Consider the following 114,777-nt stretch of genomic DNA (forward strand, 5'->3'; position numbering starts at 1 on the left):
TCGTCGACGGAGATCGGCTGCCGGTCGCTCTTGAACCCGAACAGGCCGCGCAGCGTCATCAGGCGCTCGGACTGCTCGTTCACCCGGTCCGTGTACTTCTTGAAGATGTCGTAGCGGGCGCTGCGCGTCGAGTGCTGGAGGCGGAAGACCGTCTCCGGGTCGAACAGGTGCGGTTCGCCTTCGCGGCGCCACTGGTACTCGCCGCCTATCTCGAGGGCGCGGTGCGCGGGAGCGATGCCACTCGCCGGGTACGCCTTGGCATGGCGGGCGGCGACCTCCTTGGCGATGACGTCGATGCCGACGCCGCCGATCTTGGTGGCCGTGCCGTTGAAGTACTTCTCGACGAAGGCGTCGTCGAGGCCGACGGCCTCGAAGACCTGGGCGCCTCGGTAGGAGGCGACGGTCGAGATGCCCATCTTGGACATGACCTTCAGGACGCCCTTGCCGAGCGCGTAGATCAGGTTGCGGATGGCCTTCTCGGGCTCGATGCCCGGCAGGAAGGTGCCGGCGCGGACCAGGTCCTCGACCGACTCCATCGCCAGGTACGGGTTCACGGCGGCGGCGCCGAAGCCGATGAGCAGGGCGACGTGGTGGACCTCGCGGACGTCACCGGCCTCGACGAGCAGGCCCACCTGCGTGCGCTGCTTGGTGCGGATGAGGTGGTGGTGGACGGCCGAGGTGAGCAGCAGCGAGGGGATCGGCGCGTGCTCGGCGTCCGAGTGGCGGTCCGACAGGACGATCAGGCGGGCGCCGTTCTCGATGGCGGCGTCGGCCTCGGTACAGATCTCGTCGATGCGCGCGGCGAGGGCGTCGCCGCCGCCGGAGACCCGGTACAGGCCGGACAGGGTCGCGGCCTTGAAGCCGGGCATGTCGCCGTCGGCGTTGATGTGGATGAGCTTGGCCAGCTCGTCGTTGTCGATGACCGGGAAGGGCAGGGTGACGCTGCGGCAGGACGCGGCCGTCGGCTCGAGGATGTTGCCTTCCGGGCCCAGTGACGAGCGCAGGGAGGTGACCAGTTCCTCGCGGATCGCGTCCAGCGGCGGGTTGGTGACCTGCGCGAACAGCTGGGTGAAGTAGTCGAAGAGCAGCCGCGGGCGCTCGGACAGCGCGGCGATCGGCGAGTCCGTGCCCATCGAACCGATCGGCTCGGCACCGGACTTGGCCATCGGCGCCAGGATGACGCGCAGCTCCTCCTCGGTGTAGCCGAAGGTCTGCTGGCGGCGGGTGACCGAGGCGTGCGTGTGCACGATGTGCTCGCGCTCGGGCAGGTCGGAGAGCTCGATCTCGCCGGTTTCGAGCCACTCCGCGTACGGCTTCTCGGCGGCGAGCTCGGCCTTGATCTCGTCGTCCTCGATGATGCGGTGCTCGGCGGTGTCGACGAGGAACATCTTGCCGGGCTGCAGCCGGCCCTTGCGGACGACCTTGGAGGGGTCGATGTCGAGGACACCGACCTCGGAGCCGAGGACGACGAGGCCCTCGTCGGTGACCCAGTAGCGGCCGGGGCGCAGGCCGTTGCGGTCGAGGACCGCGCCGACCTGGGTGCCGTCGGTGAAGGTGACACAGGCCGGGCCGTCCCAGGGCTCCATCATCGTGGAGTGGAACTGGTAGAAGGCGCGCCGGGCCGGGTCCATGGAGTCGTGGTTCTCCCACGCCTCTGGGATCATCATCAGCACGGAGTGCGGCAGCGAACGGCCGCCCAGGTGCAGGAGTTCGAGGACCTCGTCGAAGGACGCCGAGTCGGAGGCGTCCGGCGTGCAGACCGGGAAGATCCGCTCGATGGCCTTCTCGTCGGAGCCGAACAGGTCGGAGACCAGCTGGGACTCCCGGGCGCGCATCCAGTTGCGGTTGCCCTTGACCGTGTTGATCTCGCCGTTGTGCGCGACGAAGCGGTACGGGTGGGCGAGCGGCCACGAGGGGAAGGTGTTCGTGGAGAACCGGGAGTGCACGAGCGCGATCGCGGAGGCGAAGCGGCGGTCGGACAGGTCCGGGAAGAAGGGCTCGAGCTGACCGGTGGTCAGCATGCCCTTGTAGACGATGGTCCGCGCGGACAGCGACGGGAAGTAGACGCCGGCCTCGCGCTCGGCGCGCTTGCGCAGCACGAAGACCTTGCGGTCGAGGTCGATGCCCTCGCTGACGCCGTCGGCCACGAAGACCTGACGGAAGGCGGGCATCGTCGAACGGGCGGTGGCGCCCAGCAGTTCGGGGGCGACCGGGACCTCGCGCCAGCCGAGGACGGTCAGGCCCTCGTCCGCGGCGATCGTCTCGATCTGCGAGACGGCGCCGTCGGCGCCGTCCTCGGGCAGGAAGGCGATACCGACGGCGTACGCGCCGGCCTGAGGAAGTTCGCATCCGGCCACCTCGCGGAAGAAGGCATCCGGGACCTGGGACAGGATGCCCGCGCCGTCACCCGAGTCGGGCTCGGAGCCGGTGGCGCCGCGGTGCTCCAGGTTGCGCAGAACCGTGAGCGCCTGCTCGACCAGCGCATGGCTCGCCTCGCCGGTGAGGGTGGCCACGAAGCCGACGCCACAGGCGTCGTGCTCGTTGCGGGGGTCGTACATACCCTGCGCAGCAGGGCGAGCATCCATGAAGGACCAGTTCTGGCCATTCGCGGAGTGCTGGGACGGCTGGCGCGGCGTACGCATCGGCTCTCCCGTCGTCGTCATGTGGCATATGAAATGTGCCGAGGGACGACGTTGGCCCTCTGCGTGGCATGTGAAATTTCGTGCAGGTTACATGATGGAGCGGTTCTCGGGAACCGGATACTCCGTTCCAGCATGCGGACGGCCGCGGGGTCGCGGCGGGGCGCCGCGCGCGGCGGTGAAAGCTATGGGGACCGAAGCGGACAGATCGGTGTCCGTCGGACCGTGAGCGGGAGGAGCGTCGTCGCCCATCCCGCAGATGCGCGGCAGGCCTCATTGCCCACAGCGCTTACGGCTCATGCCCGGTGGTTAAGCATTCGAAACCAGGGAGTAACGGGTACTTATGCGGCCCAACGCATAAGTTCCAGTCGGCCTATCCTACGGCCGTTCCGAACAAACTGCCCAGGGCGTACGTCACACCGGCCGCCGCACCACCGAGAGCGAGCTGCCGCAGACCGCTGAACCACCAGGTCCGCGCCGTCACCCTGGCCACCACCGCACCGCATGCGAACAGCCCGGCGAGCGCCAGCAGGACGGCGGGCCACAGCGCACCGGCGCCGAGCAGATACGGCAGTACGGGCAGCAGGGCCCCCAGCGCGAAGGAACCGAACGACGACACGGCCGCGACCAGCGGCGAGGGCAGATCGCCGGGGTCGATGCCGAGTTCCTCGCGTGCGTGTATCTCAAGGGCCTGCTCGGGGTCCTTCGACAGCTGGTGGGCCACTTCCCGGGCGAGCGCGGGCTCGACGCCCCGTGCCTCATAGAGGGCCGCGAGCTCGGCCTCCTCGTCCTGGGGGTGCTTTCTCAGCTCCCGCCGCTCCACATCCAGCTCGGCCTCGACCAGCTCGCGCTGCGAGGCCACCGAGGTGTACTCGCCGGCGGCCATGGAGAAGGCGCCCGCGGCGAGACCGGCGAGTCCGGTGATGACTATGGTCTGCTGACCGACCGAACCACCCGCGACGCCGGTCATGAGGGCGAGGTTGGAGACCAGACCGTCCATCGCGCCGAAGACGGCGGGGCGCAGCCAGCCGCCGTTCACGTCCCGGTGCGTGTGGTTGTCACGGTGCGCCTCGTGCAGCGTGGCTTCGGTCTCGATGATGGCCATGCGGTCCCCCAAGAAAGCTTAGGCAAAGCTAAGTCTGGACTGTTTCTACTTTTCGACAATACCGAAGGTACGCCTCGGAATTTCCTTCCGCCAGCAAGGAAAGGCTGGGCTAACCTGCGCTTTTACCGTGTGATGCTCATCCGATGTGACCTGCGCACATTTGTCGACCGGGTGACTCCGAGGCACGTGAGGCTGCAGTGAACACCGCGCCGGGGGACAGTTCCGCAAAGGATTCCGCGCGGTAGCCGCGTGGATTCCGCGCCCTTGAGACGCCTTCACAGGCGCCCTTGAGAGGAGAGGCCGCGTATGGCATCGATCGCCTGCATTCCCTCCGTCCCGGCGCCCGGGAACGCCGCCGAACTCCGCGAACGGGCCCGCGGCGCGCTGCTCGGCCTCGCCGTCGGGGACGCCCTGGGGGCTCCGGCCGAGAACATGAAGCCCTCCGAGATCCGCGCCCGCTGGGGCCGCATCACCGGGTACGTCGCCGAGCACCCGTCGGGCACCGACGACACCGAGTACGCGGTCTTCTCGGGCCTCCTGCTGGCCCGCCACGGCTCCGCGCTGACCACGGCCCATGTGGAGGCGGCCTGGCACGAGTGGATCGCGGACCGTGCCGAGGGCCCCTTCCGCGGGGCGGGCTTCAGCGAGCGCGGCACGCTGGAGAACCTGCGCCGCGGGCTGGCCGCCCCCATCTCGGCCCAGCACCGGCACGCCTGGAGCGACGGACTGGCCATGCGCGCCGCGCCCTTCGGCGTGTTCGCGGCCGGCCGGCCCGCCGAAGCCGCCCGGCTGGTGGCGATCGACGGCTCGGTGAGCCATGACGGCGAGGGCATCTACGGCGGCCAGGCGGTCGCGGCGGGCGTCGCGGCGGCGATGGCGGGCGCCCCGACGGTCGCGGTCGTGGCCTCGGCCCTCGCGGTCGTGCCCGAGGACTCCTGGACGGCCCGCTCGCTGCGCCGGGCCGTGGCGGTCGCCCACTGCGGCGAACGCGCGGTCCGCTCCGCCGTCGTCATCGGCGGCTACCCGTGGACCGACCTGGCCCCCGAGGCGGTCGCCCTCGCCTTCGGCGCGTACGCCGCCGCCGACGGCGACTTCAAGGAGGCCGTCCTGACGGCCGTGAACATGGGCCGCGACGCCGACACCACGGCGGCGGTGGCCGGCGCCCTGGCGGGCGCGACCCAGAAGGCCTCGGCGATCCCCGCCGAATGGGCCTCGGCCATCGGCCCGGTCCGCGGCAGATGCCTGCCGTCCATGGCCGGCCACCACGTCCTGGACATCGCGGAACTGCTGACGCCGGACGAGACGGGCAAGTGGGGCGCGGACATCCTCGTGGAGGAACTCGTCGATGAGCTCGTCGGCGATCTCGTACGGCGGGACGGCGGGCCCGCACCCGACCCCACCGCCTTCACCCTCGCCACCGACGACGACGAGGTACGGCCATGAGACCCCGCCGCACCGAACAGCTCCAGCGGGGCCCCGCCACAGGCGAGAAGCACGGACCCGCCCACGACCCCCGACGACGACCCGGCAGCCCCACACCCGACCCCGCACCCGACCCCACCGCCTTCACCCTCGCCACCGACGACGACGAGGTACGGCCATGAGACCCCGCCGCATCGAAGGGCTGCTGCTGGGTCTCGCCGCGGGCGACGCCGCCGGATGGCCCGCCGCGCGCCACCGCGCCGCACGCATGCCCGAGTGGACCCGACGCCTCACCCGCGAGCTGGACACCTTCGCAGAGCAGAACGCGACGACCACCCTCCCCGTGCCCATCGCGCTGAACCAGCCGCCGGAACCGCTCCGTCTCGGCCCCTCGGACGACGCCGAGTGGGCGGTGTTCGCCGCGGAGGCCGTACTGCGCGCCGGGGACGACAGCGCGCTCGGCGACCTGAGCCGGGAGCGCCGGACCCGGGCGGCGATCGACCTGACCTGGAACGCCCTGGCCAGCGAGGTGGCCGCGGCGGCCGAACGCGCCCCCGAGATCGAGTCGGCGGTGCTGCCGCTGCGCGCCCGTATCTCCGTCCGGGCCGGTCTCGGCAACCTCGCCGCAGGCCTGCGCCCGCCCGCCACCGGCCACGACAACCCGCACTACTTCGACGACGCCGCCTGCGTACGGGCCTGCGTCCTCGCCGTGGCCCACCCCGGCGACCCCCGACTCGCCGCCGACCTGGCCGAGTTCGACGCCCGCTACACCCAGGACGGCGACGGAGTGCACGGTGCGCGCGCGATGGCGGCGGCCGTCGCACGAGCCCTCGCCGGTGCGAAGGTGGAGGACTGCGTGGCGGCCGCGCTCGCGGAACTCCCCGAGGAGACGGAGATCGGCCGGAACGCCCGCGACGCGCTGAAGCTGGCCCTCGACGCGGACGGCGCCTTCGCCGCGGTCCCGGCACTCGAGCACCGGATCGTCGACCACGTCTACAGCTACGGCATCGCCGCCGCCGAGACGGTCCCGGTCGCCCTGGCCCTGGCCACCGCGGCCGGCGGCGAGATCGCGCAGGCGGTCCCCGCCGCCGCCTGCCTGTCCCGGGTCGCGGACTCCGCCCCCGCCCTGGTGGGCGCCCTGACCGGTACCCTCGGCGGCGGTGCCGCGGTCCCCGAGTCCTGGCGAGAGACCTGCCGCACGCTCTCCGGCTGCGTACTCCCCCGGCTCACCGGCACCGACCTGGTGGAACTCGCCGAACTCCTGGAAGCCACACAACCGGCCCCACCAGGAGGATGATTCGGGGCATGACGCCCAAAGGAGAAGAAAACCGAGCGGGAAGCCTGGAGGAGCGGATCACCGGAGCGCTCGTCGGAGCCGCCGTGGGCGACGCCCTGGGCGGCCCCGTGGAGGGCTACTCGCCCGAGCAGATCCTCGAACGCCACGGCGGCCGCGTCCACGGCATCGTCGGGCCCTGGAACGGCGACGCCTGGCGCACCGCCCGCCCCATCGCCCCGTACCACAAGGGCGACGGCCACGTCACCGACGACACCTTGATGACGCATGCGCTGGTACGGGTGTACGCGCAGGTCCGCGACCATCTCGACGCGTACGCGATCGCCGACCGCCTGGTCCCGGACCTGATGACGAACCCCCGCTGGATCCCGGAACTGGAGGCGGAGGCACTCCCGTTGCAGAGGATCTTCCTGGCGGAGAAATGGCTGGTGGCGAGGATCCACTACGGCCATGCCGACCCGCGCGAAGCCGGCGTCGGCAACATCGTCAACTGCGGTGCCGCGATGTACATGGCCCCGGTCGGCCTGGTCAACGCGGCCAACCCGGCGGGCGCGTACGCCGAGGCCCTGGACGTCGCCGGCGCACACCAGTCGTCGTACGGCCGTGAGGCAGCGGCCGTCTTCGCGGCGGCGGTGGCGGCGGCGAGCACGCCCGGCGCGACCCCGGACTCGGTCGTGACCGCCTGCCTCGGCCTCGCGCAGGACGGCACGCGAGCGGCGATCGAGACGGTCTGCGACGTGGCGTCCCGGTACACGGACTTCGAGTCGGCCCTCGGCCCGCTCCGGGAGGCGGTGGCGCCCTACGACACGGTGGGCCCCGACTACCGGGCCCCCTCCCTGGCCGCCCGCCGCCCCTCCCGCCTGCACACGATCGAGGAACTCCCCGTCGCCCTCGGCATGGTGCTCGTCGCGCACGGCGACTTCCGCCACGCGGTCCTGGGCGCGGTGAACTACGGCCGCGACTGCGACTCGATCGCGACGATGGCCGGCGCGCTGGCGGGCGCCCTGGGCTCGCCTGCCCCCGAGGACTGGGCGAAGACGGTCGCGGAGGCCAGCCGCCTGGACCTGTGGGAACCGGCGACGGCGCTCACGGAGGTCACCCGGGAGATCTTCGAACGGGACGTCCGCCGCCGCCGGGCCCACGAGGCGGCGTTCGCCGAGCTCGGAGGCCCGAGATGCTCCGACTGACCTGGGTCCAGCCGGAAGACCTGCTGGGCCACGAACTGCGCCAGGCGGCACTGGACGGGCGGGAGCCCTCGGCGATCGCGGCGAGGTGGCGTGCGGCGGGCGGGCCGGACGCTCCCCTCCGGGCGGGAGCATCACCGGAACCGGCGTCTAGGTATCTGCGGCTGCTGGCGGAGGACCTGCTCGACGAACTGGCGGACCTGCCGGGCAGGTTGGCGGACAGCGAACCGACGGACCTGGCAAAGCTCAAGGCGCTGTGCACGAGTTGGCCTTCAGGGCTCGAGACCGGCCGGGGCCGCCCAGCCGCGGTCAGTCGGTCCGGCCCAGCCGCGGGCCGTCGTGCCGCCGGGGCGCCACCCGTCCCGAAGAAGGACGGCACCCCGCAGGCGCCGGGCAGCGCGACCCACCCCCCGGCAACCACCCAGGCCCGCCTGGAAGCCGCCTGGCTCGGAAGAGCCGTCGGCTGCCTCCTGGGCAAACCCGTCGAAAAGCTCCCCCTGACCGGCATCCGCCAACTGGCCAGGTCAACCGGCAACTGGCCCCTCACCACGTACTTCACCGCCCGCGGCGTCCCCGAGGACCTCCTCACGGCATACCCCTGGAACCGCCGCTCGGCGACCACGTCCCTCGCCGAGAACATCGACGGCATGCCCGAGGACGACGACCTGAACTACCCCCTCCTGAACCTTCTCCTGCTCCAGCGCCACGGCAAGCACTTCACCACCAGGGACGTCGCGTCCCTCTGGCTCGACGAACTCCCCGCCGGCCGCACGTTCACCGCCGAACGCATCGCCTACCGCAACCTCCTCACCGGCCTCGAACCCCCGCGCACGGCCCGCCACCGCAACCCCTTCCGCGAGTGGATCGGCGCCCTGATCCGCGCCGACATCCACGGCTGGACGAACCCCGGCGACCCGGCGGCAGCGGCGGAGCAGGCCCACCGGGACGCCACCCTCACGCACACCGCCAACGGCGTCTACGCGGCGATGTTCACGGCGGCCGCCATCGCCACCGCGGCCACCGGATCCCACGACATCCACACCTGCCTGCGCACCGGCCTCACGGTCGTCCCCCCGGCCTCCCGCCTCGCCCGAGCAGTCGACCACGCCGTCCAACTGGCCCGGTCCCACAAGGACTTCGACACGGTCGTCGACCAACTCCACGCGGCCCACGGCCACACCCACCACTGGGTCCACGCCGTCCCCAACACCGCCCTGATCGCCGCCGCCCTCACCCACGCGGACGGCGACTTCAACGGCTCCGTCTGCCGTGCCGTGTCCGGCGGCTGGGACACCGACTCCAACGGCGCCACCGCAGGCGGCATCGCCGGGCTCCTCGCGGGCAGCCCCGCCGCACTCCCGGACCACTGGACGGCCCCCCTCAAGAACCGCCTGTCCACCACCGTCGGCGACTTCAACGGCATCGGCTTCGACACCCTGGCCCACCTCACCCACGAGCTCACCTCGCTGGAGGCACCGCGCCCATGACCCACATCGCCGTACTCGGCAGCACGAACATGGACCTCGTCGCCTACGTCGAGAAGGCCCCGCAGCGCGGAGAGACCGTGACGGGACGGGAGTTCCGTACGATCCCCGGCGGCAAGGGCGCCAACCAGGCGGTCGCCGCGGCCCGCGCGGGCGCCACCGTGTCGATGATCGGCGCGGTCGGCAACGACGCCTTCGGCAGCCGCCTGCGCTCCACCCTCGAACTCTCCGGCGTGAACACCGACCACCTGCGCACCACCGAGGGCCCCTCGGGCACCGCGCACATCGTCGTGGACGACGAGGGCGGCAACGCGATCGTCGTGATCCCCGCCGCCAACGGCACCGTCGAGCACCTCGCCCCCGGCGACGAAGGTCTCATCGCTTCGGCCGACGCGCTGCTCCTCCAGCTGGAGATCCCCCTGGCGGCGGTCGTCGCGGGCGCGCGGACGGCCCGCGCCCACGGCGTCCGTACGATCCTGACTCCGGCCCCCGCCCAGCCGCTCCCGCCCGAACTACTCGCCGCCACCGACCTGCTGGTCCCCAACGAGCACGAGGCCGCCGCCCTCACCGGCATCACCGACCCGCAGGGCGCGGCCCTGGCCCTGCTCGACCGGGTGCCGGAGGTGGTCATCACCCTGGGAGCGGCGGGCAGCCTGTACGCGGCCCGGGGCGCCGAACCGCTCACCGTCCCCGCACCCCGGGTCACCGCCGTCGACTCGACCGGCGCGGGCGACACGTTCGTGGGCGCGCTCGCGGTGGCGCTGGGCGACGAACGGCCGGTGCCCGAAGCGCTGGCGTGGGCGGGGGCGGCAGCCGCGCTGTCGGTCCAGCGGGAAGGCGCGTCGGCGTCGATGCCGTACCGGTCCGAGATCGAGGCGCGGTTCACCGCATGACCACCTCTCCCCCGACCAAGCCCCTGACCGGTGTGCGCGTCCTCGACCTCGCCACGCTTTTCGCAGGCCCGCTCGCCGCCACCCTGCTCGGCGACTACGGCGCCGAGGTCATCAAGATCGAGCACCCGGCGAAACCGGACCCCTCCCGCGGCCACGGCCCGTCGAAGGACGGTGTGGGCCTGTGGTGGAAACTCCTGGGCCGCAACAAGCGCACCGTCACCCTCGACCTGTCGAAACCGGGCGGCCGCAGGACCCTCCTCCGCCTCGCCGCCACCGCCGATGTGATCATCGAGAACTTCCGCCCCGGCACCCTGGAGAAGTGGGACCTGGGCTGGGAGGAGCTGTCGGCCGCCAACCCGCGCCTCGTCCTCACCCGGGTCACCGGCTTCGGCCAGTTCGGCCCGTACGCGCGCCGCCCCGGCTTCGGCACCCTCGCCGAGGCGATGAGCGGCTTCGCCGCCATCACGGGCGAGCCGGACGCGCCCCCGACGCTCCCGCCCTTCGGTCTCGCCGACTCCATCGCGGCGCTGGCCACCGCCTACGCCGTCATGACGGCCCTCGCGGCACGCGAACGCACCGGCGAGGGCCAGGTCGTCGACATGGCGATCATCGAGCCGATCCTGCTGGTGCTCGGCCCGCAGCCCCTCTGGTACGACCAGCTCGGCCACGTCCAGCCCCGCACCGGCAACCGCTCCCAGAACAACGCCCCGCGCAACACCTACCGCACCGCGGACGGCACCTGGGTCGCCGTCTCCACGTCCGCCCAGTCGGTCGCGGAACGCGTGATGCGCCTGGTGGGCCGCCCGGAGCTGATCGGCGAACCATGGTTCGCGACGGGCGCGGACCGGGCCCGCCACTGCGACGTCCTCGACGAGGCGGTCGGCACCTGGATCGCCGAACGCACCCGCGAGGAGGTCCTCGCCGCCTTCGAGAAGGCGGAGGCGGCGGTGGCTCCGATCCAGGACGTGCGGGACGTGATGACGGACCCTCAGTACCAGGCGCTCGACACCGTCACGACCGTCGACGACCCCGAACTGGGGCCGCTGCGCATGCAGAACGTCCTCTTCCGGCTCTCCGCCACCCCCGGCGCGATCCGCTGGGCGGGCCGCCCGCACGGCGCCGACACGGACACGGTCCTGACCGAACTCGGCCTGACCCCGGCCGAACTGACCGCCCTGCGCACGGAGGGAGCCCTGTGACCACGGCGCCCCTCACCTGGCTGTACGCCCCGGGCGACCGCCCGTCCGTCGTCGCGAAAGCTCTGCGCGCCGGCGCCGACGTCGTCGTGATCGACCTGGAGGACGCGGTCGCCCCCGACCGCAAGGAGTACGCCCGCGCCGCCACCGCCGAACTCCTCGCCGAACCGCAGCCCGTCCCGGTCCACGTCCGGGTGAACGCCCTGGACGGGCCCCTCGCCGACACCGACCTCCGGGCGGTGGCGGCCCTCCCCGGCGTGTCCGGCCTGCGCCTCCCGAAGGTGACCTCGCCCGAGCAGGTGGTCCGCGTCGCGCGGGGCACGGCCCCCGCCGACGGAGGCGCACCCTCGCTGTACGCCCTCCTGGAAACCGCCCTGGGCGTCGAACACGCCTACGCGATCGCCGCCGCGCACACGGCTCTGCGCGGCATCGCCCTGGGAGAGGCGGACCTACGGGCCGACCTGGGCGTTCGTGAGGACGCGGGCCTCGACTGGTCCCGCTCCCGGACCGTCGTGGCCGCCAGGGCGGCGGGCCTCGCGCCGCCGCCCCAGTCGGTCCACCCCGACATCCGTGACCTGGAGGGCCTGGCGGCCTCCTGCGCCCACGGCCGCGCCCTGGGCTTCCTGGGCCGCGCGGCGATCCATCCCCGCCAGCTCCCGGTCATCGAACGGTCCTACCTCCCCACCGAGTGGGAGCTCGAACAGGCGGAGACGATCGTGAAGGCGGCGACGAGAGAACAGGGCGCCCAGGCGCTGCCCGACGGAAGGTTCATCGATGCGGCGGTGGTGGCGATGGCGCAACGCACGCTGTCACTGGCCCGCCGACGTTAGGCCGCCTCCCCCGCACACGACGAGGGCGCCCCGGAGGATTCCGGGGCGCCCTCGTCTGCGTACGGCCGGCGGTCAGCTCTTGTTCGCGGACTCCGCCTCGCCCTTGGCGTCTTCCTTGGCCTCGTCCTTCACGCCTTCGTCCCTGTCCTCCGATACGTCCGAGGAGTCGGCCTCGGCGTCGTCCTTCGCCTCGCCCTTGGGCTCGTCCTCCGCCCCGGCCTCGGTCCTATCGTCGGAGGCACCCGGTTCGACGACAGCTTCCCGTCCCGGCCGCTTCTTCGCGGACACCACGATGTACGTCACCGCGAGGAGGAACACGATCAGCGCGGTCCAGTTGTTCAGCCGCAGGCCGAAGATGTGGTGGGCGTCGTCCACCCGCAGGTACTCGATCCAGAACCGGCCCACGCAGTACGCGGCGACGTACAGCGCGAACGCCCGCCCGTGGCCCAGCTTGAAGCGGCGGTCGGCCCAGATGACGAGCAGGGCGACCCCGATGCACCACAGGGACTCGTACAGGAACGTCGGGTGGTAGGTGCCGGGCACCCGGCCGTCCGTCGACGACGTGATCTTCAGCGCCCAGGGCAGGTCGGTGGACCGCCCGTACAGCTCCTGGTTGAACCAGTTGCCCCAGCGGCCGATCGCCTGCGCGAAGGCGATGCCGGGGGCCACGGCGTCGGCGTACGCGGGCAACGGGATGCCCCGGCGCCGGCAGCCGATCCAGGCGCCCAGCGCACCGAGCGCGATCGCGCCCCAGATGCCGAGGCCGCCCTCCCACACCTTGAAGGCGTCCACCCAGTCACGGCCCTCGCTGAAATACAGCTCGTAGTCCGTGATCACGTGGTAGAGCCGGCCGCCGACGAGGCCGAAGGGCACGGCCCAGACCGCGATGTCGGCCACCGTGCCGGCGCGCCCGCCGCGGGCGATCCAGCGCTTGTTGCCGAGCCAGACGGCGACGAAGACGCCGATGATGATGCAGAACGCGTAGCCGCGCAGCGGAATGGGGCCGAGGTACAGCACCCCGCGCGACGGGCTGGGAATGTAGGCAAGTTCCATGGCAGGGTCGACGCTACCCTGCCGGACGGGGGGCACGGCAGGCAGCTCGGCTACGGGTCCGTAACGGGGACGTGAGAATCACTTACCCCTGGTTCGCCTCCTGCACCATCTGTTTCAGCTTCGCCGGGGTCATCGTCTGGTCCTGGTAGATGTTCTTGCCGTTCAGCAGCACGGTCGGCGTACCGCTGAAGCCGCCGTCCTTGAAGGCCTGATTGGACTTCGCGACCCAGCTGTCGTGCGTACCGTCCTCCACACAGGTGCGGAAAGCGGGCGTGTCGAGGCCGTCGACCTTGCCCGCCAGCTCGATGAGCTTGCTGTCCGCAGCGAAGGCGTCGTCGTTCTCCGGCGGCTGGTTCTCGTACAGCACGTCGTGGTAGGCGGTGAACTTTCCGGCGTCCTGGGCGCAGGCCGCCGCGTTGGCCGCGTTGCCGGAGCCGCTGCCGCCCACATTGCCGTCGATGATCGTCGCGAGGTGGTAGTCCACCTTGAGCCCGCCCGTGTCCGTCAGCTCATGGATCGTCGAGCGGTACGCCGTCTCGAAGGCCTGGCAGGCCGGGCAGCGGAAGTCCTCCCAGATCGTGAGCGTCGACTTGGCGCTCTCCCTGCCGACCGGGATCGCGAGGCCGTCCTTGCCCTTGGCCCCCGAGGGCGCCACGGCGGGACCCGCCGAGTCGCCGCCCTCGTCCTTGCCGGCGTTCGCGGCGATGATGCCGATCACCGCCGCGAGGCCCAGGACGCAGACGACGCTGACGCCCACGATCAGCCCACGCCGTCGCTTCTCCGCGGCCCTCTGCTTCTCGCGCTCGACCGCCAGCCGCTCCCGGGCGGTGCGCTTTCCGTCACGGTTCTTCTCGCTCACACCCCGCAGAACGAACCGGGGAGGCGCAGCGCGCCTCCCCGGTCCGAGGTCCACCCGTACGAGGGACCGGTATGACGATGTCCCGTGCGCTACGCCTGTCCGCGCACGCCCTTCGCGAGGTCGCCCGCGAGGGCGCGGACCGCCTCGACACCGGCCGCGTCGTCCGGCGCGTCCAGCATCCGCTTCACGAAGGCCGAGCCGACGATCACGCCATCGGCGAAGCCTGCGACCTCGGTGGCCTGTTCGGCGTTGGAGACGCCGAGCCCGACGCACACCGGCAGACCGGTCCCCGTGGCCCGGGTGCGCTCCACCAGGTCCTGGGCCTGCGCGCCCACCGACTCGCGGGTGCCCGTGACGCCCATCAGCGAGGCGGCGTAGACGAACCCGCTGCCCGCCGCCGTGATCTGCGCGAGCCGTTCGTTCCTGCTGCTGGGCGCGACCACGAAGACCGTGGCCAGCCCGTGCTTCTCGGCGTGCTCCCTCCACAGCTCCGACTCCTGGACGGGCAGGTCCGGCAGGATGCAGCCCGCGCCGCCGGCCTCGGCCAGTTCGGCGGTGAAGCGCTCGACGCCGTAGCGGTCGATCGGGTTCCAGTACGTCATGACGAGGACGGGCTTCCCGGTGGCCTCGTACGCCTCCCGGACCGTCCGCATCACGTCCGCGATCCTGACCCCGCCCCGCAGGGCGACGTCGTCGGCGGTCTGGATGACCGGACCGTCGAGGACGGGGTCGCTGTGCGGCAGACCGACCTCGACGACGTCGGCGCCGCCGTCGAAGACGGCCTTGATCGCCTCGATGCCGCCGTCCACGGTCGGGAACCCGGCCGGGAGGTAGGCGATGAGAGCGGATCGTCCCTCCGCCTTGGCGGCCGCGAGGGTGTCGCTCAGCAGCTGAATGTTCCCGCTCACTTGACGTCCCCCTCGATCTCGGCGATCTCGCCGTCCGCGTCGGCGGCGACTTCGGCGTCGGTGTCGTACAGGCCGAAGTATCGGGCGGCCGTGTCCATGTCCTTGTCGCCGCGGCCGGACAGGTTGACCACGATCAGCCCGTCCCTGCCCAGCTCCCTGCCGACCTCCAGCGCACCGGCGAGCGCGTGGGCGCTCTCGATGGCCGGGATGATGCCCTCGGTCCGCGACAGCAGACGCAGGGCCTGCATGGCCGCGTCGTCGGTGACCGCGCGGTACTCGGCGCGGCCGCTGTCCTTGAGGTAGGAGTGCTCCGGCCCGATGCCGGGGTAGTCCAGACCCGCCGAGATCGAGTACGGCTCGGTGATCTGGCCCTCGTCGTCCTGCAGGACGTACGACCGGGAGCCGTGCAGGATGCCGGGCTCGCCCGCGGTCAGGGTCGCCGCGTGCTCGCCGGTCTCGACGCCGTGCCCGGCCGGCTCGCAGCCGATGAGGCGTACGTCCGTGTCCGGGATGAAGGCGTGGAAGAGGCCGATGGCGTTGGAGCCGCCGCCGACGCAGGCGACGGCGGCGTCGGGGAGGCGTCCGGCGCGCTCCAGGAGCTGGCGGCGCGCCTCGACGCCGATGACGCGGTGGAAGTCGCGCACCATCGCCGGGAAGGGGTGCGGGCCTGCCACGGTCCCGAAGAGGTAGTGGGTGTGGTCGACGTTGGCGACCCAGTCGCGGAACGCCTCGTTGATCGCGTCCTTGAGCGTGCGGCTGCCGGACTTCACGGCGATGACCTCGGCGCCGAGCATGCGCATCCGGGCCACGTTGAGGGCCTGGCGCCGGGTGTCGATCTCGCCCATGTAGATCGTGCACTCGAGTCCGAACAGCGCGCAGGCGGTGGCGGTGGCGACGCCGTGCTGGCCGGCGCCGGTCTCCGCGATGACCCGCGTCTTGCCCATCCGCTTGGTGAGGAGGGCCTGGCCGAGCACGTTGTTGATCTTGTGTGAGCCGGTGTGGTTGAGGTCCTCGCGCTTGAGGAACACCCGGGCGCCACCGGCGTGTTCGGCGAACCGGGGTACCTCGGTGAGGCTGCTGGGGCGGCCGGTGTAGTGGACGAGCAGTTCGTCGAGCTCGCGGGCGAACTCGGGATCTGCCTTCGCCTTGTCGTACTCGACGGCGACCTCGTCCACGGCGGCGACCAGCGCCTCCGGGATGAACTTGCCGCCGAACGCGCCGAAGTAGCCTTCGGCGCTGGGAACCTGACCCTCCGGGTCAGGGATGAAGAACTCGCTGGGCATGCGGAAACCTCACGGTGAGTGGTGTGTGAACAGCACTAGTCGCCGTGGGGGGCGGGGCTTTGTCCGACGGCTGACGGCCGCCAGTGGCTTGTCGCGCCCGCGCGGCGGAGCCGCATGATCGGGCACTGCCCCCGCGCCCCTACAGGGCGCGCTGCCATCGACGCCCGTTCACCTGCCCAGGTTCGTCACCGATGACGTACCGCACCCGTCGCCCGTGCACCCGTCGTGCGGGCGCACGGCAGCCACGGGGCCGGCAGCCGCGCGCGAGGCGGGCGTAGCGGTCCGTGGTCGTCACGGTGATCGGAAGCGTCATCGGGGCCAACTCTACCCAGTCCTCAGCCCCGGCCGTGCCGCAGTGCCGGGTGCTCGCCCGCCGCCACCAGGTCGGACACGGCAGACTTCGGGTCGCGCCCGGTGACGAGGGACTCGCCGACCAGGACCGCGTCGGCGCCGGCGTTGGCGTACGCGATCAGGTCGTGCGGTCCGCGCACGCCCGACTCGGCGATCTTGATGAGTCCGGCGGGGATCTCGGGGGCCACCCGCTCGAACGTCCCGCGGTCGACCTCCAGCGTCTTGAGGTTGCGCGCGTTGACGCCGATGATCTTCGCGCCGGCGTCCACCGCGCGCTCGACCTCGTCCTCGTCGTGCACCTCTACGAGCGGCGTGAGGCCGATGGACTCGGCGCGCTCGATCAGGCTCTCCAGCGCGGCCTGGTCCAGGGCGGCGACGATGAGCAGCGCGAGGTCGGCGCCGTACGCCCGGGCCTCCCACAGCTGGTACGAGGTGACGATGAAGTCCTTGCGCAGCACGGGGATGTCCACGCGCGCGCGGACCGCCTCCAGGTCCGCCAGCGAGCCGCCGAAGCGGCGCTGCTCGGTCAGCACGGAGATGACGGCCGCGCCGCCGGCCTCGTAGTCCGCGGCGAGTCCGGCCGGGTCGGCGATCGCGGCCAGCGCGCCCTTGGACGGGCTGGAGCGCTTGACCTCGCAGATCACCTTGACGCCGTCGCCGCGCAGGGCGGCGACGCCGTCCTTGGCCGCGGGAGCCTTCGCCGCGCGCTCCTTGAGCTCGTCGAGGCTGACGCGCGCCTGCCGTTCCGCGAGGTCGGCACGGACTCCGTCGATGATCTCGTCGAGCACACTCACGCGAGCGGCCCCCTTCCAGACGGTTGACTGTTCAGCGGTTGAGCTTGCCCCACCGGCCCGCCTCACCGGATCGGACCGATGACGGGAACCTATGGTCACTTGCGATGGTATCCGGAGGAGGGCACAGCCCTCGCATCCGGTTGACGCCGGTCCCACTACCTGGACGTTCACGAGTTGATCAAGGGTGCAGCCAGCCACCGAACGGCAGGTTCCGGACAACCGTGAAGACCAGCAGCAACGCGCCCAGACTCCACAGGTGCACCGGCCCGAGATCGATCCTCAGCGGCCGCCCGCGCAGCGAGCGGACCACCCAGACGGTCCACACCACCGCGAAGACCAGGTATCCGGCGACGGCCAGAGCATTGTCCGTGAGCGCTCCCGTGAAATCTCCCGTCACGAAGGCGTGCGCGCTGCGCAGCCCGCCGCAGCCGGGGCAGTAGATGCCGGCGTAGCGCAGGAGCGGGCAGGCCGGGTAGTGGCCGGGCTCGTTGGGGTCCACGGCCCCCACGTATGCGAAGGCCCCGGCGACCGCCGCGAGCACCCCGGCGGGCATCGCAAGCCGTCCCGCCACGGCCCCGGCTGCGGACGGCGTCGCCCTCTGGCTGTCGGTCACGCCTTGCATTGTGCCCCCGCACGGCCCCACGCGCGCGTGAGGGGCGGTCCGGCATTCCTGCCGGACCGCCCCTCACCGAAGTCCTGCGCCACTCCCGTGCGGGATTCAGCTCTCGACGCTCGCGGGCTCGCGCTGCCCCGCGGTCCGGCGCGCCGTGGCGGCGTTCTTCGGCATGCCCAGGCCCATCGCGCTCATGATCCAGCCGACCACGCCGCCGAGGATCACGATCGCCATGCCGGCCCAGAAGCCCGCCGGCTGGGCCAACACCATGAAGGCGCCCGCCACGCAGAAACCGATGAAGGCGATTGTGACACCGGTCCAGGCGGCCGGGGTGTGACCGTGGCTGCTGCCCGCCATGACTTGCTCCTCGTTGCTGTTTTCGTGTCTGAGCCGGACGCTCAGGGTTCATTGTCCCGCACGCACGCGCGTGCGGTCTGCGGGGGTCTCCCGTCGTCGCCGCGCTATGCCCCGGTGGGGTCCTCTCCCCGGTCGAGCGCCTTCCAGATGTCCTCGGGGCGGTCGGGGTCGGCGGTGGGCGCCCTGCGGCGCGGGCGGGGGGCTCCGGCCCGCTCGTAGCGGCCGGACATCGCGGGCCACCGGCGGCCGTGCCGCAGAGCGAGCAGTCCGGCGAGGAGGATCAGCACGCCGCCGGCGGCCGCGACGTACGGCCAGGCGGTGTGGGTGAGCGTGTCGACGGTGGCCGAGGTGTCGCCGCTGGCCTGCGCGGCCTTCTCGTCGAGCGCGGAGGTGTCGGAGGCGCCGAGCAGCGCCGCGGCGATCGTGCCCGCGCCGGAGAGCGCGAGCAGGCCTGCGACCAGGACGCGGCCGGCCTTGCGGACGGCGAAGACGGCCACGAGCGCGGCGAGGCCCACTATGGCGAGGGAAGCGGGGACGCCCGTGACGTCGCTGCCCTTGGCGGTCAGGGGGAAGTCGCCGCCGGCCACCGTCGCGGTGCCCTGCGACCACCGCTGCCGGGTGGCGAGCAGCGTCACGGCCGCGCCGAGCGCCCCGGACAGAAGGGCTACGGCAAGGCTGAGGCGGCCGGCCCTGACGGGTCCTGCGGCTTCGGAACGGGGGTGAGGTACAGCAGTCACGTACTCCACTATCGCCCGAACCCCGGGCGAACGGTCACCCGGGGTTCACGTGAGAAGCGCCCTACCTGCCCAGTCGGTTCGCCGTGTGCACGGCACGCAGGACCGCCGCAGCCTTGTTGCGGCACTCCTGGTCCTCGGCGACCGGGTCGGAGTCGGCGACGATGCCGGCGCCCGCCTGGACGTACGCGGTGCCGTCGCGCAGCAGGGCGGTGCGGATCGCGATGGCGGTGTCGGAGTCGCCCGCGAAGTCGAGGTAGCCGACGCAGCCGCCGTACAAGCCGCGCCGGGACGGCTCGAGTTCGTCGATGATCTGCATCGCGCGGGGCTTGGGCGCGCCGGACAGCGTGCCGGCCGGGAAGCACGCGGTCAGCACGTCGAAGGCCGTGCGGCCCTGCGCGACCCGGCCCGTCACCGTCGAGACGATGTGCATGACGTGCGAGTACCGCTCGATGGACATGAAGTCGACGACCTCGACGGAGCCGGGCTCGCAGACCCGTCCGAGGTCGTTGCGGCCGAGGTCGACCAGCATCAGGTGCTCGGCGCGCTCCTTGGGGTCGGCGAGCAGTTCGTCGGCGAGGGCCTGGTCCTCCTGCGGGGTGGCGCCCCGGTGCCGGGTGCCGGCGATGGGGTGGACCATCGCCTGCCCGTCCTCGACCTTGACCAGGGCTTCGGGGGAGGAGCCGACGACGTCGAAAGCGCCCTTGTCCCCGTGGGGGAAGCGGAACAGGTACATGTACGGGGACGGGTTGGTCGCCCGCAGCACCCGGTAGACGTCCAACGCGCTCGCCGTGCACGGCGTTTCGAAGCGCTGCGACGGTACGACCTGGAAGGCCTCGCCCGCCCGGATGCGCTCCTTGACGTCCTCGACGGCCGCCTGGAAGTCCTCGCCGCCCCACAGGGCCGTGTACTCGGGCAGTTCGGAGGGCGGGAGGATCGCGGGCGGCTGGGCGACCGCGCGGGACAGGTCGGCCTCCATCGCGTCCAGGCGGGCCACCGCGTCCGTGTACGCCTCGTCGACGCCCGTGTCGAGGTCGTTGTGGTTGATCGCGTTGGCGATCAGCAGGACCGAGCCCTCCCAGTGGTCCATGACCGCGAGGTCGCTGGTGAGGAGCATGGTGAGCTCGGGCAGCCTGAGGTCGTCCCGCTCCCCTGGGCCGATCTTCTCCAGGCGGCGCACGATGTCGTAGCCCAGATAGCCGACCATGCCGCCGGTGAAGGGCGGCATGCCGTCCTCGTGGGGGGTGTGCAGGGCCTCGATGGTGGCGCGCAGGGCGGCGAGGGGGTCGCCGTCGACGGGGACGCCGACGGGCGGGGTGCCGAGCCAGTGGGCCTGGCCGTCCCTCGCGGTGAGGGTCGCCGCGCTGCGGACGCCCACGAAGGAGTAGCGGGACCACGAACGGCCGTTCTCCGCGGACTCCAGCAGGAACGTGCCGGGGCGCTCGGCGGCGAGCTTGCGGTAGAGCCCGACCGGGGTGTCGCCGTCGGCGAGGAGCTTGCGGGTGACCGGAATGACGCGGCGGTCGGTGGCCAGCTTGCGGAACGTGTCGAGGTCCATGGCGGCTGACCCTACTGATCCGAGGCGGGTACGCCGGAATCGGCGTCCTTGAGGAGCACGTCGGTGTCGAAGCAGGTGCGGGCGCCGGTGTGGCAGGCGGCGCCGACCTGGTCGACCTTGACCAGCACGGTGTCGGCGTCGCAGTCGAGGGCGACGGACTTGACCCACTGGAAGTGACCGGAGGTGTCGCCCTTGACCCAGTACTCTCCCCGGCTGCGCGACCAGTACGTGCAGCGGCCGGTCGTGAGCGTGCGGTGCAGCGCCTCGTCGTCCATCCAGCCGAGCATGAGCACCTCGCCGGTGTCGTACTGCTGGGCGATGGCGGGGACGAGCCCGTCGGCGCTGCGCTTGAGACGCGCGGCGATCTCGGGGTCCAGGCTGCTGGGCGCGGGCGTGCTGGTCATGTGTGCCATTGTGCCGCGCGGCACCGGCAGGCCCTGGGGAGTGTCCACTGGGCGGACCCCGAGGGCGGCCGTAGGCTGGCTTTCATGTCGACATTCGCGAAGCGTGAACGACTTCTCCTGGCCGACCTGTTGGAGGCCGAGGGCCCCGAGGCCCCGACCCTGTGCGAGGACTGGCTCACCCGTGACCTCGCCGCGCACGTGGTGGTGCGCGAGCGCCGGCCCGACGCCGTCGGCGGCATCCTGATCAAGCAGCTGCAGCCCCGTCTGGAGCGGGTGATGGCGGAGTTCGCCGCGAAGCCGTACGAGGAGCTGATCCGGCTGATCCGTACCGGCCCGCCGCGTTTCTCGCCGTTCTCCCTCAAGCCGGTCGACGAGATGTCGAACACGATCGAGTTCTACGTCCACACCGAGGACGTCCGCCGCGCCCGGCCCGACTGGGCGCCGCGCGCGCTCGACCCGGTCTTCCAGGACGCCCTGTGGTCGCGGCTGGAGCGCACCTCGCGGCTGATGGGCCGCGGCGCCGCGACGGGCCTGGTGCTGCGCCGCCCCGACGGCCAGACGGCGGTGGCCCGCCGGGGAACACCGGTCGTGACGGCGACCGGCGAGCCGTCCGAGCTGCTGCTCTTCCTCTACGGCCGGCAGAGCGCCGCGGACGTGGAGCTGGAGGGCGAGAAGGACGCGATCGCCAGGCTGCACGACACGAAGCAGCTCGGTATCTGAGGAGTAACTCCGTGATCAAGGTCGCGATGACCGGCGTGTACGTCGACGACGTGGCGAAGGCGCACGCCTTCTACACGGACGTCCTCGGCTTCGAGACCCGCGTGCACATGGACCTGGGCGGCGGGAACCTGTTCGTCACGGTGGGCGCTCCCGAGGGGGCCCAGCCGGACCTCCAGCTGCTGCTGGAACCCGGCCAGGGCCCCATCGCGGAGCCGTACCGCAAGGCGCTGCGCGAGGCCCGCCTCCCCTGCATCGTCTTCTCCGTCGACGACGTCCGGGCGGAGTACGACCGGCTGCGGGAGCTCGGGGTGCGCTTCCTGCAGGAACCGCAGGAGCAGGGGCCGGTCGTCATGGCCGTACTCGACGACACCGTGGGCAATCTGGTGCAGCTGGCGCAGCCCAAGGAACGGGAGTGACCGGGGCTCAGGCCGGCAGCACCGTCACCTGACGGGGTGCCCCGCCTCCCGCAGCGCGTCCTTCACCTCGCCGATCCGCAGATCGCCGAAGTGGAACACGGAGGCGGCCAGCACCGCGTCCGCACCCGCCGAGATCGCCGGCGGGAAGTCGGTGAGCCTTCCCGCGCCGCCGGAGGCGATCACGGGGACCGACACCTGCTTGCGGACGGCCGCGATCATCTCCAGGTCGTAGCCGTCCTTCGTGCCGTCCGCGTCCATCGAGTTGAGCAGGATCTCCCCCGCGCCCAGCTCCGCGGCCCGGTGCGCCCACTCGATCGCGTCGATGCCGGTGCCCTTGCGGCCGCCGTGGGTGGTGACCTCGAAGCTCCCGGAGGGGGTGCGCCGTGCGTCCACCGACAGGACCAGCACCTGCCGGCCGAAGCGCTCCGCGATCTCGCGGATGAGATCCGGGCGGGCGATGGCCGCCGTGTTGACGCCGACCTTGTCCGCGCCCGCCCGCAGCAGCTTGTCCACGTCCTCGGCCGTGCGGACGCCGCCGCCGACCGTCAGCGGGATGAACACCTGCTCGGCGGTGCGGCGCACCACGTCGTACGTCGTCTCGCGGTTGCCCGACGATGCGGTGATGTCCAGGAACGTCAGCTCGTCGGCGCCCTCGGCGTCGTACACCTTGGCCATCTCGACGGGGTCGCCCGCGTCGCGCAGGTTCTGGAAGTTGACGCCCTTGACGACCCGGCCGTTGTCCACGTCCAGGCAGGGGATCACTCGTACGGCAAGGGTCATGCTCTGGACACTCCTCGGAACGCCTCCACCTCGACCTCGACGACCAGGCTGGGGTCCACGAAGCCGGAGACGATGATCATGGATGCGGCGGGCCGGACGGAGTCGAACAGCTCCTTGTGGGCGCGTCCGACGTCGTCCACGTCCCGGGCATGGGTGATGTACATGCGCGTACGCACGACGTCCTCGCGGCCGAGACCCAGCTTCCCCAGCGCCGCGATCGCGACGTTGAACGAGTTGACCGCCTGCTCGTACGGACCGCCGCCGGCGATCTCGCCGTCGACTATCGACGTGCAGCCGGAGACCAGCACAAGGCCGTTCGGCAGCTCCACCGCGCGGGAATAGCCGAAGGCCTCCTCCCAGGGCGCGCCGGTCGTGACGCGTCGTACATCGCTCACTGGGCTACCGCCTCCAGGGCCTCTTCCAGGGTGAACGCCTTCGCGTACAGGGCCTTCCCGACGATGGAGCCCTCGACACCGAGGGGTACCAGTTCGGCGATGGCCCGCAGGTCGTCCAGCGAGGACACCCCGCCGGAGGCCACCACCGGGCGGTCCGTCGCGGCGCACACACTGCGCAGCAGCTCCAGGTTGGGGCCCTGCAGAGTGCCGTCCTTGGCGATGTCCGTCACCACGTACCGGGCGCAGCCCTCCTTGTCGAGGCGCTCCAGCGTCTCGTAGAGGTCGCCGCCGTCCCGGGTCCAGCCGCGGCCGCGCAGTGTCGTGCCGCGTACGTCGAGACCCACCGCGATCTTGTCGCCGTTCTCGGCGATGACCTTGGCGACCCACTGGGGGGTCTCCAGGGCGGCGGTGCCGAGGTTCACCCGGGTGCAGCCGGTGGCGAGGGCGGCGGCGAGCGTGCCGTCGTCGCGGATGCCGCCGGACAGCTCCACCTTGATGTGCAGCTCCGCCATGCGCTCCGTGACCTCGGCGATCAGCGCCCGGTTGTCGCCGGTGCCGAACGCGGCGTCCAGGTCGACCAGGTGCAGCCACTCGGCGCCGGCCCGCTGCCAGGCGAGGGCGGCCTCAAGAGGGGAGCCGTAGGAGGTCTCGGTGCCGGACTCGCCGTGCACGAGGCGGACGGCCTGGCCGTCGCGGACGTCGACGGCGGGGAGGAGTTCGAGCTTGCTCACAGTGTTCCGATCCAGTTGGTGAGGAGCTGGGCTCCGGCGTCGCCGGACTTCTCGGGGTGGAACTGCGTGGCCCACAGGGCGCCGTTCTCGACGGCGGCCACGAACGGCTTGCCGTGCGTCGACCAGGTCACCAGCGGGGCGCGCATCGTCGGGTTCGTGGTCTCCAGGGTCCAGTCGTGGACGGCGTAGGAGTGAACGAAGTAGAAGCGCGCGTCCGCGTCGAGCCCCGCGAACAGCTCGGAGTCGGCCGGCGCCTCGACGGTGTTCCAGCCCATGTGGGGCACGATGTCGGCCTGCAGCGGCTCGACCGAGCCCGGCCACTCGTCCATGCCCTCGGTCTCGACACCGTGCTCGATGCCGCGCGCGAACAGGATCTGCATGCCGACGCAGATGCCCATCACCGGGCGGCCGCCGGCCAGCCGGCGGTCGATGATCCAGTCACCGCGGGCCTCGCGAAGGCCCTGCATGCAGGCGGCGAAGGCGCCGACGCCCGGCACCAGCAGGCCGTCGGCGTTCATGGCCCTGTCGAAGTCGCGCGTTATCTCGACGGAGGCCCCGGTGCGCGCGAGGGCACGCTCGGCGGAACGGACGTTGCCGAAGCCGTAGTCGAAGACGACGACGCTTTTGGAACCTGCGCTCAACTCCACACCTCCAGCCTCAGGACACCCGCGACGAGACACATCGCGGCGCCGATCGAGAGAAGCACGATGAGGCTCTTCGGCATCTGCTGCTTGACGAAGGAGATGATGCCGCCGACCAGGAAGAGGCCGACGACGATCAGGACGGTCGACAGTCCGTTCATGGCTTACAGCGCGCCCTTCGTGGACGGGAGGATGCCGGCCGCGCGCGGGTCGCGCTCGCTCGCGTAGCGCAGCGCCCGCGCCAGCGCCTTGAACTGGCACTCCACGATGTGGTGCGCGTTGCGCCCGTAGGGCACGTGCACGTGCAGCGCGATCTGGGCCTGGGCGACGAAGGACTCCAGGATGTGCCGGGTCATCGTGGTGTCGTACTCGCCGATCATCGGCGCCATCTTCTCGGGCTCGGTGTGCACGAGGTAGGGCCGCCCTGACAGGTCGACGGTCACCTGGGCCAGGGACTCGTCCAGCGGGACCGTGCAGTTGCCGAACCGGTAGATCCCCACCTTGTCGCCGAGCGCCTGCCTGAAGGCGGCGCCGAGCGCGAGGGCGGTGTCCTCGATGGTGTGGTGCGAGTCGATGTGCAGGTCGCCCTCGGTCTTCACGGTCAGGTCGAACAGACCGTGCCGGCCGAGCTGGTCGAGCATGTGGTCGTAGAAGCCGACCCCGGTGGAGATCTCCGTCCTGCCGGTGCCGTCGAGGTCGATCTCGACGAGAACGGACGTCTCCTTGGTCGTCCGCTCCACCCTTCCTACGCGGCTCATGCGCTCTGCTCCTTCTTCATTTCACGGACCGCGTCGAGGAACGCGTCGTTCTCTTCGGGGGTTCCGGCGGTCACCCGCAGCCAGCCCGGTACGCCGTTGTCCCGGACCAGGACGCCCCGGTCGAGGATCTGCCGCCAGACCGTCTGGGCGTCGTCGAACCGCCCGAACTGCACGAAGTTGGCGTCCGACGCCGTGACCTCGTAGCCCAGCGCCAGCAGCTCGGTGACCAGCCGGTCCCGCTCCGTCTTGAGCTGCTCGACGTACTTCAGCAGCGTGTCGGTGTGCTCCAGGGCGGCCAGGGCGGTCGCCTGTGTGACGGCCGACAGATGGTACGGCAGCCGTACGAGCTGGACGGCGTCCACGACGGCCGGGTGCGCGGCGAGGTAGCCGAGGCGCAGGCCCGCGGCGCCGAATGCCTTCGACATCGTCCGGGAGACGACGAGGTTGGGCCGGCCTTCGAGCAGCGGCAGCAGCGAGTCGCCATGGCTGAACTCGATGTACGCCTCGTCCACGATCACCATCGAAGGCTTGGCCGCCTGCGCGGCCTCGTACAGCGCGAGGACCGTCTCGGCCGGGACCGCGGTGCCCGTGGGGTTGTTGGGCGTGGTGACGAAGACGACGTCGGGGCGGTTCTCGGCGATGGCCTGGCGGGCCGCCGTCAGGTCGATGGTGAAGTCCTCGTTGCGGGGACCCGAGATCCATCCGGTCCCGGTACCGCGGGCGATGAGGCCGTGCATCGAGTACGACGGCTCGAAGCCGATCGCCGTACGGCCCGGTCCGCCGAAGGTCTGCAGCAGCTGCTGGATGACCTCGTTGGAGCCGTTGGCCGCCCAGACGTTCGCCGGGCCGACCGGGTGACCGGACGTGTCCGTCAGGTACTTGGCGAGCTGCGTGCGCAGCTCCACGGCGTCCCGGTCCGGGTAGCGGTTGAGGTCCCGGGCCGCCTCGCGCACCCGCTCGGTGATCCGCTCGACCAGCGGCTCGGGCAGCGGGTACGGGTTCTCGTTCGTGTTCAGCCGTACGGGGACGTCCAACTGGGGCGCGCCATAGGGGGACTTGCCGCGCAGCTCGTCCCGTACGGGGAGATCGTCGATTCCGAAGCTCACTTGCTCTCAGGCACCTTCCAGCCGAACCTTGCCTTGATCGCCGCGCCGTGCGCGGGCAGGTCCTCCGCCTCCGCCAGCGTCACCACGTGGTGCGCGACCTCGGCCAGCGCGTCCTTCGTGTAGTCGACGATGTGGATGCCGCGCAGGAAGGACTGGACGGACAGGCCCGAGGAGTGGCAGGCGCATCCGCCGGTGGGCAGGACGTGGTTGGAGCCGGCCGCGTAGTCGCCGAGCGACACGGGGGCCCAGGGGCCGATGAAGATCGCGCCCGCGTTCTTCACGCGGTCGGCGACCGCGGCCGCGTCGGCCGTCTGGATCTCCAGGTGCTCGGCGCCGTAGGCGTCGACCACCCTGAGGCCCTCCTCGACTCCGTCGACCAGCACGATCGCGGACTGCCGGCCCTTCAGCGCGGGGACGATCCGGTCCTCGATGTGCTTGGTGGCCGCGACCTGCGGCTCCAGTTCCCGCTCGACCGCGTCCGCGAGCTCGACGGAGTCCGTGACCAGCACGGCGGCCGCCAGCGGGTCGTGCTCGGCCTGGCTGATCAGGTCGGAGGCGACGTGCGCCGGGTCGGCGGTGGAGTCCGCGAGGACGGCGATCTCGGTCGGGCCGGCCTCGGCGTCGATACCGATCTTGCCGGTGAAGTAACGCTTGGCCGCCGCGACCCAGATGTTGCCGGGGCCCGTGACCATGTTGGCGGGCGGGCAGGACTCGGTGCCGTACGCGAACATCGCGACGGCGGTGGCGCCACCGGCCGCGTAGACCTCGTCGACTCCGAGCAGCGCGCAGGCGGCGAGGATCGTCGGGTGCGGAAGCCCGTCGAACTCGGCCTGCGCCGGGGAGGCGAGGGCGATCGACCCGACGCCGGCCTCCTGCGCGGGGACCACGTTCATGATCACCGAGGACGGGTAGACCGACCGGCCGCCGGGCGCGTACAGCCCCACCCGCTCGACCGGCACCCACTTCTCGGTGACCGAGCCACCGGGCACGACCTGCGTGGTGTGGCTCGTACGGCGCTGTGCGCGGTGGACGAGACGGGCTCGGCGGACCGACTCCTCCAGCGCCGCGCGCACGGCCGGGTCGAGCTGCTCCAGCGCGTCCTTCAGCGCCCGGCCCGGGACCCGTACGGACTCCAGGCGGACCCCGTCGAACTTCTCGGCGAAGTCGATCAGCGCCGCGTCGCCCCGATGATGCACGGCCTCGCAGATCGGACGCACCCTCTCCAGGGCGGCCTGAACGTCGAAGTCGGCTCGGGGCAGCAGGTCGCGCAGGGCGGGGCCCTCGGGAAGGGCGTCACCGCGCAGATCGATTCGGGAGATCACACAGTCAATTCTCGCAGACCGGGTCAGCGCACCGTCCGCACGTATCAATGGCTGATACAGACCCCGGCAGTCACCATCGGACCCCTTCGTCACTTTCTGCGTTCCGAACGTCACTCAACGGGCATGAAGGCTGTAGCGGGCGGGGCGAACCCGCGAGTAGCCGGGAAGGAAGGAACCAGGGTGACCGAGGGGGCCGGCGTTCGCGCCGGAGATCTGCCGGACGACCTGACCGCGGCCGAGGCCGGCATGTGGCAGGCGTTCCGCATGGGCGCGGTCTACGACCTGAGGAGCGGAGACGAGGTCGTCGACGACCCGCACGGCGGCACGGCCTGGGGGCCCGAGCGGACCGTGCGGGCGCGCGCCATCGCCTGGCTGCTGCTCGACGGGCCGCCCGCCCTGGTGGGCAGGGTGGCGTCCCTGAAGCTCGTCGGCATCCGGATCAGCGGCGACCTGGATCTGGCGGGCGGCCTCATCGCGCCGTACGTGGAGCTGCGGGGCTGCCGTTTCGACAACGAGGTCCTGCTGGCGGAGGCCCGCTGCACGACCGTGCGCCTCGTGGACTGCTCGGTGCCGCGCCTGGAAGCGGCCCGGCTGCGGTGCGAGGGCGATCTGCATCTGCCGCGCTGCCGCTTCCACCACGGCGTACGGCTCACCGACGCGCACATAGGTACGGATCTGCTGCTCAACCAGGCGATCGTGTACCGGGACCGCAGCGGCCGCTCGATCGTCGCGGACGGCCTGACCGTCGGCCAGGACGTCCAGGCCGAGCTGCTGGAGTCGCACGGCGAGGTGAGCCTGCGCGGCGCCAAGATAGGCGTCTCGCTGAGCCTGCGCGGCGCCCGGCTGATCAACCCGTACACGCGGTTCGCCCTGAACGCACCCCAGCTGACCGTCGAGCGCACCCTGTACATGACCCCCGCCGGCCTGGGCAGCCCGATGCTGAGCGGCACCACCCCGTCGAGCGGGACCCGGATCCAGCGGTTCGAGTGCCAGGGCGGGGTGCGGCTCGACGACGGACGGTTCGGGGAGGCCGTCGACCTCGACCGGGCCCGGTTCGTCCTCACCGACGACCAGGAGCTGGCGCTGCGCCGGCTGCAGACGTTCGAACTGCGCTTCCTCGGGGAGCGGCCGCAGCGCGGCAAGGTGGTGCTGTCGGGGTCACGGGTCGTCAATCTCGTGGACGTGGTGAGCAGCTGGCCCGGCCCGGGCAGGCTGCACATGCTCGGCTTCGTGTACCAGAACCTCGTGCCGCGGGGGCATTTCTCGCTCTCCCAGCGCCTGGAGTGGGTCGGGGCGGCCACCGCCGAGTACAACCCCGAGCCGTACGAGCGTCTCGCCACCGCGCTGCGCGCCTGTGGCGAGGACGAGGACGCGCGCGAGGTGCTGCTCGCCAAGCAGCGCCGGCGCCGCGAGACACTGCCGTTGGCCGCCAAGCTCTGGGGATACCTCCAGGACTGGATCGTCGCCTACGGGTACCGGCCCGGCCGGGCCGCGGTGTGGATGGCGGTGCTGTGGGCGGCGGCCTCGGTCGCCTTCGCGCATTCCGGCCGGCCCCCGGTCAGCGGCCCCGGGAACCCGTCCTGGAACCCGACGCTGTTCGCCCTGGACCTGCTGCTGCCGGTCATCGATCTGGGCCAGGCCGGCCAGTGGCAGCTCAGCGGCGGCCGGCAGTGGCTGTCCGCGGCGATGATCCTGCTGGGCTGGGTCCTGGCGACGACGGTGGCCGCCGGGGCGACCCGGCTGCTGCGGCGGAACTGAGCCGCTCATGGCGGACCGCCGGCCGTTGAACGGTCACGTTTTACCTGGCCTTGACCGGCCCACGTACAACCTTTCACCGGTTGCGTGTTCCCGCTGGCGCGCAGCTGACCTGCGGACTTTCAATGGTCGACACCATGGCTCTGCTGCCCCCCTTCATCCGTACGGCCCGGATGACCAGAAACACGGCCCCCCACCACGCCACCGGCACGCCCGACGACGACGTGGTCCTCGACGCGCCCGACACCCGGCTCGGCCCCGCCCTGGTCGCGGCCGCGCAAGGCGCGTCCGGGCCCGCGGCCGGCCTGCTCGCCGCCACCCGCGAGAACGCGGAGTGGGAGAACCGCGACCGGTACGCGCGGCGGCTCGCGGCCTTCGCGCACGCGCGCGACGAGTGGTTCCAGCGGTGGTCCGCCGCCGCCCCGTACGACCCGGACGTGCTGCTCGTCCGGGCCCAGCTGGCAGTGGACCGGGCATGGCGGTCCCCGGCGCGGGCGGAGCTGCTGCACGACGTGAGCCCGCTCATCACGGCCGCCGCGCGCGCGGACGACCGCGACCCGGTGGCGTGGCGGATCGCCCTGGACCACGCACGCGGCACGAACGCCGGGCACACCTGCTTCGAGCGGCTGTGGGAGGCCGCGGTCCGCCGCGCCCCGCACCACTACGGCTGTCATGTCGCGGCCCTGCGTTACCTGGCGTCCTCCTGGCACGGCTCCCACCGCGAGCGCTTCGACTTCGCCGAGCGGGCCGCCCAGGACGCTCCGGCGGCCTCGCTCATCCAGGCACTGCCCACGCGGGCGGCCCTCGGCTACCTGACCGACGGCTGCGGCCCCGAGGTGCCGCGCGAGCAGCTGGACGCGGCGGCCGACCGGGCGATCGCGCTCTCCGCCCGCTTCCCGGCGGCCGATCCGTGGCCCGCCGAGATCCGGAACAAACTGATGTACGTCCTCGTGCGGCTGGAACGCTGGGAAGAGGCCCGCGTCCAACTGCGTCTGATCGGCCCGTACGCCACGTCCTTTCCGTGGGACCGGCTGTCGGACGACCCGCTGGGCCTCTTCCTCCAGATGCGCGCCGACATCCGGTCGGCACCGCTGAGCGGGCTGTCCCGGCATCCACCAGGTGGGCACGCCCGTCGTGCCCGCTCCGGCGACCATTAGGCTGTGGCGCCGTGACCACCGTCCGACTCCCGCTCTTCCCCCTGAACTCCGTGCTCTTCCCGGGGCTCGTGCTTCCTCTGAACGTCTTCGAGGAGCGCTACCGCGCCATGATGCGCGACCTGTTGAAGACACCCGAGGACGAACCGCGCCGGTTCGCCGTCGTGGCGATCCGCGACGGCCACGAGGTGGCACCGAGCGCACCCGGCATGCCGGACCAGACGGCCGTCCCCCAGCGCGGGCCCGCGGCCGGCTTCGGCCCGGACCCGGTCAAGGCGTTCTTCGCGACCGGCTGCGTGGCGGACGCCGCGACGATCCGCGAGCGGGCCGACGGCTCGTTCGAGGTGCTGGCGACCGGCACGACCCGGGTGCGGCTGGCCTCGGTCGACGCGTCGGGCCCGTTCCTGACGGCCGAACTGGACGAGCTGCCCGAGGCGCCCGGCGACGAGGCCGGCGCACTGGCCGAGGGGGTGCTGCGCGCGTTCCGCCAGTACCAGAAGCGGCTGGCCGGGGCGCGCGAGCGATCGCTCTCCACGGGCGCCGACCTGCCGGACGACCCGTCCGTGGTGTCCTATCTGGTGGCCGCAGCGATGATGCTGGACACCCCGACGAAGCAGCGCCTGCTCCAGGCCCCGGACTCCGCGTCCCGGCTGCGCGACGAGCTCGAACTCCTTCGCGCGGAGACCGCGATCATCCGTAGTCTGCCGTCACTGCCGGCGTCGGACCTGACGCGCGGCCCGACGAGTCTCAACTGACGCACACCTCTGGGGTACAGGCCGGATGGCGAAGAAGCCGAAGAAGCAGCAGCACGCAGTCGGGGCGCGCGAAGCGCATGCGAACAGGGAGGGTGGCGGGCGGCGGGCGGGCGGCACGCCCGCGACCGTGGCCCTCACGGCGGCCGGTGTGACCTACACGGTCCACTCCTACGACCACGACCCCGCGCACCCGTCGTACGGCGAGGAGGCGGCCGAGGCGATGGGTGTCTCCCCGGAGCGCGTCTTCAAGACCCTGGTCGCCGACGTCGACGGGTCGCTGACCGTGGCCGTCGTCCCGGTGGCGGGCTCGTTGGACCTCAAGGCCCTGGCGGCGGCGGTCGGCGGCAAGCGCGCCGCGATGGCCGACCCGGCCCTGGCGGAACGCACCACGGGCTACGTCCGCGGCGGCATCTCCCCGCTCGGCCAGCGTAAGAAGCTCCCGACGGTCCTCGACGACTCGGCGTCCGCCCACGACACGATCTGCGTCTCGGCCGGCCGCCGCGGCCTGGAAGTCGAACTCGCCCCCGGCGACCTCGCGCAGCTGACGGCAGCGGTCCTGGCCCCCATCGGCCGTGCGTGACCCCTCGACGCCACCGGCGACGGGGCCGTTGAGGCAGAAGCGAGGGCCTGGGGGCGGCAGCCCCCGGTGACGGGAAGGGCAGGGGCGGCGGGCGTGGACGCCCCCCGCCGCAACCACAACGCGCCGGGCCCTACGCGGCCGGCGGCGCCCCGTACCCCCCGTGCTGCTGATACGGGTCCGGCTCCGCATCCCGAGGCCCGAACAACGCCGTCAGCCCGAGATGCACGAGCAGCGCGGCCAATGACCACGCCAGCCACGCCCCCTTCGCCCCGAGCTTCAACGGGGCCGAGAACGTGACCCCCTTGCCCACGGACCTCGCATGGGCGATCACATCCTGCGCGGGCCCGAGCCACACCCCGACCCGCCAGGCCAGCAGCGACCCGAGCAGTCCTCCGACCCCCAGCGCCACCACCACCGGCACTCCGCCACGCCGCCGCACGAGGAAGACGACCACCGCACTCACGACCCCGAACGCCAGGGCGAGCAGAGTGAACGTTCCGTCGACCCCGATCGCCTGCTCCCCCTCGGTGTCCTTGAGATAGACGACCCAGCGCTTGTCCACCACGTCACCGACCAGTGGCACGTGCGGCGCCAGCCACCACCACAGCACTCCCAGCAGCACCCCGGCGAGCGCCACCGCCACCGTGATCACGGCGGCCTCCCGCACTTCGGTCTTCATCCCGGGGCCGTCCTGTTCGTCACCGCCGTGACCGCCGTACCCGGCATGCCCGCCGTACGCGGCGTCATGAGGCGCGGGAGCCACATGCCCGGCACCCGGCGGCTGCCACGCGTTGTGCGGCGACTGTTCATGCGGAGGAGGAGTCAACGGTGCGGTCACCCTGACATCGTGCCAGGCCTGCCTGTGCGGCGCGTCACCGGACGGCTGCCCGGCGGTAGGCCCAGGTGGCGACGGCCAGCGACACCACGCCCACACCCCCGCACACGGCGAGGTCACCGAGCACGACGGCCCAGTCGGGACGCGCGCCGAAGGTCCGCGCGAGGGCCTCCACGCCGTACGTGGAAGGCAGCAGATCCCGGGCGAACCGCACGGCCTCGGGCATCCGGTCCGCCGGCAGCACCCCGAGCAGCAGCGCCGCGGACATGCCCAGCTGCCCGAGCAGCGTGGCCAGCTCGGGGCGCGGCGCGAGCAGACCGAGTGCGGCACCGAGACCGGCCAGCGCCGCTCCCGCCAGCGGGATCACCGCCGCGAGCACCCACAGATGCGTCAGCGGCAGCCCGAACAGCACGCACCCGAACACCGCCGTGACCACGGTCCCCGGCACGGTGAACGACGCGTACGCGCCCGCCGCCCCCAGCACCACGGCGGCCGGCGGTACCGGCAGCGTCGCGTAGTGGTCGAGCCCGCCGCTCGCCCGCAGCTGGCCGAAGTACTGCGCCAGCAGGTTCAGCGCGACGAAGGCCACGACGAGGACCGCCGACCCGGCGACCACCGCCTGCGCCTCTCCCCCGCCGTCCACGACCCCCCGCATCAGGATCATGATCCCGACCGACTGGAATGTGGCCACGAACAGCAGCGGGATCCGGGCGACGCGCGCGCGGGACAGCTGCGCCCGGTACACGGCCGCCAGCGACGGCCACAGCCGCGCACGCGGCCCGAGCTCGGCCGCGGGGCGCCCGGCGGTCTCCTCCACGGCCAGGGCACCGCCCGGCAGAACCTCAGCGGGTACGACACTCACGTCGCGCTGCTCCTCCTCGCCTTGGCAGTCGCCCTGTCCCATACGGATTCGGCGGTCCACGTGCTCATGCCTTCACCAGCCCCTGGGTGTTGCCGCCCAGCGCCAGATACACGTCCTCCAGGCTCGGCGTGGCCAGCGTGAAGTCGTCCAGTGCGGCGAAGGCGGCCCCGCCGGTGACCGTGGCGACGACCGCACGGGCCTCCTCCGGGGCCAGCCGCAGCGTCCAGCGGCGGCCGGACTCCACGGCCCGCTCTCGCAGCGCGGCGACCTCCGGGACGTGCAGCGGGGCCGTCTCGCGCCACACCAGGACGACCCGCACCTCACCGGCGACCTGCTCCTTGAGCCCGGACGGGGTGTCGCAGGCGATCACCCGTCCCCGGTCGAGGACGGCGACCCGGTCCAGGACCGTCTCGGCCTCGATGACGTTGTGGGTGACGAGCAGGACGGTCGTGCCGTGCTCGGCACGGCGCCGGTCGACGGCTGACCAGACCGCCCGCCGGGCCACCGGGTCCATGGCGGCGGTCGGCTCGTCGAGGACGAGCAGCGGCCGCTCCCCCACGAGTGCGGCGGCGACGCACGCGAGGCGGCGCTGGCCTCCGGACAGTTTCCTCAGCGGCCGTCCGGCGAGCGACGCGAGCCCCAGTTCGTCGAGTACGGCGTCCCGCTCGGCCCGTGCCCGCCGCGCGTCCAGGCCGCGCAGCCGTCCGGTGGTCTCGGCGGCGAGGGACACGGTCAGTTCGTCGAGGGCGGTCGACTCCTGCCCGAGGTAGGCGAGGATCCGAGCGGCCCGCTCGGGATGGCGCACGATGTCGTGGCCGAGGATCTCGACACTGCCGCGGTCGGGCCGCATCAGCCCGGTGAGCTGCCGTACCAGGGTGGACTTGCCGGCACCGTTCGGGCCGAGCAGCCCGAAGATCTCACCCCGCCGGATGTCCAGCCGTACGTCGTCGGTGGCCCGGACCTCGGGCGTCGCCGGGGTGCCGCGCCGGCCGCGCACCGCCGGATAGGTCTTGGTCAGCCCGCGCACCGCACACACGACATCGCCACCGTGCCGAAGTGCCTGTGCCGCGCGCGTACTCACAAGGGACGAGCCTACGGGGTCCGGAAGCCGCACAAGGCCCCGGGGCGGCCCGCACACCCGAATCCGCCGCAGTACACATGTCCGCCGCCACGGCGATCAACCACGAAAGAGGGGGCGCCCGGAGCCCACCCCGATCGGCTCATTCGCCGGCAGGCGCGTGCTCGGCCGCCGTCCGTACGTCGATCTCCCGCCAGAACCCGGCCCGGATCGCGTACCGGTCGTGCTCGTCGATCTGGTCGTCCTTGTGCGCGAGCAGCCCGAACCGGGCCGCGTACCGCAGCAGCTCGCCGTCGATCCGGTGCGGGATGCGCGGATACATCCCGGACAGATTCTGCAGGTGGCTCTGGTCCCCCAGCCGCTCCATCCACCGCCGCGCGAAGACCTGCCCGACCTCGTAGGGGTCGCCGCCGACCGTGGTGATGTCCTCCTCGCGGTCGGCCCAGCGCTGTTCGGCCGTGGTCAGCTGGGCGAGCGTCGGCATCGACGCGACCTCGGCGGGCTCGGCGGCGGCACCGGGACGGTCCACCCAGCCCTTGTCCGAGGACCAGCGAAGGGTGGCGGAGGCGGGATGCTGAGCGGGCTGCACGCCGGGGGCGCGCAGGGCCGCCAGGTCCTTCGGGGTGGGCACGCCCTTGGTCGCGGGCACGCGTTGCTGCGTGCCGTTGTCCGAGGCGGCGCCCGCCGCGGCGTGCTCGCCCTCGTCGGCGGTGCGCTCGGCCGCCGCGGCGAGCGCGGCATCGGGCAGCGGCGCCGACAGGATCGCGGCGATCTCCGGGCGCGGCACGGGCGGCGGGGCGCAGATCCCGCCGAGCTCCTTGGCCCGTACGGCCTTGGTGATCCACGTACGGTCGAGCACCCGCCGCTCGTCGGCCTCGGCGACCAGGTCCTCGGACTGGTTGTAGTCCCCGTCGGCGGCCTGCACGGCCCACAGGTGTACGGCGACGCCATGCTCCTTCGCGGCCATCATGCCCGGCAGCAGGTCCCCGTCGCCGGTCACCAGGACGACGTCGGAGCAGGCGCGGTTGCGGGCCAGCTCGGTGAGCTCGGCGTGCATCGCGGCGTCCACACCCTTCTGGGCCCAGCGGCCGTCGCTGCGGGTCAGGGCGCCGAGCCGGACGGTGACCCGGGGCATCACACGCAGCCTGCGGTGCTCGGGCTGCGGGACGCGGTCGGGGGCGCCGTCGAACCAGTAGATGCGCAGCAGGGGCCGTTCCGTGTCGGACTCGGCGCGCTCGCGCAGCCCCTGGATGAGGGCGGCGTGGTCGACGGTGATCCGGGAGCGGGAGGGCTCCCCGGCGAGAAGACTGGCGGCGGCCCCCAGCAGATACCCGGCGTCCACCAGGACGATGCAGCGGTCCACGCGATCCACCCTCTTTCCGGGAGGTTTGCTTCGGGCTTGCTTCGAGTCTGCCCGACCGCACGGGTGTTAACGGCCCGAACTCGATCTTCGGCGTGGCGTTTCGTGATCTCGCCTGCGACATTCCCTGTCACACACGGTAATTATCCGAAATGCACTCCTTGTCAGCCTATGTGAATCTGGTCCCGGCCCTGGCCCCTAGACCCCCAACAGGAGGCAGATCTCCATGGCCAAGAACAAGAACCGTGAGCGCAGGCAGCCGCAGCCCGAGCGCGGTCAGCAGGTGCAGCAGTCCTCGCTGGAGACGCACGCCGAGCAGCGCGTCACGCAGGTGACCCCCGGTGACATGGCCCGCAAGGGCCGGCAGAAGCGCTTCGGTCACAACTGAGATCTGTATAAAGGGCTTTGAAGCCCGGCACGTCCGAGGGGCGCACCCGGTACCAGGTGCGCCCCCCTTTGTTCAGGGCTCGGTTCGCCTCCGGGGTGCTCAAGCCGGCATCGCCGCGCCCCTTCGGCTCACTCGCCGTATACGACCGTCAGTCGGTCAACCGGCCAGACACGACGGGCCCAGCAGCACCTTCAGGTCGCCGAAGAGTGCCGGGTCCGGCTTCACCCGGTGCCGGTCGAGGCGCAGCACGGTCGTCTTGGTCGGTCCCTGGAGCCTGATCCGGACCTCGCTGTCGCCCTTGTGGTGGCTGAGGATCTCGCCGAGGCGGCTGACCATCGGCGGAGTGACCCGCGTGGCCGGGATGGTGAGGATCACGGGCGCGTTGGTGCCCGCGTTGGAGAGGTCGGGAACCATCAGCTCCATCGCGACGAGGCGCGGCACGTCCTCGCGCTTGTCGAGGCGGCCCTTGACGAACACGACGGCGTCCTCGACGAGTTGGGTCGACACCAACTGGTACGTCGCCGGGAAGAACATGCACTCGATGGAACCCGCGAGGTCCTCGACCGTGGCGATCGCCCAGGCGTTGCCCTGCTTGGTCATCTTGCGCTGGAGACCGGAGATGATGCCGCCGATCGTGACCACGGCACCGTCCGCGTGCTCGCCTCCGGTGAGCTGGGCGATGCCCGCGTCCGCTTTGTCGGACAGCACGTGCTCCAGGCCGAAGAGCGGGTGGTCGGAGACGTACAGACCGAGCATCTCCCGCTCCTGGGCGAGCAGATACGTCTTGTCCCACTCCTCGTCGGTGAAGGTGACGTCGAGTCCGAAGCCGGGCTCGCTGGTCTCCTCCTCGCCCATGCCGCCGAAGAGGTCGAACTGCCCCTCGGCCTCCTTGCGCTTGACCGCGACCACGTTGTCGATCATCGGCTCGTACTGCGCGGTGAGGCCCTTGCGGGTGTGCCCCATGGAGTCGAAGGCACCGGCCTTGATCAGTGACTCCGTCGTCCGCTTGTTGCAGACCACGGCCTCGACCTTGTCGAGGTAGTCGGGGAAGGAGGCGTACTTCCCCTTGGCCTTGCGGCACCTGATGATCGACTCGACGACGTTCGTGCCGACGTTGCGGACGGCGGAGAGGCCGAAGAGGATCACGTCGTCGCCCTGCGCGGCGAAGTTCGACTCCGACTCGTTGACGTTCGGCGGGAGCACCTTGATGCCCATGCGCCGGCACTCGTTGAGGTAGACGGCCGACTTGTCCTTGTCGTCCTTGACCGAGGTGAGCAGGGCGGCCATGTACTCGGCGGGGTGGTTGGCCTTGAGGTAGGCGGTCCAGTACGAGACCAGGCCGTAGGCGGCCGAGTGCGCCTTGTTGAAGGCGTATCCGGCGAACGGGACCAGCACGTCCCACAGGGCCTGGATCGCCTCGTCGCTGTAGCCGTTCTTCTGGGCGCCGGCCTGGAAGATGGTGAAGTTCTTCGCCAGTTCGTCGGGCTTCTTCTTGCCCATGACGCGGCGGAGGATGTCGGCCTCGCCGAGCGAGTAGCCCGCGATGATCTGGGCGGCCTTCTGCACCTGCTCCTGATAGACGATCAGGCCGTAGGTGACGTCCAGGACCTCCTTGAGGGGCTCTTCGAGCTCCTTGTGGATCGGCGTGATCTCCTGGAGGCCGTTCTTGCGCAGGGCGTAGTTGGTGTGCGAGTCCATGCCCATGGGGCCGGGACGGTAGAGCGCGGAGACGGCGGAGATGTCTTCGAAGTTGTCGGGCTTCATCAGCCGCAGCAGCGAGCGCATGGGGCCGCCGTCGAACTGGAAGACACCGAGGGTGTCGCCGCGCTGGAGCAGTTCGAAGGTCGTCGGATCGTCGAGCGGAAGGCTCAGCAGATCGATGTCGATGCCCTTGTTGGACTTCACCATCTTCACGGCGTCGTCCATGATCGTCAGGTTGCGCAGGCCGAGGAAGTCCATCTTCAGCAGGCCGAGCGACTCGCAGCTCGGATAGTCCCACTGTGTGATGGTCACGCCGTCGGTGTGCCTGACCCAGACGGGCACGTGCTCGGTGATGGTCTCGCTGGACATGATCACGCCGGCGGCGTGCACACCCATCTGCCGGACCAGGCCCTCGACGCCCTTGGCGGTGTCGATGACCTTCTTGACGTCCGGTTCGTTCTCGTACATCGAGCGGATCTCGCCCGCCTCGCTGTAGCGGGGGTGCGAGGGGTCGGTGATGCCGTTCAGGTCGATGCCCTTGCCCAGGACGTCGGCGGGCATCGCCTTGGTGAGGCGGTCGCCCATGGCGTACGGGTAGCCCAGCACGCGCGCGGAGTCCTTGATGGCGTTCTTCGCCTTGATCTTTCCGTAGGTGCCGATCATGGCGACCTTGTCGGCGCCGTACTTCTCCGTCACGTACCTGATCACCTCGACGCGCCTGCGCTCGTCGAAGTCGATGTCGACGTCGGGCATGGAGACGCGCTCGGGGTTGAGGAACCGCTCGAAGATCAGGCCGTGCGGGATCGGGTCGAGGTCGGTGATGCCCATGGCGTACGCGACGATCGAACCGGCCGCGGAGCCACGGCCCGGACCGACCGCGATGCCCTGCTTCTTGGCCCACATGATGAAGTCGGCGACCACGAGGAAGTAGCCCGGGAACCCCATCTGGATGATGACGTCCATCTCGTACTCGGCCTGCTTCTGGCGGTCCTCCGGGACGCCGCCGGGAAAGCGGCGCTCCATGCCGCGGCGGACCTCCTCCTGGAACCAGGTGACCTCGGTGTAGCCCTCGGGGATGTCGAACTTGGGCATGAGGTTCTTCGCCTCGAACATCCCGCCGGTGTCGATCTGCTCGGCGACCAGAAGCGTGTTGCGGCAGCCCTCCTGCCAGGCGTCCGAGGAGTCGATGGCGTACATCTCGTCCGTGGACTTCAGGTAGTAGCCGGTGCCGTCGAACTTGAAGCGGTCCGGGTCGGAGAGGTTCTTGCCGGTCTGGATGCACAGCAGGGCGTCGTGGGCGACCGCCTCGTGCGCGTACGTGTAGTGCGAGTCGTTGGTGACCAGCGGCGGGATGCCGAGCTTCTTGCCGATGTCGAGGAGGCCGTCGCGGACCCGGTGCTCGATGTCGATGCCGTGGTCCATCAGCTCCAGGAAGTAGCGGTCCTTGCCGAAGATGTCCTGGTAGTCGGCGGCAGCCTTCAGTGCCTCGTCGTACTGGCCGAGGCGCAGCCGGGTCTGCAGTTCGCCTGAGGGGCAGCCGGTGGAGGCGATGAGCCCCTCGGACCACTGGGCGATGGTCTCCTTGTCCATGCGGGGCCACTTCTGCAGCCAGCCCTCGGCGTACGCGTCCGAGGAGAGCCGGAAGAGGTTGTGCAGGCCGGTCGCGTTCGCCGCCCAGATCGTCTTGTGCGTGTAACCACCCGAACCGGACACGTCGTCGCGCTTCTGGTGCGGCTGGCCCCACTGGATCTTGCGCTTGTTGCGCCGGGACTCTGGGGCGACATACGCCTCGATCCCGATGATCGGGGTGATTCCGGCCTTCTTCGCGGAATGGAAGAAGTCGTACGCCCCGTGGAGGTTGCCGTGGTCGGACATGGCGATATGGGTCATACCCATCTCGTTGCACGCGTCGAACATGTCCTTGAGCCGCGCGGCACCGTCCAGCAGGGAGTACTGGGTGTGGACGTGCAGGTGCGTGAACGGCGGCTTTGACACGGCGTGGCCTCCAAGGGAAACGCTCGACGACAGGCAGGCGGACAGTCCGGGGGTCAGCGTCGAAGTCTATGCCTCGGGACTGACACCCGGCGGGCACTACCGCGTACCTTCATGCGTTGGAAGGGGGCGGGGAGAGCCGTCCGGACGGACGCCACACCTGTCCCACACGTCACGCACCACCTGTACCAGGAGGCACCCAGCGATGTCGGTACCGCAGCTCAACGACGAGCAACGCGGCGAGGAGATCCTCGCCGTCTTCGACACCGCCTTCGGCGAACTGCTGGCCGCCGACCCGGCCGCGTTCCGCGTGAAGTTCCGGAAGATGGCGGCCTCGGCGTTCGCCTTCTACCGGGGGACGGCGTGCCTCTTCTACCACGACCTCGACGCCGAGAAGCGGGGCGGCCCGTATCTGGACGACCGCACCTCGCGCGTGTGGATCCACGGCGACCTGCACGCCGAGAACTTCGGCACCTACATGGACGCCAACGGCCGGCTGATCTTCAACGTCAACGACTTCGACGAGGCGTACGTCGGCCCCTTCACCTGGGACCTCAAGCGCTTCTCCGCCTCCATCGCGCTCATCGGGTACGCGAAGGCTCTCAGCGACGACCAGATCACCGAGCTGGTGCGGGTGTACGCGGGCGCGTACCGCGAGCGGATCCACGCCCTGGCCACCGGCGCCAAGAGCGAGGAGGTGCCGCCCTTCACCCTGGACACCGCCGAGGGGCCGCTCCTGGACGCGCTGCGCGACGCCCGTTCCCTCACCCGCTTCGGACTGCTCGACTCGATGACCGAGATCCGCGACTTCGAGCGCCGCTTCGCGCCCGGCGGCGGCTCCGTCGAGCTGGACGCGGCCACGCGCTACAAGGTGCTCGCTGCCTTCGACGGCTATCTGGAGACGCTGCCGGAGACGTCCCTGGCCCGCCCCGACTCGTACCGCGTGAAAGACGTGGTGGGCCGACGGGGCATCGGCATCGGCTCGGCGGGTCTGCCGTCGTACAACATCCTCCTCGAGGGCCACAGCGACGCCCTGGAGAACGACGTCGTGATCTACATCAAGCAGGCCCAGACCCCCGCGGTCTCACGCCACATCACGGACCAGGCGATCCGCGACTACTTCCAGCACGAGGGCCACCGCACGGTCATCTCCCAGCGCGCCCTGCAGGCGCACGCCGACCCGTGGCTGGGCTGGACCGAACTGGGCGGCACCGGCCAGCTGGTCGCCGAGGTGTCGCCGTACGCCGTGGACCTCGACTGGGGCGACATCGACGACCCGGAGGAGGTCGCCGCGGTCGTCGCCGACCTGGGCCGGGCCACCGCCACCATGCACGGGGCGGCGGACGACCAGTCCGGCGAGTCCCTCGTGCCCTTCTCCACCGAGCGGGCCATCGACGCGGCGATCGCGGCCGACGAGGACGGCTTCGCGGATCTGCTGACCGGCTTCGCGCACGCCTACGGCGCACGCGCGCGTGCCGACCACCAGATCTTCGTGGACCTGTTCCGCAACGGCCGGATTCCGGGTCTCTGACGGTCTGCCGTCGGTCCGCCGCCTCACGGGGACCCTTTAGGGGTCCCTTACAGGCCCACGTGACAGACTCTCCTCCGCCATGGACATATCCGGGACCCAGCTACGAGCGCTCCGCGCGGCGCTGTTCACGGCTGTCGTCGTGACGCTCAGTACCGCGTCGCACGTACTGCTGTCCCGCGCCCCCCTGCCGCTGAACACGGTGGCGGCGATCGCCGTCGCCGTGTTCACCGTCGCCTACGCCCTCGCGGGCCGCGAGCGCGGCTTCGGGCGGATCGCCGCCCTGCTGGTCCCGCTGGAGCTGGCCGCCGACACGGTCTTCACCACCGGGCAGCACGTCTGCTACGGCCGGGCGGGCGGCCCGGTCGCGGGCCCCCTGCGCTCCGTCGGATTCGACGTGCTGTGCGCCGGCGGCACCGACGTGGGTACCCCGCTGGCCCGGGTGACCGGCACCGACACCGACCGGCTCGCGGCCCTCATCGCCCATGCCGACCCCGCCACCGCCTGGCTCCTGCTCGGCGCGCACGTGGGCGTCGGACTCCTCGCCGCCGCGTGGCTGCGCCGCGGCGAGCGGGCGCTGGCCCAGGTGCTGGGGGCGGTGGCGGCGACCACGTTCCGGCCGCTGCTGCTGGCGGTCGCCGCGGTGACGGTCCGGCGCGCCCCGGCGGTACGCCGGCCCACGCACCCCGGCCGTCGTACGACCGCCGTCCGCGACCGGATCCTCGTGCACTCCCTGGGACGCCGTGGACCGCCTTGCTCCGTCGCCTTCCTCTGAACGGCACCTGAGCACCGAGCAGTCCCCCTGCATATCCCGCACACGAGGTGTGCGCGTCCCCATGGAGATCACCAACATGAGCAAGCGGAACAGCCAGGCGGCGAAGACGGCGGCCCGTGAGCGGCTGCGCTTGGAGCGCGAGCGCCAGGCCAAGCGCGCGAAGGTCAAGCGGCAGGTCATCGTGGCCTGTTCGGTCGTGGGCGTCCTGGCGCTGGCCGGTGGCATCGGCTACGCCATCGTCCAGGCCAACAAGCCCGGCCACTGGGAGGCCGTGAAGGACGAGAAGGTCGTCGCCCCGGCCAACACCACGGGCACGAACGGCACGACCGTCGTCATCGGCAAGAGCAGCGCGAAGAAGACCCTCAAGGTGTACGAGGACCCGCGCTGCCCGGTCTGTGCCTCGTTCGAGCAGACCGTCGGCTCGACGGTGGACAAGTACTTCGACGACGGCAAGTTCAAGATCCAGTACATCGGCGGCACGTTCCTCGACGGCGACGCGCTGGGCAAGGGCAGGATAGGCAGCCGCGGCGAGGGCTCCAAGAACGCGATGAGCGCCATGGGCGCGGCGCTGAACGTGAGCCCGGAGGCCTTCCTGGAGTACAAGACCGCGCTCTACTCGGCGAAGTACCACCCCGAGGAGTCGGACGACAAGTTCAAGAGCGACGACTACCTCATCGAGGTCGCCGACACGGTCTCCGCGCTGAAGAACAACAAGACGTTCCAGAACGCCGTCACGAGCGGTAAGTACGACGCCTGGGCGCTGGCGATGTCGAAGACCTTCGACACCAACAAGGACAAGGTGACGGGTACTCCGAGCTTCGTCATGGACGGCAAGATGCTCTCCACCTCCGACGGCAACCCCCCCATGACGGTGGCGGACTTCACCTCGCTGGTCGACGCGGCGCTCAAGGCCTGACCGACCGCCGGGAGAAGAGCGGGCGAACTTTCGCGAGTTCGCCCGCTCTCGCTCATACCGATCAGTAACCTGATCGGTCGTGACCAGTCGATACAGTTCATCCGAGAGCACACCCTCCTCTCACGACGGCGCCAACTCGCTGTCCCCGCGCCGCCGTACGGTGGTCAAGGCCGCAGCCGCCACCGCGGTCCTGGCCGGCCCGCTCGCCGCCGCCGTTCCCGCCCGGGCCGCAACCGCCCCCGCCTTCCTGCACGGTGTCGCCTCCGGTGACCCGCTGCCCGACGGCATCCTGCTGTGGACCCGGGTGACGCCCACCCCCGAGGCGATACCCGGCTCAGGGCTCGGCCCGGACACCGAGGTCAGCTGGACCGTCGCCAGGGACAAGGCGTTCACGAACGTCGTCGCCAAGGGCTCGCTCACCGCAACCGCAGCCTCCGACCACACCGTCAAGGCGGACATCCGCGGCCTGGAACCCGCGACCGACTACTGGTTCCGCTTCTCCGCCGGGGGCACCGACTCCGCCGTCGCCCGCACCCGCACCGCGCCCGCCGCGGACGCGGCCGTGTCCGGCCTCCGCTTCGGCGTGGTCTCCTGCGCCAACTGGGAGGCCGGCTACTTCTCGTCGTACCGTCATCTCGCGGCCCGCGGCGACCTCGACGCCTGGCTGCACCTGGGCGACTACATCTACGAGTACGGCACCGGCGAGTACGGGACACGCGGCACCGTCGTACGCCCGCACGCGCCCACCCACGAGATCCTCACCCTCGCCGACTACCGCACCCGGCACGGGCGTTACAAGACCGACGCCGACCTCCAGGCCCTGCATGCCGTGGCTCCGGTCATCGCCATCTGGGACGACCACGAGTTCGCCAACGACGCCTGGTCGGGCGGTGCCGAGAACCACACCGAGGGCGCCGAGGGCGCCTGGTCCGCGCGTCAGGCGGCCGCCAGGCAGGCCTACTTCGAGTGGATGCCGGTGCGCCCGGCGATCGCGGGCACCACCTACCGCCGGCTGCGCTTCGGCAAGCTCGCCGACCTCTCGCTGCTCGACCTGCGCTCCTTCCGCTCGCAGCAGGTCAAGGTCGGCAACGGCTCGGTGGACGACCCGGACCGTACGCTCACCGGGCGGGCTCAGCTCGACTGGCTGAAGGCGGGCCTGAAGGCGTCCGACACCACCTGGCGGCTGGTCGGCAACTCGGTGATGATCTCGCCGTTCGCCATCGGCTCGCTCTCCGCGGACCTGCTGAAGCCGCTGGCCGAACTGCTGGGTCTGCCGCAGGAGGGCCTTGCCCTCAACACCGACCAGTGGGACGGCTACACGGACGACCGCCGGGAGCTTCTCGCGCACCTGCGCTCCCACGCGATCCGCAACACCGTCTTCCTGACCGGCGACATCCACATGGCGTGGGCCAACGACGTGCCGGTGGACGCCGGTACGTACCCGCTGTCCGCATCGGCCGCCACGGAGTTCGTCGTCACCTCGGTCACCTCCGACAACCTCGACGACATCGTGCAGGTCCCCGAGGGCACGGTCTCAGCGATCGCCGCACCGATCATCAGGGCCGCCAACCGGCATGTGCACTGGGTCGACACCGACCGCCACGGCTACGGCGTCCTGGACATCACCGCCGACCGGGCGCAGATGGACTACTACGTCGTGTCCGACCGCACGAAGGTCTCGGCGGCCTCCTCCTGGAGCCGTTCGTACCGCACGCGCAGCGGCACGCAGAAGGTCGAGCGGACGTACGACCCCGTGTAAATCCTGTGTGAGATGAGCGGTTTCCGGCCAACGGCTACTCATCGGAGAGCCGTTGTCCGGACATCACGCCAGCACGGCGGGTGGTGCGAGCCGCGTTCCGAATTCGGACACACCACCCGCCCGAGCGGCGGCATTCACCCCTCTTTGCCAGGCACTTGATTGGCCGAAACGTTTCTCTCCGGCTCTGGGCATGTCCACGTAATCTCCGGGCGGGCCAGGAAGGATCCCTGCGCCCCTCTCCCCACCGCATCCGCTAGGAGCCAGCATGCGTGCGCTTGCCCGGATATCTCCCCTGACGCGCAGACGTTTTCTCGGCACGGCCGTCGTGGCCGGCACCCTGATGCTCTCTCCCCTCTCGGCGCCCACGAGCGTCGCCGCGGCCAGGACTCCGGCCGCCTCCGACTGCGCCGACGAGGCCACGAACGCCGTCGCCCGCGAGGCCCGTCCCAAGGCAGGCGACCACATCGCCGAGCCCAACGAGATCAGCACCGCCAGGGCCCAGGCGATGGACGCCGATCTGGACAAGAGGCTCGACAAGCTGGGCCTGAGCCGGCAGCGCCTGTCCGCTGCCGCCGCCTCCACCAGCATCCCGGTGTACTTCCACGTCATCCACGACGGCACCACCGGCAAGCTCAGCGCCTCCGCCGTCAACAGCCAGATCAGCGTGCTGAACGCGGCCTACGCCGGCCAGGGCACCGGAAACGCCGACTCCGGCTTCCAGTTCACGCTGGCCGGCACCGACTACACGGACAACGCGGCCTGGTACAACGTCAGCAGCGGCTCGGCGGCGGAGAAGGCGATGAAGTCCGCCCTCCGCAAGGGCGGCGCGAACGCCCTCAACGTCTACAGCGCCAACCTCGGCGACGACCTCCTCGGCTGGGCCACCTTCCCCAGCTCCTACAAGTCCAGCCCGGCCATGGACGGCGTCGTCATCCTGGATGCCTCGCTGCCGGGCGGCTCGGCCACGAACTACGACGAGGGCGACACCGCCACGCACGAGGTCGGCCACTGGATGGGCCTGTACCACACCTTCCAGGGCGGCTGTAACGGCAAGGGCGACTACGTCTCCGACACACCGGCCGAGAAGAGCGCCGCGTTCCAGTGCCCGACCGGGCGCGACACCTGCGTCAACAAGACGGGCGTCGACCCGATCCACAACTTCATGGACTACACGTACGACTCCTGCATGTACCAGTTCACCGCGGGCCAGGTGACGCGCATGCAGCAGAGCTGGGCGGCCTACCGGGCCGCCGGCTGAGCGTCGTGACCCACCGAGCGGAGTACGGGGTTTCGAGGAACCACTGGGTTTCGAGGAGCTACAGGGTTTCGAGGAACTACAGGGCTTCGAGGAAGCCGAGCGCCACCCGCCAGGTGGCCTCGGCGGCCTCCTCGTCGTAGTCCGGCAGGCCGGGGTCGGTGTACAGGTGGCCGGCCCCGGCGTATCTGTACACCTCGACGTCGGCGCCCGCTCTGCCCATCTGCAGATACCAGGCGCTGAGCCAGTCGTCGGTCTCGAAGGGGTCCGGCTCGGCCACGTGCAGCTGCACCGGCAGCTCGTCCACAAAGACGCTCGGGGCGATGTCCGAGGTGCCGTGCAGGAGGAGCAGCCCGCGCGCCTTCTCGTCGCCGAGCGCGAGGGTCTGCGCGATCGAGGCGCCGAGCGAGAACCCCGCGTAGACCAGCCCCCGTTCCGAGTACGGTGCGGCGGCCAGGACGGCCCGCTTGAGCAGCTCGTCCTTGCCGATCTCGTCCTTGAAGGCCATGCCCTCCTCGACCGTCTCGAACGTACGCCCTTCGAAGAGGTCCGGCGTCCACACCTCGTGCCCTGCGGCGCGCAGCCGGTCCGCGGCCTCCCGCACCGCGGGCCTGAGGCCATGGGTCGAGTGAAAGAGCATGATGTTCATGAGGCCATGGTGCCAGCCGGGTACGACAGCGCCGGTCCCCGGCCGTACCCACAATCGCGCCGAGATCACATGTTCATCACCCGCCGGGGCCGGTTACGTTCTCGGGCATGGAGAACGTACTCCGCCCGTTGATCGTGGTCGGCGCCTCGGTCCTGCTCACCCTGCTCATCGGCTGGGCCACCGACCGCCTGCTGCGCAAGGCCGACGACCGGCACAGCGAGACGCCGCTGTGGGGGCTGCTGCGCCGCGGCCGCATCCCGTACCAGCTCGTTCTGTGCGCGGCCATGCTGAGAGGGTCGTACGACGAGGCCCAGCTGCTGGAGCAGCACCGGGTCGGCATCGGCCGGACGCTCACCCTGGTGCTGATCGGAGCCGCCGCCTGGCTGGTCATCCGGATCGCCGCCGCGATCGTCGAGACGTCCTACAGCCGCTACGCGCGCGCACACCGCGACGCGGCCCGGCTCCGGCGCGTGCGCACCCAGGTCTCGCTGATCATGCGGGTGGTGTCCGCGGTAGTCGGTGTGGTGGCCGCCGCCGCCATGCTGCTGACGTTCCCGGCGATGCGCGCGGCGGGCGCCTCACTGCTGGCCTCGGCCGGCATCCTCGGCATCGTCGCCGGCGTCGCGGCCCAGTCCACGCTCAGCAACATGTTCGCCGGGCTGCAGATCGCGTTCGGCGACATGGTGCGCCTGGGCGACACGGTCGTCGTCGACGGCGAGTGGGGCATGGTCGAGGAGATCACCCTGACGTTCCTGACCGTACGGACGTGGGACGAACGCCGGATCACGATGCCCGTCTCGTACTTCACGTCCAAACCCTTCGAGAACTGGTCGCGCGGCACGCCCCAGATGACCGGCATCGTCTACTGGCACCTCGACCACGCGGCACCGCTGGACGCGATGCGCGACATGTTGCGCGACATCCTGCGCGAGTGCCCGGCCTGGGACGGCCGCGCCCACGGCCTCGACGTCACGGACACCACCCCGAACACCATGCAGGTCAGGGCGCTGGTGACCGCCAAGGACGCCGACGACATATGGACGGTCCGGGTCACGGTCCGCGAGCGGATGATCCGCTGGCTGTCCGAGGAGCACCCGTACGCGCTGCCCAAGGTCAGCACCGCGGACGCGACGCCGGCACCCGGCCGCTCCAACGGTCTTGTGTCCCGCGACGGGGGAGTTCAGCGCCGCGTGCACGAGCCGCCGAGGCCGGGCCGCTGACCGTCGCCGCCCGTGCTCGGCTCCACCGTCGACCAGGATGACTGCGAGGTGACGTGCCCGGCGCCCGGGGAGGGCCGCGGTGCAAGGTGGCGGCCACATCCCGGGCGTCCCGGCACGTCCGGCCGGCGCGCTGCCCCGCACCCGCGGGCCAGGTCATGGGCGGTAGGGGTGCGGGCCGGCCTCGGCCGCCGCGTACGCACTGCTCCCGACCCCGGTACGGCACGACGGAACTGACGTACGGCGCCCGCCTCGCGCCGGCCGGAAACGGGCGCGGCACGGGTGGTGGATCACCGCAGACTCCGCATGTCCAGCTGCCGCAGCACCCGGTCCACCACCTCCGGGTCCGCCCCCGCCTCGCCTCGCGCCGCCATCACCTCATGCAGCCTCGCGGCCGGCGGGGTGCTCGGCGACGCGCACCCCGTACGACGGGAGGCTCACGCGTATGTCTCCTCGCGGACCTGGTCCAGGGCCTTCTGCAGGTCGGCCGGGTAGTCGCAGGCGAACTCCACCCACTGCCCGTCCCCGGGGTGCTCGAAGCCGAGCCGTACGGCGTGCAGCCACTGGCGGGTCAGGCGCAGGCGCTTGGCGAGGGTCGGGTCGGCGCCGTACGTCAGGTCGCCGACACACGGGTGGCGGTGGGCGGCCATGTGGACGCGGATCTGGTGCGTGCGGCCGGTCTCCAGCTTGACGTCCAGCAGGGAGGCCGCGCGGAACGCCTCGATGAGGTCGTAGTGCGTGACGGAGGGCTTGCCGTCGGCGGTGACCGCCCACTTGTAGTCGTGGTTCGGGTGTCGGCCGATGGGCGCGTCGATGGTGCCGCTGGTCGGGTCGGGGTGGCCCTGTACGAGCGTGTGGTAGCGCTTGTCGACCGTGCGCTCCTTGAACTGCCGCTTGAGCGACGTGTACGCGTACTCGGACTTGGCGACCACCATCAGGCCGGACGTGCCCACGTCGAGGCGGTGCACGATGCCCTGGCGCTCGGCGGCGCCGGACGTGGAGATGCGGTACCCGGCGGCGGCGAGCCCGCCGATGACCGTCGGCCCGGTCCAGCCGGGGCTGGGGTGCGCGGCGACGCCGACCGGCTTGACGATCACGACCACGTCATCGTCGTCGTGCACGATCTCCATGCCCTCGACCGGCTCCGCGACGATCTGCACCGGCGCGGGCGCCTGCGGCATCTCCACCTCGAGCCACGCCCCGCCGTGCACCCGCTCGGACTTCCCGACCACCGAGCCGTCGACCGTGACCTTCCCCGCCGCGGCGAGTTCGGCGGCCTTCGTCCGGGAGAAGCCGAACATGCGGGAGATGGCGGCGTCGACGCGCTCGCCCTCCAGGCCGTCGGGCACGGGCAGGTTACGGATCTCGGGAAGCGTGCTCACCCGTCGAGTATGCCGGACGGGTGAGACACCGCAGTACGGCAGTCTGTGGACGACCCCTCGCGGCCTCAGCCCTTGTGGACGGTCCCGTCCGGGTCGAGGCCCTTGAACGACAGCAGGACGATCAGGATGCCGCCGCACACGATCGCCGAGTCGGCGAGGTTGAAGACGGCGAAGTGCTTGGGCGCGATGAAGTCGACGACCGCGCCCTCGAAGACGCCCGGCGAGCGGAAGATCCGGTCGGTGAGGTTGCCGAGCGCACCGCCTAGGAGCAGGCCGAGCGCGATCGCCCAGGGCAGGCTGTAGAGCTTGCGGGCGAGCCGGGCGATCACCACGATCACGGCCGCCGCGATCAGCGTGAAGATCACGGTGAAGGCCTCACCGAAGCCGAAGGCCGCGCCCGCGTTGCGGATCGCCTCGAACCTCAGCCAGTCCCCGATGATCTCGATCGGCGCGTGGTGCTCCAGCCTGGCGACCACGATCATCTTGCTGACCAGGTCGAGGACGTACGCGAACGCGGCGACCGCGAACAGGACGGCGATACGCCGCTTGCCCCCGGACCGCGCGCCGTCGCTCTCCCGCCCGCCCGGACTGGACGACTGCTCCGGCTCGGCCCCGTCCCCCTCCGGGGAATCCGGCGTACCGATGATCCGCTCCGCCTCTGCCACGTGAGTCCCTCAACCTAGGTACCTGACTGAGGACGAGGGTACGGCACGCCCACGGGCGCCCAGATACCCCTCAGTACCGGCGTTCCTGCTTCTGCTTGCACTCCACGCACAGGGTGGCCCGCGGGAAGGCCTGCATCCGGGCCTTGCCGATGGGGTTGCCGCAGTTCTCGCACAGTCCGTAGGTGCCCGCGTCGAGGCGCTTCAGTGCGCGGTCGGTCTGGACGAGCATCTCGCGCGCGTTGGCCGCCAGGGCCAGCTCGTGCTCGCGCGTGATGTTCTTGGTGCCGGTGTCCGCCTGGTCGTCGCCCGCGCCGTCCCCGGAGTCCCGCATCAGGCCGGCGACGGCGTTCTCGGACGAGGTGATCTCGTCGCGCAGCCGCTGTCCCTCGGACATCAGCTCCGCGCGCGCATCCTCGACCTCCTCCGGGGTCCAGGGGTCCTCACCGGGGCGCACCGCGAGCTCGCCCGGCTCCACCGCCGCAGCTAGCCGTGCCTTCGGTAGGGCGGTCTTCGCCGCCGCGGCCGTGCCAGGAGTCTTCTTCGCAACCACCGTCGTGGCTCCCGTCTGCTCCGCGGCCTCTGCCGCGCCCGCCTTCTTGGCCGTACTCTTCTTGGCCGTACTCTTCTTGGCCGCGCTCTTCGTGGGGGTGCCGCCGGTGACGCCGCCCTGTCCAGCGGCGCTCCCGCGGGCAGTGGCCCGCTTGGTGGCCACCTTCTTCGAGGCCGTCTCCTTGGCGGCCGTGTCCTTGGCGGCTGCCTTCTTGGCCACCACCTTCTTGGCCACCACCTTCTTGGCCACCTTCTTGGCCGCCGCCTTCTTGGCGGCCTTCGTGGTCACTGCCTTCTGTCCGACCGCCGTCTCCCGGACCGCCGCTTTCTCGGGACCCTCCGCCTCGACTGCCTTCTTCGCAGGCGCCGCCTTGGAGGACGCCACCTTGGAGGACGCCGCCCTGGAAACGGTCGCCTTGGAAGCGGTCGCCCTGGAAGCAGCCACCTCCTTCTTCTTCGCGGCATTCTTGGTGGCTGAGCTCTTCTTCGCGGCGGCCTTCCTCGCGGGGGCTGCCTTCTCCGCCACCTTCTCGGCAGCCGTCTTCGGGACAGCCGTCTTCTTGGCGAGCGTCTTCGTGACAGCCGGCTTTTTGGCGACCGTCTTCGTGACAGCCGGCTCCTTCGTCGCCCCCTTCGCGCCCGCGCCCACCGTCTTCACGGCCTTGGCCGCGCGCTCGGCGGACACGCCCTGCGCGCTCTTCTTCCCGCCGAGGTCCTTGGCCGCACCGCCGGAGTCCTTGGCACTTGTGGACCTGCCGGACGCCGACTGCTGTACGGCGGTCTTCTTCGCCACCATGGCCGCGGCCCCTTCACATATTGTGATCTTGCTCGCGAATCGTGCTGGGACGATAAATCGACTTCGGTCCCGCGGCAACGGGCCACACCGCCCGATTCGCCCGCCACGCGGATGCCGCGCGGCAACCTGCATGCGTTGTGCCCAGCTCCCCGCGGGGTAATCCGCCGAGCCCGACGTCCCGGAATCCGAGCGCGCGCACTCTCGCCATTCGGGTCATCCCCGGCATCACGGGCGCCCGCTCCCGGGGGCGGGAAAACCGGTCGGCCGCTGTCCCCGCGGCGCCGTACACTGGGCGGAGCGAAAAGCGTGGATGGGGACGAGTAGCGGCGTACGCAGCCCAGAGCGACCCGGGGACGGTGGAAGCCCGGGGGCGAGCGCGACGTGAAGATCACCCCGGAGCCGCCGGAAGAAACCCCGCGAGGGGCGGTAGAACCGGCATCGCGACCCCAATGAGGGGGCTCACCGGTGTGCACGGCGCGCCGGGGAGCCAAGGAGGGTGGTACCGCGGGAGCGCGCCGCAGACGGCGTACGCACAGACGTAGCTCTCGTCCCTCCGGACGGAAGGCAGCAAGTCCGCCGGAGGAAGCTCGCTGATGACAACGCCGACGTACCGCCAGGTGCCCGCCCAGGTCGACCTGCCCGCGCTCGAGCACGCGGTGCTCGACTTCTGGCGCGAGCAGAAGATCTTCGCCAAGAGCCTGGAGCAGTCCGAGGGCCGCCCCGAGTGGGTGTTCTACGAGGGCCCGCCCACCGCCAACGGCATGCCGGGCGCCCACCACATCGAGGCGCGCGTCTTCAAGGACGTCTTCCCCCGCTTCCGCACCATGCGCGGCTACCACGTGGCACGCAAGGCCGGCTGGGACTGCCACGGCCTTCCGGTGGAGCTGGCGGTCGAGAAGGAGCTCGGCTTCAGCGGCAAGCAGGACATCGAGGCGTACGGCATCGCCGCGTTCAACGCCAGGTGCCGCGAGTCGGTGACCCGGCACACCGACGCCTTCGAAGAGCTCACGACCCGCATGGGCTACTGGGCCGATCTCAACGACCCCTACCGCACGATGGACCCCGAGTACATCGAGTCGGTCTGGTGGTCGCTCAAGGAGATCTTCAACAAGGGTCTGCTGGTCCAGGACCACCGCGTCGCCCCGTGGTGCCCCCGCTGCGGTACCGGCCTGTCCGACCACGAGCTGGCGCAGGGCTACGAGACGGTCGTCGACCCGTCCGTGTACGTCCGTTTCCCGCTCACCTCCGGTCCGCTCGCCGGCCAGGCCGCGCTCCTGGTGTGGACGACGACCCCCTGGACGCTGGTCTCCAACACCGCGGTCGCCGCCCACCCCGAGGTGGCCTACGTCGTGGCGACGAACGGCGAGGAGAAGCTCGTCGTCGCCGAACCGCTGGTCGCCAAGGCGCTCGGCGAGGGCTGGGAGACCACGGGCCAGACCTTCACCGGCGCGGAGATGGAGCGCTGGACGTATCAACGTCCGTTCGAGCTCGTGGAGTTCCCGGCAGACTCCGCGGCCCACTTCGTCGTCAACGCCGAGTACGTCACCACCGAGGACGGCACGGGTCTGGTCCACCAGTCGCCCGCTTTCGGTGAGGACGACCTCAAGGTCGGCCGCGCGTACGGCTTGCCGGTCGTGAACCCGGTCCGCCCCGACGGCACTTTCGAGGAGGGCGTCCCCCTCGTCGGCGGCGTCTTCTTCAAGAAGGCGGACGAACAGCTCACCGAGGACCTCCAGAGCCGCGGGCTGCTCTTCAAGCACATCCCGTACGAGCACAGCTACCCGCACTGCTGGCGCTGCCACACCGCGCTGCTCTACTACGCGCAGCCGTCCTGGTACATCCGCACCACCGCCATCAAGGACCGTCTCCTCCAGGAGAACGAGAACACCAACTGGTACCCGGACACGGTCAAGCACGGCCGCTTCGGCGACTGGCTGAACAACAACATCGACTGGGCCCTGTCCCGCAGCCGCTACTGGGGCACTCCGCTGCCGGTCTGGCGCTGCGAGGACGACCACCTCACCGTCGTCGGCTCCCGCGCGGAGCTGACCGAGCTGACCGGCACCGACCAGTCCGAGCTTGACCCGCACCGCCCGTACATCGACGAGGTCACCTTCGCGTGCCCCCAGTGCGAGAAGACGGCCACGCGCGTGCCGGAGGTCATCGACGCCTGGTACGACTCGGGTTCGATGCCGTTCGCGCAGTGGGGCTACCCGTACAAGAACAAGGACCTGTTCGAGTCCCGCTACCCGGCGCAGTTCATCAGCGAGGCCATCGACCAGACCCGCGGCTGGTTCTACACGCTGATGGCCGTCGGCACGCTGGTCTTCGGCAAGTCGTCCTACGAGAACGTCGTCTGCCTCGGCCACATCCTCGCCGAGGACGGCCGCAAGATGTCCAAGCACCTGGGCAACATCCTCCAGCCGATCCCGCTGATGGACCGGCACGGCGCCGACGCGGTCCGCTGGTTCATGGCGGCCGGCGGCTCCCCGTGGGCCGCCCGCCGCGTGGGCCACGGCACCATCCAGGAGGTCGTCCGCAAAACTCTCCTCACGTACTGGAACACGGTCGCCTTCCAGGCCCTGTACGCCCGTACGGCCGGCTGGGCGCCCAGCGCGGCGGACCCGGCCCCCGCGGACCGGCCCGTCCTCGACCGCTGGCTGCTGTCCGAACTCCACGCGCTCACCGACCAGGTGACGCAGGCCCTGGAGGCGTACGACACCCAGCGCGCCGGCAAACTCCTGTCGGCGTTCGTCGACGACCTGTCGAACTGGTACGTGCGCCGCTCCCGCCGCCGCTTCTGGCAGGGGGACAAGGCCGCGCTGCGCACCCTGCACGAGGTCGTCGAGACGGTCACGAAGCTGATGGCCCCGCTGACCCCGTTCATCACCGAGCGGGTCTGGCAGGACCTGGTCGTGCCCGTCACGCCGGGCGCCCCGGAGTCGGTGCACCTGGCGTCCTGGCCGGAGGCGGAGCTGTCAGCGATCGACCCGGAACTGTCGAAGCAGATGGTGCTGGTGCGCCGGCTGGTGGAGCTGGGCCGTGCCACGCGCGCGGAGTCGGGCGTCAAGACGCGCCAGCCGCTGAAGCGCGCGCTGGTCGCCGTGACGGGCTTCGAGGCGCTGAACCCGGAACTGCACACGCAGATCACGGAAGAGCTGAACGTCGAGTCCCTGGCCTCGCTGTCCGAAGTCGGCGGCTCCCTGGTGGACACCACCGCCAAGGCCAACTTCCGCGCCCTGGGCAAGCGTTTCGGCAAGCGCGTCCAGGACGTCGCCAAGGCCGTCGCCGATGCGGACGCCGCCGCCCTGTCCCTGGCGCTGCGCGAGGGCACGGCGTCGGTGGAGGTCGACGGCGAGACGATCACTCTCGCCCCCGACGAGGTCATCATCACGGAGACCCCGCGCGAGGGCTGGTCGGTCGCCTCCGACTCGGGCGCGACGGTCGCCCTGGACCTGGAGATCACGGAGGAGCTCCGCCGGGCGGGCCTCGCCCGCGACGCGATCCGCCTGATCCAGGAGGCCCGCAAGAACAGCGGCCTCGATGTGGCCGACCGCATCGTGCTCCGGTGGACCTCGACGGACCCGGCGGTCGTCGCCGCGCTGACCGAGCACGCGGACCTGATCGCCGACGAGGTCCTCGCCACGGCCTTCGTGGATGAGCACAGCGCCGAGGACGGGGCGGACGACACGTACGGCACCCCGTTCACGGACGAGGGCCTGTCCCTGACGTTCCGCCTCCGCAAGGCGTAGGCACGGCGACCGCGAAGGCCCGGCTCCCCTGCAAACCGCCGAGACAGGGGGCCGGGCCTCCAGCGTTCCCGCACCTTCGGCGTTCCCGGCAGACGCGGAAGGGCCCGCCCGGAAAAATCTTGGCAGGCCCGGGCATTCGGCGTTGCGTGCGTTCGTACGGCTGACGCACTGGGGCGGGCCGGATTCGAACCGGCGTCCTCCTAGTGCCGCGTCAGCCAAGGTTTGCCCGTCGAGGAGCGGCGTCTGGTGCGTGCTCTCGGCCTGCCGGCCGGAAGCCCTTGCTGGACGTACGTGGGCTTCCGGCCGGTGCGGCGAGAGGGCGTGCCGGGCGTCGCGACAGGGCGGACCTTGGCTGACGCGGCACTAGATGCCGTCGAGGCGCGACGACCAGCTGCGCCACGCACCCCAGCGCTGAAAGGACTCGATCCCATGGAAAAGGGCGGGGCCCCGGATTTTTCCGGGGCCCCGCCCTGAACGCTGCCGACGCCTAAGGCGTACTAGAGGCCGTCAGTTGTCGTCCTCGTCGATGAGGAACCCGCGCATCGGCGAGGGAGCCTGACCCATCGGGCCGGGACCCTGCGGCCGCACCGGTGCCATGGGCTGGGTCATCGCCGGGGACATCTGCTGCTGACCGCCGTAGGACGGGGCAGCGGGGGCCGGGCCACCGCCCATGCCCTGGTTGCCGCCGTACGACGGGGCGCTCGCGCCGGCCGGAGCCATCGAGGGCGCCGGGGACGGCGGAAGCGACGCGGTCGCCGGGGTGCGCGGCGGGGCCAGCGAGTCGTCGGCCTGGGTCTCCAACTGACGCAGCTGCGACTCCAGGTACGACTTCAGCCGGGTGCGGTACTCGCGCTCGAAGCCGCGCAGGTCCTCGACCTTGCGCTCCAGCGTGGCGCGCGCGGACTCCAGGGAGCCCATCGCGACACGGTGCTTCTCCTGCGCGTCCCGCTCCAGCGCGTCGGCCTTGGCACGGGCGTCACGCTCAAGACCCTCGGCGCGGCTGCGGGCCTCACCGACGATCTTGTTCGCTTCGGAGCGAGCCTCGGCGATCGCCTGGTCGGCTGTCTGCTGGGCCAGCGAGAGGACACGGGCGGCGCTGTCGCCGCCGGGGCCCTGACCGGGGCCGCCCATCGGACCGCCCATGGGGCCGCCCATCGGACCGCCCATCTGCTGCATCGGGGGCTGGCCCATCGGGCCGGGACCCTGACCCATCGGGCCGGGGCCCTGCGGACCACCCTGGCCGCCGGGACCGGCGGGCAGCTGCGGGGCACCGCTCGGCAGCTGGGGCGGACCACCCATGGGGCCACCCATCTGCTGCTGCGGCGGGCCCGATATCCCGGCGGGCACGGGGGCGCCGGGACCGCGCATGCCCTGCTGCGGCATGCCCGGCTGAGGCATGCCCGGGGGCATACCCTGCTGCTGGTCCTGCGGCGGCTCCGGAGGCTTGCGCATGTTCTGCTGGTTCTGGGCGGCAGCGCGCGTGGCCGCGGCCAGTTTGGCGCGCAGGTCCTCGTTCTCGCGGAGCAGGCGCGTCAGTTCGGCTTCGACCTCGTCGAGGAAGGCATCGACCTCGTCCTCGTCATAGCCTTCTCGGAGGCGGACGGTCGTGAACTGCTTGTTCCGCACGTCCTCGGGGGTCAACGGCATCTCTTCACCTCAACGTAGTCGTCGGCATTCGGCAAGACCGTATCGTTCACAGCCGGCTCACGACGGAGATCAGGATGTAGACGATGATCATCAGTACGAAGAAGGACAGGTCGAGCGCCACGCCCCCGAGACGCAGCGGCGGAATGAACCGCCGCAGAAGCTTGAGCGGTGGATCAGTGACAGTGTAGGTGGCCTCCAGAACGACCACCATCGCCTTGCCGGGTTGCCACGAGCGGGCGAACTGGAAGACGTAGTCCATGACCAACCGGAAGATGAGCACGATGAGGAAGCACATCAGCGCGATGTAGACGACATCCAGGACCACGCTCATTGCTTGTGCTTCCCTCTCCCCTGTTTCGTGCTGCTGGTGCTGCTGTTTCCGATGGTGCGTCTCAGCTCTGGTTGAAGAACCCGCCCTCTGCGATGCGGGCCTTGTCCTCCGCCGTGACATCGACGTTAGCAGGCGACAACAGGAACACCTTCTGTGTCACCCGCTCGATGCTGCCGTGAAGACCAAACACCAAACCGGCCGCAAAGTCGACAAGTCGCTTCGCGTCTGTGTCATCCATCTCAGTCAGATTCATGATCACAGGGGTGCCTTCACGGAAGTGTTCCCCGATGGTACGGGCCTCGTTGTAGGTCCGGGGGTGAAGCGTGGTGATCCGGTAAGGCTCTCGTTCCGACACGACCTTGGGCATGATCACCGGTGCGTTCTTCTCCAGACTTGCGCGTTCTTGTGTGATGGACGCCACGGGCGCGATGCGCGCCGGGCGCCCGGATTCCGCGGCTAGCGAAGCGGAATGGGGCACCGGGTCGCGCTGCGCCGGAGGCTGCACCACTCGTACCGATTCGTCCCTTTGAAGCTGATGAGACTGGTGCGACTGGTGCGACGGCTCGTGCCGTCGGTGATCCCGCTCGGGCTCCGGGTCCAGTTCGGGTTCGAATTCGTCGTCGGGGTCAAAACCGCGGCCGTCATACCCATCGTCCTCCACGAGGCCGAGGTAGACCGCCATCTTGCGCATCGCGCCGGCCATGCTCTGAGTCCTCCGCTCTGTGGTGGATCGACTGACTACTGCCAAGTGCCCGCGATCCACGAGGTCGTTATGCCCGCTTTCAGCGACATTGACCATATTTTCTGCTGTGGTCCGACTTCCTGGCGACGTTACCCGAGCCTGGAGCGGACTCCGAGTACCGCGGTACCGACGCGCACATGTGTCGCCCCGGCCGCCACGGCCTGCTCGAGGTCCGCACTCATCCCTGCCGATACCATGTTCGCAGCCGGATGAGCTCGGCGCAGGTCAGTCGACAAATCCATCAACCGCTCGAACGCCGCCTGTTGACGCCCGGCGTACTCCCCGGTGAGCGGAGCGACGGTCATCAGCCCGTCGAGACGCAGGCCCGGGGCCCCGGCGACGAGGTCGGCCAACTCTTCGATTCCGCCAGGTGCCACGCCTCCCCGCTCGCCTCTCGCGCTCACTCCCGCATCGAGCGCGACCTGGATGAGACACCCCACCTCGCGCCCGGCCCGTACGGCCTCCTTCGAGAGAGCCGTCACAAGCTTGGAACGATCGACGGACTGCACGAGATCCGCATAACCGACCACAGATCGCACTTTGTTGGTCTGCAGCTGGCCGACAAAGTGCCAGACAAGGGGCAGATCCGCGCATTCTGCGGCCTTGGGTGCGGCGTCCTGGTCCCGGTTCTCGGCGACGTGGCGCACACCGAGCTCCGACAGGACTCGCACATCGCCCGCGGGGTACGTCTTGGTGACCACGATCAGGGTCACCTCTTCGCGCTTGCGCCCGGCCGCCACACAGGCGGCGGTGATGCGCTCCTCCACCTTCGCCAGATTTCCGGCGAGTTCGTCCTTACGGTCCGTCATGTCCCATCAGTCCAGCCACACATAGCCCGCGAGCCGACCCGTGGTGCGGTCGCGGCGGTACGAGAAGTGGTCGCCCGACTCGAGCGTGCACACCGGCGACTGCTCCCGGTCGCGCACCCCGAGCCGTTCGAGCTGCGCGTGCACTCCGGCGGTCACGTCGACCGCCGGAGTGCCCCAGCTCGTCTCGGCGTGCGCCGCCGGTTCGACGGCGGCCACCTCCGCGCGCATCGTCTCCGGCACCTCGTAGCACCGGCCGCAGACGGCCGGTCCGGTGCGGGCGACGATCCGGGACGGCTCGGCACCGAGTTCCGTCATGGCCCGTACGGCGGCGGGGACGACCCCGGCGACCATGCCGGGCCGCCCCGCGTGCGCCGCGGCGGCGACCCCGGCGACGGGGTCGGCGAGCAGGACAGGAGTGCAGTCGGCGGTGAGGACGGCAAGGGCCAGTCCGCGGCGGGCGGTGACGATCGCGTCTACCTCGGGCACCGGCCCGGTTCTCCACGGCTCGTCGACCACGGCCGTGTCCGCCCCGTGCACCTGGTTCATCCAGACCACCCGGGCGGGGTCGAGGCCGAGGGACTTGGCGGCCAGTTCACGGTTGGTCCGTACGGCGTCGGGGTCGTCGCCGACCGCCCCGCCGAGGTTGAGCTCCTCGTACGGAACGGCGCTCACCCCGCCCCACCTGTCGGTGAAGGCGAAGTGCGCGCCGTTCGCTGTGCTCGTTTCGGAGCGCTGTCCTATCACTTCAGGAAGTCCGGTACGTCCAGTTCCTCGGCCGCGCTGTCCGAGTAGCTCCGCGACGGCGGAACCGGCGGGGCGACCGGGATCTCGGCCACCGGCTCGGGCGCCGACTCCAGCTCTTCCTTCGGTGTGACGCTGCCGAGCGAACCGAAGCTCGGGCGGCTCTCGGGCTGCCGTGCCGGAGCGGGCTCGTCGCGCCGGACCGAGGACGAGCCGACGACGTTGTCCCGGCGGGCCGGCGGCTGGCCCCCGTCGAAACCGGCCGCGATCACGGTGACCCGCACCTCGTCGCCGAGGGCGTCGTCGATCACCGCGCCGAAGATGATGTTGGCCTCGGGGTGGGCGGCCTCGCTGACCAGCTGGGCGGCCTCGTTGATCTCGAACAGACCGAGGTCGGAGCCGCCGGAGATGGACAGCAGGACGCCCCGGGCGCCGTCGATCGACGCTTCGAGCAGCGGCGAGGAGATCGCCATCTCGGCCGCGGCCACCGCGCGGTCGTCACCGCGGGCCGAGCCGATGCCCATGAGGGCAGAACCGGCCTCGGACATGACCGACTTGACGTCGGCGAAGTCCAGGTTGATCAGGCCGGGCGTGGTGATGAGGTCGGTGATGCCCTGGACACCGGAGAGCAGGACCTGGTCGGCCGACTTGAAGGCGTCGAGCACCGAGACCTGGCGGTCCGAGATGGACAGCAGCCGGTCGTTCGGGATGACGATGAGGGTGTCGACCTCCTCGCGGAGCTCCGCGATGCCGTCCTCGGCCTGGTTCGCGCGGCGCCGTCCCTCGAATGTGAACGGGCGCGTGACCACGCCGATGGTGAGCGCACCGAGGGAGCGGGCGATGTTCGCCACCACAGGCGCGCCGCCGGTGCCGGTGCCGCCGCCTTCACCGGCCGTCACGAAGACCATGTCGGCCCCCTTGAGGACCTCCTCGATCTCCTCGCGGTGATCCTCGGCGGCCTTGCGGCCGACGGCCGGGTTGGCGCCGGCGCCGAGTCCGCGGGTGAGTTCGCGGCCGACGTCGAGCTTGACGTCGGCGTCGCTCATCAACAGCGCCTGCGCGTCGGTGTTGATGGCGATGAACTCGACGCCCTTGAGACCGACCTCGATCATCCGGTTGATGGCATTGACACCACCGCCGCCGACACCGATGACTTTGATGACTGCGAGGTAGTTCTGCGGTGCTGCCACGTCGAAGGCCTCTCGCCTCGAGTTACGTGCCGCCGGACCGTAGAGGCACTGCTGCCTCGCGATCCGACGACTGATGCCGAATGGGACGGTCCGAACGCCGACCCGAACCCTAACGTTGAAGTTTAGGGTTACCAGTATGTCTGTTCCCTGGAATCTTCTGAACAGGACACTAAGTCGACAAGTGGCGCACGTTCAACGAACACGCCGAACCTCCCGTTTTTCTTTTCACCCTATGTGATCAGCCATGGCGGCGCCCAACCAGGGTGCTGGCCTGCGCTGATGTGCGTCAACTCCCGGATGACGCGGGAGCGGTGGGAACGCTGACGTCGAAGTACCGCGCCCCCGGGGCCGCTTTCATGAGAGCGGTGAGTGTCCGGGCCTTCGCGGCACCCCTCTCGCTGCTCCCCCAGGCGACGGTCCGGCGACCGCTCAACTCCAGCGAGATGTCGTCGTACGAACGCACCTTGACGGCCCGGGCGGCGGTCGCGACGGCGGCGGGGATGTCACCGGCGACCCTGACCGCCTCGCGTACCAGCCGGCCCTCGCCGAAGCGACGCAGGCTCGCGGCGCGCGAGTCCGTCCGGGACAGCGACAATTCCAGGACGGGCACCCCTTTCGGAGCCTGCGAAACCGAGGCGAAACGGACTCCGTCATCGTCCACTTCGACAAAGTTTCCGCCCTTTTGGACAAGCAGAACCGGAGTCCGCTCGGTCACTTTCAGGTCGATTCCGTGAGGCCAGGAACGTCCGACGTCAACCACGTCGATTCGGGGCAATTTCCGGCGCAGCCGTGACTCGATCGCGTCGGTGTCGACGGAAGCCAGCGGCTCTCCGGCCGGCACAGCGGCGGCCTCGCGCACCTGCCCGGGCGTCAGGACCCGGGTCCCGGACACGGCCACACTCTCCACGCGCAGCCAGTTCGAGCCGTACAGCAGCCAGACGGCTCCGGCTCCCACGACCACCAGGGCCACGGCCAGGATGACGATCACACGAAGGCGCGGCGGCTTGAACCGCCCGGCGGGCGGCGGGCCGGACGACTCCCGCCGGCGTTCACCGCGCTCGGCGGTCGTCGATCCGGCCACACGCGCTCCTTTCGCTGGCTCGGTTCGCCTCTGCGTCAACGGCGGCGTTGCGAGGCGATCGCCTCGTACACCATGGCGACCAGCAGGTCGTCGGCGTCCCGTCGGCCGAATTCGGCGGCGGCGCGGGACATCTCGTACAGCCGGTGCGGGTCGGCGAGCACGGGCAGGACGTTGTGCTGCACCCACTCGGGCGTGAGTTCCGCGTCGTCGACGAGGAGGCCACCGCCCGCCTTGACCACCGGCTGGGCGTTCAGCCGCTGTTCGCCGTTGCCGATGGGCAGCGGGACGTAGGCGGCCGGCAGTCCGACGGCGGAGAGTTCGGCGACGGTCATCGCGCCGGCGCGGCAGAGCATCATGTCGGCCGCGGCGTACGCGAGGTCCATCCGGTCCACGTACGGTACCGCGATGTACGGGGGCATCCCCGGCATCTGGTGCACCTGCGGCAGTTCGTTCTTCGGGCCGACCGCGTGCAGGATCTGGATCCCGGCCTGCTGCAGCCAGGGGGCGACCTGCTGCACCACCTCGTTGAGGCGGCGGGCGCCCTGCGAACCGCCGGAGACCAGCAGCGTCGGCAGGTTCGGGTCCAGCCCGAAGGCCGCGCGGGCCTCAGGGCGTACGGCTGCCCGGTCGAGGGTCGCGATGGCGCGGCGCAGCGGGATGCCGATGTAGCGGGCGTCGCGCAGCTTGCTGTCCGGGGTGGAGACGGCGACCCGGGCGGCGTAGCGCGAGCCGATCTTGTTGGCGAGGCCGGGGCGGGCGTTGGCCTCGTGGATGACGATCGGCACGCCGCGGCGCTTGGCGGCCAGGTAGCCGGGCAGGGCGACGTAGCCGCCGAAGCCGACGACGGCGTCCGCCTTGGTGCGCTCCAGGATCTGCTCGGCCGCCTTGATCGTGCCGCGCAGCCGGCCCGGGACGGTGATCAGCTCGGGCGTGGGCTTGCGCGGCAGCGGTACGGCGGGGATCAGCGCGAGTTCATAGCCGCGCTCGGGTACGAGACGTGTCTCGAGGCCGCGCTCCGTGCCCAGGGCCGTGATTCCCACGGTCGGGTCCTGCCTGCGCAGGGCGTCCGCGAGGGCGAGCGCGGGCTCGATGTGGCCGGCGGTCCCCCCACCGGCGAGTACAACATGCACCGAAATTCACCGCTCTCCGGACGAGCGCGCCGCCGAGGCACGCCGTCGCATCGTGTTCCATCTCCGAGGCCCCCGCACAGGGCCTCCCGCCCGCTTTCTACCAAAGCGGGGTTGCCGCATCGAAAGCGCTGCCCGCGCAGCGGGCTCGTCGCGCGCGAAGGCGATCAGCAGCCCGATGGCGAACATGGTCGGCAGCAGGGCGGACCCCCCGTAGGAGAACAGCGGGAGGGGGACACCGGCGATCGGCAGCAGGCCGAGCACCGCACCGATGTTGATCACCGCCTGCGCGGTGATCCAGGTGGTCACGCCTCCCGCGGCATACCTCACGAAGGGGTCCTCCGTGCGTCCGGCCACGCGGATACCCGCATAGCCTAGAGCCGCGAAGAGGGCGAGTACCGACAGCGTCCCCGCGAGGCCCAGTTCCTCACCGGTGACGGCGAAGATGAAGTCGGTGTGGGCTTCGGGGAGTTGACCCCATTTCTCCACACTCGCACCCAGCCCGGAACCGAAGATTCCGCCGGAGGCCAGCGCGTAGATGCCGTGCACGGCCTGCCAGCAGTCGGCCGCTCCCGAACGGGGCTCGGTGGCGCCGATGCAGGCGAGCCGGGCCATGCGGTTGGGGCTGGTCTTGATCAAGATCACACCGATGGCCGCGGCGAACGACAGCACCCCGACGAACAGCCGGGTGGGCGCGCCCGCCAGCCACAACAGGCCGAACAGGATCGCCGTGAGGATGATCGCCGTCCCCATGTCGCCGCCGAGCATGATCAGCCCGAGCAGCATGAAGGCGGCCGGCACGAGCGGCACCAGCATGTGCTTCCACTGCGTGAGCAGCTTCTTGTCCTGCTTGCGGGCGAGCAGGTCGGCGCCCCACAGCACCAGCGCGAGCTTGCCGAACTCGCTGGGCTGGATCTGGAAGGAGCCGCCGACCGAGATCCAGTTCTGGTTGCCGTTGACCGCCATCCCTATCCCCGGCACCTGCACCAGGACCATCAGGAAGACGGCACCGGCCAGGATCGGGTAGGCCAGTGCCCGGTGCAGCTTCACCGGTACCCGGGAGGCGAGCAGCAGCAGAGCGGCGCCGATGGCGGCGGCCAGGAGCTGCTTGCGGAAGAAGTACGAGCCCGGCAGGGACATCTGCAGCGCGGTGATCTGGGAGGCCGAGTAGACCATCACCAGACCGAGCACGGTGATCAGCAGGCTGCCGCCGAGGATCAGGTAGTACGCGGTCAGCGGCCGGTCCCAGGCCTTGCGGGCGCGCGTGTACAGGCGCAGTACGGGGTTGTCGCGCGGCGACCCGGGGGCGGCGGGCCGGCGGGCGGCTCGCTGGACCGGCGCGCGCCCCGTACGGCTACTGGGCACACCCGCTCCTGCACAGCTGCGGGAGGACGCCCCGCCGGGGGTCTCGCCGAGATCGCTCCGGCCCGGGCCGGCCCGGCCCCGCGCCGCTGGCGGACATCCGCCGATCACACCCGGGCCACATCCGAGTCACGCGTCCCTCCAAGGGTCCCCAAGCACCCGCAGTGGCCGATGCCCACCGTCAGGTGCCCGCTCCGAGTTCGCGAACCGCCTCCGCGAACGCGTCACCGCGCTTGTTGTAGTTGGCGAACATGTCCATGGAGGCACAGGCGGGGGCGAGCAACACCGTGTCGCCGGCGACGGCAAGCCGCCTGGCTTCCTGGACAGCCGCGAGCATCGCCCCAGTGTCGGTCCGGTCGAGGTCGACGACAGGTACTTCCGGGGCGTGTCGCGCGAGGGCTTCGCGGATCAGCGCACGGTCCGCGCCGATCAGCACCACGCCCCGAAGCCGCTGTGCCGACTTGGTGACCAGCTCGTCGAAGGCCGCGCCCTTGGCGAGTCCGCCCGCGATCCAGACGATCGGATCGTACGCCGCCAACGAGGCCTCGGCCGCGTGGGTGTTGGTGGCCTTGGAGTCGTCGACATAGGCGACCCCGTCCACATCGGCGACGTGCGCGATGCGGTGGGCGTCCGGGGTGAAGGCCTGGAGGCCGTCCCGTACCGCCTTGGCGGGCACCCCGAAGGCGCGGGCGAGGGCCGCCGCCGCCAGGGCGTTGGCGATGTTGTGCGGGGCCGGCGGGTTGACGTCGGAGACCTCGGCGAGCTCCTGGGCGTTCTTCTGCCGGTTCTCGACGAAGGCACGGTCGACCAGGATGCCGTCCACGACGCCGAGTTGGGAGGGCCCCGGCGTGCCGAGGGTGAAGCCGATGGCCCGGCAGCCCTCCTCGACGTCGGCCTCGCGCACCAGGTCCTCGGTGGCCTTGTCGGCGACGTTGTAGACGCAGGCGATGCGATTGCCCTCGTAGACGCGGCCCTTGTCGGCGGCGTACGCCTCCATGGAGCCGTGCCAGTCGAGGTGGTCGGGCGCCAGGTTCAGCACGGCGGCCGAGTGGGCGCGCAGGGACGGCGACCAGTGGAGCTGGTAGCTCGACAGCTCCACGGCGAGGACGTCGTACTGCTCCTCGCCCAGCACCGCGTCCAGCAGCGAGACGCCGATGTTGCCGACGGCGGCCGTGCGCAGGCCCGCCGCCTTCAGGATCGAGGCGAGCATCTGGACGGTGGTGGTCTTGCCGTTGGTGCCGGTGACCGCGAGCCAGGGCGCGGCATCGGGGCCACGCAGCCGCCAGGCGAGCTCGACGTCGCCCCAGACAGGGACGCCGGCCTGTCGGGCGGCCGCGAACAGCGGCTTGTCCGGCTTCCAGCCGGGCGCGGTGACCACGAGCTCGGTGCCTTCGGGCAGGGTCGCGCCGTCACCCAGGCGCACGGTGACGCCCAGCGCCTCCAGCTCGGCGGCCTGCGCACGGGCCCGCTCGTCGTCGCCGTCGTTGACGACCGTGACGACGGCTCCCAGGCCGTGCAGCACCTTGGCCGCCGGGATGCCGGAGACGCCGAGTCCGGCGACGGTGACGTGCTTGCCCGTCCAGTCGCTCCCCTGCCAGTCGGTCACTTTTCTGCTGCCCATCCCGCGTAGAAGAGCCCCAGGCCGACGATGACACAAATGCCCTGGATGATCCAGAAACGGACCACCACGAGCACTTCCGACCAGCCCTTGAGTTCGAAGTGGTGCTGGAGTGGCGCCATGCGGAAGACGCGCTTGCCGGTGAGCCGGAAGGAGCCGACCTGGATGACCACCGACATGGTGATGAGGACGAACAGGCCGCCGAGGAGCGCGAGCAGCAGCTCGGTGCGGGAGCAGATCGCGAGGCCGGCGAGCACACCGCCGAGCGCCAGCGAACCGGTGTCACCCATGAAGATCTTGGCCGGCGAGGTGTTCCACCACAGGAAGCCGAGGCAGGCACCCATCAGCGCGGCGGAGATGACGGCGAGATCGAGCGGATCCCGCACCTCGTAGCAGGCGCTTGGGTTGGTCAGGGTCTCACCGTTGGCGCAGGACTCCTGGAACTGCCAGACGCCGATGAAGGTGTAGGCGCCGAAGACCAGCACGGAGGCGCCGGTGGCGAGACCGTCCAGACCGTCCGTCAGGTTCACGCCGTTCGACATCGCCAGGATCATGAACAGCGCCCAGATGACGAACAGGACCGGGCCGATCGTCCAGCCGAAGTCCGTGATGAACGACAGCTTCGTCGAGGCCGGGGTGTTGTTGCGGCCGTCCGCGAACTGCAGCGAGAGCACGGCGAAGCTGATGCCGACGATCAGCTGGCCGGCCATTTTCGCCTTGGCCCGCAGGCCCAGCGAACGCCGCTTGACGATCTTGATGTAGTCGTCGACGAAGCCGACCATGCCCATGCCGACCATCAGACCCAGCACCAGCACTCCCGAATAGGTCGGGGTGTAGCCGGTGATCACCTTGGACAGGAAGTACGCGGCGACCGTGGCCAGGATGAAGGCGATACCGCCCATCGTCGGCGTTCCGCGCTTGCTGGCGTGTTCGCGGGGGCCGTCGTCACGGATGTACTGGCCGTACCCCTTGCGGGCCAGGAGCTTGATCAGCAGCGGGGTGCCGACCAGGGTCAGGAACAGGCCAATGACTCCCGCGAACAGGATCTGCTTCATCATCGGGCGGCAACCTCACCCTCGGCACCGGTCTCGACGAGCGCCTGCGCCACGCTCTCGAGCCCGACCGACCGGGACGCCTTCACGAGTACGACGTCTCCCGGGCGCAACTCGCTGCGCAACAGGTCGACCGCCGCTTGTGCGTCGGACACGTGCACCGACTCCTCACCCCACGAACCCTCGTTATATGCGCCCAGTTGCAGCCAGGACGCTTCCCTGCCCCCGACCGCGACGAGCTTGCTGACGTTGAGCCGGACGGCGAGCCGCCCGACCGCGTCGTGCTCGGCGAGCGCCTCGTCCCCGAGCTCGGCCATCTTGCCGAGCACCGCCCAGGTCCGCCGCCCCTTGCCCATGGCCGCGAGCGCGCGCAGGGCGGCTCGCATGGACTCGGGGTTCGCGTTGTAGGCGTCGTTGACGACCGTCACGCCGTCCGGGCGCTCGGTGACCTCCATCCGCCAGCGGGAGAGGGAGCCCGCCTCGGAGAGCGCGGTGGCGATCTCTTCCGCGGACATGCCCAGTTCGTGGGCGACGGCGGCCGCGGCGAGCGCGTTCGACACGTGGTGCTCACCGTACAGGCGCATGGTCACTTCGCTTGCACCGGAGGGTGTGAGAATCCTGAAGGCAGGCTGTCCGCTGTCCGTGAGACGTACGTTCTCGGCGCGTACGTCCGCTTCGCCGGACTCGCCGAAAAGGATCACCTTCGCCTTCGTACGGGAGGCCATGGCCCGTACGAGGGGATCGTCCGCGTTGAGGACCGCGATGCCGCCGTCATCGGCGGAGGGCAGGCTCTCGACGAGTTCGCCCTTCGCCTGTGCGATCTGCTCACGGCCGCCGAACTCGCCGATATGGGCGGTGCCGACATTGAGGACAAGACCGACCTTCGGCGGGGTCAGGCCGGCGAGGTAGCGGATGTGGCCGAGGCCGCGGGCGCCCATCTCCAGGACGAGGAACCTCGTCTCCTCGGTGGCGCTGAGCGCGGTGAGCGGCAGCCCGATCTCGTTGTTGAGCGAGCCGGGGGTCCACACCGTGGGCGCCTTGCGCTGGAGCACCTGCGCGATCAGGTCCTTCGTGCTGGTCTTGCCGGCCGAGCCGGTGAGGGCGACGAGGGTCGCGCCGAGCCGTCCCACGACATGGCGCGCGAGCGCGCCGAGGGCGGTCTGGACGTCCTCGACGACGATCGCGGGAACGCCGACGGGGCGGGACGCCAGTACGGCGACCGCACCCGCTTCGACGACCGCGTGCGCGAAGTCGTGGCCGTCCACGCGCTCGCCGGCGAAGGCGACGAAGAGGCTGCCCGGCTCCACCTCACGGGAGTCCCGGACGACCGGTCCGGTGACCTGGAGGGACGGATCCGGTATGTCGTGCGTCTGCCCGCCGACGACTGCTGCGATCTCGGCGAGGGAGAGGGCGATCACAAGTTCATCCCTGGGTCTTCTGGATAGCTTCGCGAAGCACCTGGCGGTCGTCGAAGGGACGGACCACTCCGGCGATGTCCTGGCCCTGCTCATGCCCCTTGCCCGCGACGAGCACGGTGTCCCCCGGCCGGGCGCGGGCGACGGCGGCGGCGATGGCGGCGGCCCGGTCCTCGAAGACCTGGACCTCGCCACGCTCGTGTACTGGCACGGACGCCGCGCCCTCCAGCATGGTTGCGAGGATCGCGAGGGGGTCCTCGGAGCGGGGGTTGTCGGAGGTCAGTACGGCGGTGTCGGCGAGCCGGGCGGCGGCGGCGCCCATCGGGGCCCGCTTGGTCCGGTCGCGGTCCCCTCCGCAGCCGAGCACGACGTGCAGCCTGCCCTCGGTGACCTTGCGCAGCGCACGCAGGACGGATTCCACGGCGTCCGTCTTGTGGGCGTAGTCGACGACCGCGAGATACGGCTGTCCCGCGTCCACGCGCTCCAGGCGGCCCGGCACGCCCGGCACGGCGGCGACGCCGTCGGCGGCGGCCTGCGGGTCGAGGCCGGCCTCGGCGAGGGCGGCGATCGCGGCGAGGGTGTTCGCGACGTTGAAGGGCCCGGGCAGCGGCGACCTGGCGGCGATCCGCTCGCCCTTGGGCCCGATCACGGTGAACGTCGAGTCCATCGGCCCGACCTGGACGTCCTCGGCACGCCAGCCGGCGTCCGGGTGGCCCTCGGCGGAGAAGGTGACGACCGGGACGGTGGCCTCCTTGACCAGCCTGCGGCCGTACTCGTCGTCGAGGTTGACCACGCCGAGCCTGCTGCGTTTCGGCGTGAACAGCTGCGCCTTGGCCTGGAAGTAGTCCTCCATGCCGGAGTGGAACTCCATGTGCTCCGGGCTCAGGTTGCTGAAGACCGCGATGTCGAAGACGCAGCCGTCGACCCGGCCGAGGACCAGCGCGTGGCTGGACACCTCCATGGCGACCGCCTCGACACCGCGCTCGCGCATGACGGCGAACAGGGCCTGCAGGTCGGTGGCTTCGGGGGTGGTGCGCTCGGACTTGATGCGCTCGTCGCCGATGCGCGTCTCCACCGTGCCGATCAGTCCGGTGGCACGGAAGTTCTTCAGGCCGCCCTCGACGAGGTAGGCGGTCGTGGTCTTGCCGGAGGTGCCGGTGATGCCGATCTGGAGCAGGTCGCGGCCCGGATGCCCGTAGATCGTGGCCGCAAGCTCGCCCATCCGTGCCCGCGGGTCGTCGGCGACCAGCACCGGGAGCCCGGTCGCGGCGGCCCGCTCGGCACCGGTCGGGTCGGTCAGGACGGCGACCGCGCCGAGGCCGGCGGCCTGCGTGACGAAGTCGGCGCCGTGCAGGCGGGCGCCCGGGAGGGCGGCGTACACGTCGCCGGGGCGGACGGCGCGCGAGTCGTGGGTGATGCCCGTGACCTCGACGGCGCCCTGCGGACTCTGCGGCGTCGCGGCACCCAGCTGATCGGCGAGCTCCGCGAGGGGTGTGGCGGAGACCTGAACCGGCCTGGGCGGTCCCGGATATGTCACGGGTACGCCCTTCTGGGTGGTTTGGGACTGATCAGCGTGTGGCACGGCGGTGAGCGTACCGGGCGCACCCACTTGGGAGCGAAGTGAGGGCGGGGACGGGACGTGGTTCCCGGAATCGGGGGTGAGCATGGTCACGGAGCGTTCCTGACTGGTTGCGCTGATCAGGGTGTGAAGGTGACGGGCAGGTTCGCGGCCTTCGCCCCCGTGGGCGGGACCTGGAGGGTCTTCAGGGCGAACTCCATCACCTCCTTGTAGATGGGGCCGCAGATCTGGCCGCCGAAGTAGCTGCCCTCGGTGGCGTTCTGGATCGCGCAGTAGACGGTGACCCGGGGGCTGTCAGCGGGCGCGAATCCGGCGAACGACGACGTGTATCCGTGGTACTTGCCGGTGGCCGGATCGACACGGTTGGCCGTGCCGGTCTTGCCCGCGACCCGGTAGCCGGGGATGCGGGCCTTGGTGCCGGTGCCCTCCACGTCGTCCACGACCGACTCCAGCATCCGGGCGAGGGTCTTGGCCGTCTTCGCGCTGACGACCCGTGTCTGCCCGGGCTTCGGGGCGGGTGTGAAGCGGCCGTCGGGCCCCTGCGTGCCGCGCACCAGTGTGGGCTCCACACGGACGCCGCCGTTGGCGATGGTCGAGTAGACGGACGCGGCCTGCATCGCGTTGATGGACACACCTTGGCCGAAAGGAATCGTGTACTGCTGCGAAGTCGACCAGGTGCCGGGCGTGGCGAGGATGCCCTTGGTCTCGCCGGGGAAGCCGAGCCCCGAGTAGCCGCCGAGGCCGAACTTGCGCAGGTACGAGTAGAGGACCTGGTTGGCCTGCCGCTGCGTCTTGCCGAGCTGGCCGGTCGCCAGGATGGTGCCGATGTTGCTGGACTTGGCCAGCACGCCGTTGAGCGTCAGGTTCCACGTCGGGTGGTCGATGTCGTCCTTGAAGAGCCGGTCGCCGCGGTGCAGCCGGTTGGGCACGACGACGTGCGTCAGCGGGGTCGCGACGTTCTCCTGGAGTACGGCGGCCATGGACATGATCTTGGCGGTGGAGCCGGGCTCGTAGGCGTCTTCCACGGCCCAGTTGTGCAGCGCGTCCGGATCGGCCTCGGAGAGATCGTTCGGATCGAAGCCGGGCGAGTTGGCCATGGCGAGGATCTCGCCGGTCCGGGTGTCCTGCACTATCACGTAGCCGCGGTCCGCCTTGGACTTCCTGACCTGCTCGGTGATCGCGTTCTGGGCCGCCCACTGGATGTCGCGGTCGATGGTGAGCTCGACGTCGCTGCCCGGCACGGCGGGTGTCTCGGCCGAGCCCGCGGTCGGCACCTGGCGCCCGCCGGCCTGCGCGTAGCGGATCTTTCCGTCCTTGCCGGCCAGCACGCTGTCGAGCTGCTGCTCGATGCCGCCGCCGCCCTTGCCCTCGTAGTTGACCCAGCCCAGTATCCCGGCGGCGAGGTCGCCGTTCGGATACACGCGCTTGCTGCTGGAGACCGCGAAGACGCCCGCGAGGACGTTGACGGTGGACGGGTCGCTCTCCGCCTTGGTGGCGAGCGCGCTCTTCAGGTCCTTGATCTGCTTCCAGACCTGCGGGGTCTGGCGGCTGGCGAGCTTGACGTACAGGCCCTTCGTCCTCAGCTTCTTGATGAGCGCGTCCTGCTCCTGGCCGAGGATCGGTGCCAGGAGCGCGGCCGCCTGCTCGGGCCCGTCGTCGATCTTCAGCTGCTTACGGCCGAACAGCGTGGGGTCGGCCGTGATGTCGTAGGCATCCATGCTGGCCGCGAGGGCCACGCCGTTGCGGTCGGTGATTCCGCCGCGTTCGGCGGCCAGGGTGTAGCCGACATACCGGTTCTTCTCGGCCTTGGCGGCGTATGTGCTCGCGTCGACGGCCTGTACCTGCAGCAGCCGTACGACGAAGGCGACCAGCACCAGGGTCAGCCCGAGGCCGACCATGCGCAGCCGGGGGCGGGGGCTGCCCAGCCGGATGACGCGAGGGGCCAGGGGGCGGGGCGCCGCCGGGCGGCGGGCCGGGCGGGCACCGGGGCCCGGGCGCCTCTGGCTGCCGGGGCGGGCGGGCCGTGCGGGGCCGGGTACGCGGCGGCGCGGCGGTTCCCTGTCGGACACTTCCGTCACCTGCCGGGGGTCGTGGTGGTGGAGGGCTGGGCCGGCGCTTGCGTCGGAGAAGCGGGCGGGACTGCGGGCGTCGGGGTCGCTGCGGGCGATCGCGTGGCCATCGCCTCGGGCGCAAGGACGAGGGGATCGACCGCGGAGGTCTTCCGGGCGCTGGCAGCGGCCGGGCTGGGCACGCCCTTGACGGTGCCGTCGGGGCCGAGGAAGGCGGGGTCGCCGCCGGGCACCATGCCGAGCTCCCGGGCACGGCGCTGGAGGGCGTCGGGGGCGGAGTAGGCGTCGACGTCCCGCTGCAGGGCCTGTTCCTCGTCGGTGAGGCTCTTGGTGTCCCGCCTCAGGTCGTCGAGTTTGAACGCTCCTTCGCTGAGAGCCGAGTTCAGCACCAGGAGTCCGATGAGACCGCCGCCGAGGAGGACGACGACGAGGAAGACGAAGGGGGTACGGGCGGCCTGCCCCGCCCCCGCCGGGAAGAGCCGTGCGAGCCGGGCGGCCCGGCCCCTCAGTTCGGGTTTCCTACGCACTCACCCTCCTGTGAGTCCGGTTTCCGGACCCGCACACCCGCACACCCGCGGCATGGGTCCCGAACCCGCGCCCCCGCCCCTGCGCCTGCCTCACTCGACGTCCTCCCTGACGCGCTGGGCGCCGCGCAGTCGCGCCGGTGCCGCTCGCCGGTTCTCGGCGACCTCTTCCTCGGTGGGAAGTTCGGCACCGCGCGTGAGCAGCTTGAGCCGAGGCTGGTAGCGCTCGGGAACGACCGGCAGCCCGGGTGGCGCGGTGGTGGCTGCGCCGGCCGCGAGCACCTGTTTGACCAGCCGGTCCTCCAGCGAGTGGTACGACAGGACGGCGATCCGCCCCCCCACGTCGAGTGCCTTCACCGCTGCCGGGATCGCCCGCTCGAGGACGGAGAGTTCGCCGTTGACCTCGATACGCAGGGCCTGGAAGGTGCGCTTGGCCGGGTTGCCGCCGGTGCGCTTGGCGGCCTGCGGCAGCGCGTCCCTGATCAGTCCCACGAGCCGCGCGCTGTTGCTGAACGGCTCCTTCTCCCGCTCACGCACGATCGCGGCGACGATCCGCTTGGCCTGCTTCTCCTCGCCGTACGCACGCAGGATCCGGACGAGTTCGCCGGCCGGGTAGGTGTTGAGGACCTCGGCGGCACTCATGCCGGTCGTCTGGTCCATGCGCATGTCGAGCGGGGCGTCCTGGGCGTAGGCGAAGCCGCGGCCGGCCTCGTCGAGCTGCATGGAGGAGACGCCGAGGTCGAAGAGGACACCCTGGACGCGCGGGATGGCGAGCCGCTGGAGCACCTCGGGCAGTTCGTCGTACACGGCGTGCACGAGGGTGGCCCGCTCACCGAAGGGGGCGAGCCGCTCCCCGGACAGGCGCAGGGCCTCCTTGTCGCGGTCGAGGGCGACGAGCCGGGCCTCGGGGAACTGCGTGAGCAGGGCCTCACTGTGACCGCCGAGGCCGAGGGTGCAGTCGACGACCACCGATCCCGGCCGCTGCAGGGCGGGGGCCAACAGGTCCAGGCACCGCTGGAGCATCACCGGGACGTGTCGACTCTGGCTCAAGGGGCCCTCTCAGGTCCGGCGCGGCCGCACGCACCGCCGGGTCCCCGCCCACTCGTGACGAGCTACACAGGCCTGCCGGCGCCGGAAGCGTCAGCCGATCGGGAGCGGGAGGAGGCCGAGCCGTACGTACGCGCCGCGCACGTGGGGAGATCCCGCAAAATCGCCGGGGTCTCCGGTAGAAATCAGTCCAGCAGGGAGACCTCGCCTCCCGCTTCGCGTCACTTTAGTCCACCGTGTGCCCCGGTCAATCAACGAGCCTGCGCGTCGCGAGCGCCGGTGCCCGTGAACCCGCGGATCATGAGAAGTCACTCGTACGGGCACACTCGCGCCACCTCTGTGGATTAACTCACAACAAGGCTCAATGGCGTTCTTTGTCCCGTCTCACAACGGGCCAGGACGGTGCGTGACCAGTACGGTCATAGCTATGACGACTTCTGCATCGGTTCCCGCTGGGCCCGGAGGCGCCATAACGGGCGACACCGTCACCGACCGCCTCGTCGAGGCCAACGAGCAGTACGCCGCCGCGTTCACCGACCCGGGTATGGACGCCCGTCCCGTGTTGGAGGTCGCTGTCGTGGCCTGCATGGACGCGCGCCTGGACCTGCACGCCGCGCTCGGCCTGGAACTCGGCGACTGCCACACCATCCGCAACGCGGGTGGCGTGGTCACCGACGACGTGATCCGCTCCCTGACCATCAGCCAGCGCGCGCTCGGCACGCGCAGCGTCGTACTCATCCATCACACCGGCTGCGGTCTGGAGTCCCTCACCGAGGAGTTCCGGCACGACCTGGAGATGGAGGTCGGCCAGCGCCCCGCCTGGGCCGTGGAGGCCTTCCGGGACGTCGACCAGGACGTACGGCAGTCGATGCAGCGGGTGCGCACCTCGCCGTTCCTGCTGCACACCGACGACGTGCGGGGCTTCGTCTTCGATGTGAAGTCGGGTCTGCTGCGCGAGATCGATCCCGCCTGACCGGGCGAACCGGCTCACCCCGGGACCCCACCCCGAAAACATCAGACCGCCACAGGGCCCCAAATAGTCGTAAGACCGACATATCGCGGACAGTTGTCCACAGGCGAGTGACACGAATCGGTAACGGCAGCAAGAATGCGGGGTGTGGCGTCACGCTGAAATTTCCATGCGTGGTGTCCGTGTTTCGGGGTGGGCCGGTCCGCATCGCAGAGCGTCGGCCCGGAAAGAACGGGCCGAGGAGGGCCGGGTGACGACCTATGACGATCGAGCGAGCCTCACTGATCTGACCGCCGTGGTCGAGCGGGTGCGCAGTTCAGTGGAGGGCGTGATCGAGGGGAAGCCCGAGGTCGTACAGCTCTCGCTGACCGTACTCCTCGCCGAGGGTCATCTTCTGATCGAGGACGTCCCCGGCGTGGGCAAGACGATGCTGGCCAAGGCGCTGGCGCGGTCCATCGACTGTTCGGTCCGCCGCATCCAGTTCACGCCGGACCTGCTGCCCTCGGACATCACCGGTGTGTCCATCTGGGACCAGCAGCGCCGGGACTTCGAGTTCAAGCGGGGTGCGATCTTCGCGCAGATCGTGATCGGCGACGAGATCAACCGCGCCTCCCCCAAGACCCAGTCCGCGCTGCTGGAGTCGATGGAGGAGCGCCAGGTCACCATCGACGGGCAGACCTACGAGCTGCCGAGCCCCTTCATGGTCGTGGCCACGCAGAACCCGGTGGAGATGGAGGGCACCTATCCGCTGCCGGAGGCCCAGCGCGACCGCTTCATGGCCCGGGTCTCCATCGGCTACCCGAGCGCCGAGGCCGAGTTGCAGATGCTCGACATCCACGGCGGGGTCAGCCCCCTGGACGACCTGCAGCCGGTGGCCCACGCGCACGAGATCGTGAAGCTGATCGACGCCGTCCGCGGCGTCCACGTCGCCGAAACGGTCCGGCGGTACGCGGTCGACCTGGTCGCCGCCACCCGCACCCACCCCGACCTCAGACTGGGCGCCTCCCCCCGCGCCACGCTGCACCTGCTGCGCGCGGCGAAGGCGTCCGCGGCCCTCAGCGGCCGGGAGTACGCGCTGCCGGACGACGTCCAGGCACTCGCCGTAGCCGTCCTCGCCCACCGTCTGCTGCCGACGGCGCAGGCCCAGCTGAACCGGCGTACGGCGGAGCAGGTCGTGCAGGAGATCCTGCAGCGCACCCCGGTTCCCGCGGCGCCCCAGCCCCAGCAGGGCGGCTTCGGCCTGGACCACGGCACTCCGGCGTACGGCCAGCAGCCGCCGCGGAGGCTGTGATGACCACCGCGGGAGCGGGCCTGGCGGAGGCCGACCGGGGTGACAAAGGCGGCGTACGCACGGCACTGGCCGGTCTGACCACCCGCGGCCGCTCCTTCTTCGCCGCCGGAATCGCGGCGGCGATCTGCGCCTACGTGCTCGGGCAGAGCGACCTGCTCCGCGTCGGACTGCTGCTGGCGGTGCTGCCCCTGGTGTGTGCCACGGTGCTCTACCGCACGCGCTACCGGGTCGCCGGCAGCCGCCGGCTCTCCCCCGCGCGGGTGCCCGCCGGCAGCGAGGCCCGTGTCCATCTGCGGATGGACAATGTCTCGCGGCTGCCCACGGGTCTGCTGATGCTCCAGGACCGGGTGCCGTACGTCCTCGGCCCCCGCCCCCGCTTCGTGCTCGACCGGGTGGAGCCGGGCGGCCGCCGCGAGGTGTCCTACCGGGTCCGCTCCGACCTGCGCGGCCGCTATCCGCTGGGGCCGCTGCAGCTGCGCCTGTCCGACCCGTTCGGCATGTGCGAACTGACCCGGTCCTTCTCGACCTACGACACCCTGACGGTGATCCCGCGGGTGGAGGCGCTGCCGCCGGTGCGGCTGAGCGGCGAGGCCAAGGGGTACGGCGACGGGCGGCAGCGTTCGCTCGCCCTGGCCGGCGAGGACGACGTGATCCCGCGCGGGTACCGCTACGGCGACGACCTGCGCCGGGTCCACTGGCGCTCCACCGCGCGCTACGGCGAACTGATGGTGCGCCGCGAGGAACAGCCGCAGCGCGCCCGCTGCACGGTGCTGCTGGACACCCGGGGCGTCGCCTTCCAGGGCGCGGGCCCCGACTCGGCCTTCGAGTGGGCCGTCTCGGGCGCCGCCTCCGCCTTGGTCCACATGCTCGAACGGGGCTTTTCCGTGCGGCTGTTGACCGACACCGGGAACTCCGTGCCCGGCGAGGGCGCCGACGGGTTCGCGGGCGCGAGCCAGGAGACGGCGGACGCGGCCGGGCTGATGATGGACACGCTCGCGGTGGTCGACCACTCGGACGGCACGGGTCTGTCCCGGGCGTACGACGTGCTGCGCGGCGGGAACGAAGGACTGCTGCTGGCGTTCTTCGGCGACCTCGACGAGGAAGAGGCTGCGGTGGCCGCGAAGATGCGCCAGCGCAGCGGGGGCGCCGTCGCCTTCCTGCTGGACAGCGAGGACTGGGTGCGGGAACCGACCGATGTGACAGGCCCGTCGGACAGGAGCGGGGAGCGGCTGCGGATGCTGCGGGAGGCGGGCTGGACGGCCGTGAGCGTGCCGCGGGGTGCCTCGCTGAGCGAGCTGTGGGGCCAGGCGGACCGGGAGCGCACCGGCATCGGCGCGACGAGCGGTACGAGCCGCGGGGGTGAGCGGTCATGAGCGGACGGGCACGACTGGCGCTGACCGCCTGGGCGGCCACGCTGATGACCGCGTGCGCCCTGCTGCCACTGGTCGACCCGGCCACCTGGATCCTGCAGGCCGCGGTCCTGCTCGGCATCCAGACCTGCGTCGGCGCGGCGACCCGGCGGATCCCGCTGGCCCGGCCGCTGACCCTGGCGGCACAGGCCCTCGTCACGCTGATCCTGCTGACCGTGGCGTTCGCCCGCGAGCATGCCGTCGCCGGGCTGGTTCCCGGCCCCGACGCCTTCCGCCACTTCGCCGGCCTCCTGCAGCAGGGCGCCGACGACATCGCGCGCTACGCGATCCCGGCGCCGCTGACGTCCGACGGGATCCGGCTGATGCTCGTCGGCGGCGTCCTGGTGATCGGTCTCGCGGTGGACACGCTCGCGGTGACCTTCCGCAGCGCGGCCCCGGCCGGACTGCCCCTGCTCGCGCTGTACTCGGTCGCCGCGGGCCTGTCCGACGGCGCCGGCGAGTGGGTGTGGTTCCTGCTCGCTGCGGGCGGCTATCTGATGCTGCTCCTGGCCGAGGGGCGGGACCGTCTCTCGCAGTGGGGCCGGGTCTTCGGCGGGGGGCCGCGTACTCCGGGCGCGGAGTCCGGCTCGGCGGTGGCGCCGGTCCGCACCGGGCGGCGTATCGGCGCGGTGGCGCTGGGCCTCGCCCTGGTGGTGCCGCTCGCCCTGCCGTCGATGAACGGCGGCCTGCTGGACGGCGCCGGGACGGGCGTGGGCTCAGGCACCGGGAGAGGCGGCACGATCTCCGCGGTGAACCCGCTGGTGTCACTGCGCGACAGTCTCAACATGGACGAGGACCGCCAGGTCATGTCCCTCCGGACCAGCACCGGCGACCTCTCGGGCCTTTATCTGCGGATCGTGTCGCTGGACGACTTCGACGGCACCACCTGGAAGCCCTCCAAGCGGCACATCATCGCCGTGCCGGACGAGTTCCCCACGCCGACCGGCCTCGCCCCCGACATCAAGCGCACGGAGATCGAGACCACCGTCTCGGCCGCGAACTGGTACGCCCAGGACTGGCTGCCGATGCCGTACCCGCCGAGCGGCGTGGACATCAAGGGCAAGTGGCGCTACGAACCCGTGGGCATGACCCTGGTCGGCGACCACGGCCAGAACACGCGCGGTGCGACGTACGAGGTGAAGAGCCTGGACGTGCGGCCGACGGCGGAGCAGCTCGCCTCGGCACCGCAGCCGCCCTCCGCCCTGAAGCGTGACTACACCGAGCTGCCGGACTCGCTGCCGTCGGTGGTGGCCGGGACCGCCCGCGAGGTCACGGCGGGCGCGACGAACCCCTACGAAGAGGCGGTCGCGCTCCAGGACTACTTCGCCCTGACCGGCGGCTTCGAGTACGACACCCAGGTGCAGGTCGGCAGCGGCTCCGAGGCGATAGCCCGCTTCCTGAAGAACAAGCAGGGCTTCTGCGTCCACTTCTCCTTCGCGATGGCGGCGATGGCCCGCTCTCTTGGCATACCGGCCCGGGTCGCGGTGGGCTTCGCGCCCGGTTCCCCGCAGGCGGACGGCTCGGTGTCGGTGGGGCTGAAGGACGCCCACGCCTGGCCCGAGCTGTACTTCGAGGGCGTGGGCTGGACCCGCTTCGAGCCGACTCCCAACCGCGGCTCGGTGCCCTCGTACACCGTGCCGGACGCGACCGGCAATTCCCTGCCCGATGTGGCGCGGCCGTCCACGGGGGCGTCTTCGGTGCCCTCCACCGCGCCCTCGGCGAGCGAGAGCTGCTCGGCGCAGCAGAAGAAGCTCGAGGCGTGCGCGAGTGAGTCTCCGCAGGCCGCACTGGCCAACGACGACGACGGCCCGAGGTGGTGGGCGTACCTGGCCTGGGTCCTCGGCGGGCTCGTCGTCCTGGCGATCCCGCTGTCGCCGGCGCTGTGGCGGCTGCGGACCAGGGCCGTGCGCCTGGGCGCGCACGGCCGCTCCGAAGCGGACGTGGCGCTGCACACCCTGGCGGTCTGGCAGGAGCTGACCGATGCCGCATGGGACTTCGGGATCCTGCCTGACGAGTCCCAGACCCCGCGCAAGGCGGCCGCGCGGATCGTCCGGCTCGGGCACCTCGACGCGACGGCGGCGGCCGCGGTGCACCGGGTGGCGGACGCCGTGGAGCAGGTCCTCTACGCGCCGCGGCCGCGACCGACGGCGGGGCTCGCGGACGACGTGCGCCGGGTGATCGCCGCGTTGCGGGCCACGGTCAGCCGGGGGACGAAGCTGCGCGCGTTGATCGCCCCGCGTTCAACCGTCCGGGTGGCGTGGGCGCTGTCGGAGTGGTGGGCCGGCGCCAAGGCGCGGGCCTCCGCGGCCCGGCCGCACCTGCGCAAGCCCTCCGGCCAGCAGAGCTGAGCCCCCCAGGGCTTCGAAGGTCTGCGTGAGGAAGGCATACGTGAGGGGGTGACCACCCGTCGGGTGGTCACCCCCTGACTGACATCTGGGAGATCTGTCCGGCGGGCTAGTGGCCGCCGCCCTGTTCGTCGCGGCGCCGCTGCCAGCGCTGCTCGATCCGGTCCATCATGGAGCGCCGCTGCCGTCCCTGACGGCGGGCCTGCGGGGGACCGCCGGCGGGCTGCTCACCCGGCTTGGGGGCCTTGCGCCAGCCGGTCACGGCGAGTACGGCACAGCCCAGCATGACGAGGAAGCCCACGACGCTGAGCCAGACCTGCTTGGCGACCATTCCGGCCATGAGGAGCGCGATACCCACGAGGAAGCCCGCGACCGCCTGGTAGACCCGCCGCCGGGTGTACGTACGCAGCCCGCTTCCCTCAAGCGCCGACGCGAACTTGGGATCTTCGGCGTACAGCGCTCGCTCCATCTGCTCGAGCATGCGCTGCTCGTGCTCCGAGAGCGGCACGGAGTCCTCCTCATCGTGCAGTCGCCGGGGCGGCGACCCGGGGGGTCCCTTCAGGATAGGCAGGGAATCGCCCCCGTGAAACCCGCCCCTCTACGCCAATTGCTCAACCGGAACCCGCCATGGACGCACCGGCTCGCTGAGGTTTCCATTCCCCAGCGGCCGACCCGTCATGCCGGGCGGTCTCCCTCGATCATACGGCGCACGGCGCCCGATCGGGGGGCCTGTGGCGTACTCCATCCGCAGCCGAGCCGCTGATCAGGGGTGCGCCCATGTGACGCGCCCTCCGCCTCACCGGGCGCGGGAGGCGGGTCAGGCCCCGGTCGTCCCCCGTGTCTCACCGAGCACATGGAGCTGCGTGGCCACGGAGTGGAAGGCCGGGAGTTCGGCGGCCGCGGCCTCCAGCTTCAGGAGGGCTTCCATGGCGCCGGGCTCGGTGTCCACGAGCACGCCGGGGACGAGGTCGGCGAAGACCCGCACCCCGTGCACGGCGCCGACGGCGAGACCCGCGCCCTCGACCAGCTCGGTGAGCTGCTCGGCGGTGAAGCGGCGCGGCACGGGGTCGCCGCTGCCCCAGCGTCCGTTCGGGTCGTCGAGCGCCTGCCTGGCCTCCTTGAAGTGGCCGGCCAGGGCCCGCGCGAGCACGGCACCGCCGAGCCCGGCGGCGAGCAGGCTGAGGACACCCTCGGACCGCAGGGCGGCCACCGCGTTGCGGACGCCCTCGGCCGGGTCGTCCACGTACTCCAGGACGCCGTGGCACAGCACCACGTCGTAGCCGCCGCGCTCGACCACGTCGAAAAGGCCGTGGGCGTCACCCTGGACGCCCTGCACACGGTCGTCGACCCCGGCCTCGGCGGCGCGGCGCTCCAGGGCGAACAGCGCGTTCGGGCTCGGGTCGACGACGGTGACGCGGTGGCCGAGGCGGGCGACGGGCACCGCGAAGTTGCCGCTGCCGCCTCCGGTGTCGAGGACGTCCAGCGACTCCCGCCCCGTGGCCTTGACCCGGCGGTCGAGGGCGTCCTGGAGGACGTCCCAGACGACGGCGGTACGGAGAGAAGCGCGGGGGCGCATCGGGTCCGACACGGCAGTTGACTCCTCGGCGCGGCACCGCCTGTTGCACGGCGGAGCGATCGGGGTGCCTCCCGGCCCGGCGTACGGGAGAGGAGGGCATCAGCGTCCCCCACCCTATTGCCTCCGCTGCCGTGCCTGGTCACTGCGGTGCCGTGCCCCCGCTCCGTCTCGTACGGGCGGACTCCGGGGCCGGTGGATCCGTCCGTCAGCCGGCGTCCGGCGCGGCAGCGACGTCGCGAGCCGGACTCGTCCGTCAACCCGCGTCCGGGATGTCGCGGTCGGTGGTGGCGCCGTCCGGATCGTCCTTGTCCTGGCGCGGCTGCGGCAGGACCGGCTGGAGCACCAGCGTCCGCTCCACGAGGCGGAGGAACATCGCCACGTCGCGTATCAGGTCGTCGGCGTCCCGGCGGCTGGCCGCGCCCCGGATGCCGGCCTCGGCCCGGGCGCGGCGCCGGGCGCCGGAGGCGAACAGCGCGCTCCACTCCGTGAGTTCGGGCGCGATTTCGGGGAGCACTTCCCAGGCGCTCCTGATACGGGTCCGGCGTCCGGCGACGGGTTCGGGGCGGCCCCGAGCGGCGAGCACGGCGGCCGCGGTGCGCAGGGCTGCGAGGTGGGCCGTCGCATAGCGCTCGTTCGGCGTTTCCAGGGCGGCGGCCTCGTCGAGGCCGGTTCGGGCCTGGGCTAGCAGGTCGAGGGCGGCGGGCGGGGCCGTGGTCCGGCGGAGCACGGGGTGCACGTCGCCGGCGGGGCCGGTCAGTGAGGGGGCAGGGCCGGTGGCGCGGCGCCGGCGGGCGGCGGCTGCGTGGTAGCTGGCCATGACGAACCTCCTGTCGTCGTGTGACGGCACGCCCTGATACGGGGTGCCGTATGTGCCCATCGTGGGGTATGGCACTGACAATCCGTTCTGACCTGGGCTTTTGCTTCCATCCAAGGTTCAGGCTAGTTTTTGCACTGACCAGTCAGTTCAAAAACATTCGGCTCGACTTCAGGGGGAGCTGTGGACGGAATCGGTGTCACAGCCGAGAACTTCGGCCTCAAGGGCCCGCGCGGCTGGGCCTTCCGCGGGATCACGGTCGATGCGGAGCCCGGTTCACTGATCGCGGTCCAGGGACCGTCCGGCTCCGGCCGTACGTGCCTGCTGCTCGCGCTCACCGGGCGGATGAAGGCCACCGAGGGGAGGGCGACGGTGGGCGGGGCCCGGCTGCCGAAGCAGTTGACGGCCGTGCGCCGGGTGAGCGCCCTGGCCCATGTCGCCGGGGTCACCGACCTCGATCCGGCCCTCACCGTCGGAGAGCACCTGCACGAAAGGGCGCTGCTGCAGCGCCGCTTCGGCGACTCCCTGCGCGGGCTGCTGCGGCCGCGTGCCGAGCGGGCGAACGAGGCGAGGCTCCGCCTGGTCACCGCGCTCGCCGCCGCGGGGCTGGACCGGGAGGCACTGCCCAAGGGCTCCCGGACCGCCGTACGGGACCTGGAGCGGCTGGAGGCGCTGCGGCTGTCCATCGCCCTGGCGCTGATCGGGCGGCCACGCCTGCTCGGGATCGACGACACCGACCTGAAGCTGTCCGACGCCGAACGGGCCGAGGTGTGGGCCCTGCTCAGGTCCATCGCCGAGGCCGGGACGACAGTCGTGGCGGTGTGCAGCGAGGCGCCCGAGGACGCGGTCACGGTGGCCACCCGGCAGAAGACCGGAGACACCGAGGAAACCCACGAAACCCGGGAAGCCCAGGAAGCCCAGGAAGCCCAGGAAACCGAGGAGAAGGCTGATGCGCTCGCCGAAACTGGCCGCTCTTGAGCTCCGCCGCTTCGGCAGGGGGAAGCTGCCGCGTGCCGCCCTGGTCGCGCTGCTGGTGCTGCCCCTGCTGTACGGCGCCCTGTACCTGTGGTCGTTCTGGGATCCCTACGGCCACCTCGACCGCATCCCCGTGGCCCTCGTCAACGACGACAAGGGGACGACCGCCGACGGGCGGAGGATCACGGCGGGTGACGACATCACGGAGGGGCTGCGCGACAGCAAGGTCTTCGACTGGCACGAGGTGAGCGCCCGGGAGGCACGCGCGGGCGTGGAGGACGGCACGTACTACCTGTCGCTGACCATGCCGGCCGGTTTCAGCGAGCGGATCGCCTCCAGTGCGGGCGACGACCCCGAGACGGGGGCGCTCCAGGTCCGCACGAACGACGCGAACAACTACATCGTCGGGCAGATCTCGCGGTCGGTGTTCAGCGAGGTGCGGACGGCCGCGTCCACCAAGGCCTCGCGGTCCTTCCTGGACCGGATCTTCATCTCCTTCTCCGACATCCACGGCGCCACCGTGAAGGCCGCGAACGGGGCCGACCGGCTCGAGGGCGGCATCGGGAAGGCGGAGAAGGGTTCCAAGGACCTCGCCGACGGCCTGAAGGACGCGAAGGAGGGCAGCGGCAAGCTGTCCAAGGGGCTGACGAAGCTCAACACGGGCGCCGGGGATCTGGAGGACGGCTCGAAGCAGGTCGCCGAGGGCACGCGCGCGCTCGCCGGCAAGGTCAACGGTGTCGCCGACGAGGTCGGTCCCTTCCTTCAGGACAACGAGAAGACGATCGGTGACACCGCCCAGCTCGTGGCCGACTCGGCCGAGGCGATCCGCCACAACCTCGACACGCTGGTGAGGACCGCCCCGGCCGCCGCCAAGGGCGCCCACGCAGCCTCCGACACGCTGGACGACGTCTACAAGGAGCGCTGCGAGACTCCTGTGCTGCCGGACGCCGCCTGCGCCGACCTGAAGAAGGCCAGGCAGGCCGCCGCCGACGTGGCGAAGGTCGCGGACGACGTCAACGCCCTGATCGCCGACCAGAACGGCGACCTGAAGGAGCTCGACAAGCACCTCGGCACCCTCCAGAAGCAGGCCCAGGCGCTCGCCGACCGCGCGCCCCACCTCTCCGAGGACCTGGACGACGCCGTATCAAAGATCAACAAGCTGAACGAGGGCGCCGGAAAGGTCGCAACGGGCGCGAAGACACTTCATTCGGGGCTCGGCACCGCCAGGACCGGCGCGGCGGACCTGGACGCGGGCGTGGGCCGGCTGAGGACGGGCGCCGTGGACCTCAACGGCGGCATGTACAAGCTCGTCGACGGCTCCGGGAAGCTCTCGGACGGACTGCACGACGGCGCGGAGCAGATCCCCGACTACGGCAAGCAGGACCGCGACCGGCGCACCGAGGTCATGGCCGACCCGGTCCAACTCGTCTCCAGGGACCTGCACAAGGCGCCCAACTACGGCACCGGTTTCGCCCCGTATTTCATCCCGCTGTCGCTGTGGGTGGGCTCGATGGTCGCCTACATGCTGATCCCGCCGATGAACCGGCGCGCCCTCGCCGCGGGCTCCTCGGCCTGGCGGATCGCGCTGGCGGGCTGGCTGCCGGTGGCGGCGATCGGTGTGCTGCAGACGGTGGCCCTGATGGCGGTGCTGCACTGGGCGGTCGGACTGCAGATGGCCCACGCGGCCGGCACGGTGGGCTTCCTCTTCCTGGTGACGGCGTGCTTCGCGGCGATCGTGCAGTGGCTGAACGCGCGCTTCGGAGCGGCGGGCCGGATTCTCGTACTCGCCCTTCTGATGCTGCAGCTGACCTCGGCGGGAGGCACGTACCCCGTGCAGACCAGTCCGGGCTTCTTCAACGCGCTCCACCCCTTCCTGCCGATGAGTTACGTCGTCGAGGCCCTCAGGAGGCTGATCACGGGCGGCGGTACGGGACCCGTGTGGCAGGCGTGCGCCGTGCTGGCGGCCTTCACCGCGGGCGCCCTCGCGCTGACCGCGCTGTCGGCCAGCCGCCGGCAGGTGTGGACGTTCGACCGGCTGCACCCGGAGCTGAGCCTGTGACCTCTTCCAGGACCTTGCCTCCCGTGCCGTCTCCCCGGTCCGTTCCTGTGACAATCGGGGTCATGGAAAGCAGCAGCGCCCCGTCGGGCGGCAGAACGCGCCGCGAGGCCACCCGGCAGAAGCTCTACGAGGCGGCCGTCACGCTCATCGCCGAGCAGGGCTTCTCCGCCACCACGGTCGACGAGATCGCCGAGCGGGCCGGAGTCGCGAAGGGCACGGTCTACTACAACTTCGCGAGCAAGTCCGTCCTCTTCGAGGAGCTGCTGCGGCACGGCGTGGGCCTGCTGACGGCCTCCCTGCGCGAGGCCGCCGAGCAGACGGCCCGGGACGGCGGCAGCAAGGTGGACGCCCTGGACGCGATGATCCGCGCGGGACTCGGCTTCATCTCCAGCTACCCGGCCTTCACCCAGCTGTACGTGGCCGAGCTGTGGCGCACCAACCGGGCCTGGCAGTCCACGCTCATGGTGGTCCGGCAGCAGGTCGTCGCCGCGATCGAGGACGTGTTGCGCGAGGGTGTGGCGAGCGGCGAGTTCAGCGACGAGATCGACGTCCAGCTGACCGCGGCCGCGCTGGTCGGCATGGTCCTGGTGGCCGCCCTGGACTGGCAGTCCTTCCAGCCGGAGCGTTCCCTGGACGACGTGCACGCGGCGCTGTCCCGGCTGCTCCAGGGCCGGGTGAGCGGCCGCCGCTGACGGCACGGCACGGCACACAAGGAAGCGCCGGTCCGATGTGGCCGCGTCCCCAGCGGGCCACCTCGAACCGGCGCCTTCTCGTGTTCCCCCGTTCCCCCGTGTCCCCCCGTCGGGCCCCCCGTTCGGTCGTTCCCCCGGGCCCCCGTGCCTCGCTCCCGCCGGCACCGGCCGGCGGAAGGAGCGGATCCGGGGCGGCTCCGTTCCGGCGCCCCGTGTCGCCGGTGCCGGAGCCGTGCCCCTTTCCGTGCCTCCACTCTCTCCTTCACGCAGGTCGGCCCCCATCCGCGCGCCTACTCAACTCAGTCGCTGAGTACGGATACTCAGGCCTGCGCACTCACCCCCAGCGCGCGGGGTCGCCTGCTGGTCACCTGCGCGTCCGTCTCGCTACTCCCTCTCGTCCGTGGTCCGGTGACGTCCCCCGGACCCCGGCCCGCGGTGGGACTGTCGGTGGCGGCCGATAAAGTCCCAGGCATGGCACGGATTGCGGTGATCGGCGCCGGGATGGGCGCGATGGCGGCCGCCGCCCGGCTGGCCGTCGCGGGCCACCGGGTGGTGGTGTACGAGCGCACGGGGACGTACGGCGGAGCGGTGCGCCGCTTCGAGCGCGACGGCTTCTCCTTCGACACGGGCCCCGCGCTGCTGCCGCTGCCCGCGGTCTACCGCGACCTGTTCCTCAAGACCGGCCGGGAGCCGCTGGAGGAGCTCGTGGAGCTGGTCCAGGTCGATCCTTCGTCGCGGCACGTCTTCGCGGACGGCACCGAGGTGTCGCTGCCGAACGCCTCACGCGCGGGCGTGGTCGCCGCCCTGGACGAGGCGCTCGGGCCGGGGGCCGGACAGCGCTGGGGCGACTTCCTGGTCCGGGCCCGCGAGGCCTGGGACCGGACCCGCCGGCCGCTCCTGGAGGAGCCTCTGTGGCCGAACTGGTCGGTGCTGGCCGAACGCGAGCCCTACCCGGCGGTCCCCCACAAGCGGCTGCTGCGCACCCGCCGGGCCGGCACCCTCGCCGAGGTCGGCGCCTGGGAGCTGCGCGATCCCCGGCTCGGCGCCCTCCTGGAGAGCCACGCGCTCGCGTACGGCCTCGATCCTCGCGAGACCCCGGCGAGCGCGGCCGTGCTGCCGTACATGGAGCACGCCTTCGGCGCCTGGTATGTGCGGGGCGGCATAAGGGAGTTGGCGCGCGCGGTGTACGAACGGTGCCTGGCCCGCCGGGTCGAGTTCGTCTTCGGGGCCGAGGTCATGCGCATCCCGGACAAGGACGGCCGGGCGGCGGGCGTGGAGTTCCGCGACGGGACGGTGGCCGAGGCGGACCACGTGGTCGCGGGAGTGGACCACCATCGGCTGCGCCTCATGACCGAGCACCGGCTGTACGACGACGGCGACACGCAGCCCGACCGCACGCAGTACTCGCGTCCCGGGCGGCTCACCGTGCTGCTGGCGCTGCGCGGGCCGCGCGATCCCGGCGCCGCACACCGCACGGTCGTGCACGCCCCCGACCGCACGGCCGAACTGGACTTCCTCACCGCCCGCTCGGACACGCCGGCGCGGCCCACGGTGACGGTGCTGCGGCCGGACGACCCGGCGCTGCGCCCCGACGAGTTGCACGAGTCCGTGGTCCTGTCCGCCGTGTCGCCGTCGCACGAGCAGTGGGGTGAGGCGGACACCGACGAGCGGTTCGCGGACCTGGTCGTCGAGGCTGCCGAGACCGCCCTTCCCGGCCTGCGCGAGCGGCTGTTGTGGCGGGAGGTGCGGACGCCCGACCACTCCGAGGAGGAGACGGGCACCGGGCTCGGAGGCATACCCGCCCCCGCCCTCGCCGCGGGTGGCGGCCGCTTCCTCCACCCGGCCAACACCACCCCGCTCCCGGGGCTGTACCGGGTCGGCGGCTGGTCCCACCCCGGCGGCGGTCTCCCGCACGCCGGTATGTCGGGTGCGCTGGTCGCCGGGCTGATCGTGGAGGGACCGGACTTCAGGGGCTCCGAGTGAGCCGGAGACAGTCCCGCTGAACTGCCGGGCTCAGAAACGGTACTGCTCGTCGAACCCGTTGCCCTGCGCCCGGCCGTCGCCCTGGTAGGGGTACTGCTGCTCCGGCGGGAGCTCGCCGCCGTACGAGTCGTCGGTGCTGCGCTGTTGCGGTACCCACACCCCGCCGGCCGGGGTCTCGCCGCCGTATGTCCCGGTCCCGGTGCCGTACTGGTCCTGGCCGTAGTCCTGTTGGCCGTACTGCTGACCGCCGTAGGAGGTGTCGTAGCCGGCCCCGCCGTAGGCCTGGGTGCCGATGTACGGGTCGGAGTAGGCGGCGTACTGCTGCTGCTGTCCGTTCGTGTCGTAGCCGTACTGCTGCTGGTCGTACCCGGAGTAGCCGTCGTAGGAGTACGTCTGGTCGGCGCCCTGGGCGGCCGTCGCGTACTGGTCCTGGGACTGGCCGGCGCCGGCGTAGGCGGAGCCGCTGTATATGCCGTACGAGCCGGTGTCGTCCGGCAGAGGCTGCGGTTCGTACACGGCCGTGGTCTCGGCGGGGCGAGCGGGCGTGAACACGTCGTCGCGGCCGTACTCGTCGTCGTTGCCGTAACCGGCGGTGTCGCGGCCGTACTTGCCGTCGGCGTCGCCGAAGCCGCCGTCGGCCGTTTCGAGGCCGGAGACCTCCGGCGTCGGGTCCTGGCGCTCGGCCTTGCCACGGCGCCCTTTGGCGCTGCCGTCGGCGCCCGGGCGGTTGACCGCCCAGCCGGCCGAGAAACCACGACGGAACGACAGTGTGACGTAGGTCTGGCCGACCGCGAAGGCGGCGGCGCCCAGTCCGATGACGATCACGGACGGGATCAGCACGCCGAACACCACGCCGAGGAAGCCGGCGAAGGCGAGCAGCCGCCAGCGCAGGCGCGCCTTGTACTGCAGCAGCACCTCGCCCAGCAGCCACAGCGCGACGATTCCGAACGCGATGTAGAGGACCGTCCAGCCCATGTACGCCCCTCTCCCAGTGCCGCTACGCAGTGTGTCGTATACCCGTACGGCCGGTCTAGGCCTGCGGGTGGTGGTGCAGGCCCAGGTTTTCGTAGATTTCCAGCGTCGCCGTGGAGTTGTTGAGCGTGATGAAGTGCAGTCCGGGCACTCCCTCGGCCAGCAGCCGCGCGCAGAACTCCGTGGCGAATTCGATGCCAATGGAGCGTACAGCGGCAGGATCGTCTTTCGCTGTGAGGATCCGCTCTTTCAGCTCGGGCGGGAACGCGGCGTTGGTGAGGGACGGGACCCGCGCCAGTGTCTTCACGCTCGCGATCGGCATGACCTCGGGGATGATCGGGGTGTCGCAGCCGGCCGCCGCGACCCGGTCGCGCAGCCGCAGGTAGTCCGCCGGGTCGAAGAACATCTGCGTGATCGCGTAGTCCGCGCCCGCGCGGCATTTGTTCACGAAGTGGCGGACGTCGGCGTCCCAGTCGGCGGAACGCGGGTGCATCGCGGGGAAGGCCGCGACGCCCACACAGAAATCGCCGGACGTTTTGATGAGTTCGACGAGTTCGGCGGCGTAGGCGAGGCCCTGCGGGTGCGGCACCCAGTCGCCCATCGGGTCGCCGGGCGGGTCGCCGCGCAGCGCCAGCATGTTGCGGATGCCGGCGTCGGCGTACTGCCCGATGATGTTGCGCAGGTCGGCCACCGAGTGGTCGACCGCGGTGAGGTGGGCGATCGGCGTGAGCGTGGTGTCCGAGGCGATCGCCTCGGTCGCCTTGACCGTGCCCGAGCGGGTGGAACCGCCCGCGCCGTAGGTCACGGAGACGAAGTCGGGGGCAACGGCCTCGACACGGCGCAGCGCGTTCCAGAGGTTCCGCTCGCCCTTCGGGGTCTTCGGGGCGTAGAACTCGAACGAATACGTCGTCTTGCCGGTCGCGAGCATGTCGCGCACGGTGCGGGCGTGATCCGACCTGGTGGATGCGGTGCCTAGGGCCATACCCGCAGGTTAACCAGGGGGCTTCGGTCCCCCAACCAGATCCGGGAAATTTGCCCGTTTTGTCGATTTGTTGTCCACCCTTCGGACACTTCGGCGGACACCGGGGCCCGACGGACCCCGCTACACGTGCCGCAACCGCTGGGCGAACTCGCTTGCCGCCGCGCCCGGGTCGTCCGCCTCCGTGATCGCCCGGACGACCACCACCCGGCGGGCGCCCGCCGCGACCACCTCGTCGAGGTTGCCCAGGTCGATGCCGCCGATGGCGAACCAGGGGCGGTCGGTGCCGAGGGCCGCCGTGTACCGGACCAGGTCGAGCCCGGGGGCGTGACGGCCGGGCTTCGTGGGGGTGGGCCAGCACGGGCCGGTGCAGAAGTAGTCCACGCCCTGCTGGACGGCGGCCGCGGCCGCCTCCGGCTCGGCGTGGGTGGAGCGGCCGATCAGGATGCCGTCGCCGAGGATCGCGCGGGCCGCGGGGACCGGGAGGTCGCCCTGGCCGAGGTGCAGGACGCCGGCGCGGGCGGCGTGGGCGACGTCCGCGCGGTCGTTGACCGCGAGGAGCTTGCCGTGGCGGGCGCAGGCGTCGGCGAAAACCCGGAGGTGCTCCAGCTCCTCGGCAGCCTCCATGCCCTTGTCGCGCAACTGCACGATGTCGACCCCGCCGGCCAGGACGGCGTCCAGGAACTCGGCGAGGTCCCCCTGGCGCCGGCGTGCGTCCGTGCAGAGGTAGACGCGGGCGGCGGCGAGGCGGTCGCGTGCGGTGGCGGCGGTGTCGGGCATGGGTGGGGTCCCCCGTTGGTCGGTGGCGTTCGGGCCGCGGTCGGCCGTGACCGTGGCCATGGCCGGCCGCGGCCCGTACGCAGGACGGTTGCTCAGGTCAGACGGCGAGCGCCTGGGCCCGGCGCTTCACCTCCGTGCCGCGATTCTCGCTCAAGGCCTGTGCGGGAGTGCCCGGCAGGCTCTCGTCGGGAGTGAAGAGCCACTCCAGCATCTCTTCGTCGGTGAAGCCGTCGTCCCTCAGGAGCGTCAGGGTCCCGGACAGGCCCTTGACCACCTTGTCCCCGTCGATGAAGGCGGCGGGGACGTGCAGCGCGCGGTTCTCACCACGGCGCACGGCGATGAGCTGGCCCTCCTTGACCAGCTGCCGCACACGTGTCACCTCGACATCGAGCATTTCCGCGATGTCGGGGAGGGTGAGCCAGGCGGGGACGAGAGCATCGATCTTTGCGTCAATCTCGGTCACGGGATCAAGCCTGCCATCCCGGACTGACAGTCGGAAGCCAGGCCCGCCCGACCTGCGGATTCGCGCTACTCCGTGGCGGCCTTCAGCGGCCTCGCCGGGTCGCCCAGCAACGCCGGATCCATGGACGCGCCCGCCTCGATCAGCCGCCGCCCCTGAGCCAGGTCCCGGGGGCGGCCCACCGCCAGCAGGGCGACCAGGCGGCTCTCGCGGAGCCAGCAGACCGTCCAGGCCGGACCGGCGGGATCGCCGCGCCACACGGTCGTGTCGGCCGACTCGTGGTGACCGGCGTACTGGACGAATCGCCCGAACTGCTCGGACCAGAAGTACGGGACCGGGTCGTACACTCCCGGGGTCTCGTCGATGATGTTCGCGGCCACCGTGCGCGGGCCCTGCAGGGCGTTGTCCCAGTGGTGGACCAGCAGACGCTCGCCGTACCTGCCCGAAGGGAACGAGGCGCAGTCGCCGACCGCGTAGACGTCCGGCACGGAGGTGCGCAGGTGGTCGTCGGCCACGACGTCGCCGCGCGGTCCGAGCTCGATGCCGGAGCCGGCGAGCCAGTCCGTGGCGGGGCGGGCACCGATGCCGACCACGACGGCGCCCGCGGGCACCCGCGAGCCGTCGTCGAGGACGACGGCTCCGGACTCGACCCGCTCCACGCGCGCGTGGGTGCGCAGCGCCACGCCGTTGTCGGCGTACCAGGCGGCCATCGGGGCGGCCACCTCGGCGGGCAGCGCTCCCGCGAGCGGCCGGTCGGCGGCCTCGACGACCGTCACCGAGCAGCCCGCCTCGCGTGCGGCCGTGGCGAACTCGGCGCCGATCCAGCCCGCGCCGACGACCACTATGTCGTGCTGCCGGGCCAGTACCGGCTGCAGCCGCTCCGCGTCGTCCAGGGTGCGCAGCAGGTGCACACCGGGCACGCCCTCCACGCCGGGCAGCCGGACCGGTTCGGCGCCGGTGGCGAGGACCAGCACGTCGTACGGCTGAGGCCCTTCGGCGGTGTCCAGCTCGTGGTCCGCGGGGCGGACGCCCAGCACCTCGCTGCCGAGCCGGAGTTCGATGCCGAGCGCCTCGAAGTCGACGTCGAAGGCGGAGCCCTCGGCCTTGCCGAGCAGCACCGCCTTGGACAGTGGCGGCCGGTCGTAGGGCTGGTGGGGCTCCGCACCGATCAGTGTCACGGTGCCCGTGAAGCCCTGCTCCCGCAGGGCGACCGCGGTCTGCACGCCGGCCATGCCCGCGCCCACGACGACCACGCGCCGCGGCCATGACGTGCCGGATTCCTGCGTCTGCTCGCTCACCTGATCACCATAGACAACTGACTATCCGTCAGTCACCGGCCGTGCTCACTCAGTGACCTGCTCCACAACGCTCGCCCCGCTGCCGGACCGCGACTCCCACTCCCACGTCTCCTCCAGCCGCACCCGGCCGTCGGGCAGCTCCACGACCGTCGACACACAGTGCCCGGAGGCCGTCGTCCCGTCGGGCCCCAGCTGCACATACCGGAAGTCCAGCCGGTCACCCGACCGGGTACCCACCAGATGCCCGCGTACCACGTCCCCGCCCGCGTACTCCGCCCAGATCTCGCCGCCCTTCTCGTGGTACGTGAAGCGAGTCCGCGTACCCACCTGACCTGGGGACTGGTCGGCGACCGGGGCGAGGACGAGGCCGTCCAGCGAGCGGGGCATGACAGAAGGCTCCCTTACAGAGGCGCGGAACCAAGAGCTAGGGTGGCCGACGTGCTGCACTCCCGGGGGACGACCCCCGGACCCCAGCACTGAAGATTACTCGCGGGAGCCCGGACGCACCGGGCTGAGAGGGAGGCTGGCGGCCTCCGACCGTACGAACCTGATCCGGGTCATGCCGGCGAAGGGAGGGGCTGGACGCCCATGTCGTCTCCACGTACGTCAGACGTCCTCGTCATCGGGGGCGGAATCATCGGGCTGGTCACGGCCTGGCGGGCCGCGCAACGCGGGTTCGCCACGGCCGTGGTGGATCCCGCACCGGGCGGCGGAGCCGCGCAGGTGGCGGCCGGCATGCTGGCCGCCGTCACCGAACTGCACTACGGCGAGCAGACCCTGCTCGGCCTCAACCTCGCCTCCGCCCGCCGCTATCCGGACTTCGTGGCCGAGCTCACCGAGGCCACCGGCCATGACCTCGGCCACCGCCAGTGCGGCACGCTCGCCGTGGCGCTGGACGCCGACGACCGCGCCCATCTGCGCGAACTGCACACGCTGCAGCGGCAGTCGGGGCTCGACTCGGAGTGGCTGTCCGGGCGGGAGTGCCGGCGCCTGGAGCCGATGCTCGCACCGGGGGTGCGCGGAGGGCTGCGGGTCGACGGCGACCACCAGATCGACCCCAGGCGGCTGACCCGCGCACTGCTGGCCGCGTGCGAGCGGGCGGGCGTGGTCTTCCACCGTGTGTGGGCCGAGCGGCTGTCCGTGGTGCGGGACCGGGCGGCCGGTGTCGTCACACGCGACGGCGAGGCGCTGGGCGCGGGCCAGGTGGTCCTGGCCGGCGGCAGCCTCAGCGGGCGGCTCGCGGGCGTTCCGGACGACGTGCTGCCGCCCGTACGGCCCGTGAAGGGGCAGGTGCTGCGGCTGGCCGTGCCCAGGCCGTACGCGCCGTTCCTGAGCCGGACCGTGCGGGCCGTGGTACGCGGCAGCCAGGTCTACCTGGTACCGCGCGAGAACGGCGAGCTGGTCGTCGGGGCGACCAGCGAGGAGCAGGGCTGGGACACCACGGTCACCGCGGGCGGGGTGTACGAACTGCTGCGCGACGCGCACGAGCTGGTGCCGGGCATCACCGAGCTGCCCCTGACGGAGACGTGTGCGGGACTGCGCCCCGGGTCCCCCGACAACGCGCCGCTGCTCGGTCCCACCGAGCTGGCGGGGCTGCTGCTTGCCACCGGGCACTACCGCAACGGCGTGCTGCTCACCCCGGTCACCGGCGATGTCCTGGCGCATGCTCTGACCACCGGTGAACTCCCGGACGAGGCCCGTCCCTTCACGCCCCGGCGCTTCGGCGCCGCCGCCCTCACGGAGCAGCCCGCATGAACATCTCGGTCAACGGCGAGCGTCGGGAGATCACGCCGGGCACGGCCCTGGACACGCTCGTCCGCTCCCTCACCGCGGCGCCCTCCGGGGTGGCCGCCGCGCTCAACGAAACCGTCGTCCCGCGCGCGCAGTGGTCCGCCACACCCCTGTCCGACGGAGACCGCGTCGAAGTTCTCACCGCCGTCCAAGGAGGCTGACCCATGGCCGACGATCCCTTTGTCCTCGGCGGTACGTCCTTCACGTCCCGTCTGATCATGGGTACGGGCGGTGCGCCCAGCCTGGATGTGCTGGAGCGCGCGCTGGTGGCCTCCGGAACGGAGCTGACGACGGTCGCGATGCGGCGCGTGAATCCTTCGGTGCACGGCTCCGTGCTGTCGGTGCTGGAGCGGCTGGGCATCCGGGTGCTGCCCAACACCGCGGGGTGCTTCACCGCGGGTGAGGCGGTGCTGACGGCCCGGCTGGCGCGGGAGGCGCTGGGCACGGAGCTGGTCAAGCTGGAGGTCATCGCCGACGAGCGCACGCTGCTGCCGGATCCCGTCGAGCTGCTGGAGGCAGCGGAGACGCTGGTCGACGACGGGTTCACGGTGCTGCCGTACACGAACGACGACCCCGTGCTGGCCCGGAAGCTGGAGGACGTCGGATGCGCGGCGATCATGCCGCTGGGCTCGCCGATCGGATCGGGTCTCGGCATCCGGAATCCGCACAACTTCCAGCTGATCGTGGAGCACGCGCGCGTGCCGGTGATTCTCGACGCGGGGGCAGGTACGGCGTCGGACGTGACGTTGGCGATGGAGCTGGGGTGTGCGGGGGTGATGCTCGCCTCGGCGGTGACGCGGGCTCAGGAACCGGTGCTGATGGCCGCGGCCATGCGGAGCGGCGTGGAGGCCGGGCGGTTGGCCCGCCTGGCGGGGCGGATTCCCCGGCGTCACTTCGCCGAGGCGTCCTCTCCGTCCGAGGGCCTGGCGCGGCTGGATCCCGAGCGCCCGGCGTTCTAGTACCGCGCAGCGGCCTGGTCGCCCAACAGTCACAGGTCTGCTGCATTCCGTCCCCGGATCGGCGGAATCGGGGCTCCTGTCACCGTCGGCTCGTACACTCACCTGCGTGGATACGACCCTTCAGGACCCCCTCGTCGGGCAGGTGCTCGACGGCCGTTATCGCGTCGACGCTCGGATCGCCGTCGGCGGGATGGCCACGGTCTACCGGGCCCTGGACGCCCGGCTGGACCGCGTGCTCGCGCTGAAGGTGATGCACCCGACGCTCGCGACCGACGGATCGTTCGTCGAGCGGTTCATCCGCGAAGCCAAGTCCGTGGCCCGGCTCGCCCACCCCAACGTCGTGCAGGTCTTCGACCAGGGGACCGACGGGTCGTACGTCTATCTCGCCATGGAGTACGTCGCCGGCTGCACCCTGCGCGACGTGCTGCGCGAGCGCGGGGCACTGCAGCCGCGCGCCGCCCTGGACATCATGGAGCCGGTGCTGGCCGCGCTCGGCGCCGCGCACCGCGCCGGGTTCGTGCACCGGGACATGAAGCCCGAGAACGTGCTGATCGGGGACGACGGGCGGGTCAAGGTCGCCGACTTCGGCCTCGTCCGGTCGGTGGACACCGTGACCAACACCACCGGGACCGTCCTCGGCACCGTCTCCTACCTCGCACCAGAGCAGATCGAGAACGGCACGGCCGATCCCCGGGTCGACGTGTACGCGTGCGGTGTCGTCCTGTACGAGATGCTGACCGGCGGGAAGCCGCACGACGGCGACTCTCCCGCGGTGGTGCTCTACAAGCACCTCCACGAGGACGTGCCGCCGCCCTCGGCCGCCGTGCCGGGGCTGGCCTACGAGCTGGACGAGCTGGTCGCCTCCGCGACCGCGCGCACCGTCGGCGTCCGTCCGCACGACGCGGTGGCGCTGCTCTCGCAGGTGCGGGACGCGCGCGGCAGGCTCGGCGCGGACCAGCTGGACGCGGTTCCGCCGCAGGCGATCGCCGCAGCGCACGACATCGCCGAGGACCGTACGAGCGTGATCCCGCGTTCGCTGACGGTGCCGCGACCGCTGCCCGTCAACGAGGACGAGGATCTGCTCAACCGGACCAGCCGGCTGGCGACTCCTCCGCCGCTGCCCCCGCGCCGCGGCCCCCTGCCCCGGCGCGGTCTGTTCACGATCGTCTCCGCCGTGCTCCTGGTGTTCGGTGTCGGCGCGGGCGTCTGGTACATCAACTCCGGCCAGTTCACCAGGGTCCCGACCGTGCTCGGGCAGACCGAGGCGAAGGCGAAGGCCCGGCTGGAGGCGGCCGGGCTGGAGGCCGGCAGGTCGAAGCACGCGTACAGCGACTCGGTGAAGCGCGGCTCGGTCATCGACACGGACCCGGCACCGGGCAGCCGCATCCGGGACAACGACTCCGTGACGCTGACCATCTCCCGCGGACCGGAGACCGTGAAGGTCCCCGATCTGAAGGGCTACCGGCTGGACAAGGCGAAGAACCGGCTCAAGAACGACGGCCTGGAACCGGGAATGGTGACCCTGGCGTTCAGCGACGACGTCATCAAGGGGTTCGTGATCAGCACGGACCCGGAGGCGGGCACGACCCGGCACGCGGGCTCGGCGATCGCCCTCGTCGTCAGCAAGGGCTACCCGGTTGACGTCCCCGACGTCACCGGCGAGGACCTCGAGGACGCGCAGGCCGAACTGGAGGAGGCCGGCCTGACGGTGAAGGTCGCCGCCGAGCAGGTCAACTCCGAGTACGAAGCGGGCAGGGTGGCCCGGCAGACACCGGCGGACGGCAGCCAGGCGGCCCAGGGCGACACGGTGACGCTCACGCTGTCCAAGGGGCCGGAGATGGTCGAGGTCCCGGACGTGGTCGGCGACAGCGTCGGCGACGCGAAGGAGGCGCTGGAGAACGCCGGCTTCGAGGTGGACGAGGACCGGGGTCTGCTCGGGCTGTTCGGCGACACGGTCAAGAGCCAGTCCGTGGCGGGCGGGAACACGGCCCCGAAGGGGTCGACGATCACCATCAAGATCCGGTGACCGGGCAGGCCCGGCCGCGTGACACCCTGAACGGGTGAAGAGTCAACACCCCGGCCCCTCCCGCAACCCCGTCGGCGGCCACGTCCCCGTGGCCGGCGGTCTGCACTCCGTCGGCCTCACCTACGCCCACGACCTCAAGGCCGAGACCGTGCAGGTCTTCGTCGCGAACCCGCGCGGCTGGGCCACGCCCGCCGGGAATCCGCGGCAGGACGAGGAGTTCCGTGCGGTGTGCGAGGCAGAGTCGATCCCGGCGTACGTGCATGCCCCGTACCTGATCAACTTCGGCTCGCACACCGAGGCGACGGTCGAGAAGTCGGTTCGGTCGCTGCGGCATTCGTTGCGGCGCGGGCGGGAGATCGGGGCGCTGGGCGTGGTCGTGCACACCGGCAGTGCGACCGGCGGCCGGGACAGGTCCGTGGCCCTGAAGCAGGTACGGGAGCACCTGCTGCCGCTGCTGGACGAGCTCACCCACGACGACGACCCGTACCTCCTCCTGGAGTCGACCGCCGGACAGGGCGCCTCGCTCTGCTCGCGGACCTGGGACTTCGGGCCGTATTTCGAGGCGCTGGACGCCCATCCGAAACTGGGCGTCTGCCTGGACACCTGCCACATCTTCGCGGCCGGGCACGACCTGACCGGCCCCGGCGGGATGCACCAGACGCTGGACCTGCTGGTGGACGCGGTCGGCGAGGGCAGGCTGAAGCTGATCCACGCCAACGACTCCAAGGACGTGGTCGGCGCGCACAAGGACCGGCACGAGAACATCGGCGCCGGCCACATCGGCGAGGACCCGTTCCGGGCCCTGATGACCCACCCCGCCACGGCCGGCGTTCCGCTGATCATCGAGACGCCCGGCGGCAAGGAGGGGCACGCGGCGGACGTGGAGCGGCTGAAGAAGCTGCGGGACGCCTAGTGCCGCGTCCACTCACAGAGTCGCGGAATACCCCATGGGGGTATGTTGTTCCTGTGGGATACACGAACCGTCGCCTGGCTCAGGGGGCACTCATGCGGCACGAGGCTCACACACGGCACCCGCGGCACGCCCAGCACGATGAGGGGCGCTCCGCCGCCACCTGGGCCGTGGCCGTCCAGGCCACCCTGCACTGCCTCACCGGGTGCGCCATCGGCGAGGTGCTCGGCATGGTGATCGGCACCGCACTCGGCTGGGGCAACGCACCCACGCTGGCGCTCGCGATCGTGCTCGCCTTCTTCTTCGGCTACGCGCTCACCCTGCGCGGGGTGCTGAAGGCGGGCGTGGGGCTCCGTGGTGCCATCCGTGTGGCCCTGGCCGCGGACACCCTGTCCATCGCCGTGATGGAACTGATCGACAACGGCGTGATCGCGCTGTGGCCCGGCGCGATGGACGCGGAACTGGGCGACCTGCTGTTCTGGGGCGCGCTGGCGATCTCGCTCGCCGTCGCCTTCGTGGTGACCGCGCCGGTCAACAAGTGGATGATCGGCCGCGGCAAGGGGCACGCGGTGGTGCACCAGTACCACTGAGCCGCGGGGACCAGGATCAGAACTCGGGGCCATCCCCGGGTTCCTCCTGGTAGGAGTAGCGCTGTTCCTTCCACGGGTCGCCGATGTTGTGGTAGCCGCGCTCCTCCCAGAAGCCGCGGCGGTCGGCGGTCATGTACTCCACGCCGCGGACCCACTTGGGACCCTTCCAGGCGTACAGATGGGGGACGACCAGGCGGAGCGGGAAGCCGTGCTCCGCCGTCAGCAGCTCGCCGTCCTTGTGTGTGGCGAAGATCGTGCGCTCGGACGCGAAGTCCGACAGACGCAGGTTCGAGCTGAAGCCGTACTCCGCCCACACCATCACATGGGTGACACCGGGCGCGGGCGGGGCGGTGTCCAGGATGGTACGAGCCGGAATGCCGCCCCACTCGGCGCCGAGCATGCTGAACTTCGTGACGCAGTGCAGATCGGCCACGACGGTGGTGTACGGCAGGGCCGTGAACTCCTCGTGCGTCCAGCAGCGCTTCTCGCCGTCGGCGGTGGCGCCGAAGACCCGGAACTCCCAGCGCTCGGGCCGGAACTTGGGGACCGGACCGTAGTGCGTGACCGGCCAGCCGCGCTGGACCCGCTGCCCCGGCGGAAGCTCGGAGTGTGCTGCTGCTCCTGACTCGCGCTCCACCGGCTGCCCCATGGCTCCATCCTGACAGACCCGGAGCGGTGCACAGGACCAACCCTCGTCCGGTTCGGGCAAATCAGACTAAGCATGGACTTACTTACTAAGTGAAGACTTACTGGACGATCTTCGTCTCCGGTGGAATCATGCGCCTCACCTGGCAGTTCCCCCGCTTGGAAGGAGCCTCTGCGATGCAGGGCGATCCCGAGGTCATCGAATTCCTCAACGAGCAGCTGACCGCCGAGCTCACCGCCATCAACCAGTACTTCCTGCACGCCAAGATGCAGGAGAACTTCGGCTGGACGAAGCTCGCGAAGTACACGCGGCACGAGTCGTTCGACGAGATGAAGCATGCGGAGGTGCTGACCGACCGGATCCTGTTCCTGGAGGGGCTGCCGAACTACCAGCGGCTCTTCCATGTACGGGTGGGCCAGACCGTCCGGGAGATGTTCGAGGCCGACCGGCAGATCGAGGTCGAGGCGATCGACCGGCTCAGGCGCGGCATCGAGGTGATGCGCAACAAGGGAGACATCACGTCCGCGAACATCTTCGAGTCGATCCTCGCGGACGAGGAGCATCACATCGACTACCTGGACACCCAGCTGGAACTGCTGGAGAAGCTCGGCGAGGCGCTCTACATCGCGCAGCTGATCGAGCAGCCGGAGAGCTAGGCTAGGCCGCCTCGTCCAGCTCGCTGAGAGCCGGCTTGCCCTGGTCCGCGAGTTCACGGCGGGGGCACGCGCCCCGGCCGAGGATCGCCTGGATACGGCGGACGCACGACCCGCAGTCCGTGCCCGCCTTGCAGGCCGAGGCGATCTGGCGAGGGGTACAGGCCCCGTCATCCGCATGCTTCTTCACCTGCTGCTCGGTGATGCCGAAACAACTGCAGATGTACATGCGGTTCACCTCCCGGCCGGGATCGATAAGTGGCGCCGTCCCCATGATCGGTGAGGCTAACCTAACCTTACCCGCCGCCCAGCTGCCGCAAAAGTGGAGTGGGGCGCGGATCGTATGTGATCCGCGCCCCACTTCGCGTATGTAACGGGTGCCCCCGTTACTGATCTGCTACTGGTCCCGGTACATCTCCGCGACGAGGAACGCCAGGTCGAGGGACTGGCTGCGATTCAGACGCGGGTCGCAGGCAGTCTCGTAACGCTGGTGCAGGTCGTCGACGAAGATCTCGTCGCCGCCGCCCACGCACTCGGTGACGTCGTCACCGGTGAGCTCCACATGGATGCCGCCCGGGTGGGTGCCCAGGGCCTTGTGGACCTCGAAGAAGCCCTTGACCTCGTCGAGCACGTCGTCGAAGCGGCGGGTCTTGTGGCCGGAGGCGGCCTCGAAGGTGTTGCCGTGCATCGGGTCGGTCACCCAGGCCACCACCGCGCCGGACGCCGTGACCTTCTCGACCAGCTCGGGGAGCTTGTCGCGGATCTTGTCGGCGCCCATGCGGACGATGAAGGTCAGCCGGCCCGGCTCGCGATCGGGGTCGAGGCGCTCGATGTACTGCAGCGCCTCCTCGGCCGTGGTCGTCGGGCCGAGCTTGATGCCGATCGGGTTGCGGATCTTCGAGGCGAACTCGATGTGCGCGCCGTCCAGCTGCCGGGTCCGCTCGCCGATCCACACCATGTGGCCGGAGACGTCGTACAGATGGCCGGTGCGCGAGTCGACCCTGGTCAGCGCGGACTCGTAGTCGAGAAGCAGCGCCTCGTGGGAGGCGTAGAACTCGACGGTTTTGAACTCCTCCGGGTCGGTCCCGCAGGCGTGCATGAAGTTGAGCGCGTTGTCGATCTCACGGGCGAGCTGCTCGTAGCGCTGGCCGGACGGTGACGACTTCACGAAGTCCTGGTTCCAGGCGTGCACCTGTCGCAGGTCGGCGTAGCCGCCGGTGGTGAAGGCGCGCACCAGGTTGAGCGTGGATGCGGACGCGTTGTACATCCGCTTGAGGCGCTCGGGGTCCGGGACGCGGGCGGCCTCGGTGAAGTCGAAGCCGTTGACGGAGTCACCCCGGTAGGTCGGGAGCGTGACACCGTCGCGGGTCTCGGTCGGCTTGGAGCGCGGCTTGGAGTACTGGCCGGCGATCCGGCCCACCTTCACCACGGGCACGGACGCGGCGTACGTCAGCACGGCGCCCATCTGGAGCAGGGTCTTGAGCTTGTTGCGGATGTGGTCGGCGGACACCGCGTCGAACGCCTCGGCACAGTCGCCGCCCTGGAGGAGGAACGCCTCTCCCTTGGCGACGGCCGCCATCCGGGCGCGCAGCTGGTCGCACTCGCCCGCGAAGACGAGTGGCGGATACGACGCGAGGTCCGCGATCACTGCGCGCAGAGCCTCGGTGTCGGGGTACTCGGGCTGCTGCGCCGCGGGCAGGTTTCGCCAGGTGTTGCCAGCGCTCGCGCTGGTCTTAGCGTTCACGGTCACGACGTCAACATTACGGGGTCGTGTCGTACCTTCCGCCCCATGCCCAGCAAATGAGACACGGGGTACACGGTGCGGACTTGAGGTAGGGTGCCTCGCATGTTCGCGCACTCGACCCAGAACTGGTGGTGGACCGCTCACCCGGCGGCCCACTGACTGCGCGTACGCACAACTTCGCGAAGGCCGCCCGAGGGGCGGCCTTCGGCGTTTCCGGGGTCGTTCCTCACCGACATCGATCGACATCGACGGAAGAGGAACCATGGACCTGGCACAGCTCCTGCACGACGACCGCCCCTTCGCCCTGCTCCGCCGCCGTACCCCGGGTCGCGATCACGGGCTCGTCGAAGTCCTGATCGGCCCGGTGACGACGCACGACCGTCTCGCCGGCCTCCCCGACGAGGGTCTGGCCCTGATTCCCTTCCGGCAGATCCGCGAGCGCGGCTTCGACGTGTGCGACGACGGGACACCGCTGACGGCGCTGACACCCGAGGAGACGTACGAGATCCCGCTCGCCGAGGCCCTCGCCCAGCTTCCGGCGCACCACGTGCGGGTCGAGGGCGGCGGCTTCGACGTCGACGACGAGGAGTACGCGGAGATCGTCGGACGGGTGCTGCGGGAGGAGATCGGGCGGGGCGAGGGCGCGAACTTCGTGATCCGGCGGACGTACGAGGGTGAGATCCCGGGATTCGGACGCGCCGACGCGCTGGCCCTGTTCCGGCGGCTCCTGGTGGGCGAGCGGGGTGCGTACTGGACGTTCGTCGTGCACACCGGAAACGGGACGGGTGGGCGGACGCTGGTCGGCGCCAGTCCCGAGGTGCATGTGCGGATGTCCGGCGGCACGGTCGTCATGAACCCGATCAGCGGGACGTACCGCTATCCCGCCGAAGGGCCGACGCCCGAGCATCTGCTCGGCTTCCTCGCCGACGGCAAGGAGATCGAGGAGCTGTCGATGGTCGTGGACGAGGAGCTCAAGATGATGTGCACGGTCGGCGACATGGGCGGGGTCGTCGTCGGGCCGCGGCTGAAGGAGATGGCGCACCTCGCGCACACCGAGTACGAGCTGCGCGGCCGGTCGTCGCTGGATGTGCGGGAGGTGCTCAAGGAGACCATGTTCGCCGCGACCGTCACCGGCTCGCCGGTGCAGAACGCCTGCCGGGTCATCGAGCGGCACGAGGTCGGCGGCCGCGGGTACTACGCCGGTGCGCTGGCGCTCCTCGGGAGGGAGCCGGGCGGGGCCCAGACCCTCGACTCCCCCATTCTCATCCGCACCGCCGACCTCGACGCGGACGGCCGGCTGCGGGTGCCGGTCGGCGCCACCCTGGTACGCGGCTCGGATCCGGTGGGCGAGGTCGCGGAGACGCACGCCAAGGCGGCGGGGGTGCTGGCGGCGCTGGGGATCCGTGAGCAGCGACCGCGCGGGGAGAGCGTACGGCCCCGGCTGGCCGACGACCCGCGGGTGCGGGCCGCGCTGGACGGGCGCCGGGCCTCGCTGGCCCCCTTCTGGCTGCGGATGCAGGAGCGGTCGGACGACCTTCAGGGCCACGCCCTGGTCGTCGACGGGGAGGACACCTTCACGGCGATGCTCGCCCATGTCCTGCGGTCGAGCGGCCTGGAGGTGACCGTCCGGCGGTACGACGAGCCCGGGCTGCGGGAGGCGGTGCTCGCGCACGAGGGGCCGGTCGTCCTCGGCCCGGGGCCGGGTGATCCCGGCGATGTGACCGACCCCAAGATGCGGTTCCTGCGCGCCCTGACCGCCGAGGTGATCCGGGAGCACCGGCACGGCGTCCTCGGTGTCTGCCTCGGGCATGAGCTGATCGCGGTGGAGCTGGGCCTGGAGATCGTGCGGAAGGAGGTGCCCTACCAGGGGGCGCAGATGGAGATCGACCTGTTCGGGCGGACGGAGACCGTCGGCTTCTACAACAGCTTCGTGGCGCACTGCGACGCGGAGAAGGCCGCGGAGCTGGCCGCGCACGGCATCGAGGTCAGCCGCAGCGCGAGCGGCGAGGTGCACGCGCTGCGCGGGCGGCGTCGTGCCGGAGGCACGCCCAGGAATGCAGTCACCGGTGTCCAGTTCCACCCGGAGTCGGTACTCACCCTCGACGGCACCGCGGTCGTACGGGAGCTGGTCGGTCAGCTGCGCGGCACCAGCACGTTCTCGGAGCGGCGGCCGGCCTTGTAGTCCAGGACGTTCTTCACCGTGGCGTCGATGATCTGACCGACGGCGTCCTCGGTGTAGTAGGCCTGGTGGGAGGTGATCAGGACGTCCGGGAACGTGACGAGGCGGGCCAGGGTGTCGTCCTCGACGGCCTCCCGGGACTTGTCGAGGTAGAACAAACCCGCCTCCGCCTCGTAGACGTCCGGTCCGACGCCCGTGAAGCGGCCCTCGCGCAGTTCGGTGACGAGGGCCGCGGTGTCGACGAGGCCGCTTCACCAGGATCACCCTGCCGGGCCATGGGCCGAGTACGCCGAACATACGGCCCATGGCCCGGTTTCCGGATCAGCCGAAGAAGACCCCGACCTCCTCGTAGAGCGCGGGATCCACCGTCTTCAGCTTGGCCGTCGCCTCCGCGATCGGAACGCGGACGATGTCCGTGCCGCGCAGCGCGACCATCTTGCCGAAGTCGCCGTCCCGGACGGCCTCGATGGCGTGCAGCCCGAAACGGGTGGCGAGCCAGCGGTCGAAGGCGCTGGGGGTACCGCCGCGCTGGATGTGCCCGAGAACGGTGGTACGGGCCTCCTTGCCCGTGCGCCTCTCGATCTCCTTCGCCAGCCACTCGCCGACGCCGGACAGCCGCACGTGTCCGAAGGAGTCGAGTGACTGGTCCTTGAGCACCATGTCCCCGTCCTTCGGCATGGCTCCCTCCGCGACGACCACGATCGGCGCGTACGACGCCTTGAAGCGGGAGGTCACCCAGGCGCACACCTGGTCCACGTCGAAGCGCTGCTCGGGGATGAGGATGACGTTGGCGCCGCCGGCCAGGCCGGAGTGGATGGCGATCCAGCCGGCGTGGCGGCCCATCACCTCGCAGACCAGGACGCGCATGTGCGACTCGGCGGTGGTGTGCAGCCGGTCGATCGCCTCCGTCGCGATGCCGACCGCGGTGTCGAAACCGAAGGTGTAGTCGGTGGCGGACAGGTCGTTGTCGATGGTCTTCGGCACGCCGACGCACGGCATGCCGTACTCGTCGGACAGGCTCGCGGCGACACCCAGAGTGTCCTCGCCGCCGATCGTGATGAGCGCTTCGACCTCCAGCTTGGCGAGGTTCTCCTTGATACGGCGGATGCCGTTGTCCTGCTTGAGAGGATTCGTGCGCGAGGATCCGAGGATGGTGCCGCCGCGGGGCAGGATGCCGCGCACGGCGGGGATGTCGAGGCGGACGGTGTCCCCTTCGAGGGGCCCTCGCCAGCCGTCCCGGAAGCCGACGAAGTCGTAGCCGTACTCCTGCACGCCCTTGCGGACGATGCCCCGGATGACGGCGTTGAGCCCGGGGCAGTCGCCGCCTCCGGTCAGTACTCCGACCCGCATGGAAATGTCCCTTCGCCGCGGTTGCCTGGTGAGGGTCACGCTAGTAGTGGTCCAGGTCACACGGGGATGGGCGGGAACGGCAATTCCGGTGAATCGTCCGGTGGTTGGTTTACTCGTCGTCAAGCCCGCGCTCGATCGCGTACCGCACCAGCTCCACGCGGTTGTGCAGTTGCAGCTTCCCGAGAGTGTTCTGAACGTGGTTCTGGACCGTGCGGTGGGAGATGACCAGGCGTTCGGCGATCTGCTTGTAGCTCAGGCCCTTGGCGACCAGCCGCAGCACCTCGGTCTCGCGGTCCGTGAGCTGCGGGGCCCCCGGCTGGTCGGTGTCCGCGGCGGGCGCGGGCTCGGAGGCGAGACGGCGGTACTCGCCGAGGACCAGGCCCGCGAGCCCGGGAGTGAAGACGGGGTCCCCGACCGCCGTGCGGCGCACCGCGTCGAGCAGTTCGCCGGTCGAGGCCGACTTGAGCAGATAGCCGGTGGCGCCCGACTTCACGGCCTCCAGTACGTCGGCGTGCTCACCGCTCGCCGACAGCACCAGCACGCGCAGCGCCGGGTTGGCGCCGACGAGCTCCTTGCAGACCTGGACGCCGGGCTTGGCGGGCAGGTTGAGGTCGAGCACGAGGACGTCGGGTGCGGCGGCCTTGGCGCGGCGCACGGCCTGGTCGCCGTCACCGGCGGTGGCGACCACGTCGAAGCCCGACTCGGCCAGGTCTCGGGCGACGGCGTCGCGCCACATAGGGTGGTCGTCGACCACCATGACCTTGATCGGGTCCTGCCGGCCCTCGGTGTCCGTCATCGCTGCTCCGCCTTCCCCCGTGAAACCTCTGTGTCCTTCGGTACTTTCAGCTCGACCTCCGTGCCCTGGCCCGGCACCGAGATCAGCTCGGCGCTGCCGCCGAGTTCGCGCAGCCGGCCCCGGATCGACAGGGCCACACCGAGCCGCCCCTCGCCCTCTGCCTGCGCGAGCCGCCCCTCGGGGATGCCGGGGCCGTCGTCCCGTACGGTCACGATCACGGAGTCCGGCTCGTCCTCGACCAGGATCCACGCGCGCGCGTGCTGCCCGGCATGCCTGCGGACGTTGTCCAGGGCGGCCCCGACGGCCGCGGCCAGTTCCCTCGCGGCGGCCGGCGGCAGCGGCACGGGAGCACCGGGCTCGGCGAGGCTGACCTTCGCGGCGGCGTACGGGGCGAGCAGGGCGCGCAGATCGACCGGCCCGTCGTCGTCCGGTTCCTCGACGGTCCGTACGACGGCTCCCTCGGCCGCGTCCTCCGACGCCCGGGACACGGGCACGAGACCGCCGGAGACCAGCGTGCGCAGCGCCACCTCCTGTTCGCCGGCCATCCGGCCCAGCTCGGCCGCCTCGCCGCCGATGACGGCGCCGCGCCGCTGCACCATCGCCAGCACCTGCAGGACGCTGTCGTGGATGTCCCGGGCGAGCCGCTCCCGTTCACGGGTGGCGGCCTCGATCTCCAGGGCGCGGGCGAGGGTGCGCTCGGAGGCGCGGGCGACCTCGACGACGTACCCGATGGCGATGGAGGCGACCCAGACGAGGATCACGTTGTGGACGGTGTCGCGGGCCGGGGTGCCCCGCTCGACCAGGTTGGCGACGGCGACGAGCGTGGAGGCGAGGGCCGCCCAGCGCCAGCCGCCCTTGATGGCGAAGGCCAGGACCGCGCCCGCGGTCCAGATCGACGGCAGGGTCGGACCGCCCTCCTGGATCCGCTCGTGCGCGTCGGCGACCGGCGTGAGCATGATCCCGCTGAGGGCGATGGTCAGGTCGGCGGCGAGGAAGGGCCTGGTGCAGTTCGCCGCGTTCGCGACCCTGGGCAGGGTGGCCAGGGTCCAGACGAACAGGACGCAGTAGTACGTGACGGCGACCCAGGGGCGGGCGAACTCGTCGTAGGCGGTGGCGAAGAGGCCGACCGCGTACAGCATCGTGAGCACCCGGTATCCGCTGAGCGCACGCCACAGCGGCAGCTCGACAGACATGCGCATGACGCGCTCACGCTTCGCCACTACCCCACCCCTCTTTTGGGCCGTTCGCCTCCGGCGCGCTCCAGCCGGTACGGCTCACTCCCCCGGACCCGCACCTACTGTGCGCTGTCCTTCCCCGCCTGTTCGTTCTGCGCCTGTTCCTTCTGCGCCTGCGCGAGTGCGGCCTTCGCCGCCCTCTGCTCCGCCTTCTCCGCTTCCTTCTCGGCCTTCGCCGCCTCCGCGATCTGCCGCTTGGCGGCGGCCGCGTACATGTCGACGTACTCCTGGCCGGAAAGCCTCATGATTTCGTACATGACCTCGTCGGTCACCGCCCGGAGCACGAACCGGTCGTGCTCCATGCCCTGGTAGCGGCTGAAGTCCAGCGGCCTGCCTATGCGGATGCCGGGTCTCATCAGCTTCGGCACGACCTTGCCGGGTGGCTGGATCTTCTCCGTGTCGATCATGGCGACCGGGATGACGGGCGCTCCGGTGGCCAGCGCCACGCGCGCGAGGCCACCCGGTTTGCCGCGGTAGAGCCGGCCGTCGGGCGAGCGCGTGCCTTCCGGGTAGATCCCGAACAGCTCACCGCGCTCCAGGACCCCGATGCCGCTCCTGACCGCGGCCTCGCCCGCGCCGCGCGCGCCGGAGCGGTCCACCGGGAGCTGGCCGACCCCCTTGAAGAAGGCGGCCGTCAGCCGGCCCTTCACGCCGGGCGTGGTGAAGTACTCGGCCTTCGCGATGAACGTCACCTTGCGGTTGAGGACCGCGGGCAGGAAGAACGAGTCCGAGAAGGAGAGGTGGTTGCTCGCCAGGATCGCGGGGCCCTCGGCCGGTACGTTCTCGAGGCCTTCCACCCAGGGCCTGAAGGCGAGCTTCAGCGGGCCCCCGATGGATACCTTCATCGCGCCGTACAACAACCGAGTGCCTCCTGTGTCTGTAGATCAGACCTTAACCCGGCTCTCTCCCAAAGGCCCCGACGACCCTGGTCGGTGTCAGTGCGGTCGCGTACGGTGAACCACACCTGGACTTGTTCACGCCCCTCTGATGGACAGGAGACCCGAAGGTGCCGGTCCTCCCCGGAGCCGAGCCGTTCCGCCACGAGGGCGGGGAGGCAGGTGTCCTCCTCTGCCACGGCTTCACCGGCTCTCCCCAGTCGCTGCGTCCCTGGGCGGAGTACCTCGCCGAGCGCGGCCTGTCCGTCTCGCTGCCGCTGCTGCCCGGGCACGGCACGCGCTGGGAGGACATGCAGCTCACCGGCTGGCAGGACTGGTACGCGGAGGTGGACCGCGAGCTGTACCACATGGGCGAACGCTGCGAGCGGGTGTTCGTGGCCGGCCTGTCGATGGGCGCCGGGCTCGCGCTGCGGCTCGCGGCCAAGCACGGGGACGCGGTCAGCGGGATCATCGCCGTCAACCCGGGCAACAAGGTGCACGGCCTGGCCGCGCACGCCCTTCCGGTCGTCCGTCACTTCGTCCGGACGACGAAGGGCATCGTGAGCGACATCGCGAAGGAGGGCGTCGTCGAGCTCGGGTACGACAGGGTGCCGCTGCACGCGGCGCACTCACTGCGCGTCTTCTTCCGGCTGGTGGACGGCGAGCTGCCGCAGGTCACCCAGCCGTTGCTGCTCCTGCACAGCCCGCAGGACCACGTGGTGCCGGCGGCCGACTCCGCGCGGGTCCTCGGCCGGGTCTCCTCGACGGACGTGACGGAGATCCTGCTGGAACAGAGCTACCACGTCGCGACGTTGGACCATGACGCGGAGCGGATCTTCGGGGAGAGCTTCGCGTTCATCGACCGGCTCGCACCCGGTGCCGGCAAGGAGGCGTCCGGCGCGGGTCGGCCGCGCAGGCAGGAAGGGACGGCCGAAGGTGGCTGAGCACGACTCCGACCGCGAGGACCGCGAGCCGGACGAGAAGGGCGCCCCCTTCGACGAGGCGGCCGTCTGGGCGGCGATCGTCGAAGGGTACGGCGAGGAGCCGCCGGACCCGCCGGGCGCCAAGCCCTTCAAGTCGGTCGAGGACCTGGCGCTGCCGGAGCCGGAGCCCGATGACGGGAAGCCGGGGGAGGAGAAGCCGAGGGAGGAGAAGCCGACGGGTCCGCTGGGCAGCTCCGTCTCCTTCGCGCCCGGCATCGGCCCGCGTGACTACAGCACACCCGCGCCTGCCGAGGAGGACTTCGACGAGGACGACGAGGGCCACTTCGTACCACCGGAGCCGCCGCCGCTGCCGGCCGCCGACGTGACCGCGAAGTTCGCCTGGCTCGCCGTGATCGGCGGTCCGGTGCTGCTGCTTCTCGCGGTCGTACTCGGCTGGGACATGACCTGGTGGCTGACCACGCTCGGCATCGGCGGCTTCCTGGGCGGCTTCGCCACGCTGGTGATGCGGATGAACCCCGGCGACGAGGAGGACGACGATCCGGGGCGGGGAGCCGTCGTCTAGGCCTGTCGTGACATTCCCGTCGTCCGCCGCGGCAGGCGGGAATCTGACGACCGGGCCCGGGCGCGGGAACGTCGAGAGCGCCGGAACGTCTAGAGCGCGGGAACTCTCAGGGCGGCCAGCACCGGAAGGTGGTCCGTGGCCGCCCTCATGTCTGCTTCCGTCACGCCAGGATGGCCCAGCGGTACCCCGCAGCCGAGGACCTCGACGCCCTTCGTGGCGAAGATCGCGTCGATGCGCTGGTGGGGATCGGCGGGCGTCGAGGTGTACTCGCCGCCCCACGGAGCGGTCGCCCGGCAGTCCTGAAGGCCGGCGGCCAGGCTCCTGAACGTACGGCCGCCTGGGCCCTCGTTGATGTCGCCGCCCGCGACCGCGTGCTCCGCGCCCATCCCGGCGAGCCGGTCCAGGAGCATGCCGCCCTGCTCGTACCGCTCGTCCTTCTGGAGGCTCAGATGGCAGCTGAGCACACCGAGCCGGGCGCCGCCGAAGCGGACGACCGCGGTGGCGAAGCCGCGTCGGTGCAGGCCGGGGGTGAGAGGCAGCAGGACGTCCTCCGTGCGCTCGACGGTCGCCCGCAGGGAGCACAGGATCGCCGGCCCCGCTGCGGTGGCTCCGCCGGAGAGGATCACCTGACCGGTTGCGGCCGCGAGGCGGGCCAGCTTCTTGCGCCAGCGGAAGAAGCGGGGGGCTTCCTGGATCAGGACCAGGTCGGGGGCGCAGGCGGTGATCACTCGGGCGAGGGCGGCGGTGTCGTCGCGCATCGAGCGGATGTTGTAGCCGAGGACGCGGATGACCGCGGAACCGTCGGGCTCGGTGCGGGAGTTGGGGAGCGTGGACGTCACCATGCCGTCACGATACGTGGTCGGCCGCGGTTCGTCGTGACTGGTCACGCCCACGCGGCGGAGCCGCATACCCACACAGCCCCGCGCCCCTGGAGGGGCGCGAAGGCACCGCATCTCGCAAAGTGACCCTTACATGATCGGGTCGGGCTCCCTGGCCAGGTCCGCCGCGCCCACCAGGCCCGCCTTGTTGCCGAGCTGGGCCGCGATCACGTCGGCGACCGGGCGCCAGTTGCCGCCGACCAGCCAGCGCTTGTAGGAGTTGCGGATCGGGTCGAGGACCAGCTCGCCCTCGTCCGAGAGGCCGCCGCCGACGATGAAGGCGGACGGGTCGAAGAGGGAGGCCAGGTCGGCGAGGCCGGCGCCGGCCCAGCGGGCCAGCTCGCGGTAGGAGTCGACGGCGACCGGGTCGCCCTGGCGGGCGGCCATGGAGATGTGCTTGCCCTCGATGCCGTCGGGGGTGCCGTCACCCAGACCGAGCAGGATCTCCGCGTTCTCGGGGGTGGCCTTGGCGCGCTGCTTGGCGTATCTGACGAGGGCCCGGCCGGACGCGTACTGCTCCCAGCAGCCCTGCGAGCCGCAGCCGCACAGCAGGCCGTCCGGGACCATCCGGATGTGGCCGAACTCGGCCGCCACGCCGAAGTGGCCCCGGCGCAGCTTGTTGCCGATGATGATGCCGCCGCCGAGGCCGGTGCCGAGGGTGATGCAGATGACGTTGCGGTGGCCCTTGCCGCCGCCGAACTTGTACTCGCCCCACGCGGCCGCGTTGGCATCGTTCTCGACGACGACGGGGAGGCCCACGCGGGCCTCGACCTTCTCCTTCAGAGGCTCGTTGCGCCAGTCGATGTTCGGCGCGAAGTAGACCGTCGAGCGCTGGCGGTTGACGTAACCGGCCGCACCGATGCCCACACCGACGATCTCGTGGCCGGCATGAGCACCCTCCACCGCGGAGGCGATGGCGTCCACGATGCCGTCGGGCGTGCCCGGGGTCGGCACCTTGTAGGTCGAGAGGATGTTGCCTTCCTCATCGACCACGCCGGCCGCGATCTTCGTGCCGCCGATGTCGACGCCGATGGTGAGTCCCATGAATCCCTCAGTTTCGGTCGAGCCCCGCTACGGCCAACCGTACCCGAGGCCCTGCCATGGGATTCCCGCCGTCCGATCAGCGGACGGGCCCGGCGGCGTCAGGAAGATCCCGGCGCCGTCAGTCCAGGTCGATGCGTTCCCCGGGACCGGCGTCGTCGCCCCCGTCGTCCCGGTCGTCCAGGTCGCGCGGGTCCTTCTCCCTGGTCGTCCAGCGCCGTTCCTGGGCCTGGACCGCGGAGCGGTAGGCGGCGAGGAGTTCGTTGCCGGCCGCCGCGAGGTGCTCGAAAACGTCCGGATTGCGTTCGATGACGGGCTCGACGGCGGCCCTGGCCTGCTGGACGGCCTGCTTCACCGCCTGCTGGGCGGCCGGTCCGGCGACCGCGCCGAGCAGCGGGGACTGGATCGAGGACAGCTTGTCGGTGACGGCGTCGACGAGCTTGCGCAGTTCCTCGGCGGCCGAGCCGGCGGGCGGGCCGTACTCGGCACGGCGGCGGGCCTTCTCCGCCGCGAGGTCCTCGGCACACGCCGTGGCCCAGGCGTCGGCGTCGGTCGCCCGTACCTCGTCGGCCGCCTCGTCCTCGGTGCCGTCGGACGGGGGGAGCTCTTCGCTCATGACGGACTCCTGACTACGGTTCGTCTCTACGACGTTACCCGAACGGGCGTACGCAGTTCACCGGGTCTGAGGCCACAGGTCCGGGTCCGGCGCGAAGCGGACGCGCAGCTCGCCCTCCCGCAGTCCGGCCCCGTCCACGGTGCAGCGGCGCAGGGCGGACGGCAGCGGCACGATCCGGCGGAACTGCCCTGCCGTGACGACGAGTTCGTCGCCGCGCCGGACGAGGTCCAGCTCGTCCCGTATCGCACCGGGCAGCGGGACGTGCCAGACGAGCACGCCGTCCTCGGCGAGCCGGTCGCTGACGGGCCACTCGATGGTGGAGGTTGTGCCGTTGACACCGGGCACGGAGAGTGCGGCGAGGTCGTCGGTGCCGCGCGGGTCCCGGCCGAGATGGGGGACTGCCCGGACGTCGTACGACTCCTGCCACTCGTCCAGGGCCTTGCGCTGCTGGGCGACGGGGCCGGCGAGCCAGCTGTCCGCGGCGGGCTCCGGCAGGACACGGTTCGCGACCAGTACGTCGGGCCGCAGGCCGCGCAGGGCGAGGGCGAGGCCGGCGGTGCGGACGGCGTCGGTGCCGGCCGGGCCGGGTTCGGCGACCAGCCGTACGACGGTGTCGTGGTCGGCGAGGACGGCCTGCACGGCTGCGAGCTCCACGTCCCAGCGGGCGGCCGTCTCGTACAGCCACTCCGCGGGCATGGGGACGCCGGCGAGCCGGCCGAGGACGGGGCGCAGGGCGCGGGCCGCCTGGCGCTCGGGCGGGAGCAGGCGGCGCAGGTAGCGGCGCAGTTCCTCGGGCAGGGCGAGCAGGGCGAGGGCCTGCGGGGTGGGCGGGAGGTCGACGACCAGGAGGTCGTGGCTTTCCGCGAGGGCCGCGTCGCGCAGGGCGCGCAGGAGGGCGAGCTCCTCGGCGCCGGGGAGGGGGGTGAGTTCCTCCGGGTCGAGGCGGGAGGCGCCGAGGAGGTCGAAGGCGGATGCCGCGCGGGCCTGGAACGCCGTGAGGTCCTCGCGGAACCGCCCGACCGCGTCCGGGCGCCAGGCCGTGAGGCGGGGCGCGACCTCCTGCGGGACCGGCCCGGTCGCCGTACCCAGGGCCGCGCCGAGGGTGTCCGTGCGGTCGGCGCTCAGGACGAGCGTGCGGGTGCCCTCGCGGGCGGCGGAGAGCGCGGCGGCGGCCGCGGTGGTCGTACGGCCGCTGCCGCCCGGGCCCGTGATCAGGATGGTGCGCATGAGGGTGAACGGTACCTGGGCGGCGCCCAGGCGGTTTTCGCCCCCGCCGCCCCTGCCCGTCCCGTTCCTGGGGGCTCCGCCGCCACACCCCGTGTCGCGCTGGCGCGCTCGTCCTCAAACGCCGACGGGCTGGGAGAAAACGCCCGACGGGCTAGGAGCCCGACTCCACCCGCTTCTTCAGCCCCGCCAGCGCACGGTCGATGATGACCTTCTCCGCCTTGCGCTTGATCATCCCCAGCATCGGGATCTTGACGTCCACCGTCAGCTGGTACGTCACCTCGGTCGCCCCGGCGCCGGCCGGCTTGAGGATGTACGAGCCGTCCAGGGAGCGCAGCATCTGGGACTTGACCAGGGTCCAGGAGACCTCGTGGTCGCCGGTCCAGGTGTAGCCCAGGGTCTGGTCGTCCTTGATGGCGCCGGCGTCCATGACGAGGCGGACCTGCTCGGCGCGGCCCTGCTCGTCGGTCTTGAGGACCTCGGCCTCCTTCACCTCGCCGGTCCAGTCCGGATAGCGGGCGAAGTCGGCGATCACCGCCATGACGTCGGCCGGTGCCGCCTCGATCGTGATGCTCGAGCTGGTGTGTTCCGCCATCGCCGTGGCTCCTCCAGATACGGGCCGGTACTGAGGTCGTCGTGCGCACGTGTGTGCAGCGTGAAGGCTACCGCGCACGCTGGCGCCCGACTCCACCCCCACCTGGGGTCTCTCACCATTCCAGCGCCCACGGCTGCCCGGACCCGGCGAAGTGCCCGACGTTGACGCACTCGGTCGCCCCGATCCGCATGCGCCGTACCAGCGGCTGGTGGACGTGGCCGAACAGCGCGTACCGGGGCCGGGTGCGGCGGATCGCGTCCAGCAGGGCACGGCTGCCGCGTTCGAAGCGGCGGGCGACCGTGTCGTAGACCAGTTCGGGCACCTCCGGCGGGATGTGCGTGCACAGCACGTCCACGTCCCCCACCGCCTCGATCTTCGCGGCGTACTCCTCGTCGCTGATCTCGTACGGGGTGCGCATGGGGGTCCGCAGGCCGCCGCCGACGAAGCCGAAGACCCACCCGCCGATCTCCACGCGCTCCCCGTCGAGCACCGTGGTGCCGGGCCGGGCGTACTCCCGCCACAGTGGCGGCATGTCGACATTGCCGTAGGTCGCGTACGTCGGCGCCGGGAACGCGGCGAACAGCTCGGCGTACTGCCGCCGTACCGCCTTCTCGACCGCGGCCGCCCGGTCGGTGCCGATGCCCGCCCACAGCCGGGCCCCGAACTCGCGCGCCTCCTCGAAGCGGCGGGCGG

The 114,777-nt window shown here is 71.2% G+C and carries 108 protein-coding genes, 1 pseudogene and 1 riboswitch (2 of these 110 running past the window's edge); of the genes and pseudogenes, 40 read left to right on the forward strand and 69 right to left on the reverse strand.

Features of this window, described 5'->3' with window-relative positions; translation table 11 throughout:
- Together gltB and ACZ562_RS18160 are read right to left on the reverse strand one after the other, a co-directional pair.
- Window positions 1-2,642: the 5' portion of a glutamate synthase large subunit gene (gltB, locus tag ACZ562_RS18155; protein WP_471180318.1), read on the reverse strand. The gene continues 1,957 nt to the left of window position 1, outside the view; only the first 2,642 of its 4,599 coding nucleotides appear in the window; it begins with the start codon at window positions 2,640-2,642; the stop codon falls past the left edge of the window.
- Window positions 2,643-3,012: 370 nt separating this feature from the next.
- Entirely contained in the window at window positions 3,013-3,744 is a 732-nt protein-coding gene (locus ACZ562_RS18160; protein WP_471179750.1) for a VIT1/CCC1 transporter family protein, read from the reverse strand.
- A gap of 306 nt (window positions 3,745-4,050) precedes the next feature.
- Between ACZ562_RS18160 and ACZ562_RS18165 the strand changes: the two genes are divergently transcribed.
- From ACZ562_RS18165 to ACZ562_RS18195, 7 genes are read left to right on the forward strand one after another with little or no spacing between them, the layout of a single operon-like run.
- Complete coding sequence (locus tag ACZ562_RS18165) at window positions 4,051-5,187, forward strand: ADP-ribosylglycohydrolase family protein (RefSeq protein WP_471179752.1); 1,137 nt, start codon at window positions 4,051-4,053, stop codon at window positions 5,185-5,187.
- Window positions 5,090-6,463, forward strand: coding sequence for an ADP-ribosylglycohydrolase family protein (locus ACZ562_RS18170; RefSeq protein WP_471179755.1), 1,374 nt, complete (start codon window positions 5,090-5,092; stop codon window positions 6,461-6,463). Before ACZ562_RS18165 ends, ACZ562_RS18170 begins: the two co-directional genes overlap by 98 nt.
- A gap of 8 nt (window positions 6,464-6,471) precedes the next feature.
- Window positions 6,472-7,647, forward strand: a complete 1,176-nt coding sequence (locus tag ACZ562_RS18175; RefSeq protein WP_471179757.1) for an ADP-ribosylglycohydrolase family protein — start codon at window positions 6,472-6,474, stop codon at window positions 7,645-7,647.
- Window positions 7,635-9,131: an ADP-ribosylglycohydrolase family protein gene (locus ACZ562_RS18180; protein WP_471179760.1), complete on the forward strand. Its 1,497-nt coding sequence runs from the start codon at window positions 7,635-7,637 to the stop codon at window positions 9,129-9,131. Before ACZ562_RS18175 ends, ACZ562_RS18180 begins: the two co-directional genes overlap by 13 nt.
- Entirely contained in the window at window positions 9,128-10,021 is an 894-nt protein-coding gene (gene rbsK, locus ACZ562_RS18185; protein ID WP_471179762.1) for a ribokinase, read from the forward strand. The genes ACZ562_RS18180 and rbsK overlap by 4 nt, the downstream gene beginning before the upstream one ends.
- A complete protein-coding gene (locus ACZ562_RS18190; RefSeq protein WP_471179765.1) occupies window positions 10,018-11,220 on the forward strand; it encodes a CaiB/BaiF CoA transferase family protein in 1,203 nt (400 codons plus the stop codon). The genes rbsK and ACZ562_RS18190 overlap by 4 nt, the downstream gene beginning before the upstream one ends.
- Window positions 11,217-12,047 (forward strand): HpcH/HpaI aldolase/citrate lyase family protein, encoded by an 831-nt coding sequence (locus tag ACZ562_RS18195; protein ID WP_471179768.1) that lies wholly within the window; start codon window positions 11,217-11,219, stop codon window positions 12,045-12,047. Before ACZ562_RS18190 ends, ACZ562_RS18195 begins: the two co-directional genes overlap by 4 nt.
- A 72-nt stretch (window positions 12,048-12,119) precedes the next feature.
- Here the strand turns inward: ACZ562_RS18195 and lgt are convergent, their stop codons facing one another.
- The 11 genes from lgt to hisI form a co-directional block, all read right to left on the reverse strand.
- Window positions 12,120-13,100 carry a prolipoprotein diacylglyceryl transferase gene (gene lgt, locus ACZ562_RS18200; protein ID WP_471179771.1) on the reverse strand — a complete coding sequence of 327 codons (981 nt, stop codon included), beginning with the start codon at window positions 13,098-13,100 and terminating at the stop codon, window positions 12,120-12,122.
- An 82-nt stretch (window positions 13,101-13,182) separates the two neighbouring features.
- Window positions 13,183-13,959: a DsbA family protein gene (locus ACZ562_RS18205; protein ID WP_471179774.1), complete on the reverse strand. Its 777-nt coding sequence runs from the start codon at window positions 13,957-13,959 to the stop codon at window positions 13,183-13,185.
- A gap of 89 nt (window positions 13,960-14,048) precedes the next feature.
- Window positions 14,049-14,867, reverse strand: a complete 819-nt coding sequence (trpA, locus tag ACZ562_RS18210; protein WP_471179776.1) for a tryptophan synthase subunit alpha — start codon at window positions 14,865-14,867, stop codon at window positions 14,049-14,051.
- Complete coding sequence (trpB, locus tag ACZ562_RS18215) at window positions 14,864-16,150, reverse strand: tryptophan synthase subunit beta (protein WP_471179779.1); 1,287 nt, start codon at window positions 16,148-16,150, stop codon at window positions 14,864-14,866. Before trpB ends, trpA begins: the two co-directional genes overlap by 4 nt.
- Before the next feature lie 139 nt (window positions 16,151-16,289).
- Window positions 16,290-16,463, reverse strand: a complete 174-nt coding sequence (gene trpM, locus ACZ562_RS18220) for a tryptophan biosynthesis modulator TrpM (protein WP_471179782.1) — start codon at window positions 16,461-16,463, stop codon at window positions 16,290-16,292.
- Window positions 16,464-16,485: 22 nt separating this feature from the next.
- A complete protein-coding gene (trpC, locus tag ACZ562_RS18225; protein ID WP_471179785.1) occupies window positions 16,486-17,295 on the reverse strand; it encodes an indole-3-glycerol phosphate synthase TrpC in 810 nt (269 codons plus the stop codon).
- A gap of 178 nt (window positions 17,296-17,473) precedes the next feature.
- Window positions 17,474-17,917, reverse strand: coding sequence for a DUF2752 domain-containing protein (locus ACZ562_RS18230; protein ID WP_471179788.1), 444 nt, complete (start codon window positions 17,915-17,917; stop codon window positions 17,474-17,476).
- Between the two features lie 96 nt (window positions 17,918-18,013).
- On the reverse strand, window positions 18,014-18,265 hold the full coding sequence (locus ACZ562_RS18235) for an HGxxPAAW family protein (protein ID WP_471179791.1): 252 nt from the start codon (window positions 18,263-18,265) through the stop codon (window positions 18,014-18,016).
- A 104-nt stretch (window positions 18,266-18,369) separates the two neighbouring features.
- Window positions 18,370-19,011, reverse strand: coding sequence for a TIGR02234 family membrane protein (locus ACZ562_RS18240; RefSeq protein WP_471179793.1), 642 nt, complete (start codon window positions 19,009-19,011; stop codon window positions 18,370-18,372).
- Window positions 19,012-19,063: 52 nt separating this feature from the next.
- Window positions 19,064-20,557 carry an anthranilate synthase component I gene (locus ACZ562_RS18245; protein ID WP_471179796.1) on the reverse strand — a complete coding sequence of 498 codons (1,494 nt, stop codon included), beginning with the start codon at window positions 20,555-20,557 and terminating at the stop codon, window positions 19,064-19,066.
- An 11-nt stretch (window positions 20,558-20,568) separates the two neighbouring features.
- Window positions 20,569-20,961 carry a phosphoribosyl-AMP cyclohydrolase gene (hisI, locus tag ACZ562_RS18250; RefSeq protein WP_471179798.1) on the reverse strand — a complete coding sequence of 131 codons (393 nt, stop codon included), beginning with the start codon at window positions 20,959-20,961 and terminating at the stop codon, window positions 20,569-20,571.
- Between the two features lie 84 nt (window positions 20,962-21,045).
- On the opposite strand from hisI, the gene ACZ562_RS18255 reads away from it, so the two are divergent.
- Together ACZ562_RS18255 and ACZ562_RS18260 are read left to right on the forward strand one after the other, a co-directional pair.
- The gene (locus ACZ562_RS18255; protein ID WP_471179800.1) at window positions 21,046-21,681 is read left to right on the forward strand and encodes a TIGR03085 family metal-binding protein; all 636 of its coding nucleotides are present in this window, start codon (window positions 21,046-21,048) and stop codon (window positions 21,679-21,681) included.
- 11 nt (window positions 21,682-21,692) lie between these two features.
- Window positions 21,693-22,097, forward strand: coding sequence for a VOC family protein (locus ACZ562_RS18260; protein ID WP_471179803.1), 405 nt, complete (start codon window positions 21,693-21,695; stop codon window positions 22,095-22,097).
- Window positions 22,098-22,121: 24 nt separating this feature from the next.
- Here the strand turns inward: ACZ562_RS18260 and hisF are convergent, their stop codons facing one another.
- The 8 genes from hisF to hisD are packed head-to-tail and all read right to left on the reverse strand — an operon-like array spanning window position 22,122 to window position 27,830.
- Window positions 22,122-22,877 carry an imidazole glycerol phosphate synthase subunit HisF gene (gene hisF, locus ACZ562_RS18265; protein ID WP_471179806.1) on the reverse strand — a complete coding sequence of 252 codons (756 nt, stop codon included), beginning with the start codon at window positions 22,875-22,877 and terminating at the stop codon, window positions 22,122-22,124.
- Entirely contained in the window at window positions 22,874-23,272 is a 399-nt protein-coding gene (locus ACZ562_RS18270) for a RidA family protein (RefSeq protein WP_471179809.1), read from the reverse strand. The genes hisF and ACZ562_RS18270 overlap by 4 nt, the downstream gene beginning before the upstream one ends.
- Window positions 23,269-24,003, reverse strand: coding sequence for a bifunctional 1-(5-phosphoribosyl)-5-((5-phosphoribosylamino)methylideneamino)imidazole-4-carboxamide isomerase/phosphoribosylanthranilate isomerase PriA (gene priA / locus ACZ562_RS18275; RefSeq protein WP_471179812.1), 735 nt, complete (start codon window positions 24,001-24,003; stop codon window positions 23,269-23,271). The genes ACZ562_RS18270 and priA overlap by 4 nt, the downstream gene beginning before the upstream one ends.
- On the reverse strand, window positions 24,000-24,650 hold the full coding sequence (hisH, locus tag ACZ562_RS18280; protein ID WP_471179815.1) for an imidazole glycerol phosphate synthase subunit HisH: 651 nt from the start codon (window positions 24,648-24,650) through the stop codon (window positions 24,000-24,002). Before hisH ends, priA begins: the two co-directional genes overlap by 4 nt.
- Window positions 24,641-24,805 carry a hypothetical protein gene (locus ACZ562_RS18285; protein ID WP_471179818.1) on the reverse strand — a complete coding sequence of 55 codons (165 nt, stop codon included), beginning with the start codon at window positions 24,803-24,805 and terminating at the stop codon, window positions 24,641-24,643. The genes hisH and ACZ562_RS18285 overlap by 10 nt, the downstream gene beginning before the upstream one ends.
- Window positions 24,806-24,808: 3 nt before the next feature.
- Window positions 24,809-25,402: an imidazoleglycerol-phosphate dehydratase HisB gene (hisB, locus tag ACZ562_RS18290; RefSeq protein WP_437043858.1), complete on the reverse strand. Its 594-nt coding sequence runs from the start codon at window positions 25,400-25,402 to the stop codon at window positions 24,809-24,811.
- The gene (locus ACZ562_RS18295; RefSeq protein WP_471179822.1) at window positions 25,399-26,508 is read right to left on the reverse strand and encodes a histidinol-phosphate transaminase; all 1,110 of its coding nucleotides are present in this window, start codon (window positions 26,506-26,508) and stop codon (window positions 25,399-25,401) included. The genes hisB and ACZ562_RS18295 overlap by 4 nt, the downstream gene beginning before the upstream one ends.
- Complete coding sequence (hisD, locus tag ACZ562_RS18300) at window positions 26,505-27,830, reverse strand: histidinol dehydrogenase (protein WP_471179825.1); 1,326 nt, start codon at window positions 27,828-27,830, stop codon at window positions 26,505-26,507. Before hisD ends, ACZ562_RS18295 begins: the two co-directional genes overlap by 4 nt.
- A gap of 180 nt (window positions 27,831-28,010) precedes the next feature.
- On the opposite strand from hisD, the gene ACZ562_RS18305 reads away from it, so the two are divergent.
- The 4 genes from ACZ562_RS18305 (at window position 28,011) to ybaK (ending at window position 32,074) form a co-directional block, all read left to right on the forward strand.
- A complete protein-coding gene (locus ACZ562_RS18305) occupies window positions 28,011-29,588 on the forward strand; it encodes an oxidoreductase (RefSeq protein WP_471179828.1) in 1,578 nt (525 codons plus the stop codon).
- A 122-nt stretch (window positions 29,589-29,710) separates the two neighbouring features.
- Window positions 29,711-30,742 carry a hypothetical protein gene (locus ACZ562_RS18310; protein ID WP_471179830.1) on the forward strand — a complete coding sequence of 344 codons (1,032 nt, stop codon included), beginning with the start codon at window positions 29,711-29,713 and terminating at the stop codon, window positions 30,740-30,742.
- Between the two features lie 11 nt (window positions 30,743-30,753).
- A complete protein-coding gene (locus tag ACZ562_RS18315; protein WP_471179833.1) occupies window positions 30,754-31,494 on the forward strand; it encodes an LON peptidase substrate-binding domain-containing protein in 741 nt (246 codons plus the stop codon).
- A gap of 25 nt (window positions 31,495-31,519) precedes the next feature.
- Window positions 31,520-32,074 (forward strand): Cys-tRNA(Pro) deacylase, encoded by a 555-nt coding sequence (gene ybaK, locus ACZ562_RS18320; protein WP_471179836.1) that lies wholly within the window; start codon window positions 31,520-31,522, stop codon window positions 32,072-32,074.
- 130 nt (window positions 32,075-32,204) lie between these two features.
- On the opposite strand, the gene ACZ562_RS18325 is transcribed toward ybaK, so the two are convergent.
- From ACZ562_RS18325 to ACZ562_RS18340, 4 genes are all read right to left on the reverse strand, one after another.
- Window positions 32,205-32,912, reverse strand: coding sequence for an AAA family ATPase (locus ACZ562_RS18325; RefSeq protein ID WP_471179838.1), 708 nt, complete (start codon window positions 32,910-32,912; stop codon window positions 32,205-32,207).
- Between the two features lie 34 nt (window positions 32,913-32,946).
- Window positions 32,947-33,771, reverse strand: a complete 825-nt coding sequence (locus ACZ562_RS18330) for an ABC transporter permease (RefSeq protein ID WP_471179841.1) — start codon at window positions 33,769-33,771, stop codon at window positions 32,947-32,949.
- A 64-nt stretch (window positions 33,772-33,835) separates the two neighbouring features.
- Window positions 33,836-34,807, reverse strand: a complete 972-nt coding sequence (locus ACZ562_RS18335; RefSeq protein WP_471180320.1) for an ABC transporter ATP-binding protein — start codon at window positions 34,805-34,807, stop codon at window positions 33,836-33,838.
- A gap of 184 nt (window positions 34,808-34,991) precedes the next feature.
- A complete protein-coding gene (locus ACZ562_RS18340) occupies window positions 34,992-36,212 on the reverse strand; it encodes an NYN domain-containing protein (protein ID WP_471179844.1) in 1,221 nt (406 codons plus the stop codon).
- A 223-nt stretch (window positions 36,213-36,435) separates the two neighbouring features.
- Here ACZ562_RS18340 and ACZ562_RS18345 point away from each other — a divergent pair, with 223 nt between their 5' ends.
- Complete coding sequence (locus ACZ562_RS18345) at window positions 36,436-36,597, forward strand: hypothetical protein (RefSeq protein WP_471179847.1); 162 nt, start codon at window positions 36,436-36,438, stop codon at window positions 36,595-36,597.
- 156 nt (window positions 36,598-36,753) lie between these two features.
- On the opposite strand, the gene dnaE is transcribed toward ACZ562_RS18345, so the two are convergent.
- Entirely contained in the window at window positions 36,754-40,293 is a 3,540-nt protein-coding gene (gene dnaE / locus ACZ562_RS18350) for a DNA polymerase III subunit alpha (RefSeq protein ID WP_471179850.1), read from the reverse strand.
- Between the two features lie 202 nt (window positions 40,294-40,495).
- On the opposite strand from dnaE, the gene ACZ562_RS18355 reads away from it, so the two are divergent.
- From ACZ562_RS18355 to ACZ562_RS18375, 5 genes are all read left to right on the forward strand, one after another.
- Window positions 40,496-41,821: a DUF2252 domain-containing protein gene (locus tag ACZ562_RS18355; RefSeq protein WP_471179852.1), complete on the forward strand. Its 1,326-nt coding sequence runs from the start codon at window positions 40,496-40,498 to the stop codon at window positions 41,819-41,821.
- Window positions 41,822-41,900: 79 nt separating this feature from the next.
- On the forward strand, window positions 41,901-42,593 hold the full coding sequence (locus tag ACZ562_RS18360; RefSeq protein WP_471179854.1) for a hypothetical protein: 693 nt from the start codon (window positions 41,901-41,903) through the stop codon (window positions 42,591-42,593).
- 76 nt (window positions 42,594-42,669) lie between these two features.
- Window positions 42,670-43,509: a thioredoxin domain-containing protein gene (locus tag ACZ562_RS18365; protein WP_471180322.1), complete on the forward strand. Its 840-nt coding sequence runs from the start codon at window positions 42,670-42,672 to the stop codon at window positions 43,507-43,509.
- Between the two features lie 79 nt (window positions 43,510-43,588).
- A complete protein-coding gene (locus ACZ562_RS18370; protein ID WP_471179857.1) occupies window positions 43,589-45,268 on the forward strand; it encodes an alkaline phosphatase D family protein in 1,680 nt (559 codons plus the stop codon).
- 265 nt (window positions 45,269-45,533) lie between these two features.
- Entirely contained in the window at window positions 45,534-46,526 is a 993-nt protein-coding gene (locus ACZ562_RS18375) for a zinc metalloprotease (RefSeq protein ID WP_471179860.1), read from the forward strand.
- A gap of 76 nt (window positions 46,527-46,602) precedes the next feature.
- Here the strand turns inward: ACZ562_RS18375 and ACZ562_RS18380 are convergent, their stop codons facing one another.
- Window positions 46,603-47,172 (reverse strand): dienelactone hydrolase family protein, encoded by a 570-nt coding sequence (locus ACZ562_RS18380; protein ID WP_471179863.1) that lies wholly within the window; start codon window positions 47,170-47,172, stop codon window positions 46,603-46,605.
- Between the two features lie 107 nt (window positions 47,173-47,279).
- Between ACZ562_RS18380 and ACZ562_RS18385 the strand changes: the two genes are divergently transcribed.
- Entirely contained in the window at window positions 47,280-48,392 is a 1,113-nt protein-coding gene (locus ACZ562_RS18385) for a mechanosensitive ion channel family protein (protein WP_471179866.1), read from the forward strand.
- Between the two features lie 434 nt (window positions 48,393-48,826).
- On the opposite strand, the gene ACZ562_RS18390 is transcribed toward ACZ562_RS18385, so the two are convergent.
- The 3 genes from ACZ562_RS18390 to ACZ562_RS18400 form a co-directional block, all read right to left on the reverse strand.
- Entirely contained in the window at window positions 48,827-49,771 is a 945-nt protein-coding gene (locus tag ACZ562_RS18390; RefSeq protein WP_471179869.1) for an RluA family pseudouridine synthase, read from the reverse strand.
- Window positions 49,772-49,836: 65 nt separating this feature from the next.
- Complete coding sequence (gene lspA, locus ACZ562_RS18395; RefSeq protein WP_471179872.1) at window positions 49,837-50,436, reverse strand: signal peptidase II; 600 nt, start codon at window positions 50,434-50,436, stop codon at window positions 49,837-49,839.
- A 70-nt stretch (window positions 50,437-50,506) separates the two neighbouring features.
- Window positions 50,507-51,781, reverse strand: coding sequence for a TraR/DksA family transcriptional regulator (locus tag ACZ562_RS18400; protein WP_471179875.1), 1,275 nt, complete (start codon window positions 51,779-51,781; stop codon window positions 50,507-50,509).
- Window positions 51,782-52,374: 593 nt separating this feature from the next.
- On the opposite strand from ACZ562_RS18400, the gene ileS reads away from it, so the two are divergent.
- On the forward strand, window positions 52,375-55,533 hold the full coding sequence (ileS, locus tag ACZ562_RS18405) for an isoleucine--tRNA ligase (protein ID WP_471179877.1): 3,159 nt from the start codon (window positions 52,375-52,377) through the stop codon (window positions 55,531-55,533).
- A 507-nt stretch (window positions 55,534-56,040) separates the two neighbouring features.
- Here the strand turns inward: ileS and ACZ562_RS18410 are convergent.
- The 16 genes from ACZ562_RS18410 to rsmH all read right to left on the reverse strand — a co-directional run bounded on the left by ACZ562_RS18410 (window position 56,041) and on the right by rsmH (window position 73,870).
- Entirely contained in the window at window positions 56,041-57,180 is a 1,140-nt protein-coding gene (locus tag ACZ562_RS18410; protein WP_471179880.1) for a DivIVA domain-containing protein, read from the reverse strand.
- A 46-nt stretch (window positions 57,181-57,226) separates the two neighbouring features.
- Window positions 57,227-57,511 (reverse strand): YggT family protein, encoded by a 285-nt coding sequence (locus ACZ562_RS18415; RefSeq protein WP_033318070.1) that lies wholly within the window; start codon window positions 57,509-57,511, stop codon window positions 57,227-57,229.
- 61 nt (window positions 57,512-57,572) lie between these two features.
- Complete coding sequence (locus ACZ562_RS18420; protein WP_471179884.1) at window positions 57,573-58,214, reverse strand: cell division protein SepF; 642 nt, start codon at window positions 58,212-58,214, stop codon at window positions 57,573-57,575.
- Window positions 58,215-58,342: 128 nt separating this feature from the next.
- Window positions 58,343-59,062, reverse strand: a complete 720-nt coding sequence (locus ACZ562_RS18425) for a YggS family pyridoxal phosphate-dependent enzyme (RefSeq protein ID WP_471179887.1) — start codon at window positions 59,060-59,062, stop codon at window positions 58,343-58,345.
- 6 nt (window positions 59,063-59,068) lie between these two features.
- The gene (pgeF, locus tag ACZ562_RS18430; protein ID WP_471179889.1) at window positions 59,069-59,806 is read right to left on the reverse strand and encodes a peptidoglycan editing factor PgeF; all 738 of its coding nucleotides are present in this window, start codon (window positions 59,804-59,806) and stop codon (window positions 59,069-59,071) included.
- Entirely contained in the window at window positions 59,803-60,993 is a 1,191-nt protein-coding gene (gene ftsZ / locus ACZ562_RS18435; RefSeq protein ID WP_471179891.1) for a cell division protein FtsZ, read from the reverse strand. Before ftsZ ends, pgeF begins: the two co-directional genes overlap by 4 nt.
- Window positions 60,994-61,279: 286 nt before the next feature.
- Window positions 61,280-62,074, reverse strand: a complete 795-nt coding sequence (locus ACZ562_RS18440; RefSeq protein ID WP_471179893.1) for a cell division protein FtsQ/DivIB — start codon at window positions 62,072-62,074, stop codon at window positions 61,280-61,282.
- Window positions 62,075-62,109: 35 nt separating this feature from the next.
- Window positions 62,110-63,204, reverse strand: coding sequence for an undecaprenyldiphospho-muramoylpentapeptide beta-N-acetylglucosaminyltransferase (murG, locus tag ACZ562_RS18445; RefSeq protein WP_471179896.1), 1,095 nt, complete (start codon window positions 63,202-63,204; stop codon window positions 62,110-62,112).
- Window positions 63,205-63,210: 6 nt separating this feature from the next.
- A complete protein-coding gene (gene ftsW, locus ACZ562_RS18450; RefSeq protein ID WP_471179898.1) occupies window positions 63,211-64,566 on the reverse strand; it encodes a putative lipid II flippase FtsW in 1,356 nt (451 codons plus the stop codon).
- Between the two features lie 178 nt (window positions 64,567-64,744).
- Window positions 64,745-66,184 carry a UDP-N-acetylmuramoyl-L-alanine--D-glutamate ligase gene (gene murD / locus ACZ562_RS18455; RefSeq protein WP_471179900.1) on the reverse strand — a complete coding sequence of 480 codons (1,440 nt, stop codon included), beginning with the start codon at window positions 66,182-66,184 and terminating at the stop codon, window positions 64,745-64,747.
- A complete protein-coding gene (gene mraY, locus ACZ562_RS18460) occupies window positions 66,166-67,239 on the reverse strand; it encodes a phospho-N-acetylmuramoyl-pentapeptide-transferase (RefSeq protein WP_471179903.1) in 1,074 nt (357 codons plus the stop codon). Before mraY ends, murD begins: the two co-directional genes overlap by 19 nt.
- Entirely contained in the window at window positions 67,236-68,651 is a 1,416-nt protein-coding gene (locus ACZ562_RS18465; RefSeq protein WP_471179905.1) for a UDP-N-acetylmuramoyl-tripeptide--D-alanyl-D-alanine ligase, read from the reverse strand. Before ACZ562_RS18465 ends, mraY begins: the two co-directional genes overlap by 4 nt.
- A gap of 4 nt (window positions 68,652-68,655) precedes the next feature.
- Window positions 68,656-70,185 (reverse strand): UDP-N-acetylmuramoyl-L-alanyl-D-glutamate--2,6-diaminopimelate ligase, encoded by a 1,530-nt coding sequence (locus ACZ562_RS18470; RefSeq protein WP_471180325.1) that lies wholly within the window; start codon window positions 70,183-70,185, stop codon window positions 68,656-68,658.
- Between the two features lie 161 nt (window positions 70,186-70,346).
- The gene (locus ACZ562_RS18475) at window positions 70,347-72,296 is read right to left on the reverse strand and encodes a peptidoglycan D,D-transpeptidase FtsI family protein (RefSeq protein ID WP_471179907.1); all 1,950 of its coding nucleotides are present in this window, start codon (window positions 72,294-72,296) and stop codon (window positions 70,347-70,349) included.
- Between the two features lie 5 nt (window positions 72,297-72,301).
- Window positions 72,302-72,823, reverse strand: coding sequence for a cell division protein FtsL (ftsL, locus tag ACZ562_RS18480; protein WP_471179909.1), 522 nt, complete (start codon window positions 72,821-72,823; stop codon window positions 72,302-72,304).
- A 90-nt stretch (window positions 72,824-72,913) separates the two neighbouring features.
- Window positions 72,914-73,870, reverse strand: a complete 957-nt coding sequence (gene rsmH, locus ACZ562_RS18485; RefSeq protein WP_471179912.1) for a 16S rRNA (cytosine(1402)-N(4))-methyltransferase RsmH — start codon at window positions 73,868-73,870, stop codon at window positions 72,914-72,916.
- A 424-nt stretch (window positions 73,871-74,294) separates the two neighbouring features.
- On the opposite strand from rsmH, the gene ACZ562_RS18490 reads away from it, so the two are divergent.
- The 4 genes from ACZ562_RS18490 to ACZ562_RS18505 all read left to right on the forward strand — a co-directional run bounded on the left by ACZ562_RS18490 (window position 74,295) and on the right by ACZ562_RS18505 (window position 79,885).
- Window positions 74,295-74,840, forward strand: coding sequence for a beta-class carbonic anhydrase (locus ACZ562_RS18490; protein ID WP_471179914.1), 546 nt, complete (start codon window positions 74,295-74,297; stop codon window positions 74,838-74,840).
- 247 nt (window positions 74,841-75,087) lie between these two features.
- The gene (locus ACZ562_RS18495; RefSeq protein ID WP_471179915.1) at window positions 75,088-76,128 is read left to right on the forward strand and encodes an AAA family ATPase; all 1,041 of its coding nucleotides are present in this window, start codon (window positions 75,088-75,090) and stop codon (window positions 76,126-76,128) included.
- Window positions 76,128-77,501, forward strand: a complete 1,374-nt coding sequence (locus ACZ562_RS18500; protein WP_471179917.1) for a DUF58 domain-containing protein — start codon at window positions 76,128-76,130, stop codon at window positions 77,499-77,501. The genes ACZ562_RS18495 and ACZ562_RS18500 overlap by 1 nt, the downstream gene beginning before the upstream one ends.
- Window positions 77,498-79,885, forward strand: coding sequence for a transglutaminase TgpA family protein (locus ACZ562_RS18505; protein WP_471179919.1), 2,388 nt, complete (start codon window positions 77,498-77,500; stop codon window positions 79,883-79,885). The genes ACZ562_RS18500 and ACZ562_RS18505 overlap by 4 nt, the downstream gene beginning before the upstream one ends.
- A gap of 106 nt (window positions 79,886-79,991) precedes the next feature.
- Here the strand turns inward: ACZ562_RS18505 and ACZ562_RS18510 are convergent, their stop codons facing one another.
- The 3 genes from ACZ562_RS18510 to ACZ562_RS18520 all read right to left on the reverse strand — a co-directional run bounded on the left by ACZ562_RS18510 (window position 79,992) and on the right by ACZ562_RS18520 (window position 82,275).
- On the reverse strand, window positions 79,992-80,390 hold the full coding sequence (locus ACZ562_RS18510) for a DUF3040 domain-containing protein (protein WP_471179921.1): 399 nt from the start codon (window positions 80,388-80,390) through the stop codon (window positions 79,992-79,994).
- Between the two features lie 309 nt (window positions 80,391-80,699).
- On the reverse strand, window positions 80,700-81,470 hold the full coding sequence (locus ACZ562_RS18515) for a methyltransferase (protein ID WP_471179923.1): 771 nt from the start codon (window positions 81,468-81,470) through the stop codon (window positions 80,700-80,702).
- 241 nt (window positions 81,471-81,711) lie between these two features.
- Window positions 81,712-82,275: an SAV_6107 family HEPN domain-containing protein gene (locus ACZ562_RS18520; RefSeq protein WP_471179924.1), complete on the reverse strand. Its 564-nt coding sequence runs from the start codon at window positions 82,273-82,275 to the stop codon at window positions 81,712-81,714.
- Between the two features lie 180 nt (window positions 82,276-82,455).
- Between ACZ562_RS18520 and ACZ562_RS18525 the strand changes: the two genes are divergently transcribed.
- From ACZ562_RS18525 to ACZ562_RS18540, 4 genes are all read left to right on the forward strand, one after another.
- A complete protein-coding gene (locus tag ACZ562_RS18525; protein WP_471179925.1) occupies window positions 82,456-83,250 on the forward strand; it encodes an ATP-binding cassette domain-containing protein in 795 nt (264 codons plus the stop codon).
- Window positions 83,222-85,306: a YhgE/Pip family protein gene (locus ACZ562_RS18530; protein WP_471179928.1), complete on the forward strand. Its 2,085-nt coding sequence runs from the start codon at window positions 83,222-83,224 to the stop codon at window positions 85,304-85,306. Before ACZ562_RS18525 ends, ACZ562_RS18530 begins: the two co-directional genes overlap by 29 nt.
- Window positions 85,307-85,368: 62 nt before the next feature.
- Window positions 85,369-85,998 (forward strand): TetR/AcrR family transcriptional regulator, encoded by a 630-nt coding sequence (locus ACZ562_RS18535; protein WP_471179930.1) that lies wholly within the window; start codon window positions 85,369-85,371, stop codon window positions 85,996-85,998.
- A gap of 471 nt (window positions 85,999-86,469) precedes the next feature.
- On the forward strand, window positions 86,470-87,981 hold the full coding sequence (locus ACZ562_RS18540; RefSeq protein ID WP_471179933.1) for a phytoene desaturase family protein: 1,512 nt from the start codon (window positions 86,470-86,472) through the stop codon (window positions 87,979-87,981).
- 30 nt (window positions 87,982-88,011) lie between these two features.
- Here the strand turns inward: ACZ562_RS18540 and ACZ562_RS18545 are convergent, their stop codons facing one another.
- From ACZ562_RS18545 to ACZ562_RS18570, 6 genes are all read right to left on the reverse strand, one after another.
- Entirely contained in the window at window positions 88,012-88,956 is a 945-nt protein-coding gene (locus ACZ562_RS18545) for an SCO2102 family sporulation regulator (RefSeq protein WP_471179935.1), read from the reverse strand.
- A gap of 55 nt (window positions 88,957-89,011) precedes the next feature.
- Window positions 89,012-89,935 (reverse strand): methylenetetrahydrofolate reductase [NAD(P)H], encoded by a 924-nt coding sequence (gene metF, locus ACZ562_RS18550; RefSeq protein WP_471179937.1) that lies wholly within the window; start codon window positions 89,933-89,935, stop codon window positions 89,012-89,014.
- 120 nt (window positions 89,936-90,055) lie between these two features.
- Window positions 90,056-90,712, reverse strand: coding sequence for a thiamine phosphate synthase (thiE, locus tag ACZ562_RS18555; protein WP_471179940.1), 657 nt, complete (start codon window positions 90,710-90,712; stop codon window positions 90,056-90,058).
- A gap of 97 nt (window positions 90,713-90,809) precedes the next feature.
- A complete protein-coding gene (locus ACZ562_RS18560; RefSeq protein ID WP_031483328.1) occupies window positions 90,810-91,175 on the reverse strand; it encodes an Rv2175c family DNA-binding protein in 366 nt (121 codons plus the stop codon).
- A 65-nt stretch (window positions 91,176-91,240) separates the two neighbouring features.
- Window positions 91,241-92,470 (reverse strand): NAD(P)/FAD-dependent oxidoreductase, encoded by a 1,230-nt coding sequence (locus ACZ562_RS18565; RefSeq protein WP_471179943.1) that lies wholly within the window; start codon window positions 92,468-92,470, stop codon window positions 91,241-91,243.
- 45 nt (window positions 92,471-92,515) lie between these two features.
- Entirely contained in the window at window positions 92,516-92,857 is a 342-nt protein-coding gene (locus ACZ562_RS18570; protein WP_471179945.1) for an avidin-fold protein, read from the reverse strand.
- 92 nt (window positions 92,858-92,949) lie between these two features.
- Window positions 92,950-93,061: riboswitch (TPP riboswitch) on the forward strand.
- On the opposite strand from ACZ562_RS18570, the gene thiO reads away from it, so the two are divergent.
- From thiO to ACZ562_RS18600, 6 genes are all read left to right on the forward strand, one after another.
- Window positions 93,059-94,225, forward strand: a complete 1,167-nt coding sequence (gene thiO, locus ACZ562_RS18575) for a glycine oxidase ThiO (RefSeq protein ID WP_471179948.1) — start codon at window positions 93,059-93,061, stop codon at window positions 94,223-94,225. (Overlaps the previous riboswitch by 3 nt.)
- Window positions 94,222-94,422, forward strand: a complete 201-nt coding sequence (thiS, locus tag ACZ562_RS18580) for a sulfur carrier protein ThiS (RefSeq protein ID WP_471179951.1) — start codon at window positions 94,222-94,224, stop codon at window positions 94,420-94,422. The genes thiO and thiS overlap by 4 nt, the downstream gene beginning before the upstream one ends.
- 3 nt (window positions 94,423-94,425) lie before the next feature.
- Window positions 94,426-95,220 (forward strand): thiazole synthase, encoded by a 795-nt coding sequence (locus tag ACZ562_RS18585; protein ID WP_471179953.1) that lies wholly within the window; start codon window positions 94,426-94,428, stop codon window positions 95,218-95,220.
- Between the two features lie 106 nt (window positions 95,221-95,326).
- On the forward strand, window positions 95,327-97,246 hold the full coding sequence (pknB, locus tag ACZ562_RS18590; RefSeq protein ID WP_471179955.1) for a Stk1 family PASTA domain-containing Ser/Thr kinase: 1,920 nt from the start codon (window positions 95,327-95,329) through the stop codon (window positions 97,244-97,246).
- 34 nt (window positions 97,247-97,280) lie between these two features.
- Complete coding sequence (locus tag ACZ562_RS18595; RefSeq protein WP_471179958.1) at window positions 97,281-98,159, forward strand: deoxyribonuclease IV; 879 nt, start codon at window positions 97,281-97,283, stop codon at window positions 98,157-98,159.
- A 92-nt stretch (window positions 98,160-98,251) separates the two neighbouring features.
- A complete protein-coding gene (locus ACZ562_RS18600; protein WP_471179960.1) occupies window positions 98,252-98,746 on the forward strand; it encodes a DUF4396 domain-containing protein in 495 nt (164 codons plus the stop codon).
- Between the two features lie 16 nt (window positions 98,747-98,762).
- On the opposite strand, the gene ACZ562_RS18605 is transcribed toward ACZ562_RS18600, so the two are convergent.
- Window positions 98,763-99,395, reverse strand: a complete 633-nt coding sequence (locus ACZ562_RS18605; RefSeq protein ID WP_471179963.1) for a sulfite oxidase-like oxidoreductase — start codon at window positions 99,393-99,395, stop codon at window positions 98,763-98,765.
- 173 nt (window positions 99,396-99,568) lie between these two features.
- Here ACZ562_RS18605 and bfr point away from each other — a divergent pair, with 173 nt between their 5' ends.
- Window positions 99,569-100,048, forward strand: coding sequence for a bacterioferritin (gene bfr / locus ACZ562_RS18610; protein WP_471179965.1), 480 nt, complete (start codon window positions 99,569-99,571; stop codon window positions 100,046-100,048).
- A 1-nt stretch (window position 100,049) separates the two neighbouring features.
- Here the strand turns inward: bfr and ACZ562_RS18615 are convergent, their stop codons facing one another.
- Both ACZ562_RS18615 and ACZ562_RS18620 read right to left on the reverse strand, forming a co-directional pair.
- The gene (locus tag ACZ562_RS18615) at window positions 100,050-100,274 is read right to left on the reverse strand and encodes a (2Fe-2S)-binding protein (protein WP_471179968.1); all 225 of its coding nucleotides are present in this window, start codon (window positions 100,272-100,274) and stop codon (window positions 100,050-100,052) included.
- A gap of 168 nt (window positions 100,275-100,442) precedes the next feature.
- Complete coding sequence (locus tag ACZ562_RS18620; RefSeq protein ID WP_471179971.1) at window positions 100,443-101,795, reverse strand: class II 3-deoxy-7-phosphoheptulonate synthase; 1,353 nt, start codon at window positions 101,793-101,795, stop codon at window positions 100,443-100,445.
- Between the two features lie 96 nt (window positions 101,796-101,891).
- Here ACZ562_RS18620 and ACZ562_RS18625 point away from each other — a divergent pair, with 96 nt between their 5' ends.
- Window positions 101,892-101,948: a trp operon leader peptide gene (locus ACZ562_RS18625; RefSeq protein WP_071528813.1), complete on the forward strand. Its 57-nt coding sequence runs from the start codon at window positions 101,892-101,894 to the stop codon at window positions 101,946-101,948.
- A 103-nt stretch (window positions 101,949-102,051) separates the two neighbouring features.
- Window positions 102,052-103,971, forward strand: coding sequence for an anthranilate synthase family protein (locus ACZ562_RS18630; protein ID WP_471179973.1), 1,920 nt, complete (start codon window positions 102,052-102,054; stop codon window positions 103,969-103,971).
- On the opposite strand, the pseudogene ACZ562_RS18635 reads toward ACZ562_RS18630, so the two are convergent.
- The 5 genes and pseudogenes from ACZ562_RS18635 to ACZ562_RS18655 all read right to left on the reverse strand — a co-directional run.
- Window positions 103,923-104,216: pseudogene (locus ACZ562_RS18635) on the reverse strand (NAD(P)-dependent oxidoreductase); the annotation flags it as partial. The gene ACZ562_RS18630 and the pseudogene ACZ562_RS18635 sit on opposite strands and share 49 nt — an antisense overlap.
- 73 nt (window positions 104,217-104,289) lie before the next feature.
- Complete coding sequence (locus tag ACZ562_RS18640) at window positions 104,290-105,318, reverse strand: 6-phosphofructokinase (protein ID WP_471179976.1); 1,029 nt, start codon at window positions 105,316-105,318, stop codon at window positions 104,290-104,292.
- A gap of 109 nt (window positions 105,319-105,427) precedes the next feature.
- Window positions 105,428-106,114: a response regulator gene (locus tag ACZ562_RS18645; RefSeq protein WP_471179978.1), complete on the reverse strand. Its 687-nt coding sequence runs from the start codon at window positions 106,112-106,114 to the stop codon at window positions 105,428-105,430.
- A complete protein-coding gene (gene macS / locus ACZ562_RS18650; RefSeq protein WP_471179980.1) occupies window positions 106,111-107,334 on the reverse strand; it encodes a MacS family sensor histidine kinase in 1,224 nt (407 codons plus the stop codon). Before macS ends, ACZ562_RS18645 begins: the two co-directional genes overlap by 4 nt.
- A gap of 74 nt (window positions 107,335-107,408) precedes the next feature.
- Window positions 107,409-108,194 carry a lysophospholipid acyltransferase family protein gene (locus tag ACZ562_RS18655; protein ID WP_471179983.1) on the reverse strand — a complete coding sequence of 262 codons (786 nt, stop codon included), beginning with the start codon at window positions 108,192-108,194 and terminating at the stop codon, window positions 107,409-107,411.
- 161 nt (window positions 108,195-108,355) lie between these two features.
- Between ACZ562_RS18655 and ACZ562_RS18660 the strand changes: the two genes are divergently transcribed.
- Together ACZ562_RS18660 and ACZ562_RS18665 are read left to right on the forward strand one after the other, a co-directional pair.
- Window positions 108,356-109,168 (forward strand): alpha/beta hydrolase, encoded by an 813-nt coding sequence (locus ACZ562_RS18660; protein ID WP_471179985.1) that lies wholly within the window; start codon window positions 108,356-108,358, stop codon window positions 109,166-109,168.
- On the forward strand, window positions 109,161-109,730 hold the full coding sequence (locus ACZ562_RS18665; protein ID WP_471179988.1) for a hypothetical protein: 570 nt from the start codon (window positions 109,161-109,163) through the stop codon (window positions 109,728-109,730). Before ACZ562_RS18660 ends, ACZ562_RS18665 begins: the two co-directional genes overlap by 8 nt.
- Window positions 109,731-109,819: 89 nt before the next feature.
- Here ACZ562_RS18665 and ACZ562_RS18670 read toward each other — a convergent pair whose 3' ends face one another.
- From ACZ562_RS18670 to ACZ562_RS18695, 6 genes are all read right to left on the reverse strand, one after another.
- On the reverse strand, window positions 109,820-110,572 hold the full coding sequence (locus ACZ562_RS18670) for an endonuclease/exonuclease/phosphatase family protein (RefSeq protein ID WP_471179990.1): 753 nt from the start codon (window positions 110,570-110,572) through the stop codon (window positions 109,820-109,822).
- A gap of 126 nt (window positions 110,573-110,698) precedes the next feature.
- Window positions 110,699-111,652 carry an ROK family glucokinase gene (locus tag ACZ562_RS18675; protein ID WP_471179992.1) on the reverse strand — a complete coding sequence of 318 codons (954 nt, stop codon included), beginning with the start codon at window positions 111,650-111,652 and terminating at the stop codon, window positions 110,699-110,701.
- A 118-nt stretch (window positions 111,653-111,770) separates the two neighbouring features.
- Window positions 111,771-112,265 carry a DUF5304 domain-containing protein gene (locus ACZ562_RS18680; protein ID WP_471179995.1) on the reverse strand — a complete coding sequence of 165 codons (495 nt, stop codon included), beginning with the start codon at window positions 112,263-112,265 and terminating at the stop codon, window positions 111,771-111,773.
- Between the two features lie 57 nt (window positions 112,266-112,322).
- Complete coding sequence (locus ACZ562_RS18685; RefSeq protein ID WP_471179997.1) at window positions 112,323-113,492, reverse strand: ArsA family ATPase; 1,170 nt, start codon at window positions 113,490-113,492, stop codon at window positions 112,323-112,325.
- Window positions 113,493-113,643: 151 nt separating this feature from the next.
- Entirely contained in the window at window positions 113,644-114,084 is a 441-nt protein-coding gene (locus ACZ562_RS18690) for an SRPBCC family protein (RefSeq protein WP_471180000.1), read from the reverse strand.
- A 112-nt stretch (window positions 114,085-114,196) separates the two neighbouring features.
- Window positions 114,197-114,777 carry the 3' portion of a metallophosphoesterase family protein gene (locus tag ACZ562_RS18695; protein ID WP_471180002.1) on the reverse strand. Its footprint extends 217 nt past the window's final position, so only the last 581 of its 798 coding nucleotides appear in the window; its start codon lies beyond the right edge, outside the window; its stop codon occupies window positions 114,197-114,199.

Source organism: Streptomyces sp. NPDC040410 (assembly GCF_055595715.1).

Coding starts and splice junctions, on each gene's coding strand:
- ACZ562_RS18160 (WP_471179750.1), bottom strand. CDS start 3,744: ATGGCCATCATCGAGACCGAAGCCACGCTGCACGAGGCGCACCGTGAC.
- ACZ562_RS18165 (WP_471179752.1), top strand. CDS start 4,051: ATGGCATCGATCGCCTGCATTCCCTCCGTCCCGGCGCCCGGGAACGCC.
- ACZ562_RS18170 (WP_471179755.1), top strand. CDS start 5,090: ATGAGCTCGTCGGCGATCTCGTACGGCGGGACGGCGGGCCCGCACCCG.
- ACZ562_RS18175 (WP_471179757.1), top strand. CDS start 6,472: ATGACGCCCAAAGGAGAAGAAAACCGAGCGGGAAGCCTGGAGGAGCGG.
- ACZ562_RS18180 (WP_471179760.1), top strand. CDS start 7,635: ATGCTCCGACTGACCTGGGTCCAGCCGGAAGACCTGCTGGGCCACGAA.
- rbsK (WP_471179762.1), top strand. CDS start 9,128: ATGACCCACATCGCCGTACTCGGCAGCACGAACATGGACCTCGTCGCC.
- ACZ562_RS18190 (WP_471179765.1), top strand. CDS start 10,018: ATGACCACCTCTCCCCCGACCAAGCCCCTGACCGGTGTGCGCGTCCTC.
- lgt (WP_471179771.1), bottom strand. CDS start 13,100: ATGGAACTTGCCTACATTCCCAGCCCGTCGCGCGGGGTGCTGTACCTC.
- trpB (WP_471179779.1), bottom strand. CDS start 16,150: ATGCCCAGCGAGTTCTTCATCCCTGACCCGGAGGGTCAGGTTCCCAGC.
- trpM (WP_471179782.1), bottom strand. CDS start 16,463: ATGACGCTTCCGATCACCGTGACGACCACGGACCGCTACGCCCGCCTC.
- ACZ562_RS18230 (WP_471179788.1), bottom strand. CDS start 17,917: ATGCAAGGCGTGACCGACAGCCAGAGGGCGACGCCGTCCGCAGCCGGG.
- ACZ562_RS18235 (WP_471179791.1), bottom strand. CDS start 18,265: ATGGCGGGCAGCAGCCACGGTCACACCCCGGCCGCCTGGACCGGTGTC.
- ACZ562_RS18245 (WP_471179796.1), bottom strand. CDS start 20,557: ATGGACCTCGACACGTTCCGCAAGCTGGCCACCGACCGCCGCGTCATT.
- hisI (WP_471179798.1), bottom strand. CDS start 20,961: ATGACCAGCACGCCCGCGCCCAGCAGCCTGGACCCCGAGATCGCCGCG.
- ACZ562_RS18255 (WP_471179800.1), top strand. CDS start 21,046: ATGTCGACATTCGCGAAGCGTGAACGACTTCTCCTGGCCGACCTGTTG.
- hisF (WP_471179806.1), bottom strand. CDS start 22,877: ATGACCCTTGCCGTACGAGTGATCCCCTGCCTGGACGTGGACAACGGC.
- ACZ562_RS18285 (WP_471179818.1), bottom strand. CDS start 24,805: ATGAACGGACTGTCGACCGTCCTGATCGTCGTCGGCCTCTTCCTGGTC.
- hisB (WP_437043858.1), bottom strand. CDS start 25,402: ATGAGCCGCGTAGGAAGGGTGGAGCGGACGACCAAGGAGACGTCCGTT.
- ACZ562_RS18310 (WP_471179830.1), top strand. CDS start 29,711: ATGGTCGACACCATGGCTCTGCTGCCCCCCTTCATCCGTACGGCCCGG.
- ybaK (WP_471179836.1), top strand. CDS start 31,520: ATGGCGAAGAAGCCGAAGAAGCAGCAGCACGCAGTCGGGGCGCGCGAA.
- ACZ562_RS18345 (WP_471179847.1), top strand. CDS start 36,436: ATGGCCAAGAACAAGAACCGTGAGCGCAGGCAGCCGCAGCCCGAGCGC.
- ACZ562_RS18355 (WP_471179852.1), top strand. CDS start 40,496: ATGTCGGTACCGCAGCTCAACGACGAGCAACGCGGCGAGGAGATCCTC.
- ACZ562_RS18360 (WP_471179854.1), top strand. CDS start 41,901: ATGGACATATCCGGGACCCAGCTACGAGCGCTCCGCGCGGCGCTGTTC.
- ACZ562_RS18365 (WP_471180322.1), top strand. CDS start 42,670: ATGAGCAAGCGGAACAGCCAGGCGGCGAAGACGGCGGCCCGTGAGCGG.
- ACZ562_RS18375 (WP_471179860.1), top strand. CDS start 45,534: ATGCGTGCGCTTGCCCGGATATCTCCCCTGACGCGCAGACGTTTTCTC.
- ACZ562_RS18380 (WP_471179863.1), bottom strand. CDS start 47,172: ATGAACATCATGCTCTTTCACTCGACCCATGGCCTCAGGCCCGCGGTG.
- ACZ562_RS18385 (WP_471179866.1), top strand. CDS start 47,280: ATGGAGAACGTACTCCGCCCGTTGATCGTGGTCGGCGCCTCGGTCCTG.
- ACZ562_RS18400 (WP_471179875.1), bottom strand. CDS start 51,781: ATGGTGGCGAAGAAGACCGCCGTACAGCAGTCGGCGTCCGGCAGGTCC.
- ileS (WP_471179877.1), top strand. CDS start 52,375: ATGACAACGCCGACGTACCGCCAGGTGCCCGCCCAGGTCGACCTGCCC.
- ACZ562_RS18410 (WP_471179880.1), bottom strand. CDS start 57,180: ATGCCGTTGACCCCCGAGGACGTGCGGAACAAGCAGTTCACGACCGTC.
- ACZ562_RS18415 (WP_033318070.1), bottom strand. CDS start 57,511: ATGAGCGTGGTCCTGGATGTCGTCTACATCGCGCTGATGTGCTTCCTC.
- ACZ562_RS18420 (WP_471179884.1), bottom strand. CDS start 58,214: ATGGCCGGCGCGATGCGCAAGATGGCGGTCTACCTCGGCCTCGTGGAG.
- ACZ562_RS18425 (WP_471179887.1), bottom strand. CDS start 59,062: ATGACGGACCGTAAGGACGAACTCGCCGGAAATCTGGCGAAGGTGGAG.
- murD (WP_471179900.1), bottom strand. CDS start 66,184: ATGGGCAGCAGAAAAGTGACCGACTGGCAGGGGAGCGACTGGACGGGC.
- mraY (WP_471179903.1), bottom strand. CDS start 67,239: ATGATGAAGCAGATCCTGTTCGCGGGAGTCATTGGCCTGTTCCTGACC.
- ACZ562_RS18490 (WP_471179914.1), top strand. CDS start 74,295: ATGACGACTTCTGCATCGGTTCCCGCTGGGCCCGGAGGCGCCATAACG.
- ACZ562_RS18500 (WP_471179917.1), top strand. CDS start 76,128: ATGACCACCGCGGGAGCGGGCCTGGCGGAGGCCGACCGGGGTGACAAA.
- ACZ562_RS18505 (WP_471179919.1), top strand. CDS start 77,498: ATGAGCGGACGGGCACGACTGGCGCTGACCGCCTGGGCGGCCACGCTG.
- ACZ562_RS18520 (WP_471179924.1), bottom strand. CDS start 82,275: ATGGCCAGCTACCACGCAGCCGCCGCCCGCCGGCGCCGCGCCACCGGC.
- ACZ562_RS18530 (WP_471179928.1), top strand. CDS start 83,222: ATGCGCTCGCCGAAACTGGCCGCTCTTGAGCTCCGCCGCTTCGGCAGG.
- ACZ562_RS18535 (WP_471179930.1), top strand. CDS start 85,369: ATGGAAAGCAGCAGCGCCCCGTCGGGCGGCAGAACGCGCCGCGAGGCC.
- ACZ562_RS18540 (WP_471179933.1), top strand. CDS start 86,470: ATGGCACGGATTGCGGTGATCGGCGCCGGGATGGGCGCGATGGCGGCC.
- ACZ562_RS18545 (WP_471179935.1), bottom strand. CDS start 88,956: ATGGGCTGGACGGTCCTCTACATCGCGTTCGGAATCGTCGCGCTGTGG.
- metF (WP_471179937.1), bottom strand. CDS start 89,935: ATGGCCCTAGGCACCGCATCCACCAGGTCGGATCACGCCCGCACCGTG.
- thiE (WP_471179940.1), bottom strand. CDS start 90,712: ATGCCCGACACCGCCGCCACCGCACGCGACCGCCTCGCCGCCGCCCGC.
- ACZ562_RS18570 (WP_471179945.1), bottom strand. CDS start 92,857: ATGCCCCGCTCGCTGGACGGCCTCGTCCTCGCCCCGGTCGCCGACCAG.
- thiO (WP_471179948.1), top strand. CDS start 93,059: ATGTCGTCTCCACGTACGTCAGACGTCCTCGTCATCGGGGGCGGAATC.
- thiS (WP_471179951.1), top strand. CDS start 94,222: ATGAACATCTCGGTCAACGGCGAGCGTCGGGAGATCACGCCGGGCACG.
- ACZ562_RS18585 (WP_471179953.1), top strand. CDS start 94,426: ATGGCCGACGATCCCTTTGTCCTCGGCGGTACGTCCTTCACGTCCCGT.
- ACZ562_RS18600 (WP_471179960.1), top strand. CDS start 98,252: ATGCGGCACGAGGCTCACACACGGCACCCGCGGCACGCCCAGCACGAT.
- ACZ562_RS18605 (WP_471179963.1), bottom strand. CDS start 99,395: ATGGGGCAGCCGGTGGAGCGCGAGTCAGGAGCAGCAGCACACTCCGAG.
- bfr (WP_471179965.1), top strand. CDS start 99,569: ATGCAGGGCGATCCCGAGGTCATCGAATTCCTCAACGAGCAGCTGACC.
- ACZ562_RS18615 (WP_471179968.1), bottom strand. CDS start 100,274: ATGTACATCTGCAGTTGTTTCGGCATCACCGAGCAGCAGGTGAAGAAG.
- ACZ562_RS18630 (WP_471179973.1), top strand. CDS start 102,052: ATGGACCTGGCACAGCTCCTGCACGACGACCGCCCCTTCGCCCTGCTC.
- ACZ562_RS18640 (WP_471179976.1), bottom strand. CDS start 105,318: ATGCGGGTCGGAGTACTGACCGGAGGCGGCGACTGCCCCGGGCTCAAC.
- ACZ562_RS18645 (WP_471179978.1), bottom strand. CDS start 106,114: ATGACGGACACCGAGGGCCGGCAGGACCCGATCAAGGTCATGGTGGTC.
- ACZ562_RS18655 (WP_471179983.1), bottom strand. CDS start 108,194: ATGAAGGTATCCATCGGGGGCCCGCTGAAGCTCGCCTTCAGGCCCTGG.
- ACZ562_RS18670 (WP_471179990.1), bottom strand. CDS start 110,572: ATGGTGACGTCCACGCTCCCCAACTCCCGCACCGAGCCCGACGGTTCC.
- ACZ562_RS18675 (WP_471179992.1), bottom strand. CDS start 111,652: ATGGGACTCACCATCGGCGTCGACATCGGCGGCACGAAGATCGCGGCC.
- ACZ562_RS18680 (WP_471179995.1), bottom strand. CDS start 112,265: ATGAGCGAAGAGCTCCCCCCGTCCGACGGCACCGAGGACGAGGCGGCC.
- ACZ562_RS18685 (WP_471179997.1), bottom strand. CDS start 113,492: ATGCGCACCATCCTGATCACGGGCCCGGGCGGCAGCGGCCGTACGACC.
- ACZ562_RS18690 (WP_471180000.1), bottom strand. CDS start 114,084: ATGGCGGAACACACCAGCTCGAGCATCACGATCGAGGCGGCACCGGCC.